The following is an 87,683-nucleotide window of genomic DNA, read 5'->3' on the forward strand; positions in this document are numbered from 1 at the left end:
GCGCACGAAGGTGGCCGTACGGTCGACGTCGGTGTACAGAGCGACGGTCTCGATCCGGGTGCCGGTCTCCGCGGCCAGCTCCCGGACGGCGTGGATGAGCCGCATCGCGGCCTCCCCGCGATTGACGATGGCGACACGACTGAACACCCGACCGAACCTCCTGCAAACCAACGATTGCGCTCGCCGCGACGATGCGGCGACCCCCGACAGTGTTCACCATTTCGTGAACCGGTCGGCAACGCCATGTCGCGGGCAGTGCACACTGAGCGGCGCCAGTTGTAGGAAACATCCAAAAGGGCCGAACACCCCCGACACGACCGGGGCGGATCCGACGTGCGAAAGGTGCCGGTTTCCGAGGTTTGGTCCCTGGCTTGAAGTACACGGTGGATGTGGACTTCGATACATGCGCCGGCGAGGGGCGCGCCCGGACCCGTCCCGTCGGACGGGACTAATCGACGGTGTCGGCGGCGTCGACGTGGGCATCGGGGGCCGCGGGCGTCGATTGGCGGCGCAGGCCCTGTTGTACCGCGCCCAGTACCACCCGGGCGATCACGCCGACGGCGATCAGGTTCACCACCATCTGGACCATCGCCACCACGCGCGCGCCCTCGCTTGTCGGGGCGATGTCGCCGAAGCCGACGGTGGCGAAGACGGTGAGGGTGAAGTAGAGGGCGTCGGTGCGGGTGAGCGTTTCGGTGAAGGAGTCGGGCCGGTCGCGGCCGATGACGAAGTAGGTCGAGGCGAAGAGCAGGAGCAGGAACGGCAGCGAGACGGCCAGGGCCTCGACGGCGCGCAGGCGCGGCCGCTCGGCGTGGGCGATGACGTTCACCTGCCACACCACGAGGGTCGCGAACACGACGAGTCCGACGGCGAGTCCGATACCGGTCGCCGGGTCCAGACCCCGGTCCAGCGGCAGCACGTAGTAGAGGACGAACAGCAGGGTCGACGAGCCCAGCGCGCGCAATCCGCCGAACAGCGCGACGCGGCGCGCGGTGTGGACCGGGGCGAGGTGTTTGGTGGCGCCTTCGGTCGGGCCGTCGAGCGTCACGATCCGCCTCCTCGGGGCTCCTCCTCGCGGCACACTCTAGATGGGCCTATGGGAGATATCGGAGCAAAACTCTGCGTGTCGCGAGTCAGGACGGGTCGGCCGGCGCCGGAGCGGGTGGGCGGGGTGCCCACTTGGCGCGGGCCAGTTCGCCGACGACGAAGGCGACGACCGACGCGACGACCAGGACCGGCACCTGGTCCGTGCCGTGATCGCCGAGCAGCAGTACGGCGAGCACGGTCGCCGAGACCGGCAGCCGCAGTGTGGCCGAGGCCGCCGCCGCCAGACCCACCGCGAGCCCCGGCAGGGTGCCGAATCCGGGAAGGTCCTGGCACAACAGCGCGGTGGCCGCGCCGAGCAGCAACACCGGGAAGATCGGCCCGCCGCGTAGCGAGCCGAGCGAGACGCACCAGGCGAGCCCCTTGCAAAGGACGAGCATGAACAGCGCGGACGTCGCCCACGAATGCGGGTTCGCCGCCAGCGTGGCCAGCGTCGACTGTCCCGAGAGCGCCGCCTCCTCGGGCGAGCGGCCCGTGCTCGCCGCGTATCCGGCCACCAGCGCGCCGACCACGATCGCGCACATCACGATCCGGCGGCTCGGGTGTCGCGTGGTCCAGTCGGCGACGTGGCGACCGAGCGTCATCAACAGAGCCACCCCGCAGCCGATCACCGCCGCCAACGGCACGCCCCACAGGAAATCGCCCGCCCGCAGCGACTGGCTCGGCGGCAACGACGGCAGCGCCAACCCGCCCGTGGCCAGGCCGCTCCAGGCGCCGAACCCGGTGAACACCACCGCCCCGACGCCGCTCGCCAGCAGACACGGCAGGATCAGCGCGGTCAACCGGGGCCCGCCGAACCCCGCCGCCTCGATCAGCAGTACGGCCGCGACCAGCGGGCTGCCGAACACGGTGGCGATCGCCGCGGCGGACCCGGCCGCCGCGAGCACCGCGACCATCTCGGGCGCGGCGGCGCGCCGGGCGCCGCGTACGGCGGACAACGCGAGGCCGCTGCCGATCGCCATCAGCGGGCCCTCCGGGCCCAGGACCGCGCCGAACGACAGGCACGCCAGCGCCGCGACGACCACGCCGGGCAGCGCCGACGGCAGGACGGGCGGGCCGCCGAGCCCGTTTACGGGCAGATGCCCGCCGGCCCCGGGCAGCCGGGCGGCGACCCCGGCCACCACCAGACCGGCCACGGTGAGCAGGGGCAGCGGCCACCACCACGGCGCGACGGAGTAGCCCATCTTGTGCGGCAGGTGCTGCCACAGTCCGTTCTGCATGGCGTGTTCGAGCGTGACGAAGCCGAAGGCGGCCAGCGAGATGGGAACACCCACCACGGCCGCGACCAGCAGCAGTCGCAGATAGCCGGGTGTGCGCAGAACCTCGGGCAACCCCCGCGTCGCGGGCGCGGGGGTTGCCCGGTCGGGTGGATCCGGTGGTGGCTCGGGTGGGGTACTCAAGGTCACTCCGGGGGTGGCGGCAGCGGAACGGCCATGCCCGTCCATGAGTACACACGGTGACCGCCGCCGCACCTCGGAGTGATTCGTTCGGGTCGGTCGGGGCGGGCTCGGGCGCGCCTACGCGCGCGCCCGGCGTGGCTCAGCCGAGCACCTTCTGCTTCGCCTGCTGGAACTCCTCCTCGGAGATGGCGCCGTTGTTCCGCAGATCGGCGAGCTTGCCGAGCTGTTCGACCGGACTGGCGCCCCGGTTCGTCTCGCCCGCGGAGCCGGCCGCGTCGCGGATGTACGCCCGGACCGCCGCGTCGTTCTCCTTCGCCTGGGCCAGGTCGCGCCCGCTCATCGACCGGCCGCGCACGATCAGGTAGACCAGCACGCCCACATAGGGCAGCACGATCGTGAACACGAGCCAACCCGCCTTGGCCCAGCCGCCGAGGTCGTGGCTGCGGAAGATGTCGGTGATCACCCTGAACAGCAGGAAGAACCACAGCACCCAGAGGAAGAGCCACATCATCGTCCAGAACACGTTCAGCAGCGGATAGTCGTCCACGGGAACTCCACTCCTCGCAGGGCTGCGACCGGCGTCGTCGACACACGGACGCGGGGGTTGCGAGCGGGCATCGATACGGGCTCGCAATTCAGACTTACCACCGCTTTCCGCTACCGGCATCCCGTGCCGCGCCCGCGGCATCTCCTGCCGGGCCCCTGGGTTTGCGATCGTGGCCGGCCGGGTGCCGGACGCCTGCGGCCGCTGATCGAAGTGCCCGACCGGCCGATCCTCGACGGCGGGCGCCGACGGGAGCTTCGGGGGCCTTTCGGCGCTACTTGTCGGCGGTGAGGGTTCCCGCGGCGCCCCAGCTGTCCGTGGGCGTCTCGTGGATCCAGACCTGGACCGCCTCGGCCGGGATCTCGTACGCCTCGACCATGGCGTCGGTGAGCCGGCGGACCAGATCGCGCTTGAGTTCGACGCTGCGCGGGCCCTGCTGGACGGTGATGACGGGCACGACGGCCTCCTTCGATGCGCCGCCGCCCGGTGGTTCCGGGCCGCTGTGCGGCGTGGGACCACTCCATCGCAGGTCGCGGCGCGGACCCAGGGGCAATCGACACCGAAAGTGATCACGAATCGTGATGAGTGCCGAGCGTGGGCGGGTCCTCGTCCTGGGCCCGGCACGCTTCCAGGAGCGCGGCGAGGCGGCGGGCGGGGGCGTCGGGGCGGACCGCCAGGTACGTCTGCATCGTCGGCACCGGGGCGGCGAACGGGCGGAAGACGGTGCGGGTGGTGGACAGGATCGCGGCCTTGCTCGCGTAGAAGACCGTCCAGGTCGGCGGCCCGGCGCCGATCGCGGCCAGGGTGTCCTGGTCGGTGGTGAACGTACGCCCCACCACCGGCTCGAACCCGGCCGCGCGACACGCGCCGACGAGCAGGTCGACCAGGTGCGGATTGTGCTCGCGGGGGACGATGCGCAGCGGCAGCGCGGCCAGGTCCGCGAGCGCGACCTCGGCGCGATCGGCCAGTGGATGCGCGGCGGGCAGCGCGACCACCAGCGGGTCGCGCCACACCGGCACCAGGTCCAGGTCCGGCGCCCGGTCCACTCCGCGCACCAGCGCCGCGTCCAGCGTGCCCTCGCGCACTTGGCGCAGCCGGTCGGCCGGCGGCAGGCTGACCAGCTCCACCGCGGTCTGCGGGGCGCCCTCGGCCAGTGCCGCCAACAGCCGATCCAGTCGGGTGCCCAGCCCGACGTTGGTGCCCAGGCGCAGGGCCGCGGCCTCCTCGGCACGCAGGGCGGCCATCGCGGCCAGGCCCGCGCGTTCGGCGGCGAGCAGCGCGCGGGCGTGCGGCAGGAACGCGTCGCCCGCCGCGGTGAGTGTGACACTGCGCGTGCTGCGGTCGAACAGGGTCACCGCCAACTCGCGCTCCAGGCGCCGGATCTGTTGGCTGACCGTGGGCTGCACGATGTGCAGCCGCTCGGCGGCCCGCCCGAAGTGCAACTCCTCGGCCACCGCCACGAAGTACCGGATCTGGCGCAGCTCCATGCCCCGTGCCTCCGCACCGCGCGTCGTTCGTGATCGTCGACGAGTGTACGAACCCGGGCCGCCCGGAGCCGGGCGGCGCGGTCACACGGATGCCGCAGGGGCGGGCATGATCGCCGCCCGGCCGGGAACTCTCCGCACCCGTCCGCACGCGCGATGGCGGGGCGTCCGCGGCGTGGAGCGGGCGCCGGCCGTCGTATCCGGAGGCACACCATGGACACTCGTCGCCGGCTGACCGAGGCGTTCGACACCGTGTCCGCGTGGGCCGACGCCCATCGGGAGGTCCCGCCCGACGGGCGTGCCGGAGACCGGTTCGAGGCGCACCTGGCCGCGCTGGCCGAGCATCTGCGCGGCGGCCGGCCGTTCCCGCACCCCGCGTACGCCGGGCACCCGGTCAAGCCGCCGCACCGGGCCGCGGTGGCCGGTCGGCTCGCCGCCTCGCTGGTCGGGCCCGAGGACCGGGTGTTCGACGGCGATCCGACCACGGTGGCGCTGGAGGAGGAGGTGATCGCCGACCTCGCCGCGATGCTGGGGCTGCCCACCGCCCACGGACACCTCACCTCCGGCGGGGCCACGGCCAACCTGGAGGCCCTGTGGGCGGCCCGCGAGGCGCACCCCGACCTCGGCATCGCGCACGGCGCCGACATGTACCCCGCGCACGAACGCATGTGCGCCGTGCTGCGCACCCCCGCGTACCCCGTGCCGACCGACGCGGCCGGGCGGATGGACCCCGACGCGCTGGAGCGGGAACTGCGTCGGGAGCGGGTCGGCACCGTCGTGGTCAGCGCCGGCACCACCACCCTGGGCGCGGTCGACCCGATCGCCGACATCCTGCCGCTGTGCCGGGAACGCGGGGTGCGGGTGCACGCGGACGCCGCCTACGGCGGGTTCTTCACGCTGCTCGTGGACGCGGACGAACTGCGCGCGACGCCCGCCGCCCGGCATCTGCGCGCGCTCGCCGAGTGCGACTCCGTGGTCGTCGATCCGCACCGGATCGGCCTGTACCCCTCCGGTTGCGGTGCGGTGTTGTTCCGCGAGCCGGTGACCGGGGCCGGCGGGCGGCGGGATCCCCTGGCGGGCGACTTCTCCTCCGACGTGCCGCGCCCGGGCGAACTCGGCCTGGACCGCGCCCGCCCCGGCGCCCTCGCCGCGGCCCTGTGGTTGACCCTGCGCGCCCTCCCGCTCAGCCCCGAAGGGGTCGGCTCGGGGCTCGCGGCGGGTCTGCGCGGCACTCGGCAGTGGTGCGAACTGATCGAGGCCGAACCGGAGTTGATGCTCTTCCAGCGACCCGAGCTGGACATCCTGACCTATCTGGCGCTCACCGGCGAGCGGCACCCCCGGATGTCCCAGGTGGAGGCTTCCAGCGGGCACATCCTGCGGGCCGGCACCGCCGGTGCCGAACCCCTCGCGCACCCGAGCCACCTGAGCACGCTCTCGGTCCGGGTCCTGGACTTCCTGCGCCGCCACCCCCGGGCCGTCGCCGACCGCAACCGCACGCGGGTGTTGCGCAGCGCCCTCCTGGACCCCGCCGCCGAGTCGCGTGTGCACGACCTGCACGCCCGGATCACCGCGCTGGCCGCCGCGGCGCCGCGCCGGGCGAGCGGCCCGGACGCGGGTGCGGCGGAGCCGGTGACGGCGCCGCCGTAGCGGGTGGCGGTACCGCCGTCGCGCCACGTACGGGCCCTCCCCGCCGGGCCGGCCGGCCACCGGGACTCGGACCGGGCGCGGGGCCGGCCGGTGCGATCCGGGTGACGTGTCGGCGCGGGTGTGACCCCGGCGGGGAGGGCGACTTCGGGCGTCAGGGACGCGGGGGGCGGGGCAGGAGCAGGGCCAACGGGACGACGAGCAGGATGAGGAACCCGTCGACCGCGAATGCGGTGTGGTAACCGTCCAGCACGGCCGCCGGGTCGGTCGGGGAGTCCTGGGCGGCGACGGTCACCAGGACGGCCAGGCCGAGCGCGCCGCCGAGTTGGCGGGCGGTGTTGAGCAGGCCGGACGCGGCGCCCGCGTCGCGGGCCTCGATGCCGGCCGTCGCGGCGACGGTGACCGGCAGCAACATCAGGCCCACGCCGGCGCCGGCCACGACCGAGCCGATCACAAAGCGCACCGGGAAGCCGCCGTCGGCCGGGAGCCAGGCCAGGAACAGCACACCCACGGCCGCCGTCACCGCGCCGCCGGCCAGCAGCGCGCGCGGGCCGAGTACGGCGATCAGGCGATGCGCGGCCATCCCGGCGGCGAGCATCGTCACGGTCAGCGGCACCATCGCCCCACCCGCGCGCAGCGCCCCGTAGCCGAGGATGCCCTGGAGGTAGAGGGACATGAAGTAGAGCGTGGCGGTCATCGCGGAGCCCAGCACGAGCATCATCAGGTTGCCGAAGCGCAGCGCGGGCAGCCGCCACATCTTCAGCGGCACCAGGGGGCGGACCGCGGCGCGTTCGATCAGGACGAACGCGACGGTGCACAGCGCGGCGCCGGCGAACGTGCCCAGGACGCCCGGCGAGGTCCACGAGTGGGTGGTGGTGCGGGAGACGGCGTAGCCGAACAGGCCGGTGGCGCCGGTGACGGCGAGCGCGCCGCCGACGTCGATCCGGCGCCGCTCGCCGGGGTCGGCCGCCGGGGTGGGCGCGAGCCCGAGGCCGGCGGTGAGCAGCAGTGCGACGCCGACGGGTGCGTTGACCAGGAAGACCCAGCGCCAGCCGAACTGCTGGGTCAGCACCCCGCCCAGGACCAGTCCGGCCGCGGCGGCGACACCCCCGGTCAGGCTCCACAGGGTCAGCGCCCGGCCGCGGCGGATCGGGTCGTGGGCGTAGCCGGCGGCGATCAGGCTCAGGCCGTTCGAGGCGAGCGCGGCGGCGCCGAGCCCCTGGGCGACCCGGGCCACCAAAAGGGTCGTGGTGTCCTGCGCCACGCCGCCGAGCACGCCGGCGGCGGTGAAGATCAGCAGGCCGGCCTGGAACATCCTCTTGCGGCCGAACAGGTCGCCCGCGCGGGCGGCGACCACGAGCAGGCCGCCGAGGGTGATCAGGTAGGCGTTGACCACCCACTGCTGCCCGGTGTCGCTCAGGTCGAGCGAGGCCCGCAGGTCCGGCAGAGCCACCGTGACGATGGTCGAGTCGAGCACGACCATGAACTGCGCCACGCAGGCGACCAGGGCGATCACGTCGCGCCGGGCCGGGCGGGTCGGGCGTGGGGCGGGTTTCGCGAGCGGGGGCGCGGCGTCCGGTCGACCGGGACTGTTCGCCATGGGGACTCCTGGGAGGTGGTGGATAGCATGAAGGCGGATGGAAACACCGTTCACCGTGAACGCTGTTCACAGTGAACGTTGTTCACGTTAGGATCGGATCACGAGTGCTGTCAACGGCACGGAAGCGGGAGTTCTCGATGTTGCGACGGCCGGACGTGGTCAAGGGCGCGCTCGACCTGCTCGACGCCGAGGGGCTGGACGGCCTCACCATGCGCAAACTCGGCACCGCGCTGAACGTGCGGGCGGGCGCGATGTACCGGCACTTCCCGAGCAAGGAGGCGCTGCTCGACGCGATGGCGGAGCAACTGCTCGAAGGTGTCGCGGCGCCGCTGCCGGAGGCGTCCTGGGACGAGCAACTGCGGGTGCTCGGCGACCGGTTGCGCGGCGCGCTGCTCTCCCGGCGGGACGGCGCGCGGGTGGTGGCCGGCACCTACGTGCCGGACGCCAACACCAACGCCACCGGCCGGTTGGCGGTGGAGGTGCTGTGCCGCGCGGGCCTCGCCCCGGAACAGGCCGGGTGGATCACGTTCGCGATGTTCTACTACGTCCTCGGCCACACCATCGAGGAGCAGGCCCAGTCCCGCCTGGCCGAGTCCGACGACTGGGCCGCGCGCCGGGCCGCCGCGGGGCCCGAGAAGTCCGCCGCGTTCGAGAAGGCGATGTCGGCGCTGGTCGGTGCCGACCCGGCGGAACGCTTCGCCTACGGCTTGGACGTCTTCCTGGACGGCATCGCCCAACGACTGACCTGACGCCCGAGCCGGGCGGTCGAGGGGTTCACGGCGTTTCTCCCCGCCTGCCCGAACGGCCCCTCGATGGATGGGAGTCGTGGATGCGGGCGGGCGTTGACCCGGGTTCCGGCTTGTCTCGCCGTACGGGTTCGGTATTGTGAACTTGTTGTTCACCGGTTAACTATTAGGAGCGGATGTGCCGCTTTCCCTGGCGGAGGTGCGGGCGCGGTGGGCGGCGGAGCATCCCGGGCTGGATACGTCGCCGATGGAGATCGTCGGGCTGATTCGGCGGATCCATCTGTTGCACGAACGGGCGTTGCGTCCGCTGCACGAGGCCGCGCCGGTGACGCCGCCGGAGCTGGATCTGCTCATTCCGCTCCGGCACGAGCCCGGGCCGGTGATCGCCCGGCGGCTCGCGGCGAATCTGGGCATCTCGCGTGTGGCGGTGAGCAAGAGCCTGGCCCGGCTGGAGGAGCGCGGTCACATCCGACGTACGCCCAGCGCGGTGGATCGCCGGTCCGTGGAGGTGGTCATCACCGACGCGGGTCGGGCCGCCGTCGACGCGCTCTTTCCGCGCCTGTTGGCCCGCGAGGTCGAACTGCTGGCCGGGCTCGGCGAGGACCGCGAAGCGGTCGTCGCCGCGTTGACCCGGCTGGCCGAGGTGTTGGCGGCCGCCGATCCGGATCGGTGACCGCCCCCTCGCATCCGTACCCCTTCCAGAGACGGGACTTTCTCATGACGGACGAACGATTCGTCAAGCTCCACCCGGGCGAGCGGCGACCCGGGCGAGTGCCGCTGCCGCCGCCCTTCCGGGTGATGGCGCGCACCGAGGACACCGAGGGACGCCTGTCGGTACTGGAGGTGACCCTGGTCCGGGACATCCCGCGACACACCCACCACCGCGCCGACGAACTGATCTACGTGCTGGAGGGCGAACTCGGCGTGCACTTCGACGGCGAGGACACCTCCGTGCCGGCCGGGTCGTTCGTCCTCCTGCCCAAGGGAGTTCCGCATGCGTTGAGTCGGGTCGGCCAGGCCCCGCCGCGGGTGCTCCAGATGTCCTCGCCCGGCGGGTGGGAGTGTTTTCTGGAGGACATGTTCGAGGCCGGCCCCGACGTGCTGCGCGCCGACGGCGCGCTCGACCCGGACCGGATCAACCCGATCGCGGCGCCGCACGGCATCGAATACGAGGTCTGACGAGGACGCCTCGGCGCGCGGGCCGGGTCAGTGGCCGGCGACGCGGCCGGCGCACTCGTGATCGGCGGTGCCGACGTCCGGGATTGCGCCGAGGCCGATCGTGGTGAGCAGTTCCGGGCCGAAGGTGATGATTTCGGTGATCAGGCCGTCGTCGATGCGCAGTACGTCGAGGGTGGTCGCGGTGAACACGCCCAACCCCGGCCGGCGGACGTAGTGACCCACCGCGGGCCGGCGGTTCATCGCCAGCGGCAGCGCTTCGCGCTCGGCGTGCCCGGGAACGTCGGTGGGGATGGGCCGGCGCGTGTCCACGATGGCGCGGCGGCCGGTGTACACGAGCCGGGCCGGGGGGATCGCCTGGCGGGCGTCCGCGTGCAGCAGCGCGGCCAGTGCCGCCGGGTCGGCCCGGCGGGACGCGGTGACGTAGCGCTCCAGGCACGCGCGTTCGGCGGCGTCGGGCCCGGTCGGCCGGTCGCGGTTCGCCGCGTGGCGGTCGGGCAGCTCCTCGCGCAGGGTTCGTCGGGCCCGTTGCAGGGCGCTTTTCACGCCCGCGACGTTCATGCCCAGCGTGTCGGCGGTGTCCGCGGCCGGCCGGCGCACGACGTCGCGCAGGATCAGCGTGGCGCGTTGGCGGGGCGGGAGGTGCTGGAGTACGGCCACGAAGGCCGGGTCGACGGTGTCGCGGTCGGCGGCGGCCCCGCCCTCGAGCTCGTCCGGGAGGGGCTGGAGCCAGGTGACCTCGGCGAGGGCCGAACGCACCGGCTCGCCCGCGCCGTTCGTGGCGATCGCGATCTCCCGTCGACACCGCGCCGGGGAGGCCAGCGCGTCCAGGCACGCGTTGGTGGCGATCCGGTACAGCCAGGGCCGGAACGGCGTGTGCGCGGTGAACCCCCGGCGCGCCCGCCAGGCCCGCACCAGGGTCCGGTCGAGGACGTCCTCGGCGTCGGTGCACGAGCCGAGCATGAGATAGCAGTGCACGCGCAGATCGTTGCGGTGGTACTCCGCCAGTCGTACGAACGCCCCCTCGTCCTCGGCCCGAACCGCTGCCAGGACCCCGCGCGCTACATCGTCGGACGTACTCACATCAACCTCACAGCCTCCGCCGACCCCCCTCGGAGCGCCGAACGGTCCAGTCGCGAGCCCGATTTCCCGGCACGCGGCCCCCGCCCCCGACATCCGGGACGCACGGCCTGCGCCCGGGAGCCGGTGGGCCGGCGGGACCGCCGAAGCCGTCGGGACCACCCGGCCGGGCGGTCGACCCGGCGGGCGGCGGTCTGCGCCGCGCCTGCCGGCAGACCGGCACCCGGCGGCGCCGACGGTTCGATGCGGACGGAACTCCCCCGTGTGAGCTCCGGTCGGGCACACCGGGGGACGGCGGCCCCCAGGTACCGACCGCCCACCGGTGTATGCGCACGACGGTAGGCAACCGACGCCTGTCCGAGCGTCAAACGCTCGGTGGGGATTCGGGGAGTACCAGGGATGCAGAGGTGGGCCGCGACCGTCAACCAGCGTGGTAGGCAAGCCCGGGCGTTCCGGGACGTATCCGTCGCGCTCCGGGCGTTTCGGCGTGCCGCTCGCGCCCGTTCAGCCGCGCCAGTCGGGGCCCTTCGACGGCAGTGGCACGCTCGCGAACACCCGGAATCCGCCGCCCGGGCGCGGGCCGACCTCCAGCGTCCCGCCGTGCAGCGCCACCCGCTCCCGCATGCCCGTCAGGCCGTAGCCGCCGACCACGCCCGTCGCGGGGATGTCGCCCGCGCCGTCGTCGACCACCTCGATCAGGATGCGATCGGGCAGATGCCGCACCTGGACGCACGTGCGCGCGTTGCCCGCGTGTTTGCGGGTGTTGGTCAGCGCCTCCTGGACGATCCGATACAGCGTCAGACCCGTGGCCGGGGGCAGCGGTTCACGCTCGCCGTGCTCGCGGTACTCCACCGGGAGGCCGGCCGCGCGGGCCTCGGTGATCAGTCCGTCGATGTCGTCCATCCCGGGCTGGGGCTCGGAAGGTGCCTGCTCGGGACCGTCGTCGCTGCGCAGTACGCCGAGCAGTTGGCGCATCTCGCGCAGCGCGGCGCGCCCGGACGACTCCAGGGTGAACAGCGCCTCCCGGGCGGTGTCGGGCTGACGTTCGAGGGTGGCCCGGGCGCCGCCGGACATCAGGTACATCGTGGTGATGTGGTGCGCGACGATGTCGTGCAACTCCCGGGCGATCCGCCGGCGCTCCTCGGTGACGGCCCGATCGGCGAGCAACTGCCGGTTGAGCGCGACCTGGCCCTGCCACTTGGCGGTGCCGAGTCCGACGCCGACGATCAGGAGGGTGGCCAGCAGGTCGGCGCCGACCATCCGGACGAACGTGTCGGAGTCGTACGAGTCGCGCAGCGCCTGGACGGCCAGCGCGGCGCAGCCTGCGATCCAGAGGTCGCGGGTACTGCCGAAGCGGGCCACGGTGTACAGCGCGACCAGAAGGGCGCCCCCGTAGGAGTGTGTGGTCGCGGTAGTCGCCACGACCAGGCAGCTCTGGAGGGCGACGACCGCGGCGAGCACGCGCATCGGATGCCGGCGCCGCGCGGGCAGGATCATGGCGGCGACCAGGGCCAGCGCGATGCCGACCGGTACGCGCCTGGGCTCCATGCCCTCGTCCGGGACGAGGTAGGCGAGGGTGTCGATCACGCCGGCGGCCAGCGATACGAGCAGGTTGACGCGGTGCCGCACCAGGAAGGCGAACGCACGGTTGGCCCGGAGCCGCTGCCAGGCTGCGGCGCCGGGCTTCGCGACGGTGCGCCGGCGGTGCGCGGGTGCGCGTGGATCGTGCCTCGCGGCACCCTCCGTCGCGCGCGGTGGGGCGGCGGCGGGTGTCGGCGCGAGGGCCGCCGCCGGGCCGTGATCGGACCCCATGCTCGGGTCTCCTTCGATTGTGCAGGTGGACGGTGAGCGTGGTGGGTCGGGGGCGGGTGGGGGCGTGGCGCCGCGGGGCGAGTGCCGCGCGGGCGCCGGGGCGCGAGTATGGAGCTTCCGTTCCATTTCACCGCCCTCGGCGGCCTCGGCGGGCCGTTCGGCAGACGATCTCGACCCGGGACCCGGGTCCGGCGTCGATGCCTGACCGGGACCGAGGTCCGGGGTCGGGGTCATCCCCGGGAACGACGGGGGTGGGAGGAATCCGGGCGGATCGGGGTGGGGCAGGGATGCGGCGGGCCCGGTCGCCGCCCACCGCCGCCCCGGCGTCCTTCCTCGGTGTCGTTTCGGTGCCCGCCGAAGTGTTTCCGAGCCACGATGACCGCATGACGCCGCGAAACCACGCCCTGCTCACCGACCCCTCCTACACGATGCCGGTCGTACCCGACGCGGCGCCCGCGGGCGTCGCGTGGTTGCGCGCCTCGGTCGCCCGGTTCAGCGCCGGCGCCGTGCACGAGCGGCGACGGGCCCTGGTCGTCGCCGACCTGGACCGGATCGATCCGCGGCACCTCCGGGAGCGGGCCGCGCGGGACGGCCGCGGGCCGGTCGAGGTGTTGGCCGAGGCGCTGGGCCTGCCCGGTGAACTCGCCGCGAGCATCGCCGCCGACGTCGCGGTGGTGGCGACGGCCTACCAGCCGCACACCGCGATCACCGCCGAGGCGGACCGGGCCGTGGCGCGCCTGGTCCGGGTGTGCGGCGGCGTCGCCGACGAGGCCGTCGCCAACCGCATCGGCCTGCTCGTCCAGGCGTGCGACGCGACCAAGGCCCTGGTCGCACACCTGGCCTCCGGCCGCACCGACCCCCCGGTCCCACGCACCCGCCGGGTGGCACCGGACGGAACCATGGTCGAGATCGACCTCACCGAGACCCCCTACGGCCTCGGCCCACACGCCTGCCCCGCCCACGTCCACGCCCAATCCCTCGCATCAGGCCTACTCGAAGCCCCCGCCCCACAACCCACCGGGGCCAACCCGACCTGACCCCCACCGGCGCGTCGACGCCCCCGACCCCGAGCGAGGGGCCGCATTTTTGCGGAGGAGCGAAGCGGGGGAGCGGAAAAGTGGTGCCTCGCGAGCCGGCGCGGAGCGCCCAAAAAGAAGCAACGTTGCCGACACGAATCCGTCCCTCGGCAGGCTCACGCCGCGACCGGGGCCCGCGCGTCCGACGCCCCCGCCCCCGTCGGACTCACGCCCGTACCGGCCTCCCCGGCAAGGCGTCCAGGCACAACGCCCCGTCCTGGACCACCGGTACGCCGCCGACCAGGACGTGTGCGAAGCCCAGCGACGGACGTGTGCTGTGTTCGTATGTCGCCCGGTCGGTGACCGTATCCGCGTCGAAGACGATCAGGTCGGCGTCGCAGCCGACCTGCACCCGGCCCTTGCGGCGCATCGCGGGCACGCTGTCCTGGAGGATCCGCGCGGGCCCGAGGCTGCTTCGGGAGACCGCTTCCAGGAGGGTGAGCGCGTCGAGCTCGCGGACGTAGCGGCGCAGCACCTTGGCGAACGTGCCCGCAGTGCGCGGGTGGGTGACCGCCGTCGGGGGCAACGGCCAGGCCAGCGGGTCGGGTTCGCCGTTCGTCCAGGTCAGCGGCATCGCGTCGGAGCCGACGACGGTCGAGGGGTGGAGCAGGGCCCGGTCGATCAGGCCCTGTTCGAACGGGTCGGCCTCGTTGAGGAAGTGCGCGATGGCCAGACCCGCCGGATCCTTGGCGCGCACCTCGCGCAGCCGTTCGGCGTTCGCCATGCGCTCGCCGGTGGCGGCGTAGACGATGCCGTCGGGGGTGAGGCCGGTGGCGGCGAGCAGCTCGGGGGCGAGGAAGGCGGCGCCGATGGCGGTCATGCCCGCGCCGTACGGGTACGCCTCGGTGGAGATCCGGCCGCCCTCGGCGCGGGTGTCGTCCATCAGCCGCATGACCGCGTCGCTGTGCCGCCGCGAGGTCGAGGTGATGTGGCAGAAGTGCGCGTGTACGCCGGTCTCCGCCGCGGCGCGGGCGATCTCCTGCGCGCCGTCGATCGCGACGTCCGGGAACTGCTCGACCAGGTCCCGGGCGTGCGTGTAGGTGGGGCGGCCCGATTCGGCGGCCAGGCGGGAGACGGCCAGGTACTCCTCCGGCCGGACCCGCGGCGCGTAACCGACCACGACGCCGATCCCGAGGGCGCCGGCGGCCAGGTCGAGGCGGAGGAGTTCGAGCATCTCGTCGACCTGGGTCCCACTGGCCTCGCTCTGCCATGCGGGGTTGCCGAGCAGGCCGAGGGCGACGTGCATGCCGCCGCCGTGCGGGAGGCCGCCGACGGCCGCCATCCGAGCCTGGCACCACGACGCGGAGAAGCCGTAGTTGAGCGGACGGCCCTCGGCGGCGGCCTGGCGGTAGCCCTCGTCGACGGGCGAGAGGCCGGCTTCCAGGTCGAGCGCGGTGGTGACGCCGTCCATGGCCTGGAGCCGGTGGCCGGCCACGTCGTGCGAGTGGCTGTGCATGTCGATGAAGCCGGGCGCGACCACGAGGCCGCGCACGTCGATGGTGCGCCGGCCGACCAGCGGGCGCGCGGACACGGCGGTGATCGTGCCGCCGGTCACCCCCACGTCGGCGAGGGCGTCGTGCCCGGTCTCGGGGTCGAGTACGCGACCACCGCGCAGCACGAGGTCGTGGGTCTGGGACGGTGGCCCGGCGGTTCGCGTCATGGGCACACGCTAGGAAGCCGCCGGGTGCGCGGCGTTGTCCGCGGCGCCGAAATCTTCCGCACGACTTCGTGGCCGGGTACAACGCGGGCCGAGGCGGCGATGTGCCGGACTCGGGGTCCGTCCGGTTGGATGGGACGGTCGAACGTTCGATTCAGTGGTTGCTTGATTCAGCGCGTGCTGTACCGTCTACGCGTGCATACGTACGAAGAGGACGGGCCTGCCGTCGTGGTGGACGCCGCCGCGCTGGCCCGGGTGGGGACCGCGCTCGCGGACGAGAGCCGGCGCCGGTTGTTGCTGGCGCTGTTGGCGGCGCCCGCGTACCCGTCGGAACTGGCCGAGCGGCTGGGGCTGACCCGGGGGAACGTGTCCAACCACCTCTCACGCCTGCGGGACTGCGGGCTGGTACGCACGGTCGCGGTGGGCCGCCGAGTGCGGTACGAGCCGGCCGACCCCAAGCTGGCCCACGCGCTCGCCGACCTCGCGGCGCTCCTGCCTCCGGCAGAAGTGGAGCGGACGCCGGACGGCTCGCCGGATCGAGACGGCTCGGATCCCTCGGATCCCCCGGATTATTCGGATCGCCGGGGTCGTTCGGTCGACGATGCCGACGACGCCGACGATGTCGACGGCGCGGCGATACCCGCGGGGGTGCTTCGTGGTTGAGACGCACGGTGGGAGCGCCCGCCGCCACGCTCCCCGCCGGGCCTTCTCCCGCCCGGCGTCGTTCCGGCCGGCCGGCGCCCCCTTCGGACGGGTTCCGGGCCTGCTCGGCGTGGATGTCGTCGCTGGTCGGATTGCCCGCCTGTTTGTTCGGATCGTTCCGCGGATCGCCCTACGCGCCGCCCCGAGTTCAGCCGAGGAGACGCCGATGTCGGTTCCGGTCGGGAAGGTTCCGCCGCCCGTGATTGTCTGGGGATTCGACGACGGATGGCCGTTGTGCGCGGCCGTCGGTCGCTCGGGGCTTCGGGCCGGGTGGGCGGCATGACGGCGGTTCGGGTTCAGGTCCAGGGTGCGGTGCAGCGGCGGTTGCGGACCTGGGCCGGGGCGATCATGGCGGCGTCCGGTGGGCTGTTGCTCGCGCTCGCGTTTCCGCCGGTCGGGTTGTGGCCCGCCGCGGCCGTCGGGCCGGCGCTGTTGTTGGCCGCCATTCGGCATCGGCGGGCCAAGGTGGCGTTCCGGCTCGGGACGTTGTTCGGGCTGACCTTCTTCATTCCGCTGCTGTGGTGGCTGACCAACCTGGGCATCCTGCCGTGGCTGGCGCTGAGTGTGGCTCAGGCGTTGTTGCTCGGGCTGCTGTGCTGCGTCGTGCCGACGTTCGCCCGGCTGCCCGGATGGCCGCTGTGGGCGGCCTGCTGGTGGGTGACCACGGAGGCGGTGCGCTCCCGGGTCCCGCTCGGCGGCTTTCCGTGGGGGCGGCTCGGCTTCAGTCAGGCCGACGCGCCGACCCTGGGCTGGGCCTCCGTGGCCGGCGCTCCCGGCGTGAGTGCGGTCGTCGCGCTGACCGCCGCCTTCCTGGCCGCGCTGCTCACCGCGCCCCGCGCGTACCGTGTCCGGTTCGGCGCGGGCCTCGTGGTGGCCGGCGCGCTCGCGTCGAGCGGGGTGTTCCTGCTGCCGAGTACGCACGGCGAGCGCACCGCGAAGGTGGCCGTCGTCCAGGGCAACGTGCCGCGCGCCCGCAACATGGAGGAGCAGGCCCGGGTCCAGCAGGTCGCGGAGAACCACATCGCCGCCACCCGCGAGCTGGCCCGCGACATCAAGCTCGGCAAGGCCCCGCAGCCCGACCTGGTCCTGTGGCCCGAGAACGCCACCGACCGCGACCCGCGCACCGACGTCGGCCTGCGCGAGGGCATCTCGCTCGCCGCCCGCGAGGTCGGCGCGCCGATCGTGGTGGGCGCCATCCTCGACGCCTCCCACGACCGGATCCGCAACACCAGCCTGCTGTGGTTCCCCGACACCGGCCCGGGTCGGTACTACGCCAAGCAGCAGCTGGTGCCGTTCGGCGAGTACATTCCGCTGCGCGACCTGATCGGCGGCCTCGGCGACCTCCAGCTGATCCCGCGCGACTTCGTCGCCGGCTCCGGACCGGTGCGCCTGGACGTCGGCCCGATCCACCTGGCCTCCTCGATCTGCTACGAGGTCGCCTACGACGGCCAGGTTCGCGGCGCGGTCCGCACCGGCGCCAACCTCCTCGCCGTACCCACCAACAACGCCACCTACATGCGCAACGGCAGCCTCGCCGAGCCGAAGCAGCAGTTGGCCATGTCCCGGCTGCGCGCCGTCGAACACGGCCGGTCGGTACTGGTCGCCTCCACCACCGGGATCAGTGCGGTCGTCGCCCCCGACGGCACGATCGTGAAGTCCACGGACCCGTGGACGCGCACGGTGCTCAACGCGACCGTGCCGCTGCGCAGCGAGACCACCCTTGCCACGCGCCTGGGTGAACTGCCCGAGGGCGGGCTGGTGTTGATCGCCGTGGCGGCGATGGCCGAGGGCATCCGCCGCAGCCGGCGCGACCGGCGCGACGCCACTCCCGCGACGGCGACGGCCGGCGACGCCGCGCGGACCGCGGACGCCGGCGCCGACTCGGCGACCGTGCCCGCGACGGCGCCCGACACCGCGTCGGTGCCCTCCGCCGCCGCTCCCGAGGGTGCGTCCGGGGAGCGCTGAAACCGGCGACGGCGCGGGGTGGGTGGTTTCTCGGTACCTCTTCGTACCGAGGCCACCCGCCCCGCGCCGCGTTCCGCGCCCGCTACGGCGTGCAGTTCAGCGTGCCCGCGCGCAGCGCGTGGCCGCCGTCGTTGTCGTCGTCGGACCAGACGACGGGCTTGCGGCCGGACACGCAGGTCGTCTGCGGGGCGATGGCGAAGCCCTCGTTGTTGTAGTTCGACAACCCCGTGGGGCGGTTGTACCCGGCGGTGATCGCGAAGCGGCCCTGGGCGTCGATGCCGAGGGTGGTGCTGCGGCCCTGGCAGGTGTTGTCGCAGACCGCCCACAGCCGACCGGTCGCCGGCTCGAACTGCAGCTCCATCACCGCCGGGAAGCCGCTCGCGAAGGTGGCGACGCGGTGGTATCCGCCGCCGGTCCGGTCGAGTGCGTAGGCGTATACCGTGCCGTTGGCCTCCAGGCCGACGAAGAACAACCCGCTCCCGTGGTCGGGGTAGGCGGCCGGGTCGTAGGCCGCGCCGGTGTGTTCGTCCCGGAAGCCGTGTCCGGTGAGGAAGGTGTCGGGGATCCAGGTGATGCCCTCCAGGCCGCTGTTGGCCTCCACCGCGGGCAGGTCGGCGGTCAGGTTCCACTCGGCGGTCGCGTTCAGTGCGCCGGCCGTCGAGGAGGTGTCGAAGCGGGCGATCTTCGGCAGGCTGACGCCGCTGTCGTCGTTGTCGCGCTCGGTGGCGACGAACAGGCCGTCGGGGGTGAAGGTCACGCCCTCCGCGTCGGGATCGCCGCTGCCGTTGCGGTAGTTCAGCGCCTTGCCCGAGGCCCAGCCGCCGGTCGGATCCGGGCGCCACTTGCCGCCGGTGTCCGGTACGAGGCGGTACAGCGTGCCCGGACCGTTCTTCACCGCCCACAACACGCCGGCGTCCTGGAAGGACAGGCCGCTGAGGTTGCCGCCGAACACGTTGGAGCCGTCGGCGACGGTGACGGTGCCACCGCCGGGCCAGCCGGCCCACGAGGTGGGGCACGAGTTCGGCGCGCCCTTGGTCGGCGCGGAGGTGGTGGTGAACGAGCCGGTGCCGTCGGCGCAGCGGCCGTACGTCGTGCCGGCATGCGAGGTCCACGTGTACGAGTCGACGAGGGTGGTGCCGCCGGGTCCGAACAGCCGGGCCGAGTCGGAGCTGCCGAGACCGAAGGACGACTCGACGTCGAGCGCCAGGTAGCCGCCGGCGGGCAGCGAGGTACCGGCGGCGATCGGGTAGGTGTGCGCGTCGTCGTTGTCCTTGACGACCCACCCGGACAGGTCCGCCGCGGCCGAGCCGGTGTTGACCAACTCGACCCAGTCGCCCGGCGTGCCGCCGTTCGACTCGACCTCGTTGATCCGTACGACGGCCTGCCCGGCGACCTGTGCCTGCGGCTGTGTCCGCGTGTGGGCGGACGCCGGCGCGCCCGATAGTCCGAGGGCGACGAACGACAGTGCGGCTATGACGAGTTGCGCTCTTCCAGGCAAACGCTTTCGCACGATGGCCAGTCCTTTGCTCGGGGATCGGCGGCGAGCGGCGCACTCGCCCTCGGATCGAAGCATGGGGCACATCGGCGGCGGCGCGCTGAACACTTTACGAACGTCGTGCGAAGCACACCGGGCGGGTGTTCGGCGCGGCGGGCCCGGTCCATGACCGTCCGTCACAAAACGGCGGCCCGGTTCGTCATAACGGTGATGGAGCGGGATTGCCCGGGCGTGGGGATGCACCCGGGCGGGCACTTCCCGGTCCGTTCCGAGTCCGTTCCGAGTTCGTTCCGATGGATGACCGCACCCGCCCGTCCCGGCGCCCGTCCGGGCGTCGACCCCGAGGAATCGATCATGCACCTCACGACGAATCGACCACGATGACCGCGCCGCCGATTCCGCGCGTCTCCGCGTATTGGGCGCCGTGGGAGCACGCGTTGCACACGTTCCTGGCGCGGGTCCACGGCGATCGCCGGTTGGCCGCTCGATTCCTGCCGGCCGCGGTGGCCGAGCCGCCCGGGTCCGCCGTGGAGGCGATCACCGTCCACCTGCCCGTCACCCTCGAACGCCGCCTGGCCGCCCGGGCCGTGCGGCACGCGGTCGCCCTGTACGCGGCGCACCAGGGCTCCATCGCCGGCGGCCTGCACCGCCCGGACGGCACCTCGATCGGCGCCGCCTGCCGCGACCTGGCCCGACTGATCGCGCCCGACCGCACCCTGGTGCAACGCCGCGAACGCACCCGCTTCGACGGCGCGGTCGAGGCCGAGAACCTGGACGAACTCTCCACCCGCCTACACCCGTTGATGGCGGAACTGGGCCGCCGCCGGATCGCCCTGGACCACGTCCGCCTGGCCAAGGACCTGCTGTGGTGGGAAACCCCGGTCGGCCGCCGCTACACCCGAAACCGCTGGGAGGAGGACTTCCACGACCTGACCCCACGACTCCCGCACCACGAGGACTGAGCACCCCCTCGGCACACCGCGATCCCCGACTCACCCGCCCACCGGTCGACTTCCCGATCCGCCACCGGGAAGGCCGCCGGCATGATCGGGCCATGACTGTGATCGAGATCGTGCGGGGTGACATCACGCTCCAGGACACGGACGCCATCGTGACCGCGGCGAACGAGTCGTTGCTGGGTGGCGGGGGCGTGGACGGGGCGATCCACCGGGCGGCGGGTCGACGGCTCGCGGCCGCGGGGGCCGAGATCGGGCCGTGCGAACCGGGTGACGCGATGGCGACGCCGGCCTTCGACCTGTATCCGCCGGTGCGCCACGTGATCCACACCGTGGGGCCGGTCTGGGAGGGCGGCGACCTCGGCGAGGCCGAGATCCTGGCCTCCTGCTACCGGCGTTGCCTCGAGGTCGCGGACGAACTGGGCGTGCGGAGCGTGGCGTTCCCGGCGATCGCCACCGGCGTGTACGGATTTCCGGCGGAGGAGGCCGCGCGGATCGCGGTGGCGACGATCATGGGGGCGTCGAGTGCCGTGGAGCGGGTGCGGTTGGTGGCGTTCGGGCGGGAAGGGCGGGATGTACTGGAGGCGGCGTTTGCCTTGGTTGGTGGAGCGTCCGCGTCGGGGGCCGGCGCCGAGCCCGAGGCTTAGACGAGGGGGCGGCGGGGGGTTGTCGGCCAGGAGTGGTGGGGGAGTGGGGTTGGGTCTATCGCGAAGACGCTGCGGCCGGAGGTGGCTTCGCCGACACCGCCGCGTTTGATGACGCGGTAGTGGATCTCGGCGCTGCTGCCCTCGCAGGCGCGTACCCGGTCCAGGGGGATCTGTGCCGAGCCGTCGCCCCGGGCGCGTTCGACGGTGAAGCGGGTCTCGAATGGCTCGACGCCGGACGGTCGTGGGGTCCAGGTGACGACGACGGTGTCGCCGCTGTCGACCGGGACGTCGTCGTACGGCACGGTGACGGTCGCGCCACGCGCGTCGAGTCGGTCCAGGCTGATGTGTCCGTTGCTGGCCTCGGTGACATCGGCGAAATCGAGCAACGGCGGGTATTCGCTGACGCATTCGACGACGGCGCCGCTGGGTGCCTCCAGGGTTCTGCCGTCCGGTTTGATCAGCCGGTAGGTCACCTGCACGGCGGCGCCCGCGCTCCAGCAGACCTTGGCGTGCGGGAGCGTGACGTAGACCGCGCCGACCCGCGCGACGGCGGTGTGTACCTCGAACGCCCCGACGAGGGTGGGGGATCGCGGCGCCCACGTCACCACGAGGCCGTCCCCGGGCCCGCACACCGCCGCCGGGGCGGTGATCCGTACGGTCAGGTCGCGCCGCCCGTGTCGATCGAGATCGACACGATCGTCGACGGCGTCGCACACATGCGGCGGTGCCAACAGCTCGCAAACGGACATGGCGAAGGTCCCCTCCACGAACGAAGATCACACGACGGCCACTTCGCAGCGTAGCCAGGAAAACATCCGGTAACACCTCGTTGCCGGGATGAAGATGCCAGGTCGAGATCTTGGGTGTGGTCAGGGCTTCGTCGGGTCGTCACACGCGTGTTCCCCTGTCTCAGGGGGTTCGCGGGCCGGGGCCCCTTCCAGTACGTCTTGACGATCGGGCGCGGCAACGGAGTCACCCGACGGAACCCACGGCCACGGCAGCGGTCGCGCGTGCGGGCACGACTGCGGCCGGGGAAATGCCCCGCGGCGGGCGAACGACCCGCGCGCGGACCCCCCGTCGCGGCGGAGCCGTGGCGTTCGGTCGCGGCTCCGGGATTCGCCCTACGATGTGCGCATGAGTACGGGCGAACGACACGCAGGTGCCTCGATGACGCAGGAGTCGGCCGCCGGTGAACGCCTGGAGGTCGCCGCTTCGGTCCTGGCCCTGCTCGCGGACCGTACCCGGCTCGCCCTGCTCGACCGGCTCGGCCGGGGTGAGGCCGACGTCACGACGCTGACCCGGGACTGCGCCGCGCCGCGCCCCTCCGTCAGCCAGCACCTGGCCAAACTGCGCCTGGCCGGCCTCGTCACGGCCCGCAAGGACGGGCGCCGCGTCGTCTACTCGCTGCGCCACGGCCATCTGCGGCGACTGGTGGACGAGGCGCTCCAGGTGGCCGACCACACGATCGGCGAACTGCCGCCGCACGACTGACGCGTGTGGGGCCACGCGCCTCCGGCGGGATTCGTGATGATCAACACGTGCATGTGTACGCACATGATGAGTACGCTGATCTCGCTCCTCGATGCCGCCGAACGGGACGAGGCCGATGCCGATGTTTGCCGTATTGCGAAATCGCACCTATCGCCGTCTGTTCACCGCGCAGGTCGTCGCGCTCGTGGGTACCGGGTTGGCCACAGTCGCACTGAGCCTGCTCGCCTACGACATCGCGGGGGCCGACGCCTCCGCCGTACTGGGCACGGCGCTCGCGATCAAGATGGTCGCCTACGTCGTCGTCTCGCCCGTCGCCGGCGCGCTCGCCCATCGGGTCTCCCGCCGGGGACTGCTGGTCGCGATGGACCTCGTCCGTGCCTTCGTCGCGCTCGCGCTGCCGTTCGTCACCCAGGTGTGGCAGATCTACGTGCTGATCCTGCTGCTCCAGGGCGCGTCGGCGATCTTCACGCCCACGTTCCAGGCCGTCATCCCCGAACTCCTGCCCGAGGAAGGCGAATACACGGCGGCCCTGTCGATGTCTCGGCTCGCCTACGACCTGGAGAGCCTGTTCAGCCCGGCGTTGGCCGTACTGTTCCTCCAACTGGTCTCGTACCACTGGCTGTTCGGCGGCACGACGCTGGGCTTCGTCGCCTCGGCAACCCTGGTCGTCTCGGTCGTGTTGCCTCGACCGGCCCCGGCGGAGCGGGCCGATGGTGTGCGGGGCCGGTATGCGCGAGCGGGCCTCGGATTCCGGCTGTTCCGGGAGACGCCGGGGCTGCGGGCGCTGCCGGCGCTCGATCTGGCGGTCGCGGCGGCGAGTGCGATCGTCTTCGTCGATACGGTCGTTCTGGTTCGTGAGCACTTCGGGCGGAGTGCGGGTGCGGTGTCGTTGGCCCTGGGCGCGTATGGCGGGGGTTCGATGGTGGCGGCCCTGCTGCTGCCGCGCCTGCTGCGCCGCTTCGCGGATCGGGGCGTGATGTCGGCCGCGGCCTGCGCGCTTCCGGTCGTACTGGCCGCCGTCGCGGGTGTTACCGCGGCGGCGCCGAACACGCGGTCCTGGGTGCTGCTCCTGGTCGCGTGGGCGGCGATCGGCGCGGCGTGTTCGCTGGTGCTCACCCCGGCCGGGCGGGTGATTCGGCGGTCGGCGGGGGCCGCGGACCTGCCCGCCGCGTTCGCCGCCCAGTTCTCCCTGTCCCACGGGTGCTGGCTGGTGACCTATCCGCTCGCCGGATGGTTGGCGGCGGGTGCGGGTATGCCGGTCACCGCGATGGTGCTGGGCGGCATCGCCCTGGCGGGGGTGGTCGGTGCGGCGGCGTGTCGGCCCCGTCGCGGGCGAACCGAACTCGCGCACGTGCACCGCGACTTGCCCGCCGACCACCCGCACCTGGTCGATGCCGTGCCCTCGGCCGGTGGGTGGCGGCACCGGCACGCCCATGTGATCGACCGGCACCATCACGCCCGGCCCGACGCGCTGTCGGAGCGGGCCTGAGGGGCTCGGTCAGTGGTACGCGTGCACGACCGCGTGGCCCTTGCCGCGGGCGATCAGCCAACGGTTGACCGGGACGGTGATCACGAAGGCGACGGCGAACGACAGCGCGAGACTGGCCCAGAAGAGCAGGTCGCCGAGTCCGGCGTGCATCGCGCCGGGCACGAGCATCATGACGCTGTTGTCCATCACTTCCATGACGATGATCGACACGGTGTCGGCGGCGAGCGCGACCTTGACGGCCCGGCGCAGATCGACGCCCGCGCGCAGGACGCCGCGCATGGTGAGGCCGTATCCGAAGACGAACGCGAGGACGACGGCGGTGATGATCGTGGCGAGGTTCGACCAGCCGAGCGCGGTGCCGATGATCATGCCCAGGACCTCGCCGATCGCGCAGCCGGTCAGGCAGTGCAGCGTGGCCATGGCCGCCATTTTCCAGGAGGCGGGGTCTTGCGGGGCGTGGCCGGCGTGGCCCGCGTGGCTCGCATGGTTCGCGTGGCCTGCATGGCCGTCGTGGCTTCCGTCGTCCTCGTGACCCCCGTGGTGCTTTTCGTGACCCCCGTGGTTTGCGTGTTCCCCGTGCTCGTGGTGTTCCCCGTGGTTGTCGCCGTCGTCGCCGTGGCCGCCGTGTGGGTGCTCGGAGTGGTGATTGTCCGAGTGTTGGTGTCCGGCGGGTGATTCGTGGTGTGTGGTCATGAATATCTCTCCCGTGTGTACTTGCGGCGCGACAGCGCCCGGCGAGCTTACGGGCTGGGGGTATGCATGACCAGAAGATCATTTCATCGGACCCCATTCGTCGATGTGTCGCTCCTGGGCCTAGTCTGGATACCAACGTGGGGTATGGGCGACGCGAGGCGGAGGGTGGGTAGGTGGCGACGCGGACGGCGGGACCGATGGCACGTGCGCCGCGTGGTATCGCCCGTGTCCTCGTGCGCGGCCTGCTCTTCCTGCTGCTGACCCTCGGCGTCATGGGCATGCACACGCTGGGCCATCCGGCGTCGGCGTCGGCGGCTGCGTCGGAGTCGGAGTCGGCGACCGAGGCCGCGCATGCGGTCGGTGCGGGTCGCGGTGCGATGGAGCCGATGGCGCCCGGCCGTCACGGCGGTTGCCCGGACGGCGACTGCTCCACCGACGGCGGCCCCCACCACGGCTCCGACCCGACCACGATCTGCCTGGCCGTGCTGCTCGCGGGCCTCGGCGTCGTGGTGGCGGCCTTGGCCGTACTCGCCCTGCGTCGCGCCCGGACCCGGCGTCGGCTTCGGCCGCGGGCCCGACTGGCGGCGTTCGTACTGGGGTTGCCGCCGCCGAGGACACCCGATCTCGCCCTCCTGCGAGTGCTGCGCATATAGGCCGACGTCCGGTCCCGGGCCACGGCCGGGGACTTCGCGCCCTGTTCCGCATCGCCGAGCCCGTCGTATGGGCGGGCCGCGCACTCCCAGGAGAAGCACGACCATGAAGCGATTCACCCGTACCCGTACCCGCACCCTCGCGCTGACTGCCGCCGTGTTGTCCGGCGCGCTCCTCCTTGCCGCGTGTGGTGGCGAGGACAAGGACAAGTCCTCGGCGAAGCCGTCCACTTCGGCGTCCGCCCCGGCCGCGGCGTCGGCTCCGGCGTCGGCGGGTGCGTTCAACGACGCGGATGTGATGTTCGCGCAGATGATGATTCCGCACCACGAGCAGGCCGTGGAGATGGCCGAGGAGGCGCCGGCCAAGGGGGCCGACCCCGAGGTGAAGAAGCTCGCCGCGACGATCGAGGCGGCGCAGGCCCCGGAGATCAAGCTGATGAAGGACTGGCTCACCACGTGGGGCAAGCCGACCTCGGCTCCGGGCGGCATGAACCATGGCGGCGGCATGATGTCCGAGGCGGACATGACCGCGTTCAAGGCGTCCACCGGCGCCGACTTCGACCGGCGGTTCCTGACCATGATGATCGAACACCACAACGGGGCGATCGCCATGGCGGAGACGGAACTCGCCCAGGGTGTCGATCCCGCCGCGCGTAAGTTGGCCGAGCAGATCAAGAGTTCACAGGCGGCCGAGGTACAGCAGATGCGGCAAATGCTTGCCGCCAAGGGCGGTACCACCCCGAGCTCGCCGTCGATGCCCGGCATGAACCACTAGCCGCCCCCGAACGCCGCCGCCGTCCCCCGCCGCCGAATTCCCACGCGGCCAGGGGCGGCGGCTGCCCGTGCACCCCGCCGGCGCCGAGCCCGCGCGCGGTGGTCCCGCCGGCGTGCGGGGCTGCGAGACTCGAAGTTCGCGACGAGACGGGTGCGTTGCTCGGCGAGAACCGGCCGGCAGCGAGGGAGCGGGAGGGTGGTCGGGTCCATCGACGTGCGCGGCACGCCGTAGATGACGGCCATCCGCCCGTAACGCCGCCCGGGTCAGTTCGGGGTCGGGGTCGTGGTGGCGTCGCTGTCGTCGACCCGGCGGACCTCCGGGGCGGGCCACTCCTCGAGGGAGTAGCAGACGGCGAAGTCGTCCACGTCCATCCAGCCCACCGCGTGGCGTGGGTCGTCCTCGGCGTCGGCGATCAGGATCGCCGCCGTGCCGTCGCGCGGATGGGTTCCGTGCGCGTGTCGAACGCCGAGGACCAGGACCAGGCGCGGCGAGAAGTCGGCGTTCGGCTCGAACTCCTCGCGCAGTCGCCAGGTTTGGCCCGGCGCGGCGATCAGCCACGGCGAGAGGTCGGCGACACGGTCGCAGGCCACCCGGGTGGCCGCGGCTCGGTCGAGGTGGTCGTCGGTGATCAGGGCGTCGATCCAGGCGTTGACGAGAGCTCCGGCGCCGAAGGCCCCGAGGAGATGGTCGATGCGCTTGTCGTTGGGGTTCATTGTCAGAACCCACGAGTGTGGACGGGGTATTGGTTCTCACCGGACCGGTTGGAGGTGGGATCGGGATTCTGATGGGTGGTACGAGTGGTGTACATGAGGCTCGGCGCTTCCTGTGGGGTCGGTCGACGGCGGGTGGACGGCCGGGCGGACGATCGTGGACGGCCTCCGTGGGTGTGAACCGGAACGGACGCCCGGGTATGCCGGGGTGGGGCGACACGATGGTGCGGATGCCGTCCGCGCGTGGTTCGCGCGCGGTCCGGGTGCGACCGGCGCGCGCCCCGCGTGCGGGTTCGGCGGCGACGTACGGCCCGATCGCGAGCGGTTTGTGACGCTCCGGCCGCGTATGGCCGGCCGCCGCGGTCACAGCGGCCACCCATGGTCGTGCATGGTTCGCCCATGAGTACGCAATACGAGGCGATTTGCTGATTTACCTGACGAACTGTCCACGACGGTGTCAAGCTTGAGGGTCCGAGTGGAGGAATACCGACGACTTGGCGGGGGATCCGATGGGTGAGTGGGGGCAGGGCGTGGAAATCGATGGGATCCGGCCGGTGGCGAGCGGGGACGCCGCCGGTGTGGGTGCCGGTACGCAGTCCGCCGAGCGGGCGTGATCCCGGAACCGCAGGGGGCCGAGGTTCTTCACTCGACCCCCGCCCGAGACGCCGCCCCCGACGCCGGCTCGATCCCGGCGAGCCGCGCCGCGCGTTCGGCCGGCAACGGCGCCGGCCATCCCGACGACGCACCCGCGCCGGCCCGCCGCCGACTGCTCCAGGTGCTCACCCTGGCCGAGTTGGGCCTTGAACGCCTCGAACGCCAAGGCTCCCTCCGGGAGCCGGCGGCCCGCCCCGACCCCGACCGCAGCGCCACCGAGCAGTTCGTCGTGGAGAGCGCCCGCCTCTTGCTGATCGCCGACCGGATTCCGCACTCCGCACCGGAGATCCGATCCGCGCTCCACCGCATCGCGACCCTGCTGGCCCCGCTCGCCCGCACTCCCGAGCGCACCGCGCTGCTCGTCCGACACCCGCGTACCGCCGTGCCGTTCGGCATCACGCATCTCGCCTTGGAGCAACTCGGCGTCCCTGATCCCCACTTCGCGGCCACGCTGCGTCGCGCCTTCGCCACCGGCCATGTGGACGCCGTCGAACGGCCGCCGCACCGCCGCCTCGAGGCGGCCTGGCTGCGTGCCCAGTGCGGCGGCGAACCGGTCGACCACACCGCACACCGCCAAGGCTCGATCCTGGCCGCACACCCGCACCCGCTGCACATGAGCCTCGCCGACCTGCACGCCCTCACGCACACCCTGTTCCACCTCACCGACTTCGGCCGCCGCGAACTCCCCGACGAAGCGGACCCGATCGAGCTGCGCCGCATTGTCGACGCCTGCCTGCTCTGGCACCTCTTCGAGGGAAACGCGGACCTGGTGGCGGAGTCGCTGACCGCCGCGCTGCTCCTGCCGGGCCCGGTGTCGCGCACCGCCCTGCTGTGTCGGGACGCACTCGACGCGTTGTGGACCGAGGTGGGGTTCCTGCCCGGTCCCGGCCCCGATCCCGACCGGCAGCCGACGCTCTCCGGCACGCCCACCGGCGCGGAAGGCGAGACCTACGCCTTCCGGCACGACTTCCACACGATGTACGCCGCCGGCCTCATGCACGCGGTGGCCCTCGCCCGCGCGCCGCACGACGTGTGGGCGCGGCCCGGAGCCCCGGCCCACTCGACGGGGGTCGGCGTGTACTCGGACCGATGGCCGCTGTGGATCCGCCTCGTCACGCGCGACGGACCGGGCCTGCCCGTCGGGTCGGCCGCCGAGGCGGCGATCATCCGGGCCGGGCGCAACGGCGCGTACGCCGACATGGAGAACGCCCTCCTGTCGGCCGCCGCGCACGGCGTCTCCCCGCTCACCGTCGCCCACGCCCGGGACCTGCTCGACCGCCACCTCACCAGCGACCGACGCGACATCGACGCGCGGAGATGACGACGCCGCGTCCCCGCCCACCCCACGGCCGCTACCTCACCACCGGCCCCGCGTCCGTCGGTGACTCCGCCGTCGTGGTCGCGTCGTGCGCGCGCGCCAGCGCGTCGACCGGGAGCGGTTTCACCGGTGGGCGGGCGGTGAAGGCGCCGATCGTCTCCCTCGGCAAGCCGGTTTCCCGGTGCAGGAGTTCGAGCAGGGCCGGGCCGCACATCCGACCCTGGCAGGGGCCCATGCCGGCGCGGGTGATCAGTTTGACCGCGTCGGCGGTGTCCAGGCCCGGGTTGTCCGCCAGCGTGCGGCGGACCTCGCCGAAGGTGATCTCCTCGCAGCGGCACAGCACGGTGTCGTCGTCGGCGAGCGCGTGCAGCCCGGCCCGGTGCGGTGCGCACGTGTGGTCCAGGAACGCCGCCATCCGCCCGGTGGCGGCCAACTCGGCCTCGATGGACCGTAGTTCCCGGTCGTGGGTGGCGGATTCGAGCAGGCCCAGGCTGCGGCCGATGTCGAGGCCGGCGCGGCGTCCGGTGGCGACGGCGTGTTCGGCGCCGGCCACGCCCGTGAGTTCGCCGGCCGCCCAGACGTGCGGCAGCGAGGTGCGCATCGCGTCGTCGTGGTCGAGCACCCAGCCGCCGGCCGGGCCGTCCCAGTGCGCCGCGCAGCCGGCCTGGCGGGCCAGCTCGGTGGAGGGAACGAAGCCGTAGCCGGTGCCCACGGTGTCGCAGCCGACGGTGCGGGCGCTGCCCGGGACCGGGCGCCAGTCCTGGTCGACGCGGGCCAACACGGCGGCGGTGACGTGCTGTTCGCCCTCGGCCCGCAGGAGCAGTGTGCGGGTGTGCACCGGCACGCCCGCCCGACGCAGCGTGCGCAGCGCGGCCAGGCCCTCGGCGACCTTGGCCCGGTTGCCGGGCAGCGCGGCGACCGCGCGGATCAGGTCGGCGGGAGCGGGCAGGTGCTGGGCGAAGGCGACTTCGGCCACGTCCGCGCCCGCGCGCACCAGTTGCGCGGCGGCGATCAGCAGCAGCGGGTGTGCGCCGGCCAGCACGATCCGCCGACCGGCGAGCGTGCGGTGGCCCTTGAGCAGGGCCTGGATGCCGCCGACGGTGAGAAAGCCCGGGAGGGTCCAGCCCGGGAGCGGCACCGGCAGGTCGTAGGCGCCGGCGGTGAGCAACAGGGCGCGCGGCAGCAGGACTTCCACCCCCTCGGGTCCGTGCACCGCGACCCGGGGCCCGGCCGGGACGGGGGTGCCGGGCGGCGCCGCCCAGCCGTCGGGCGCCGTGCGGGTGGCGAACACGCCCCAGGCGGTGGTGTGGTGGGCGAAGTCGATGCCCGGATGCGCGGCGGCGCGGGTGAGCAGCGCGCGCCCGGCCGCGTACGCGGGGGCGGAGAGCGGGTCCGGGCCGGGGTTGCCCGGGTCGGGGCGGCGCCAGATCTGGCCGCCGGGGCGCGGCTGTTCGTCGACGACCAGGACCCGGGCGCCGTGCGTGGCGGCGGTGACGGCGGCGGCCAGCCCGGCGGGGCCGGCGCCGACGACGAGCAGGTCGGGGGTGGTGGTGTTCATCGGGCTTCCTCGCCGGTGGTGTCCACGGTCATGCCGGCGCGTACGGGTTCCTGGCAGGAGCGGATCAGGGGCGCGCCGTCGACGGTGACGGTGCACTCGAAGCACACGCCCATTCCGCAGTAGGCCGCGCGCGGCCGGCCGGCGCGGTCGTGCCGGGTGACGGGTTCGTCGATCGCGATCAGTGCGGCGGCGAGCGAGCGACCGCCCGGCACCTGGCGCGGGACGCCGTCGAGGGTGATGGTCACCTGCCCCGGACGGCCGGAGGGGGAGTGGTCAGACAAAGTTCAACGCTCCGAACCGTGCGGGGGAGTAGTCGTCCAGGGGCAGGGCGGTACTTCCGGTCAGGATCTGTTCGGCGAGCAGGCGGCTGTAGGTGGGGCCGAGGGTGAAGCCGGATCCGCCGGTGGCGACGTACAGGTCGGGGCGGCGCGGAACCGGGCCGAGCAGCGGGAGTTGGTCGGGGGCGAGCGAGGTGGCCCCGGACCATACGCGCAACACGGGCAGCCGCTGTACGGCCGGCACCACGCGGGCGGCGTCGGCGCCGGCGAAGACCGAGTCCAGGCGCAGTTCTGGGCGGGCGTCCAGGTTCAGGGTGCCGGCGTGCTGGACGAACTTGGCGGCCCGGCCGCCGCCGATCAGGATGTTGCCCTCCGCGCTCTGCTTGAGCGAGAGCCGCCGGCCGGCGTGTTGCACCAGGTGCGGAACCAGCGGCCGGGTGGCGGCGGTGACGGTCATGGTCAGCGCGACCGGGACCACGGGCAGCCGGATGTCGGCCATCGCGGCGACCTCGGCGGTCCATACGCCGGCCGCGACGACCACGGCGCGCGCGCTCAGGCGCGGGCCGGCGGCGGTGTCGGCGAGCCAGTGCCGGCCGTCGTGGCGCAGCGCGGTCAGCCGTACGCCGGTCTCGATCCGGGCGCCGAGCCGCCGCGCGGCGCGGGCGTAGGCGTGCGTGACCAGGCGGGGGTCGGCCTTGCCCTCGCCGGGGCACCACGCGGCGCCGACGACCCGCTCGGACAGGTATGGGGCCAACTCGTGCGTGGCGCGGGCGTCGAGGAGTTCGACGTCGAGGCCGTGGCTGTGCTCCAGGTGAGTCTTGTGCGCGAGCAGGGCCAGGTCCTCGGGGCTCTCGGCGAGCATCAGGCCGCCGCCGCGGCGTACGCCGCACGGTTCGCCGAGTTCGTCCTCCAGGCCCGCCCACGAGTTCATCGCGTCCAGGTGCAGCGGCAGCGCCTCGGCGGCGCGGGCGGCGACGGCGTGGCCGTGTTGGATCATCCGGTATTCGAGCTGGAAGTGCAGACTGCCGGCGTTCTGGCCGGAGGCGTGTCGGTTCAGCTGGTCCTTCTCGATCAGATGTACGCCGGCACCGCCGCGGGCGAGGTGGTAGGCCACCGCGCAGCCGAGCAATCCGCCGCCGATGACCAGGACTTCGGTGCGTTCCATCAGGAGACGAGTCCCAACTCGGCGAGGGTGGCGTGGACTTGGTCGGCCTCGGCGACGGTGAGCGGAAGCAGCGGGCGGCGCGGGTGTCCGGCGGGAACGCCGCGCAGGGTGAGGGCGTGCTTGAGGATGGCGGGGGCGCTGGCGAAGCGCGGCCCGTAGTCGCGGGTGAACCACGCCCGCATCAGCACCCGGTCGCGGGCGCCGACGGCCAGCGCCGCCGCCTCGTCGCCGGCGGCGAGGTGGGTGAAGAAGGCGGGGTGGTCGCGGCCGAGCACGGCGCCGGCGCCCATCAGGCCGTCGCCGCCGATGCCGCGCATCAGGGCGGCGCCTACCGCGTCGGTGGTGATGCCGAAGTAGCGCACCCGCTCGTGCAGGGCGACCAGGCCGCGGACGAAGCCGCCGAAGTCGCCGGTGGAGTTCTTGATCGCCACCACGGTGGGCAGGTCGGCGAGTGCGGTCAGGGTGTCGGTGTCCAGGTCGACGCCGGTGCCACGCGGCCAGTTGTATACGCACAGCGGGATGTCGACGGCGGTGGAGACCTCCTCGTAGAAGGCGATGGTCTCGCGCGCGTTGGGCACCACGTACGGCGGTGGGGTGAGCAGGATGCCGTCGAGGCCGGCGGCCCGGGCCGCGCGGGCGTGGCCGATCGCGGCGGCCGCGGTGTAGGCGTTGCAGCCGCCGAGCAGGGTGTATCGGCCGCGGACCCGGCGGGCCGCGTGGGTGAACAGGGTGGCGCGTTCGGTCGCGGTGAGCGTGTACCACTCGCCGGTGGTGCCGGCGATGACCACGCCGTCCAGGCCCTCGGCGGCGAACCATTCCAGTTGTTCGTCCCAGGCGGCCAGGTCGAGGTCGCCCTGGGAGGTGAAGGGGGTGGTCACGGCCGGTATGTAGCCGTGCCAGTCGACGGTGGTGCGGTCCATGCCCTCGATCCTTTCGGGGACACAAACCCGGGATCCGACACACGCGGGCCGTTCGGCACCGGTGGGCCTCGTACGCTCCGGCCGTGCGACGCGGTCGGCTCGCGTGTCCGGGGTGTGGGGGAGCGACCACACCCCGGACACGCGGGCCGACCGCGCCGTGGCGACGCGACGCCCGCACGTCGCGGGACGTCGAGGGGACCCGTGCCTACGGCCCCGGGTGTACCCCGCGACCACCGGGCCCGCCGGGACCGCCCGCCGCGCTACGGCGTGGGAAGTACCCGCGTTCCGGTGCCCCGGGCGCACCCGCGCCTCACGGCATGGGCGGTGTGACCGCGACCAGTAGCCGTGCCGGGGCGTCGGAGTTGTTGACGAACCGGTGCGGCAGACGCGAGTCGAACGTGATCGCGTCGCCCTCGTGCAGGTGGTGGACACGACCGTCCACCTCGACGTCGAGTTCTCCGGCGAGTACCGTGGCGCATTCCGTGGAGGGATGGCTGTACGGCTCGTCGGAGGAGGCCTGGCCCGGCTCGATGTCCGCTTCCAGCACTTCCAGATCGCCCGTTCCGGGGGTGAGCCTGGAGTAGGTGATGTGCTGACGGGCGGCACCGAGCCGCATGCGCCGCTCACGCGTGGTGACGGCCACGCGCGGTACGTCGGGGTCGTCGAACAGGGTGGCGATGGAGGTGTCGAAGACTCGGGCGAGCTTGCGCAATGTGCTCAGGCTCGGTTCCGCGGCGCCGTTCTCCAACTGGCTGAGCATGCCCGCGGAAATACCGGCTGCGGCGGCCAACTGACGCAAGGTCAGATCGTGCGCCTGCCGTAGTTCGCGCAGTCGGTCACCCAGCATGGTCCGATCCCGTTCGCTTCGCTGCCGAGTACCCTCGACTCGTGGATCCTGGCTTGTGCTATCGACTTGTTCAACGTGATTGAACGCTTCGGGCCGAAGATAAGCACGGTGCCGATCCCCCGTCAAGATCGATTGGCTCGGTGTGGGGGTGAAGCACGCCCTCCCGGCGTACCGCGAGCGAAGTACGCGTCGGTGAAAGCGGGTTCGCCGCTCCCCGGGCGCCGCTGTCGGCATTTGTCCCCGACAACGCCTGTGAGCAGTCATCGAGCAGGCGGCGAGCAGTCATCAAAGCGTTATCAAAGCGGAGAATGATCGCTCCATGTGGATCCTTGATCACCAAACATAAATTTTTGGTCCCACATGTCGAGATGTGGAAAAAAGTCATTGACCACCACCTCGACCCGCGCCTACTTTCGAGCCCACCGTTCAGCCAGATCAAACACTCGGTTCCGTCATCGGCCGATCGGGTGCCTTGAGAAAGGTGCGCCATGCAGGGCAATCAAGCCATCGGGGACAACAGCGGCAGCACGACCGCGGGCAGGTCGGCAGGCAGCAGATCCGCCCGCCGCCGGGCCGTGCGACGCGCCGCCGCGCCCGTCGCGGTCACCGTGGCCGCCGCCATGATGCTCGCCGCGTGCGGCGGCGCGAAGAAGAACACCGACGACAAGGGCGGAGGCGGCGGAGGCACCCTCGTGGTGGACACCTCCTTCAGCCTCAAGACCGCCGACCCGGGCCGTACCTTCGAGCCCACCGGCATCATGGTCACCCGGCCCGTCTACGACACGCTGCTCACCTTCGCCAACGGCGACGTGACCAAGCCCGTGCCGCTGCTCGCCTCCTCCTACGAGGCCTCGCCCGACGCGAAGACCTTCACCTTCCCGCTGCGCTCGGAGGCCAAGTTCTCCGACGGCACACCGGTCACCGCGAAGGATGTCGTCTTCTCCTTCAACCGGGTCAAGAACCTCAAGGGCAACCCGGCCTTCCTGCTGGACGGCGTGACCGCCACCGCCAAGGACGAGCACACGGTGGTGCTGACCACCGCGGCCGCCGACCCCGCGCTGCCCTTCCGCATCGCGACCCCGGCGCTCGGCGTGGTCAACTCCAAGACCGTGGCCGCGCACGGCGGTTCCGACGCGGCCGGCGCCGACCAGGGCGACAAGGCCGAGCAGTTCCTCAACGGCGACTCGCAGGGCAGCGGTCCGTACAAGATCACCAAGTACGACGTGTCCACCGAGGTCATCCTCACCCGCAACGAGAACTACTGGGGCGCCAAGCCCAAGTACGCCAAGGTCGTGGTGCGCAACGTGCCCGCGAACACCCAGCAGTTGAACGTGCTCAGCGGCGAGAGCCAGATCTCCCTCGACATGTCGCCCGACCAGGCGGTCAAGGTCAAGGGCCAGGCCCAGGTGCTGCAACAGCCCACGCCCACCACCGCGTTCCTGTTCACGAACGACAACCCGGCGATCTCGCCGACCACCTCCAACAAGGACTTCCAGGAAGCCGTGCGCTACGGCCTGGACTACAAGAGCCTGTTGGACGTGGCCGGCGCCGGATCCGCCCAGGCGGCCGGGATCGTGCCCAGCTTCTTCACCGGCGCGCTCGACCCGGGCAAGGCCGTCCAGCGCGATGTCCCGCGCGCCAAGGCCGCGTTGGCCAGGGCCGGGCTGAACAACCCGAGCGTCGACCTTTACTACGCGTCCGACGTGACGATCAACGGCATCAACTTCGGCGACCTCGCCGCCCGGGTGCAGGCCAACCTCAAGGAGGTCGGCATCAACATCAACCTCAAGCCGGCCCCCACCCAGACCGCGCTCGACTCGTACCGCAACGGCTCCGAGGCGATGGGCCTCTGGTGGTGGCAGGCCGACTACCCGGACGCCAGCGACTACCTCGCCTTCACCCCCGGCGAGCTGGTCAGCCTGCGCGCCGGCTGGAAGGCCGAGGCCAACCCCGAGGTGTCCGGCCTGGCGCAGAAGGCCAAGACGGCCACGTCCGACACGGAACGTGTGACGGCCTACAAGCAGTTGCAGGAGTCGATGAACAAGACCGGCCCCTTCATGCCGCTGCTCCAGCCCGCCCAGGTGATCGCCGCGAACAACTCGGTCAAGAACCTGCGCTACAACCCGATCTGGTACATCGATGTCGACAAGCTCGGCTGACCCCACCGCCCGACCCGGCACGCCCCGGGCGGCCGCATCCCCCACGGGGGGTGCGGCCCCCGGGCCCCGGGCCGCGCGCGGCTCCCACCCCTTCGCCAGGTTCGTCCTGGTGCGCCTTTCCATCGGTCTGCTGCTGTGCGTGGGCATCACCGTCCTGGCCTTCGTGCTGACCCACTCCGTGCCCGGCGACCCCGTCGCCGCGAACCTCGGCGACCGGGCCCAGAACGACCCGGCCGCGGTCGCCGCGTTCAAGGAGAAGAACGGGCTCAACGACTCGCTGCCCTCGCAATACTTCACCTACCTGGGCAACCTCCTGCACGGCGACATGGGCACCTCCCAGCAGACCCACCGGGCCGTCTGGGACGACCTGGCCGACAAGGTCCCCGCCAGCATCGAACTCGCCCTGTTCGCCATCGTGTTGGCCCTGGTGATCGGTGTCGGCCTGGGCATCGTCGCCGCCGTCACCCGCAACGGGTGGCCGGACCGGGTGATCCGGGTGATCAGCCTCGCGGGCGTGTCCATGCCGGTCTTCTGGCTCGCCCAAGTCGCCTTCTACCTCTTCTCGTTCAAGCTCGGCTGGATCCAGGCGGGCGGTCGGCTCTCCCCCGGCGCGATCCCCCCGGACGAGATCACCGGCCTCTACACGCTCGACTCGCTCCTGGTCGGTGACACCGGGACCTTCGGTGAGGCCTTCTCCCGGATGATCCTGCCCGCCTGCGTACTGGCCGCCTTCAACATCGGCGTACTCACCCGCTTCACCCGCGCCGCCGTGCTCGAAGCCCTCGGCAACGACTACGTGCGCGCCGCCCGGGCCAAGGGACTTCCCGAGAGCACGGTCATCCGTCGGCACGTGTTGCGCCCCGCGCTCACCTCGATCCTGACCGTCGCCGGACTCACCTTCGGCGGCATGCTCGCCGGCACCGTGCTCGTCGAGAACGTGCTGTCCTGGCCGGGGCTGGGCCAGTACGCCTACAAGAGCGCGCTCAACCTGGACCTGCCGTCCATCATGGGCGTCTGCCTGTTCGTCGCGGTCGTCTACGTCGTGATCAACCTCCTCGTGGACCTGCTCTACGGGGTCATCGACCCGAGGATTCGCCTCTCGTGAACGCCACGCGCCTGTTCCTCGGCGATCGGCTCGGAGCCGACCGCACCCCCAGCCCGGACGACGACGCCCCCCGGCGCAAGCCCCGACGCGCCGGGAAGTCGCCCTGGCGCAGCCCGTTGGCCGTCACCGGCCTCGCCATCATCGGCGTCTTCCTCTTCGCCGCCGTATTCGCCTCGCTGATCTCCCCCGAGGACCCCCTCGCGCAGAAGTGGCCCAAGTACCAATCCCCCTCCGGGGACCACTGGTTCGGCACCGACCAACTCGGCCGCGACATCCTGTCCCGGGTCATCCACGGCACCCGGATCTCACTGCCGCTGGCGCTGCTCCTGGTGGTCCTGGCGATGGTCATCGGTACCGTCCTGGGCGCGGTCGCCGGGTACTTCGGCGGCTGGATCGACATGGTCGTCATGCGCTGCGCCGACCTGGTGCTCGCCTTCCCGGCGATCATCCTGGCCATGGCCGTGGTCGCCGCGCTCGGGCCGAACCTGACGAACGCCGTCCTCGCCGTGGTGATCGTCAGCTGGCCGACCTACGCCCGCGTGGTGCGCGGCCTGGTACTGACGCTGCGGCAATCGGACTTCGTCCAGGCCGACCGACTCCTCGGCGCCTCCGGATGGCGCGTACTGGCCGTGGACCTGCGGCCCAACCTGGCCGGACCGGTCGCCGTGCTCGCCGCGCTCGACCTGGGCAACGCGGTACTGCTGCTGTCCGGACTGTCCTTCCTCGGCCTGGGCGCGCAACCGCCCGCCGCCGAGTGGGGTGCCATGGTCAACGCCGGATCGGCGAACTTCGACGCGTGGTGGGTCGCGGTCTTCCCCGGCGCGGCCATCCTGCTCTCGGTGCTCGCCTTCAACTTCCTGGGCGACACCCTGCGCGACGCGCTCGACCCGCGTACGGCCCGGGCGATCCGAAAGTGACTCCGAAAGTGACGGAGATGAACGAGAACCCCGCTTCGCCGCCCGCCGCCCGCGAGAAGTCGACATCGGGCGCGGAACCCGTGCTGGCGATTCGCGATCTGGTCGTCGAACTGCCCGGCCCCGACGGGAGTCCGCTGCGCGCCATCGACGGCGTCGACCTCACCGTCGGGCGCGGCGAGATCGTCGGCCTCGCCGGAGAGAGCGGATCCGGCAAGACGATGACCGCGCTCGCCCTGCTCGGTCTGCTGCCGCAGGGCGGCACCGCCGCCGGGCAGATGCTCGTCGAGGGCGACGACGTCCTGAAGATGACCCCGCGTCAGGTCCGCGACCTGCGTGGCAACCGGGTCGCGATGGTCTTCCAGGACCCGATGACCTCGCTGCACCCGATGCTCAGCGTCGGCAAGCAGCTCACGGAACACCTGCGCCACCACAAGAAGTTGGACAAGCGCGCGGCCAACGCCCGCGCGGTGGAACTGCTCACCACGGTGCGCATCCCCGACCCCGAACGGGCGCTCGGCCGCTACCCGCACCAGTTCTCCGGCGGCATGCGCCAGCGCATCGCGATCGCCATCGCGCTCGCCTGCGACCCGGCGCTGCTGCTCGCCGACGAGCCCACCACGGCCCTGGATGTCACCGTCCAGGCGGGCATCCTGCGCCTGCTGGACCGACTGCGCCGGGAGAACGGCCTGTCCGTGCTGATCATCACGCACGACCTCGGCGTGATGTCCGCCCTCGCCGACCGGGTCAGCGTGATGTACGCGGGCCGCATCGTGGAGAGCGGGCCGCGTGCCGACGTGCTGCGCGAACCCCGACACCCGTACACCCGGGGCCTGTTGGACGCGCTGCCGCACCCGGACGGGGGCAACGCCGCGCTGGTGCCGATCGTCGGCTCGCCGCCCAAGCTCGGCCAGGCGCCCAGCGGTTGCGCGTTCCACCCGCGCTGCCCGCACGCCGTGGCCGCATGCGCCGAGGAGCGGCCGAACCTGCTCGCGCTGACCCCCACCCACGCCGGCGCCTGCCCGATCGACCCCCTGGCCGTCACCGCCTCGAAGGTGGGTACCCCATGACCGCGCTCTCCACCTCCAACCTCACCGTCACCAGCAAGGACGTCGGCCTGCGGCTGCACGACCTGTCCGTGACCTACCGCTCGCCGGGCCGCCCGCAGGTGCGCGCGGTGGCCGGGGTGAGTCTGGCGGTGGCCCCGGGGCAGGTGGTCGGCCTGGTCGGCGAATCCGGCTGCGGCAAGTCGACCCTGGGCAAGGCCGCGGTCGGGCTGCTCAAGCCCGCCGGCGGCCGGGTCACCTTCAACGGCCGGGCGGTCGACACGCTGGGCCTCAAGCCGCGGCCGAGCGACCAGCGCGGCCTGCAGATGGTCTTCCAGGACCCCTACGCCTCGCTCAACCCGCGGCGCCGGATCGGCGAACAGATCTCCGACGCCGTGGTGTTGGCCGGCGGCACCCGCGAACGCGGCCGCGAGACGGCCCGCGAACTCCTCGAACGGGTCGGCCTGGCCGCCGAGTTCGACGACCGCTTCCCGCACGAGTTCTCCGGCGGGCAACGCCAACGCATCGCCATCGCCCGGGTGCTGGCGGCCGAGCCGTCGTGCATCGTCGCCGACGAGCCGATCGCCGCCCTGGACGCCTCCGCGCAGGCGTCGGTGGCCAACCTGCTGCTCGACCTGGCCCGGGAGCGCAACGTCGGCCTGCTGTTCATCTCGCACGACCTGTCCATCGTGCGGCAGATCGCCGACACCGTCGCGGTGATGTACCTGGGCACCGTGGTCGAGAGCGGCCCCACCGCGCAGGTCTGGGACGACCCGCGCCACCCGTACAGCAAGGCGCTGATCTCCGCGGTGCCGCGCGCCGACGGCAGCGGCGAGTTGCCCGTCGACCTCCCCGGCGACGTCCCCGACCCCGCCTTCCCGCCCACCGGCTGCCGGTTCCACCCGCGCTGCCCGATCGCCACCGACGCCTGCGCGGTGGACGAGCCCGCACTGGTGGAATTCCTCCCGGAGCGCAGGGCCGCCTGCTCGATCCTCGCTCCCGCTCTCACGAAAGTCGGGTGACCGCACCCATGTGGTTGACCAACTGTCACGTCGTCGACGTCGTCACCGGCGAGGTCCTGCGCGATCGCAGCGTGCACATCGACAACGGTGTCATCGTCGAGGTGTCCGCCACCGCGCCGGCGGACGCCGACGTCCACGACCTGGGCGGGCGGCACCTGCTCCCCGGGCTGATCACGTGCCACTCGCACATGTCGATCGTCTTCCCCTTCTCCGAGACGCGCGAGGACGAACCGGCCGAGTTGACCGCGTTCCGCGCCGCGCAGCGGGCCGCCGACGCGCTGCACGCCGGGGTGACCACGATGCGGTGCGTGCACGAGCAGAACCGGATCGACTTCGTGCTGCGCGAGGCGCGCGCCCGGGGCTTCATCCGCGCCCCGCGCGTATTCGGCGCCGGTCGTGCGCTGTCCACGCCGGGCGGCCACGGCGAGGGCTCGGACTGCGTCTACGTCAAGGGCGCGGACGCCTTCTACCACGCGGCCATCGGCGAACTGGAGGCCGGCGCCGACCACATCAAGATCTTCATCAACTCCGGCCTGGCCCGCGAGGGCGAGGACTTCGAGCACGCCGAGATGACCGACGCGGAGATCGCCGCCACGGTCAAGGCGGCCGACGAGCACGGCGCCTACGTGGTCGCGCACGCCGGCGAGTCCGCCGCGATCCGCCAGGCCGTCGAACTGGGCGTGCGCTCGTTCGAGCACATCTACGCCCTCGACGCGGAGACCGCGCGCCTGCTCGCCGAGCGCGAAGCGTTCGTCACTCCGACGCTGTGCGTGACCAACTCGCTGGGCTGGATGCGGGACAACCACTTCGACGAGGGCTCCGTCGTCAACGCCAAGAACGCCATCGCGCCGCACCAGGAGAGCTTCCGGCGCGCGGTCGAGGCGGGCGTACAGGTGGTCAACGGCACCGACGTGCCACCCGGCGATCGGGTCGACGGGGTGTCCGCCGTCGTGCACGAGATGTACCTGATGGCCAAGGGCGGCCTGGACAACCTGCGCGTGCTCCAGGCGGCCACCGTCACCGCGGCCCGACTGATCCGGGCCGAGGACCGGCTCGGACGGATCGCCCCCGGCTACGCGGCCGACCTGATCGCCGTCGACGGCGACCCGCTGAGCGACCTCGGCGCGATGGGCCGGATGTCCTTCGTGATGCTGGAGGGCGAGGTCGTCCGCGAGGACGTACCGGTCTGACCTCCCGCGCGCCGCCCGCTCGCCCTCTCCGATAGGACCCGCACCGATGACCACCCCTTCCACCTCCCGCGACGCCCACCGCCCCGCCGGGTCGGCCGAGGACCGTGCCGCCGTGTGGAGCGCCCTGCTCGACATCTACGCCGGCTTCACGGCCGGCGACCGGGAGCGGATCGACCGCCGCATCCACCCCGAGGCCACCATCTGGGACTCGGCCGCGCCCGAACTCCTCTTCGGCCGCGCCGACCTGGACCGCATCCGGGCCGAGCGCCCGGTCGGCCCCGACGCCCCGGTGGTCACCGGGATCCACGCGAGCGACGAGGTGATCGACATCTGGGACGACACCGCCCTCGCCCGCTACAACCTGCGCGTCGACTTCGCCCCCGCCACCGACGGCACCGTCCTGCCCTCGGAACACATCCGCAACACCGCCGTGGCCCGCCGCTTCCCCCAGGGCTGGCTCGTCGTCCACAACCACGAGGACGTCCTCGGGTAGCAACGCCGAACACCCGGCCCGGACGGCCCCCGCCGTCCGAGCCGGGCGGCGGGGGCCGCGGTGGGACTTGCTAAGGTGTGCGATTGCTCAATCCGCGCAGATGCGAGGAGCATGCCTCGGCGTGCGCCGGTTTCGGCCGGGCACGGCGCGCGGGAAGGACGTGGAGCGGTGAGCACACCCCTGTACGAAATGAAGGCCGAGTTCTTCAAGACGCTCGGTCACCCCGCCCGCATCCGGGTGTTGGAACTGCTCAGCGAGCGCGAGTACGCGGTCGCCGAGATGTTGCCCGAGGTCGGCATCGAAGCCTCGCGGCTGTCCCAGCAGCTGGCCGTGCTGCGGCGGGCGAACCTGGTGGCGGTCAGCCGGCGCGAGGGCTCGACCGTCTACTACACGTTGACCAGTCCGCGGGTGGCCGACCTGCTCGCCGTCGCGCGCGGGATCCTGACCGGGCTGCTCACCGACCAGGTGGGCCTGCTCGAAGACCTGCGCGCGGCGACGCCGGGCACGTCCCCGACCACCGCCGCGGCCGACGGGGCCGGGAGCCGGCCGTGCTGAGCCGGGGGCGGGGCGGCGCGGAGCGGCCCGTGCCCAATCCCGCCTACAGCGTCCGGATCCACATCCCGCCCGACGCCGACACGATCGTGGAGAGCGTGCTCGCCGACGCCCCGGGCACGGTCGCCCGCCGGGCGGACGAACCGGATGTGACCGGTGCGCGGCGGATCACCCTGGACGCCGACGGCCCGCGCACCCTCGCCTGGCTCACCCGCACCCTCGCGCGTCGCCTGGGTGCCGACCTGCTGCACGCCCAGGACCCCGTCTTCACCACCGCCTCCACCGGCAAACTCACCCTGCGGGTATGTGCGGCCACCAGCACCGGACACGACGTCGCGCTCCTGGACGCCGACGCCGACCGCCGGGTCGTCTCGCACCTGGCCGCACACCCCGAACAGATCGACCGCTACACCGGACGCGGCCACCGCGTCGCGCTGATCAGCGACGCCAGCGCCGTCCTGGGCTTCGACGAACTGCCCGCCGACGCGGTCCTGCCCGCCCTCGAATCGCAGGCCGTGCACCTGCGCCGGGCCACCGGACTCGACGTCTTCCCGCTGCCGGTGGCCACCCCCGACGTCACCGACATCGCCCGCGCGGTCCGCATCCTGGCCCCCGGCTTCGCCGCCGCGGTGCTGGTACACACCCGCCTGGACCGGGTTACGGTCACGCACGACGCGCTCGGCCCGACCCCGCCGGTGCTGCTCCTGGACACGATCAACGACGGCCTCGCGCCGGCGACCGCCGCCGCCACGGTCAACGCCCTGGTCAACCGTGGACTCAACCCGCTCTCCGCCCGGGTGATCGTGGTCGACCCCGCCGCCGGCGGCGACCTCGCCGGACTGCTGATCGCCTGCGGCATCGCCGACCTGACCCTGTTCGACCCGTTCACCCACCGCGCCGACGTGCTGCACACGATCGCCGAGGGCGCCGACCTGATCGTCGACCTCACCGCCTTCGCCACCCCGCCCCCGGGCGTCCCGGTCCTGCGCGCCCGTCCCGACACCCCGCCCGCCTTCGGCGCCACCACCACCGGGCCACGCCCGCTGCACGCCCTCCCGGGCCTGCTCACCGCGGCCACCACCACCCGCCGTGCGATCACCGGCCACGCCCGGGTCGCCGCCGTGTACGCGCTGATCGAGAACACCCCGCGCAACGCGCTCCTGCCCCCGACCGACCAACCCGGCCTCACCGCCGTGGTCGCCGCGGCCGCCACCCGGGCGCTCGAGAACGACCCGGACCGGGACCGGGGCTGACCGGGATCGGGGTCGAGACCCCGTCGCGGCGCCCCTTCGGTCACCCGTAGGCATGATCCGGTCGCGGTTCGGTGCGGATTCGGTGGTCGGGAATGGGCGTGTCCGGTGTCGGATCGGCGGGCCGACGGCCATCCTGGGGTCGGCGGGTCCGGTCGTTGCGGAGGAGACATCGGGTGGGCGATCGGGGCGAGGACACACGGGACACGGCGGCCCAAGACGGCGGTGCCGGAAACGTGTTCGCCGACGGGGACGGCCATCGGGCGCCGCCCGGACGCGACTTCGGCGGTGTCGCGCTCGCGCCCGTGCCGACGCGCCTGATCCCCCGACAGATCCCGCCCTCGCATCGCGACTTCGTCAACCGCGACGCCGAACTCCGCGCCCTCGAAGAGGTCCTGGCCGGCGGACTACACGGCCCCGGTCCCGGTGTGGTCGCCCTCACCGGTCTGGGCGGCGTCGGCAAGACCGCGCTCGCCGCGCACTGGGCCGCGCGCGCCGCTGGCCGTTTTCCCGACGGACAGCTCTACGTCGACCTCGGGCAGAGCCGGTTCGAGGGCACGATCGACGTCGGCAGCGTGCTCGGCGCGTTCCTGCGCGACCTGGGCGTCGACGAGGCGTACATCCCACCCACCCTGGCCGGGCGCGCCGCCACGTTCCGCTCCGCGACCGCCGGCCGCCGACTGCTCGTGTTCCTCGACAACGCCCGGCACGCCGCCGAGGTTCGCGCCCTGCTGCCCGCCTCCGGCATGGTCATCGCCACCAGCCGGACCCGCATCGACGGGCTGATCCTGGACGGCGCCCGCGCGGTGGTCCTGGACCCGCTGAGCGTTCCGGCCGGCACGCTGCTGATCCGCCGTTGGCTCGGCGACGGCCGCGCCGCCGACGGCGAACTGGCCGAACTGGTGCGGCGGTGCGGGGGACTCCCGCTGGCGCTGCGCGCGGTGGGCGCGCGCCTGATCCGGCGGCGCCGGCTGAGCGTGGACCGTGTGCTGACCGAACTCGGCGACGCGGAGCACGGGTTGGACGCCCTGGCCAACCACGAGGGAGTGCACGTGGAAGGGGTCTTCGACGCCGTCTACGACAGCTTCTCGCCGGCGGCCCAACGGCTGTATCGCATGCTCGCCGCCCACCCCGGCCCCACCTTCACTCCGGCCCTGGCCGCGGCGGCGACCGGCGAATCCGACGCCGCCGCACACCTGGACGAACTCGTCGACGCCCACCTGGTCGAGGAGATCGACCCCGACGGCACCGGCGAGGAGCGCCACCGCTTCCACGACCTGGCCCGCCTGCACGCCCGACGGCACGCGCTGCGCGATCCGGAGCCGGAACGGGAGGCGGCGCTGCGCCGCATCGTGGCGTATCACCTGGTCGCCGCCGACGCCGCCGACCGTCTCGTGCTCGGCTCCCGGCTCAGGCTCGGCGGCGACGCGACCACGACATCGGCCGCCACGCCGACTGCTCCCCGGTTCGCCGGGCGCGCCGAGGCGCTGGACTGGTTGGATGCCGAACGCGCCGACCTGCTCGCGGTGCTGCGGGCGGCGGCGGGCCGGGGGTGGCACGACGCGGTGTGGCGCCTGTGCGAGTCGTTGTGGGCGCTGTACCACAGCCGCAAGCACTACGCCGACTGGATCGAGAGCCACCAACTGGGCGTCGTGGCCGCGCAGTGGGAGCGCCGACCCGACGCCGAGGTCCGGATGCGCAATCAACTCGCCCGCGCGTTCCTCGAGTTGCGCGACCACGAGCGGACCGAGACGGAACTGCGGCGGGCCGAGGAGCTGTTGCCGATCGTGTCCGACCCGCGCCTGAGCGGGGTGGTGTGGGAGACCCAGGGCCTGCTGCACCTCGCCCGGTCGAGTCCCGAGGACGCGGTGCGCTCGTTCACCCGGGCCCGGGAGGCCAATGCCGGCGACGCGCACGGCATCGTGGTGCAGAGCTACAACCTCGGCCGGGCGCTGCTGTCCGCCGGTCGGCCCGACGAGGCGCTGCGGGTGCTGGACGCGGCGTCGGCCACGGCCGAGGCGGCGGGCGACGAGGCGATGCGGCCGCGAATCGCCATCGTGCGCGGCCGGGTCCAGCATGCGCTTGGCGCCACGGACCAGGCTGTCGCCGGCCTGACCGAGGCGGCGCGAACGGCCGCGCGGCTGGGGCAACACGTCAAGGAGGCCCAGGCGTTGGAGGCGCTGGTCGAGGTCGCGGTACACACGGCCGACGCCGACCTGGAGCAACACGGTCGGGCCCGACTGGGCGTGCTGTACCGCGAACTGGGCGTGCCGGCGCCGGAGCCGGGAGGCAACCGGTCCTGAGCGCCGGCCGGGCCCGAGCGGCGACCGCACCGGGCTCGGACCTCGAACCGTCCCGAAACACCGCCGTGGCGACGCCGATCAGCTCCGATTCGGCTCCGTCCCCGGCCCCGGGGAGTCCGTGGTGAACGCGACCTCCACCTCCCGCTCGCCCGTGCGGATCCGGATGCCCTCACGCAGTGTCGCGGGACGGCCGCCGGCCATCGCCCACAGATGCAGCGCACAGCCGAGCACCACGGGGTCCAGCCACGGCCTGTTCGTCCCCCACGCCCGCACGGTGGACGCCTCCAGCAGGATCCCGCCGCGCAGGCGCACCAGATGCCGGCCCTCGTCCAGCGCGGCCACCGCCACGCTCAGTCCCGGCAGCTCGCCCGCAGTCTCGGCCGCCCACACGGGCGCGACCGGTTCCGCGAACGGGTCGGCGCGTACCACCACCTCCGCGCCGGCCCGGCGCCGCAGGTCCACCTCGTCGGCGGTCACCGCGTAGAACCCCCGCGCCTCGTCGTGCCCGGGCAGCACCGGGAACCGCCGGACCGTCACCGTCGCCTCGGCCGGCACCACCGAACCCACCACATCCCACAGGGTGGGACCGCCGCCGAACTCCGGGCGCGGATCGGCGACCGGCCGTACGACCGGCTCCTCGGCGGAGGCCGGCAGGCCGAGCTGCGCGTAGAGCAAATCCCGCAGCAGGCGCGGCGATTCGCCGATCACCCCCAACGAGCGGGCGGTGATCGGGTGCAGCGCCCCCGGCTTGTGCTCCTCGGCGGTCCGGAGCAGCTGCGCGTACAGATCCCCGTCCGGGTCCAACCGGGGCGCCTCCCGGGCGAACGCGGCCGTGGGGGAGGCCGGATCGACCTCCCCCTCGCCGGTCGCCGCGAGCAGCGTCACCCGATCCAGGCCCGCGCCGTAGAACGACACCGAACCGTGGTCGCCGACCACCCAGTCGGCGGCGATCAGCGCGGCCTGCCAACCCCGTTCGGGCGGCACGATCAGCAACCCGGCGTCCAGCGCGTCGGCCAGGAGCCGGTCCCGCACGTTGAACGGCCCGTGATGGCTCCACACGTTCGGATGCAGCACCACCGCCACCACGAACTCGTCCACCGGCAACTCGGCGATCAGCCGCAGGGGCAGCTCCGGATGCCGACCCAGCAGCGAATGCTCGCTCCAGGTCGAACTGATCACGACCAGCCGCCGGCCGTGCACCGCGCCGAACGGCTGCCGGTAGCGGCGCCGCCGGGACAGGCTGAGCACGATCCGGTGGAAGCACGGATCGCCGATCACCACCGAAACCGGCAGCGCCTCGGGGCACGTGCGGGCGAGCAACTCCCACTGCTCCTCGTGGGACAGCCCGATCGCGGCCGGGAATACCCGCCCGTCGTGGGTCAACTCCCGCCGGGACAACCCCGCCGGCGACTCGCCGTCCCCCGTCGACTCCGGCACCAGGCGGTTGTACCCGGCGCCGTGCGGCATCACCACCAGCGGCGCGTCCAAGTGCCGCATGTCCGCGTGGACCGCCGCCGCGACCGCGAGATCGAAGCGACGACTCGTCGCCTCGGCCCAGGACAACACCCGCACGCCGAGCGAACCCAGGTATTCCGGCAGCCCGTCGGCGAACGCCGAGCCGGGGTTGACGGTGAACGACACCTGGATGCCGTGCTCGGGACGCAGCAGGGGAAGCACGTCGAGCAGACGCGTCGCCGAGGTGAGCGTGCGGACGACGGCGAGCACTTCGAAGTCGGTCCGCAGGGTGCCCCAGCGGGAACCCTCGGGGCGATCGGATACCAGCAAAGGTCACTCCGGGCGACGACGCGCGTGAAGACGGGTGATCACGATGGTAACCAAGTCCCCCCACCTTCCGGCTCACCGGACCCCGCCACGCCGACCCGCCACGCCACGCGCCGACCCGCTCCGGCGGCCGGGCACGGGTCGCTTCGAGCCAAGTTTGGTCAAGTGGGCCTCGCCGGCGGGCGGCGGTGTCCAGGATGACCCCATACGCGCCGCGCGCCGGCAGGGCGACCGGCACATCTCTCGGAAAGCGGGGTCGCGATGACCGCACCCGAACGGGTCGTACCGCCGGAGGGCGACGACTTCTACCTTCCGCCCGTTCCGCTGCCGCCGGGGGAGTACGGCGACGTGATCCGATCCCGCCCGCTCACCGGCGTGGCCGCGCTCCGCTCGGCGAGCCACAACGAACTGGTGCTCTATCGTTCGGAAGCCGTCGACGGCACACCGATCGCGGTGTCCGGCATCGTCGCGCTGCCTCCCACGCCCGCGCCCGACGGCGGCTATCCGCTGATCGGCTGGGCGCACGGCACCCTCGGACTGGGCGACAAGTGCGCGCCCTCACGCGACAACGAGGAGATCGCGGCCGAACTCCCCGAGCACCACGAGATCAACCAGTCCCCGCACGTGCTGCTGAACGCGCTGCTCGAAGCCGGCTGGGCGGTCGCGATGACCGACTACGAGGGTATGGGCACACCCGGCCCGCACCCCTTCCTGCTGGGCCGATCCGAGGCGCACGGCGTGCTCGACCTGGTCCGCGCGGCACGCCGGCTGTACCCGGTGATCTCCGACCGGTTCGCCCTCGTCGGCCACTCCCAGGGCGGCCAGGGAGCACTGTTCGCCGCCCACCACGCCGATCGCGTCCCGGAGTTCACCCTGCTCGGCGTGGCGGCCCTGGCCCCGGCCTCGCACATCGTCGAGGACCTGATCGCCGGGAGCGACTACGACGGCTACACCGGCGGCCTCGCCTTCACGCCCCTGCTGCTCACCGGCGCGATCATCGGCTCCCGGGCGGAGGCGACCGAGGAGCGGCCGGCCATCGACGCGCTGGAGGTGCTGAGCACCGAGGCGTACACGCTGTTCACCGCCTCCGCCGACCGATGCCGGGTCGAGCTGTCCGCGTGCGAGGCGTGGGGCGGCATCAAGGGCAACGCCCAGTTCCGGGGCAGCCTGACCCAGGATCCCAATCCGCATCAGCGGGAGTTCCTGCGCCAGGTCGAACGCACCAATCCCGCCCTGTCCATCCCGGTGCCGATCCGCGTCTCGCACGCGCAGCGGGACGAACGGGTCAAGATCGCGTACAGCACCAGACTGGTGGCCGAACTCGGCGAGCTGGGCAACGACATCGTCTACCGGATCCATGCACGGGTCGCCGACGGCGGCAGCCTGGGGGCGCACTTCGGGCTGATCGAGACCGACGTCCCGGAACTGCTCGCCTGGCTGCGCGACCGGGAGCGGGCGAAGCGGTGACCGGCGCGGGCGCGAGTGCCGGCGCCTACGTGCCGGTCGCCGCGCGGGCGGTGGACAGCAGTTCGCTCACCGTGCCGGTGAAGTCCGGCAACATCGCGTAGGCGGTCGTCCAGGCGTCGGGGCTGCCCGCCAGGTAGGTGTCGACGAGCAGGTCCAGGGCCTCGTCGACCGCCCGGGGGACGACTCCGTGCGGCGCGTCGGTCAACGTGCGCAGCACCATGCCGGCGGGGCGGCCGTGCCGGAGCCACTGCCCGGGGTCGACCGCGCCGTCGGTGAGTGCGTCCGTGATCAACCCGGGCCAATCGGCGGCGGATCGGCGCCGGCCGAGGAACGGGTACACGGCGCGCAGGAGATCGCGAGCGAGGGGCCACGCGTGCCGTGCGAGTTCGGCCAGGTCGCAGTACTCGCCGGCGTGTTCGGCCAGTGCCCGGGTCGGCTCCTCGGGCAGGTCCGGCCGGACGTCGGCGAGCACTTCGAGCGCCTTGACGGAGAGCGGTTCGGCGCGGTGCGCGGCGAGGATCGTCGACCAGCCGGGGTCGGCGACGGTCTCCAGGAAGCCGCGCGCGCCCAGGCTCGGCAACAACGCGACCACGCCGCCCGCCCGGGCCCGCTCCTCCCAGTCGGTGATGGTGTCCGCCAGGAGCCGATCGGCGTCGGCGGGTGTCGCCCGGTCCGCCCGGGCGATCACCCCGCTCGGGTCCGTGCCGAGATTTTCCCGGACGTGGTCGGCGCCGTCCGGGTGCAGGGTGTTCTGGGCGAGCATGGCGGTGACGCGCGAGTCCGCGACGGCCAGTGCCGCGCGGTAGGCGTGCAGCGACTCGTGGACAGTTGCCCGGTAGTGGTCGCGATAGTGCCGTGACGGCCGGGCGGTCGGGTCTTCGACGGCGATGGCGATCAGTGTCCGGCGCAGCGCGGGCAGCCGCGCCGGGTCGCGCAGCAACCGCTCCCGAACCTGCGGCGACGTGCGCGGACGGGTGAAGATTCCCACGTCGATCGCGGGAGCGCCGGCGGCGAGCAGCGCGGCGTCGACGTCGGCGCCGCCGGGACGGCCGTACAGGTCGGCGGTGAACTCGGGCGGCAGATGGGCGGCGACGCGCGCGATCGTATCCGGGGCGGTCTCGCGCAACAACGCGCACAGCGCGGCGTGGCGTTGCCGGCCGGAGTCGTGGCTGTAGGGCCGGAGGTAGTCGGCCCAGATCGGCGGGGCGGGGTCGGGGCCGTCGGCCGCCGCCGCCGACGCCGCGTCGAGCAGATCGGGCAGGGTGCCGGGGTACTCCGGGCCGAGCCGGGCCAGGTGCAACCACCCGGGGACGTCGTCACCGAGCCGGTCGCGGACGAGTCGGGCCAGTTCGGCGTCGACCACCGCGAAACGCTCCCGCCGGTGTCGTTGTGTCGCCGGTCGCGCCGCGGCCTGGACGTAGTTCTCCAGGAACGCCCACGCCGGCGCGGCCTCGGCGACCAGGTCGGCCGCGGCCGGAGCGTCGGCGGTACGGGTGGGCCCGCACGCGTCCAACAGCGCGGCGGTGAGATCGCCGTCGTCCGCGCCCTCGGCCGCGGGCCACCGCTCCAGCCGAGCCCGGCCGTCGGGGCCGACGCCGATCAGCGCCCGCAGCGCCGCGTGGTCGAGCCCGTACCGGCGCACGAGACAGACCACGTCGTCGGAGAACAGGGGCGATCGGTGGTGGGCGTCGAGGACCGGGCCCCACGCGAAGGTGTGTGGGGCGACCATGATCCGGTTCACCGCCGGGGACAGGCGTGAGCGCGACGGGTCCTCGATCGCTCGCAACCGCCGGACGAAGCCCTCCGGTCGGGCCGCGTCGAGGATGGTGGTCTCCACGTCGGCCCGGACCTTGGGTCGGTCGAGTGCCTCGCGCATCTGCCGGTGCAGTCCCCGATAGGCGCCGTCGAGGTCGCGCGTCCACGGTCGCACGGCATCGGGTCCCTCCAGGTCCCACAACCGCAGCAGGGCCAGGGCCCGTTCGGCGCGGGTGAGCCGACCGTCGGCGCCGAGCGTGTGCAGCGTGTGCCGGACCAGGTCGGGATCGGCCGCGACCACGGCGGGCGCGAGCACGGTGTACTCGGTCGTCGCGAGCAGACGGGCGCGCAGCGCGGGATGCACGCGTACCGGTCCGACCGGCACGAGCCCGGCCGTCACCCGCTCGGTCGGCGGCAGGCATCCGGGTGGACCGCCGGCCAGGATCAGCCGGCACATCAGCGGTGAATCGGGTTGGTAGAGAAGGACGTTCGTCTCCGGGTCGGCGCGGCGGTACAGGTCCCACAGCGGACTGTCGTAGCGGGTGAGGTGCCCCGGCTTGGCCCGGAACTCGAGATCGCCGGCCAAGACGATCCGGTCGATGTCGTCGCCGTGCGCGTACATCCAGTCCAGGAGGGCGTCGGGACCGCCGAGTGCCCCGGCCACGAGCCCGGCGCGGGTCGGGGCGCCCAACCGCGCGGCCACCGCCTCCACTTCGGCGGCGTCGGCGTGGCACAACAAACGCGTGAAAGCCGCCTCCGCCATGCCGTGCCGTTTCTCTCGTGCGCGCGTCCCCGGGCCGCCCGCGGACACTACGCGCCATCCGTCGCGGACACTCCACCCAATCATCCGCCGCCGGGCCGTCGCGGGCGGGGTCGCGCTCGGGCGCCGCGCGGCGCCCACGCGAGGCGTGAACGACCCTGACGACCTGGGCAACGGTGCCGCCGGCGGCTCGACCGACGACAGAGCGGTGGTCCCGAACACCCCGGGACGGGGTCGGGGGCAACTTCGGACCGTTCCGCGGTAGCCGCCCACCGCGGGTCGAACCGGGTGTGACCCGGATCTCCGAGGCATACCGATGATTTCCCGGTGGACCGGTGGTCCTATCCTCGACGGCATCGGAACGACCGCGTGAGGAATACGGACATGAGCGACACGCCGAAGGGCCCGGCGGCCTACTTTCCCTCGATCGAGAAGAAGTACGGTCGGCCGATCGAGGAGTGGCTGGGTCTGGTCCGCTCCTCGCCGCTGACCAGGCACATGGAGTTGGTGTCCTGGCTCAAGAGCGAGCACGGCCTGGGCCACGGCCACGCCAACGCGCTGGTCGCCCACGTGCGCGCCGAGCAGTCGATCGCCGGGTAGTCGCCGGGCGTCGCGCCGGGGGTCAGGCGCTCCCCGGCGGCGTCGTGGTGGGGCGGGCGCGCAGGTGGGCACGCTCGCCCTGGGTGCCGAACAGGCTGAGGAATTCCACCGGTCGGGCGTCGACCGCGTCGAACCAGTGCGGCACGCGGGTGTCGAACTCGGCCGCCTCGCCGGGCGCGAGCACCAGATCCCGCTCGCCCAGAATCAGCCGCAACCGCCCGTTGAGCACGTACAACCACTCGTAGCCCTCGTGGGTCTGCGGGTCGGGCTCCCCGCGCAGGCCGCCGGCGGAGATGACCAGCTTGTACGCCTGGATGCCACCCGCCCGGCGGGTCAGCGGCACCATGGTCATGCCGAAGCGGGTGATCGGACGCAGATGGATGCGCGGGTCGCCGGTCGGCGGGGCGTCGACGAGTTCGTCGAGGGTGACCCCGTGTGCCCGGGCCAGCGGCAGCAGCAATTCGAGATTGGGGCGGCGGGACCCGGATTCCAGGCGGGACAGCGTGCTGACCGAGATGCCGGTGGCCGCCGCCAGGTCGCCCAGGGTGATCTTGCGGTCGCGGCGCAGTGCGCGCAGGCGTGGGCCGACGGCGGTGAGGGCGGAGTCGAGATCGTCGTCCATGTCGTCGAGTTTGCCATATCGGCAAGTAATGTTGCCGGAATCGTGGACGCGTCGCATGGTCGTAGTCGGAGGTGGTCGCGATGACCGATCGGCTGATGGACGGCTATGACGTGGTGGTGATCGGTGGCGGAGCCGCCGGATTGAACGGGGCGCTGATGCTGGCCCGGGCGCGCCGCTCGGTGGTGGTGATCGACGCGGGGGCGCCCCGCAACGCCCCGGCCGAGGGGGTGCACGGCCTGCTGGCCCGGGAGGGCGTGCCGCCGGCCGAACTGGTCGAGCGGGGCCGGGCGGAGGTGCGCGGATACGGGGGCCACGTGGTGACCGGCGAGGTGGACACGGTGGCCCGGGAGGCCGACGGGTTCACGGTGGCGCTGTCCGACGGACGTACCGTGCGGGCCCGGCGGCTCCTGGTCACCACCGGGCTGGTGGACGAACTGCCCGAGGTCTCCGGGCTGCGCGAGCGGTGGGGGCGGGACGTGCTGCACTGCCCGTACTGCCACGGCTGGGAGGTGCGCGACGGGGCGATCGGTGTGCTGGCGAGCGGGCCGCTGTCGATGCACCAGGTATTGCTGTTTCGGCAGTGGAGCGAGGACATCACCTTCTTCCCGCACATCATGGCGCCGCCGACCGCGGAGGAGGCCGAGCAGTTGGCGGCTCGGGGGATCCGGGTGGTGGCCGGCGAGGTGGCGTCGGTGGAGGTCGTCGACGACCGGCTGGTGGGTCTGCGGCTCGCGGACGGGACGCTGATCGAGCGTGACGCGCTGGCGGTGGCCACGCGGATGGTGGCGCGCGCCGACTTCCTGGCCGGTCTCGGGCTGCGGGCGGTGGCGCATCCGTCGGGGGCGGGCGAGTACGTCCCCGCCGACCCGACCGGGCGCAGCGAGGTGCCCGGTGTCTGGCTCGCGGGCAACGTCACCGACCTGATGGCGCAGGTCGGCGCCGCGGCGGCCGGGGGCGCGGCGGCGGGAGCGCAGATCAACGCCGACCTGGTCGCCGAGGACACCCGGCGCGCGGTGGCCGCGTACCGGGACGTGTTCTCGGCCGCGAACGAGGCACGGGTGTGTGAGAAGGTGCTGGGGGAGCGTCGGCACGGCCTGTGACGGCCGGGGCGTCGGTTCCGCTCGTGAGCGTAGGGGGCGCGCAGACCCGGCTCGTGAGCGTCGGGAGCGTCGGCCCGGCTCGTGAGCGTCGGGGGCAACGGCGCGGCGCGTGCCGGTCAGGGGCGTGTGGGGTCGGTGCCCCAGCTGGCCAGTAGGCGCAGGTTTTCCGCGGCGATCGGGTCGGTCGGGACGTGGTGGATCGTCAGGCACTGTTCGGGGTCGTCGGGCAGGCGCAGGGTCTCGAACGGGAGGGTCAGCTCGCCGACCACGGGGTGGTGCAGACGCCGGCTGCCGTGGCTCTGCTCCTGGACGTCGTGCCGGGCCCACAACCGGCGGAACTCCTCACTCCCGGCCGAGAGTTCGTCCACCAGCGCGATGAGGCGCGGATCGTCGGGATAGCAGCCGGCGTCCAGGCGCAGGGTGCCGACGACGTCCACCGCCTTCGATTCCCAGTCCACGAACAGGCGGCGGTACCCGGGGTTCAGGAAGACCAGCCGGCCCCAGTTGCGCTCCCGGTCCGGGAGTTCGTCCCAGTCGCCGAACAGGGCCGCCGCCGGGCGATTCCAGGCGAGGACGTCCAGCCGCCGACCGGTGACGTACGCGGGCATCGTGTCCATGGCCGTCATCAGTGCCCGCAGGCCCGGCCGCACCTGCTGGCGCCGCGACGCGGTGTAGCGCCGGTGCGGCTGGTGCCGGCACTTGGACAGGTGCGTGAGGTGGGCGTGCTCGGTCTCGGTCAGCCGCAGCGCCCGGGCGATGGCGTCGATCACCTCGGTCGACACGTTGTGGCCCTTGCCCTGTTCGAGCCGGGTCAGGTAGGCGACCGACACGCCGGCCAGTTGGGCCAACTCCTCGCGGCGCAACCCCGGTACGCGCCGGTGCCGCCCGGTCACCGGCAGCCCGACGTCCTCCGGGCCGAGCCGGGCCCGCCGGGTGCGCAGGAACTCGCCGATCCCGTCGCGCGGATCGATCGGCCGCCCGCCGCCGGGGCGCACGGCCTCGTCCGTGCCGATGCGATCGTGGACGCCGTTCGTGCCGTTCATGTCGTTCATTGTCCACGGCGGGGCGGGCGGGCGCGGGGGCCGAGGCTGACCCTGGCAGTGGTAGGAACGCCGGTCCTGAGCGGAACGGAGGTCTGGCAGCGCGGACCCGGGGCGGGCAGGGTCGAGTGCAGGTACATGCACACAACCGGTGCCGCTACCGCCACCGTTCCGCTTCCGGCGAAGGAACCCCCATGCACTCTCCCCTGCTCGACCCCTATCGCGGCCCGAACCTGCACCTGCCCAACCGGGCGGCGATGGCGCCGATGACCCGCTCGCGCGCCGACGACGTCACCGGGGTCCCGACGCCGATCATGGCCGCCTACTACGCCCAGCGCGCCGCCGCCGGCCTGATCGTCAGCGAGGGCATCTGGCCGCATCGCCTCGGCAAGGGCGGCCCCGGCGTGCCCGGCCTGACGGAGTCGGCGCAGGTAGCCGGCTGGCGGGAGGTGACCCGCGCGGTACACGCCGAGGGCGGGCGCATCTTCGCCCAACTGTGGCACGTGGGCCGGGTCAGCCACCCCGATCTCCTCGACGGGGCGCGACCGGTCGCCCCCTCCGCAGTGGCGATCACCTCCGGCGCCATTCACACCGCCGCCGGCCCGAAGCCCCATGTGCGCCCGCGCGAGTTGTCGACCGCCGAGGTCGCCGCGTCGGTCGAGGCGCATGCCGAGGCCGCGCGCAACGCCGTCGACGCCGGTTTCGACGGGGTCGAGATCAGTGCCGCCTACGGCTACCTCCTCGCCCAGTTCCTCGCCGACAGCGCCAACCGGCGCACCGACGGCTACGCCGACCACGTGCGCTTCCCGATCGAGGTCGTCGAGGCGGTCGCCGCCGCGATCGGGCCGGAGCGCACGGCGTTGCGGATCTCCCCGGACAACACGCAGCTCGACATCGTCGAGGCCGATCCGGCGACGCGCTACCGCCGACTGGTCGGCGCGCTGGACGGGATGGGGCTGGCGTACCTGCACGTGGTGCAGTCGGGGGCATATCCGGCGCTGGCCGACCTGCGGCCGCGCTGGGGCGGGACGCTGATGGCGACGTACGACGGCGCCGAACCGGGCGGCCACGAACGGGCGGAGCACGCGGTGCGGACCGGGCTCGCCGACGTGTACGCCTTCGGTCGACTGTTCCTGGCCAACCCCGACCTGCCCCGACGCCTCGCCGCCGGCGCCGTGTTCAACCGGCCGCTGAAGACCGGCCACTACGGCGGCGGCGCCGAGGGTTACCTGGACTACCCGCGCCTGGACGGTTGATCGGGGTCCGTCCCGGCCCGGTGGCCGCGCGACCCTGATCGAGGAGCGGCGCGCGGCGATCCGCGAACCGGGCTGCGAGCCCTGAGCATGCCCGCCGACGGCCGGGGCGTCAGCGCGAGGCGCCGGCGCGTTCGGAGGCGTCGAGGTAGGTGTGCAGTGCCCGGCGGGTGTGGGTGAGCGCGTCGATGCGCTGGTCCAGTCCGTCCAGACGGGTGCGCAGGAAGTCGGTCAGTTCGCCGCAGGGGGCGAACTCGGGGGCCGCGCCGATCGCGCAGGGCAGCAGATACGCGATGTCCTCGGTGGACAGCCCGGCTTCGAGCAGGCTGCGGATCTGGGTGACGGTGAGGACGGCGTCGGCGTCGTACTCGCGGTAGCCGTTGGCGCCGCGCGCGGGTTCCAGCAGGCCCTGGGCCTCGTAGTAGCGCAGTTGGTGGGTGTGTACCCCGGTCCGTCGACTCAGTTCCCCGATCAGCACGTGTGCGCTCCTGGTTGACGTCGTGGTCGACCTTCGCGGTTGACCTTCATACCGGTGTGAACGTCGATGATCCTGCCACAGGCATCGCGTCACACGAAGGAGCCACGATGGGAAGGCACGACGTCGACCGCACACCCGTGACGGTCATCGGTCTGGGGCACATGGGTCGGGCACTGGCCGACACCCTCCTGCGCGAGGGATACCCCACCACGGTGTGGAACCGTTCGCCGGCCAAGGCCGACGACCTCGTCGCGCGGGGCGCGCGACTCGCCCCCTCGGTCGGGGACGCCGTCGCGGCCGGCGCGCTCGTGGTCGTCTGCGTCACGGACTACGCCGCCGTGCGCGAACTGCTCGACCCGCCGGCCGGGACGTCGGCCGGTCGGACCCTGGTCAACCTGACCACGGGCACCTCGCAGGAGGCCCGGGAGACCGCCGCGTGGGCCGCCGGGCACGGCGCGGACTACCTCGACGGCGCGATCCTGGGCGCGCCGACCGCGATCGGAACGCCCGAGGGGGTGATCCTGTACAGCGGCCCGCCGGCCGTCTTCGAGCGGCACGAGGCGGCGCTGCGGAGCCTGGGCGGCGGGACCGCGTACCTCGGCGCGGACCAGGGCCTGTCCGCGCTCTACGACGCGTCCATGCTCGGGCTGATGTGGGGCATCCTGAACGGCTTCCTGCAGGGGGCCGCGCTGCTCGACACCGCCGGGGTGAGCGCGGGCACGTTCGCGCCGGTGGCCCGGCAGGGGCTGGCGACGGTGGCCGAGTGGCTGGCCGGCTACGCCGCGCAGATCGACGAGGGCAGGTATCCGGTGCTCGACGCCAGTATCGACACGCACCTCGCCTCGATGGAGCACCTGGTGCACGAGAGCGAATCGCTGGGCGTCGACGCCGCGTTCCCGAGGTTGGTCCGGGCGGTGGCCGAGCGGGCGGTGGCCGACGGGCACGGCGGCAGTGGCTACGCGGCCGTGATCGAACAGCTTCGTGCGCCGGCCGGGACCCGCGCGTGATCGGCGACCGGGCCGGGCGCGGGGGAATACCCGGCGCCCGATCGGGAATTGGGCCCTGACATGACCACCTCATCGTTCGACCCGCGTTCGCTGCTCGCGCGGAGCCGCCTCGGCGTGCTCGCGACCATCAAGGCGGACGGCCGCCCCCAGCTGTCCCCCGTGATGCCCTTCTACGATCCAGCGGCCGGCGTGCTGCACGTCTCGATGACCGAGGGCCGGGCCAAGACCGCCAACCTGCGCCGCGACCCGCGCGCGACACTCGAGGTCACCAGCTCGGACGGCGGCTCCTGGGCCACCGCCGAGGGTGTCGCGACCCTGATCGGACCGGGCACCGACCCGGACGGTCCCGAGGTCGACGCGCTGGTGGACTACTACCGCGCGGCGGCCGGGGAGCACCCGGACTGGGCGGAGTACCGGTCGGTGATGGTGTCCGATCGTCGGGTGTTGATGACGATGACGGTCGACCACGTCTACGGGGCCAAAATCCGCTGACTCGTCCGATCTGTCGGCCCGTTCGCCCGTCGAGCGTGACCACGCGGTTCCGGGGAGACCCGTGTGGATCACGCCGACGGGCGCGGCGGCGGGCGACGTCCTCGCGGACGGCGGGGGTCGGGCCGGGACCGACCGCCGCGCGGGTGCCCGCGACCCCTCCGTCACCGGATGATCACCGGCCGCACACCGCGTATGGCAGGCGATTCGTACCCCTATATTGATCTCCGCTCTGCCCGGGGAACCAACAACCGGGCACTACACGGGGGAACCACCATGTCTGCTTTCGTGCGCCTCGGCGCGGTCGTGATCGCCGGCTGCGCGGCGCTGGGTCTGTCCGCCTGCAACGACGAGGCCAAGGAAAAGAGGGCCACCACGGCGGACCCGGGAGGCCGGGCCATCACCGCCCCGGCCACCGCCGCCGCGACCGGCACCACACCCTCCCCGACCGCCTCCGGCGCCGCGACCAGGCCCGCCGGCACGCCGACCTCGACCGCCAAGTCGACCGGTACCCCCGGCGGGGAGTGCGCACAGGACCAGATCTCGCTCAAGGTCGACTACCCGGCCGGACACAAGGACGTGCTGCTGGTCGTGGGCACCAACACCGGCGCGGCGGCCTGTGTGTTGCCGGGTTGGCCGCAGGTGTACGCGGGCGGTACGGCCGGCCGGGACGTCGAGCACGGCAACGATTACCAATACCCGTTCCAGACGCTGAAGCCCGGCGGCACCGCCTACGCCGCCTTCCACCCGGCGCCACCGGCCCCGGGCGGCGGCTCGGAGATCGCCGACATCCAGGTGGCCGTGGAGGCGAACAAGGCCGGGCAGACCGGCAAGCGGCTGCCGGTGCACGCGCTCGACAAGCCGAGCGGCGAGCTGTTCGTGAACGCCGATGCCGTCATGGGTGGTTGGTATCCCACGACGGCCGCGGCGATCGCCGCGAAGTAACCCTCGGCAGGGTGGGCGGGATCACGATCCCGCCCACCGGTGGGTCGACACGGCCTGATGGTGGCCCCGTGTTCGTCGCGTATCCCGGGCGCGAGCACGCTCGGTTCGGACACCTTTCCGGTGCGCCATCGAGCGTCGGCGTCGACGCACACGGTGTCGGACCAGACCTCCAACAGGGCGAGCGGGTGCTCGCGGGACTCCTCCCGGGCCGACGGCGCCGCGGCGCGCAACACGATCGGGCCGATCCGACCGCTCGGCGCCGCTCCGGCACGTGTTCGGGTCGGGGCAGGCGGGGGAACTTGCGGCGAGGGCCCCGTGCGGGCCCACAATGCCGACTCACGGTGATCGGGTACCGGCTGATCGTGACCATGACGGTGTCGCGACGGCCGGGTCCGAGGTCGCTGTTGGAGAGGGAGTTTCGATGCGTGTGTTGTTGTCGACGATCGGGTCGCGGGGCGATGTGCAACCGATCGTCGCGTTGGCGCTGGAGTTGCGCGACCTCGGGGAGGACGTGCGGGTGTGCGCGCCACCGGACTTCCGGGCCTGGCTCGAAGGACTCGGGATCGAGTTCGTGCCGATCGGTCCGGAATCGGCCGGGACCGCGAAGGCCGACCCGGCCGCGGGTCCGCCCACGCCCGAGCAGCGGCGGCGGCTGATCGAGGGCACGGTCGCGACCCAGTTCGACACCATCCCGGCGGCGGCCGCGGACTGCGACGTCATCGTGGCGGCCACGGCCCTGCAGATCGCGGCGCGTTCGGTGGCCGAGTCGATGGGAATCGGCTACGTCTACGCGAGTTATTGCCCCATCGCCCTGCCGTCCCCCCGGCATGCGCCGCCCCCGATGCCGGGACGGCCGCCGAGCGAGGCCGGGGCCGACCACGCCGCGCTGTGGGCCGAGGACGCCCGGCGCCTGAACGACCTCTGGGGACCTGCTCTCGACGCGCATCGCGCCGGCCTCGGACTGGGGCCGGTCGAGGATGTGCGCGGCCACATGTTCACCCGACAGCCGTGGTTGGCCGCCGATCCGACGCTCGCGCCCTGGCCCGGGCCGGCGGATTCGGGTGTGGTGCAGACCGGCGCCTGGATCCTGCCCGACGAACGCCCGCTCGCCGCCGACGTGGAGGCGTTTCTCGACGCCGGCGAACCGCCCGTGTACTTCGGCTTCGGCAGCGTCCGCGCCCCGCACGACCTCGGCAAGAGCATGGTCGAGGCGGCCCGGGCGCTCGGACGCCGTGCGATCGTGCTCCGAGGTTGGGCCGAACTCGCGCTCCCGGACCGGGAATCCGACTGCCTGTCGATCGGCGAGGTGAACCAGCGGGCGCTGTTTCGCCGGGTGGCGGCCGTCGTGCACCACGGCGGGGCCGGTACCACCACCACCGCCGCACGGGCGGGCGCACCGCAGGTGATCGTCCCGCGGCACTACGACCAGCACTACTTCGCCCGGCGAGTGACCGAACTCGGCATCGGACGCGCGCACGAGCCCGGGACGGCGACCACCGACTCGCTGATCGCGGCCCTCGACGACGCCCTGCGGCCCGAGCCGGCGCAGCGCGCCGCGGCGATCGCCGGTCGGGTACGGACCGACGGCGCGCATGTCGCGGCGCTGCGCCTGCTCGCGGCGGAGCGCCAGGGGCCGTGTTGAGCCGTAGGGCGCGGCAACGGCCTTGGCGGCCACGGCGGTTGCCCGGATCGGGTTCACCGTCGCCCGGGTCGGCGGCCCGCCGGCGTCGGCTGATCGACGCCCGGGTAGCGCACCCCGATGTGCTCGCGCACGGTGTCCAGCGTGCGCATCACGGCCAGCGTGCCCGCCAGTGGCACCAGCGGGGATTCGGTCTCGCCCGCGCGCAGGCAACGCATGACCTCGATCGCCTCGTGCCGCATCGTGCCGCGTTCCGGATCGTCGGTGACGTCCGCGAGCCGCACGGTCCGCGGCTCCTCGCCCCGGCGGTGCACGACGAACCGGTCCGGGTAGTAGAAGCCGTCGGCGAACTCGATCCGCCCCAGGGTGCCGGCGACGGTCGCGGGCGCCTCGGTGTCGGCCGTCATGGAGCAGCCCAGGGTGGCCACGGCACCGCTGTTCCAGCCCAGGACGATCCCGGTGTTCGCGTCCACCCCCTCGGGGGTCCGGTGGGCCCAGGCGCGGACCGTGTCGGGCTCGCCGAGCAGCAACTGGGCGAAGGAGACCGGGTAGACGCCCAGGTCGAGCAGCGCGCCGCCGCCCTGCGCCGGGTCGCGCAGCCGGTGCTCGGGCGAAAGGTCCCCGGCGAAGCCGAACGCGGCGGACACGCTGCGCACCTCGCCGATCACGCCCTCCCGGACCAGTTCACGCATCCGACGGATCAGCGGATGGCAGTACGTCCACATGGCCTCCATCAGGAACAACCCGCGCTCCCGGGCCAGTTCGACCAGTTCGCGGGCCTCGCGCGCGTTCAGCGTGAACGCCTTCTCGCACAACACCGCCCGCCCGGCCGCCAGACACAGCCCCGCCGCCTCACGATGCGCCGAGTGCGGGGTGGCGACATAGACGATGTCGATGTCGTCGTCGGCGGCCAACTCGGCCCAACTGCCGTACGCCCGGGGGATCTCGTGCCGCTCGGCGAAGGCCTTCGCGCTCGCCGTGCCGCGCGACCCGACCGCGATCACCTCGGTGTCCGGCAGGCTCCACAGCGCCTCGGTGAACTCGGCGGCGATCCCGCCGGTCGCCAGGACGCCCCAGCGAATGGTCCGTACGGCAGCGCTCATCGTCGCACCTCACCCTTGGTCCGGCCGCCCCGTCCCCGCCAGGATAGGCAGCCCCTCGGCGCCGCGCCCCGACGGGGGAGCGGGCGGCGGCGTGCGCGGCGGTTCGGGCCGAACGCGAGGGCGGGAGTCGTTCGTCACGCGTCACCCCGGCCGGCCGATGCGCCTCCGGGGCGCGCCCGGCGCGCGGCGTGGTCGATCGGGCGAGGGCGCGTGTCGTGGGGTGTCCGGCGCCGGTCGGTCGGCGGAGCCGGGCAGCGAATCGTTTGGTCGAGCGCCCGTTCGAGGCGCCCGATTCGGTTCCACGCCTCGCTCTCACACCGGTGCGCTCTGCCGGGCTGTCGCCCCACCGCACCAGCATTGGCGGACGCTCCGCCGAGCGATCCCACCCCGCACGATCGGAAGGCGCCGTCGTGACCCCGAAACCCGCCGGAGAAGATCCCACCCCCCTGAGCGACGCCCGCTCGAAACCCGGGCCGAACGCCATCCCGCACCAGAGCGCCACCACGCCCGAGGCCCCCGCGGAGACCCCGCCCGAAGCCCCCGCCGAAGCCCCGACCCAAGCCCCCGCCAAAACCCCGACCGCAGACAAACACCCCGACCAGGAGTTGGCGTTCGCGCCCCCGGGCCGGGATACCGCCGTCGCGCTGACGAAGATCACCACCCGCGCGATGGCCGCCCGCCTGCCGCACCTGCTCGTGCGCGCCATGCGCCTCGCCTGGAAGGCCGATCCACGAGCCCTGGTCGCGCTGATGGTATGTCAGGTCCTGGCCGGCGTCCTCGAAGCCGGCGGACTGCTCGCCACGACCGGAACGATCACCGCGCTGATCGCGTCGGGTGACGTCACCGACCGGTTGCGCGACGCGCTGCCCTCGATCCTCCTGCTGAGCGCGGCGGTCGGGCTGCGCGCCGTGCTCGGCATCGCCGTGGTGGCGCTGTCCGCGCGGGTGACCCCGCGGCTGACCCGCGAGTCCGAATGGCTGCTGCTCCAGGCCGCCTCCCGGGCCGAGTTGGCCGCCTACAACCACCCCGGCTACCAGGACCGGTGGGACGCCGCCGACCGGGGCCTGCAATCGATGCGCGGCCTGATGCCGCAGTCCCAGGACGTACTCGCGGCCTGCGCCTCGCTGATCGCCGCCGCGTCCGTACTCACCCTCCTGCATCCGGTGCTGTTGCCCCTGCTGCTCCTGGGCGCGCTGCCGCGCGGAGTCGCGGCGGTACGCGGCGCGCGCGTCGAATACCTGACCACGCTGCACACCCAGGACGAGCGGCGGCTGCTCAACATGCTGCGCTGGCACATCTCCGACCAGCGCTGGGCCGACCAGCTCCGGGCAGGCACGATGGCGCCGTTCCTGCTCGGCCGCTACGCCGTCGCGGCCGATCGGGTACAGCGGGTCACCCAGTCCGGCGCCTGGACCACCGCCAAGATCGGCCTCGTCGGCGCCGCCGTCGGCGGGCTGGCGGCAAGCCTGGTGTGGGCCGCGCTGGCGTACCTGCTGTCCACGGACCGTATGTCGGTGGCCGCCGCCGGCACCGCGGTGATCGCGCTGCGTACGGTCGGTACGGCCCTGGGCGGCCTGGTGGTCTCCGGCAGTCGGCTCTACAGCGTCGGCCTGTACCTCGACGACTGGGCCCGCTTCCTCGACGAGGCCGGCGGTCACGCGATGACGCGCGGCGACCTCGTTCCGAAGCCGCCGGTCGTGGTCCGCGCCGAGAACGTCACCTACCGCTACCCCGGCAAGGCCGCCCCCGCCGTCGCCGACATCGACGTGGAACTGCGCAGGGGCACCATCCTGGCCCTGGTGGGGGAGAACGGTTCCGGCAAGTCGACCCTGTCCCGCCTGCTGTGCGGCCTGTACCTGGCACACGAGGGTCGGGTCACCTGGAACGGCGACGACGTGGGCGACCTCGACCCGCACGCGGCCTGGTCCCACGTCGGCTACGTCCCGCAGGAGATCGCCCGCTGGCCGCTGTCCGCGCGACTGAACATCAACCTCGGCCAACCCCGCGAGGACGACGACGAAGCGATCGAGCGCGCGGCCGGCGCCTCCGGCGCGGACGACGTGATCGCCGGCCTCCCACGCGGGCTCGGCACCCTCCTGGCGCGCGAATGGTGGGGCGGCGTCGACCCGTCCGTGGGCCAGTGGCAACGGTTCGGCATCGCCCGCGCGCTGTACGGCGAGCCGGGGCTGATCTGCCTGGACGAACCCACCTCCGCCCTCGACCCCCGAGCCGAACACCGCATCTTCGCGGGCCTTCGCGAGATCGCCCGGGACAGCGCCGTCGTACTGGTCACCCACCGACTGGCCAACGTCGCGGTCGCGGACCACATCGTGGTGATGGACTCGGGGCGGGTGACCCAGCAGGGCACGTTCGACGAACTCCTCGCGGAACACGACGGGTTGTTCGCCGAACTGTGGCGGCTGCAACAGGACCGGGGCGCCGAATCCGCGCCGCGCGCGTAGTCGGCCCGCCCGGACGGAGGAACATCCCATGGACATCGGTACCAGGGTCGAAGCGGTCGGGGACCTGGGCGGCGGCCTCACCCAATCCGTCCCCGCCGGAACCCGGGGCGTCGTCGTGGGCAGCCGGTTCGACGGCCGACTGGAGGTCGCCTTCACCCTGGCGGGCCTCCTCGGCGGCACCCGGTCGGTGACGGTCGCGGTCGCGCCGAACAAGGTGAAGCCACTGTGAGGAGGGCCGGGGCGACCGGGGACACCCGCCACACCCGCCACAGCGGGGCATAGGGCTCGCAGACCCGCCCTATCGGGGCTCGTCTCCGGGTTCCGCCCGGCCCGCCGCCAAGCTGCCGAGCAGGCACAGTGCCTGCTCGGTGGCGCTGCCCGGCTCCGCCTGATACACCACCAATTGCTGCCCCGGTGCGCTGTTCACCGTCAACGACTCGTAGGACAACACCAGTTCGCCCACGGCCCGATGCCGGAAACGTTTGGCCTCGGTGCTCTTGCGGCGAACCTCGTGTCGGGCCCACAGCCGGGCGAAGTCCTGGCTGCGCAGCGACAGTTCACCCACCAGCGAGGCCAGCGCCGGGTCCCCGGGATCATCGCCCGCGCACGAGCGCAGCGACGCGACGGTGTTGCGCGCCGCCTGCTCCCAGTCCGGGTAGAACGTGCGCCCGGCCGGGTCGAGGAAGAGCAGCCTGAGCAGATTGCGTTCGGGCCCGTCGAACAGCGCCGCGCCCAGTGTGTTCGCGGCCAGGATGTCCATGTAGCGGCCCAATACGACGGCCGGCTGCCGATCCCAGGACTGCATCATTCGCACCAACAGCGGACTCACCCGCTCGGCCCGCCGTACCGGCGAGCGGCGGCGCGGCGCCGGGCGGGCCAGTCGGCGCAGGTGCTCCGCCGCGTCGTCCCCCAGGCGCAGTGCGCGGGCCAGCGCGTCGACGACCTGCTCGGACGGGCCGCGCTCGCGACCCTGCTCCAGGCGTACGTAGTAGTCGGTACTGACCCCGGCCAGCGCCGCGACCTCCTCTCGGCGCAGTCCCGGCGTGCGGCGGCGACCGGCGTGCACGATCCCCGTCGTCGCCACGTCGACCGCCTCACGGCGGGCGCGCAGGAAGGTGCCGAGGGCGTTGTCGCTGTCCATGCCTCGACGGTACGACGAGGGGAGGCGGGCAGCCAGGGTGTGGTACTCCCAGGGTGGGCGGCGGCCTGGTTGGGTCGGCGGACCCCGGCCAGCCTGGAGCCATGACACACACCGAACGACACAGCGGCACCGCCGGCGGCACGACCCCTCGGCTCCCCCTGCACGGCCGGGTGGCGGTGGTCACCGGCGCCTCCAGCGGCATCGGCGCCGCGACCGCCCGCGTACTGGCCGCGGCGGGCGCCGACGTCGCCGCCCTCGGTCGCCGTGCGGACCGACTGGAGGCACTGGCGAAGGAGCGCGTCGACGCCGACACCGGCGGCACGATCGTGCCCGTGCCCGTCGACGTCCGCGACCTGGCGGCGATGCGGCACGCCGCCGGCGTCGTGCACGAGCGGCTCGGCGCCGTCGACCTGGTCGTGGCGTCGGCCGGGGTGATGCTCGGCGGCGCCTTCGAGCAGGCGGAGACGGTCGAGTGGGACCGAATGCTCGACGTCAATCTGACCGGACTGCTGTACACGGGGCGGGTGTTCGTCGACGACCTGCTGGCCGCCGCGGCGGCCGGACGCCCCGCCGACCTGGTGCACATCGGCTCGTTGGGCGGCCAACGGCCGTTCCCCGGTTGGTCGGTGTACTGCGCGACCAAGGCGGCCGTGGCGCACCTGAGTCGGGGACTGCGCGCCGAGTTGGGCCCGCGCGGCGTACGGGTCGCGAACGTGGAACCCGGCGTCACGCTCACCGAGTTGGGCGACGACATGCACGACCCGGCGAGCCGTGAGCAACTGGCCGCGATGCGCACCGCGAACACCCCGCTGTCCGCCGAGGACGTGGCCGCCGCCGTCGGGCACGCCGTCGCCGCGCCCGCGCACGTCAACTTCGCGGAACTGCTCCTGGTACCGACGGGCCAGGGGTGAGTCCCATGTCGCCCAGGAATCGACCCACGAAGGACATTTCGATGGACATCCCGGCCTCCTCCGTATCCACTCCCGTCTGGTTCGTCACCGGCTGTTCGTCCGGCCTGGGGCGGGCGATCGCGCTGCACGCGCTCGAACGCGGGGATCGGGTCGTGCTGACCGCCCGCGATCCGGGTGCCGTCGCCGAGGCGGTCGGCGGGTACGGCGATCGTGCGCTCGTGCTCCCGCTCGACGTCACCGACGCCGAGGCGATCGCCGCCGCCGTGGCCGCCGCCGAGACCACGTTCGGCCGGATCGACGTGCTGGTCAACAACGCCGGCTACGGCTACCTGGCCGCCGTCGAGGAGGGTGAGGACGACGAGATACGGCGGCTGTTCGACACCAACGTCCTCGGTGTCGCCGCCGTCACCCGGGCCGTGCTGCCCGGCATGCGCGCCCGGCGGTCCGGCCACGTGGTCACCATCGGCTCGATCGGCGGACTGGTCGCGTTCGGCGCGACCGGCTACTACCACGCCACCAAGTTCGCGCTGGAGGGCCTGTGCGAGTCGTTGGCCGCCGAGGTCGCGCCGCTGGGGATCCGGGTGACCATCGTGGAGCCGGCCGCGTTCCGGACGAACTGGTCGGGCCCTTCGATGCGGGAGTCCGCCGTCCGGATCGCCGACTACGCGGACACCGCCGGCGCCCGCCGGGCCGCCACGCGCGCGACGTACGGGCGGCAGCCGGGCGACCCGGACCGTGCCGCCGCCGCGATCGCCGCCGTGGTCGACGCCCCCGAACCCCCGCTGCGGCTGCTGCTCGGGGAGGCGGCGGTGCACATCGCCGACGCCCGACTGGATGCGCTGCGTGACGGGTTCGCGGCGTGGCGACAGGTGAGCCTGGGCGCGGACTTCCCGCCCGAGAGGTGAGGCGGGCGGTGTCCGGGCCGGGGTCGGGCGGCGCGCGGTCGGTGCCCGATCCCGGGTGCGGTTGTGGCGGTTTTCCGGTGGCCGGGTACATTCCCGCCATGCACATCGTCGCCATCCTCGCCCTGGACGGGGTGATCCCGTTCGATCTGGCCACCCCGATCGGGGTGTTCACCCTTTCCCGGCTCCCGGACGGTCGGCCCGGCTACGACGTGCGGGTGTGCGCCGAGCAGCCGGAGGTCGACGCCGGCCTGTTCACCCTGCGGGCGCCGTGGGGGTTGGACGGGCTGGCGGGCGCGGACACGATCATCGTCCCCGGGACCGCCGACCCGCTGAACCCGCTCAGCCCCGCCGTGCGCGAGGCGCTGCGCACGGCGGCGCGGAAGGGGACCCGGATCGCCTCGATCTGCGTGGGCACCTTCCCCCTGGCCGCCACGGGGCTCCTGGACGGCCTGCGCGCCACCACGCACTGGATCGCGGCCGACCTCCTGGCCGAACACCACCCGTCCGTCGAGGTCGACCCGGACGTGTTGTACGTGGACAACGACCGCATCCTCACCTCCGCCGGCGCCGCCGCCGGGATGGACCTGTGTCTGCACATGATCCGCCGCGACTACGGTTCGGCGGTCGCCGCCGACGCCGCCCGGCTGTCCGTCATGCCGCTGGAACGCGAGGGCGGGCAGGCGCAGTTCATCGTGCACGACCATGTCCCGACACCGCAGGGTTCGGCCCTGGAGCCGCTGCTCGCGTGGTTGCGGGACAACCTGGGCGCCGAACTCACCCTCGCCGACATCGCCGCCCGGGCGGGAACCAGCACCCGCACCCTGATCCGCCGCTTCCGCGAGCACACCGGCACCACGCCGCTGCAATGGCTGCACCGCGCGCGCATTCGCCAGGCCCAGCACCTCCTGGAGACCACCGGCCACCCGGTCGAACGCATCGGCGCCCAGGTCGGGTTCGGCTCGCCCACCGCCTTCCGCGACCGCTTCAAGAAGACCACCGGCGTCAGCCCCCACACCTACCGCCGTACCTTCGGCTCGGCGCAACCGGCGTGTCCCTGACCACGCCCGACGTCCGGCCCGGCCGCGTGCCGCGGCTCAGGACGGCCGCGACTCGACCGCCGGGAGCATGGCCAGCAGGTGCCGGCCGTCGGTGTCCTCGTGGTGCAGGAACACCACCTCGCAGGTGCCGAACACCCGCAGCCGTACGTGGTGGCGCGGTCGCGGACTGCACGGCAGTACGCACCGGTGCCAGCGGGTCGCGGCGCCCGGATGGGCCAGCAGGGTCCGCACCAGTGCGGCGACCGTCGGGTCGTCGCCGTAGCGTACGTAGGTGAGTTGCGCGGTGGTGACCGCGTCGCGGCGCACCGCGTCGATGTCGGCGAACGTCGCCGCCGCCTCGTCGCCGAAGATCCAGTCCAGCACGTTAGGCGGGCCCGCCGGCGCCCGGCGGTGGTGCAGCGCGGGGAAGCAGGCGAACACCATGTCGTTGGCGGCGAGCACGTTCCAGGCGTGGTCGGTGAGGATCGCCGGATTGGGGGACAACCGGCACAGGGTCTCCCGGTCGTCGTGCGACACGTCCGGGTCCGGTCTGGGGACGGGCCGGGGGAACACCGTCGAGTCCGGCCCCGTGGCGAGCAGGTGCAGCAGTCCGCGCTCCCGGTGCGGGACGCGCAACGTGTCCGCGACCCGGGCGAGCCGATGCGGGTCGAAGGCGACCCGGTCGCCCCGTTCGAGATGCCCGTACCAGCGCAGACTCACCCGGGCCCGGCCGGCGACGTCCTCCTGGCGCGGAATCCGGTTCGCCGCGCCGGCGAGGCCGAGCCCGGGCACGGCCGGGACCAGCCGGGTGCGATATCCGATCAGCATGCGGTGCAGGAGGGCGCGCCGAAGTCCCTCGTGATCCACGATCGACCTCCCGAGCCGGGGCACGGCGACAAGACGGCAGCGGCGGAGCCGGCATCACGGGTCGGCGCCGGAGGCGCCGAACGCCTCCCCCTCGCGATGAGTGCGACCATCAGACACGCCCACCCCCCAAGGTCACAACCCCCCGACCACCCCCGACTCCACACCCCGGAACGACGGGGGCTCGAAGACACGCGCTGGTGGAGATCAGGCGGGGTCGCGGGTCGTGGTGAGGGTCAGCGTGCCGTAGTCGACGGGGACGTCGCCGCCCGCCGCGTCGATCGCGGCGCCGAGGGCGGCCAGGAGTTCGGCCGAGGTGTCGGGGGCGAGTCGGGTGTAGGCGCCGAGGGTGGGGACCTGGTCCAGCCACTCGTCCCGGGTGTAGGTGTGCCGCCAGTCGAGTCGCCACTGCTCCGGTTCGGCGAACGCGCCCGCCGCCCGGAGGCCGTCGGCCGCCTGGGCGCACATGGTCGCGTACGCCCGGTCGATGTCCGCGGGGGTCGGCAGCGGGGCGAGGGAGTCGGGCAGCAGTCGGCGGTGGATCTCGGCGAAGGAGGCGGCGAGTTCGGGCGCGGGGGAGGCGGCGTTCCAGAACAGGGCGAGCCGGCCGCCCGGACGCAGCACCCGCGCCGCCTTGGCCGCGCCCGCGACCGGGTCCACCCAGTGCCAGGCCTGGCCGCAGACGAGCGCGTCGAAGGCGCGTCCGGCCGGGTCCCAGTCCTCGAATGTGGCGACCTCGACGTCGAGTCCGCGTCCGCGCGCCCAGGCGGCCATGCGCGGGTCCGGGTCGACGCCGAGCACCGTACATCCGGCCGCCCGGAAGCGGCGGCCGACGATGCCGGTGCCGCAGCCGACGTCCAGGATGTCCGGGCCCGGGGCGGCGGCGACGATGCGGTCCACCAGGGCCTGGGGGTAGCGGGGGCGGGTCCGGTCGTAGCGCTCGGCGTCCACGCCGAACGACTCCGCCGTCTCGCGGTGGCGGTGGGGTGGGATCGGGGGTTCGGATCGGGGCGTGTGCTCCTGCCCCGGCGGTATAGTGGGCATGTGCCCACTATGAATGGGCGCCTGCCCACTCGTCAATCGCCTCCCCGTCGAGCGCCGGGTGCGGGGCGTGGGGCGATCGAGCCGGAAGGGGCGAGTGACGATGCCGACGGGAGTGGTCCTGCGCGACGTGCGGGAGCAACTGTTCGACGCGGCCGAGCGGGTCCTGCTCCGGGACGGACCGAGTGCGCTGACCAGCCGGGCGGTGACCACCGAGGCGGGCTGCGCCAAGGGTGTCCTGCATCGGCACTTCGCCGACTTCGACGACTTCCTCGCCGAACTCGTCCGCGACCGGGTGGCCCGGATCGACGGCCGCGCGGCCACGCTGCACGGCCTGGCCGGGTCGGGCGACGTCGTCGATCACCTCGCCAAGGCGCTGATCGACCTGTTCGGATCGGTCGCCGTGGCCATCGTCGGCCTGGTCGTCTCCCGCGACGAACTGCGTGCCCGGCTGCGCCGCACCACACCCACCGGCGTGCCGATCCTGACCGAGGCCACGGCGATGATCGCCGGCTATCTCGCCGCCGAGCGCGCCCTGGGCCGGCTCGTCCCGGACGCCGATCCCGACACGCTCGCGCCCATGCTGGTCGGCACCGGGCACCTGCTCTTCGCCGACCGCAAGGGCACACCGCCCACGCGCGAGACGGTGCATCGGGCGGTGCGCACCTTCCTGGCGGGTGTGCTGTCGGGGCCTCGCGCCGATCATCGGTGCGCACCTCCGGAAGAAGGTTCCGGAATGCATTGACGCGGGTTTCGGGGCGTCCGATGCTGGATGCAGGCCAACCCGACAGATGTTGACGAAACGTGCATACGGTACGCAAGGGAGTCGACCATGTCTCGACGACCGCGTCGCCCCGAGCCTCGCGGCGGGGGTGGATCCTCCGCACCACCGCCGCGGCCGAGCCGACCCGAGCGGTACCAACAACCCGTGCCCGCCTCCGAACTGCTGCGCCTGTACGTCACCGCCGACGGGGAACCGGTCCTGCTCCGGGTCGCCGGCGAGATCGACGTGGCCACCGGTCCGCGATTGTGCCGAGCGCTCGGCCGGGTGCTCGACAGCGGCGCGGAGCACGTGCACGTCGACCTCGCGGACGTGACCTTCTGCGACAGCACGATCGTCCACGCGCTGTTGCACGCGCGCACCCGGGCCGGCGCGCGGGGCACCATGCTGACCCTGGATCCGGGCGAATGGGCCCGCCGCCTGCTCGACATCACCGGGACGACACATCTGTTCACGCTGCGCCGACACCCCTGAGCGCGTGCCTTCCGAGACCATCGGCCCCTGACGACTCGCGTCCTCGCCCGCCGGCGGTTCGGTGGAGTCAGCCGCAACAGCCGTCCCGCCGCAACTCCAGGGCGATGGCCAACCAGTCGTCGGCGGGCTCGGGTTCGGGGCGGGCGTGCCGTCCTGCTCCGGGCGGCGTCACGCGGGCCCGGCCGGCGGCGGGTGCGGAGGGGGCGGGCGCCGGGAAGGAGCGGACCAGGTCGTCGCGGTGGAAGGCGGTGCCGCCGCGTACCGCCGAGACGGTGCGGACCAGGGTGTCGAAGTCGGTGAACGGATCGCCGTCCACGATGGTCAGGTCGGCCAGCCTGCCCGTCTCCAGCGTGCCCAGGTCGCGGTCCACGGCGAAGAGTCGGGCCGGCAGCACGGTGGCGGTGCGCAGTGCCTGGGCGGGGGACAGGCCGTGGGCGTGCAGGGCGCGCAGTCCCAGGTGCAGGTGCAGGCCCACCGGGACCAGGGGCGCGTCGGTACCCAGGGCGACCCGGCCGCCGGCGCTCAGGATGCGGCGGTAGATGCCCATCTCGGTGCCCAGCGCGGCCAGTTGGGCGGGTGTGGGTGGGCGGCCGGCGAGTTGGCGGACCAGCGCCGTGTGCCAGGGCGGCATCAGCACGGTGACCCGGTCGTCGGCGGCCAGGGCCGGGTCGGCGCCGATCAGCGGCAGTGCGGTGAACGGCGTGGCGATCATGGCGAAGTCGCCGGTGGTGTAGATCTCGTGCACGTCCTGGTACGAGTGGCCCGTCGCCGAGACGGCGCGGCCGAACTCGATGCGCTGGGTCGCGTTCAGATGGGTCGTCAGGTCCTGGCCCGTCTCGATCCCGGGCGAACACAGGTGACTTCCGGCGGGTACGCCCAACTCGTCGTGGGCGTACCGCGCCGCCTGGGCCATCAGCCAGGTGGGGGCGCGCACGTACGTCTTCACGAAGTCCCAGTCGAGCGCGGCGGCGCGGGCCAGCGACCGGGTGAGCCCGGCCGGCGTGCGGTGGCTGCGGCCCATGCTGTACGCCACCCGTGCCCCGTCGAGGAGTTCGCCGGTGCTCAGCAGGCGGGGGCCGGCCACCTCGCCGGCGTTGATCGCCTCCTTCAGCCGGGCCTGTTCGTAGGCGAAGCCGCCGAGCGAGACGGCGGTGGTGATGCCGTAGGCGAGTTGGGTGGCGGTCTGCCGGCCGCCGAAGGTGTACTGCCACGGGTGGGTGTGCGCGTCCCACAGGCCGGGGAGCACGGTGCGCGCGGACGCGTCGAGGGGTGGGGCGGAGGACGGGCGGCCGGGGCGATGCGGTTCGATCGCGGTGATCCGGCCGCGGTGGACGAGGATGTCGACGTCGTCGCGGGTGCGCTCGCCGGTGCCGTCCCACAGGCGTCCGGCGTGGACGACGAGGTCGGCCGGGGTGGGGTGGCGGTGGTCCAGCGCCACCCGGACGGTGCGGGCGGTGCCGGCGGCCACGTCGAACAAGCGCAATCGCCCGGCGGACAGGTAGAGCAGTCGGCCGCCGTCGGCGGACCAGGACGGATGGTCGGCGGCCTCGGTGGTCAGCTGTCGCGCCTCCCCGTCCGGAGCGCCGTCGGCGCGAACGGGCAGCAGCCACAGCGCGGATTCGACGATCACCGCCATCGAGCGCCCGTCGGGGGACCAGACCGGCCCCGAGTCGTAGCGGTCGGCGATCGAGGTGTGCGGGGCGACCGCGTACAGCCGGATCGCGCCCGGCGCCTCGTGCGCGTCGCCGGCGGGCGCGTCGACGTCGACCACCCGGATGAGGTTGTAGCCCTCGCGGAAGCGCCGGTTGAGCCGGTTGCGCTCGCACAGCGCCACGCGGCGGCCGTCCGGCGACCAACTCGGCCGCCCCGGCAGTCCGCTGCCCGACAGCGGCGGCGCGAGGACCCGTTCGGTGCCGCCGGCCAGGTCGGTCAGGACCAGGTTGCCGGACATGTCGAGGCTGACGAGCCGGCGTCCGTCGGGGGACAGGGCCGGGTGCGTGCGCCCGCCGGCCGCCAGGACCGTTTCGGTGCCGGACGCCAGGTCGAGGCGGCGTACCGCGTAGAGGCCGTCGCGGTCGTCGGCGAACACCAGGCCCCGGCCGTCGCCGGTCCAGGTCGGCGCCATGACGTAGCGGGTGGGCGCGGCGGAGAACACCCGGCGCGGCACTGCCCCACCCGAAGTCGGGGCGATCCAAAGGGAGTTCAGCGCCGCGAAGACGACCTCGCGACCGTCGGGGGACAGCGCCGGCAGGTGGATGCCGCGGACGGGCCGCACCCGGTCCGTGTCGAACTCGCGATGTTTGGCGCGGTATCGCGGTCGGTCGAGCGGCAGGGTGGCGTCGAAGGCGAACTCGGCGGCCGTGGCGGGGTCCTCGGGGCGGAGCAGCCGGAACCGTCCGTCCACGTTGAGCAGCAGCTCGCCGCCCGCACTCCAGCGCGGCGGCACCGGCAGCACGTCGCCGTCGATCGGGACCCGCGTGCCTTCGACGATCAGGGCGCACTCCCCGTCGGGCCGTTCGCTGTCGGGACCACCCATCGTGCGCAGGTACGCCAACCGCCCGGAGGCGGACAGCGCCGGGGTCATGATCTGTGTGCCGGGCGTGGTCTCGGTGTGCTCGACGGTCACCGGGCCGGTGCCGTCGGGGGGCACGGAGGCGACGGTGCGGGCGTCCGGGGACGCGCCGCCCGCGGCGGCCCGGACGAACAGGATCCGGGTGCCGTCGGGGGCCCAGGTCGGATCGAAGTCCTCCCAGGGGCCGTCCTGGAACGGGCCGTCCTGGCCGGGCAGTCCGGTGATCCGGGTGAGTGCGCCGCCGCGCACGTCGAGGACCCAGAGGCGGTACGGGCTGCCCGTGATCGGGTCGCCGTCGCGTTCGGAGGCGAACACCAGCCTGGTGCCGTCCGGGGACCAGGCGGGCGCGCGGTCGTCCCACGGGCCGTCGGTGAGTTGCCGAAGTCCGCCGCCGTCGGGGCGCATCGTCCAGACGTGGGACCGGCCGTCCCGATACGCCGAGAAGGCCAGGAGTCGGCCGTCGGGGGCGAACACCGGGCGGCCGGGCTCCAGTTCGGGGGCGGTCAGCGCGCGGGCCGGGCCGCCGTCGGGTGGGATCGCCCACAACACGCCCTGCACCTCGGCGACCAGGCCGCCGCCGACGGGATCGAGCGTCGCGGCGCCGTTGGTGGCGGCGGTGAAGGACAGCGAGTCGCGGCCGGCGGCGACCTCCGCGAACGGGTCCTGGGGAGACCGGACGCCGGGCCCGATCGCGTCGCCGATCAGCGCGCCGCCCACCGCGACACCGCCGGCGGCGATCACGAACCGGCGCCGGGTGAGTCCCGAGCGGGACGAACGGCCTTCGTCGGCCGGGTCGATGGTGTGCACGGAGCCTCCTGGTATACGACGCGCGGGGGCGGGAGGGCGGACTTCGGCAACGTATCGGTTTGTCCGGTGTGGCGATCGTCGATGCGGCCCGGGAGGCCGAGGAAACCATCCCAACGGGTGAGTCGCGGCGTGGGCTTGTCGGTCGATTCGTGTGTGCGGGCGAGTGGGCGCCGCATGGGCGGGTTACCCAACTCGCGGTGCGCGCAGCCGAGTTGGTTCGGGCGAAGCGGTCGTCGAGCGTCGGCGGGAACGCCTGGATAGTGCTTTGGCATCTCGTATTAGGTAAGGCTAACCTAAGTGAACACTGCTCAATCCGTGCGGTCGGGTGGGCGCTGTGCGCGACGCGTCGAGGCCCGGGCCGGCCGCGGTATCCGAGGACGGTGCATTCCATGACCATCGACTCCGCCACCGCCGGCACCGCCGCCGCGCCCGCCGCTGCCGCCGCGACCGACCCGCGCCGACTGTGGGTGCGCCACGAGGGGGAGTTCGATCCGCTCGACGCCGTGGTGCGGTTGGCCGAGGCCGGGGGGTTCGACGAGTCGGTCGTATACGAGGGGGAGGGGCGGTGGTGGTTCGCCGGCGGCGCCGTCGCGGAGGTGGCCGTGCATGCCGACGCCGTGGTCGGCACGAGTGAGGGGCGATGTACTCGTGTGCCGTGGGTGGGGTCGCCGGCGCGGGCGATCGAGGCGGTGCTGGCCGGGCTGCCGATCGAGGACTGGCGGCTGTACGGGTGGGTGGGCTTCGAACTCGGGCGGGCCGTGGCCGGGTTGCCGGTGGGCGCGGATCTGCTCGGGCGGCTGACGGTGCCTCGGGTCGAGGTCGGGGTGGACGAGAGGGCGCTGACCGTGTGGGCGTGCGACATCGAGGAGTTGCGGCGGGTGACGCGGATCGTGCTCGACGGCGATCGGGCGACGGCCGCGCCGAGTTGGCCGGTCGACGTCGAGGACGACGATCCCGCGCCGTTCACGGCGGCCGTGGCGGCGACGGTGGGGCGGATCCGGGCGGGCGAGGCGGACAAGGTGGTGTTGTCCCGGCGGGTGGCCGTGCCCTGTGCCGTCGACTTCCCGGCCACCTACCTGCGGGGGCGCCGGGCGAATACGCCGGCCCGGTCGTTCCTGCTGGATCTGCCGGGACTTCGGGCCGTCGGGTTCAGCCCGGAGACCGTGGTGGAGGTGGCCGGCGACCGGACCGTCACCGTGCGACCGCTCGCGGGGACGTGTCCGCGCGACGGCGACCCCGCCTTCGACGCCCGACGGCGCGGCGCGCTGTTGCGGGACGCCAAGGAGGTGCACGAACACGAGCTGTCGGCCCGTGCCGCCGAGGCCGAACTGCGCGCCCTGTGCGAGCCGGACAGCGTCGGCGTGGACGAGTTCATGGCGGTGCGGGAGCGGGGCAACGTGCACCACATCGGCTCGCGCCTGTCGGGCCGACTGGCACAGCCGTACAGCGCCTGGGACGCCCTCGTCGCGACGACTCCCGGCCTCGCCGCGACCGGCGTCCCCAGGGCGGCCGCCTACGCGGTGATCGACGCCCACGAGCCGGGCCCGCGCGGCCTCTACGGCGGCGCCGTGATCCGGGCCGGCCGGGCCGGGGAGTTGGACGCGACGCTGGCCCTGCGGATGATCCACACCCGGGACGACACCACGTGGCTACAGGCCGGCGCCGGCATCGTCCGCGACTCCCGGCCGCCCGGCGAATACCGCGAGACCTGCCACCAACTGACCACGACGGCGCCCCACATCGTTCCCCTGCCGAGCGGCTCCCCGAAGCCGCGCTGACCCTTCGTGTTCGCGCTCGCCGGCTCGTGGTCTTCGTCACCCGGGAGGGATACCGACTCGCTTTCGGGGCCGGTCGGACCTGCGGCGCCCGGGGCCTTGTGCGGATCGCCGAAGTCTCGGTTGCAGCATGTTCGGCTCGACCACTGTCCGTCGCGTGGGGACATGCCGGAGAATGTCCCGCAGCACTGGTTCGCGAGTCGGCGGGAGAGGAGCAGGTCGTTGATCGGTTTCGCGCACCGCGCCAAGGGCGGGGCCGTCCTGGGGGCCGCTCCGGGCCACCACGGGCCGTTCGGCGCCGACGCCCCGAGCGGTCCGGGCGACATACGCCTCGTGCCGCGTCCCTACACGCATTTCGACACCCAGCGCCTGCTGCACGCGCTCTACGCCCAGCAGGTCGCGCTCTACGGCTTCGCCGACCACCCCGACACCACCGAACCGCGCGATCTGGAGCCGCCCGAGGGCCTGTTGGTGGTGGCCTACGCCGGCACCGAGCCGATCGGCTGCGGCGGCTGGCGCACTCTGCCCAGTCGCACGGCGGAGATCAAGCGGCTGTATGTGGTGCCCGAACACCGGGGCCGGGGTTGTGGTCGCCGCCTGCTGGCCACCCTGGAGCACACCGCCGCCGAGGCGGGCGCGCGGCGCCTGGTGGTGGAGACCGGCGCGCGCAACATCCGTGCGCTCGCGCTGTTCGCGGCGACCGGGTACACGCCCCGCATCCCCTATGTCGAGGGCCGTGACCCGGCGATCAACCGGGCCATGACGAAGGAGTTGTTCCGCACCCTGGGCACCCGCCCCCTGTCGGCGCCCCCGCGCTGAGCGGCGCCACGGTGCCGAGCACCACCGCGCCGGGCACCACCGCGCCGAGCGGCGGCGTGCCCCGGGCCGGGGTCAGCGTCGGGGAGTCCCCCGGGCGGTGGCGACGGCGAGTTCGCGCGGCAGGGTGGGGTCGGGCACGGGTACCTCGCCGAAGTCGGGCGCGGCCGCGTCCACCGGAAGGCCGTGGATGACCCGCTCGACGGCCGGTGGCAGCCGAGGATCGACGCCGCGATGACTGGCGGCGATCAACGCGTGTCGTACGGGATCGGTGAGCAGCGGGCGGGCGGCGCACGGCACTTCGCAGGGCGCGTCGGGTGCGCTCACGCGCTCGGCCCGGCGGCGCCAGTGCACGGCGTCACGGGTCTGGCCGTGGCTGCGGTGCAGCAGGTACAGGCAGTGTGCGGCGGTGCGGTTGCCGCAGCCGGCCGCGACCTGCCACCAGAAGCGGGCGCCGTCCCCGTGGTGGGCCAGATACAGCAGCGAGGCGAACACCAGCGCGCCGTCCGGCCCGCCCTCGTGCAGCGTGGACAACCGCTGGAGCGCGTCGGTGGCCTGGTCGGCGTTGAGCACGACGGCCGCGGCCAGGGCGAGTTCGTGGGCGGCGCGCTCGCGGACGGCCCGGGGGCCGGACTCGGCGTCGGCGTCCGTACCGGCCTCGGCCGGGGTCGACGCGCCGAACAAGGCGGCGGCGATGGCCCGTTCCGCCTCGGCGTGGTCGTAGTCGTCGTATTCGTGCGCGAGGACGCCCTCCGCGCCCAGCATCTGGTCGATGGTCGGCCGGTGTTCGCGACGGTCGGGGTGAGTGCTCACGGGATGTCCTCGCTGGGGTCGGTCGTGCCCGGATGGGTGGCCGATCGGCGCAGCGCCCACCGCAGATCGCAGCGCACGCCGTCGGCGGTCGTACCGAGCAGGTCCGCGACCTGCTCCGCGGAGCAGCGCAGTCGGGTGCGCAGGATCAGTACGTCGTAGTGCCGCCCCGGGAGCGACGGGATGTGCGGCGACGCCGCGACGGCGATCCGCGCCGGGCGCGGGCCGTACTCGTCCAGATGTCGCCGGAACAGGGCCCAGGCGTACGCGTGCACGTTGGGGCGGCGCAGCGCGTGCGCCCACGTGCGGGCGAGGTCGAGGAGCGCTCGCGCGACGAGGGTCCGGGCCCGGTCCGGGTCGTCGAGGTGCACGCGCGCGTAGTCGAGCCAGGTCCCCGCGTGTGCCTGACGATAGGCGTGGAACGACACGGGCAGCGTGCGGGGTTCGCCGCCGATCGCGGCGTCGGTGGGGCTCATGGGCGGGTCGGAGGGGGACGGTCTGGGCGCCGATGGTCGCTCACGGGTGTCCTTGCCTGTTCGGGGCGCGTGTCGAGACCGGATCCGCAAGGTCGTCGATGCGGACATCGACAGGACTTCGGGATGCGCTCGAGGGGGCTTGACACACAGCCAAGCGGACGCGGAGGCCGTCTGTGCAAGTGCACGGGAAGTATTTTGTCCCATCCGGGGGGTTCGCCGCGCGGAACGGCCGACCGCGGCCCCCGGATGCGGCACACTCGGTACCCGCCCGGCGCGACCGTGTTCGCCGGGTCACCCGACCGCCGGGTGGTGGTCGCCCCGCTCGGCGTGCGATCGACTCGCGACCGCGGCGGGCATCGTGCGACGGGAAGCTCGTCGATCCCGGATAAATGATCGTAAACATGTCAAAACCTGGCCCGTTCGATCAACGGACAGCGAATACGCACTTACGTGCAGTTAGCCTTCATCTTGCACACCCGGGCTCTCCACAGGGTTTGCTGTGCCTGGGAGCGCGCCGCGCCCCGCATCGACGCCCCGGCCCACACGGGTCGGGGAGCCAACAGAGAGGTCTCCGCGTGGAGACGCAGAACCACCCTCTGCGGGTCCTCGAACCCGGCTCGCGGATGCCCCTCCCCGGGCCGGGGACGGGAGTTCCCCGCCGGACCCCACCGCGCAACAGGAAGGACGGGTCGTGACGAACCCGGGGGAACGATCCGCCGAAGGCCAACTGCCGCCCGATTTCGTCCGGTTCCACCGCAGGCACGCCACCCTGTGGTTACGGGTCGCGCACCTGGAACTGGGCGCGCGCGAGCCGGCCGCGGAAGTCGTCGAACAAAGCCTGATCGAACTGGCCACGGTCTGGGAGCGCGCGTCGGGACCCGTCGAACCGCTCGCCTGGCGCATGCTGCGCCGGCACATCGTCCGCCACATGCAACGCACCGGCAAAACCTCGGCGTTCGTGTCCACCGCCGCCTTCGACCCGGCCGCCTTCGAGGCGCTGCGCCTGCCGGCGAAGGTATTCGACACCCTCGAACACCGCATCGCGCTGTTCACCGCCGTGCACGAACTGCCCCGGGACCACCACGAGGTCTTCCTGCTCACCCGGGTCCTCGGACAGAGCAACCAGGACGCCGCCCGGCTGCTGGGCATCCGGGAGAAGACCGTGCGCGAACTCCGGCGCGACGCGATCGCGCTGCTGATGCAGGGGTTGAGCGAGGACGACCCGGACACCGCGACAGCCGCCCGCCGCGTCCTGCACCTGTCCCGCGACCAACTCGCCGAACTGGAAGGGCCCATCGGCCTGTTCCGGGCCATCGCCCGGCTGCCGGACCGGCAGTTCGAGGCGATGACGCTGCGCTACGTCCTGGAGTACTCCGATGAGACGGCCGGTCGCCTCCTGGGTATGACCGCCGCCACCGTGCGCTCGAACGTGCGACACGCGAAGGAGACGATCGCCCGCACCCTGGGCCTGCCGGAAGTCCCGGACCCGGACTGACGCGCGGTGCCGTCCCCCCATTTCGGGTAGTTCCCCGATGTGCCCCGCGGGCGGGGCCGGTTCGCGATGATCGGGCGGACGACGACCGGTACCGCGCGGAGGATCCGGTCGGCAACCAGGGGGAGACGACGGTGGCGGACGAGCCCGGACGCGGCACGGACAGGTCCTTGGAGATCGGCATCGAACGAGCGCACCCGGCCCGGATGTACGACTACTACCTGGGCGGCAGGACCAACTTCGACCCCGACCGCGAGGCGGCCGAGGCGGCGCTCGCGGCCTTTCCCACCCTGCGGATCACCGCCGAGGAGAACCGGGGGTTCCTGCTGCGCGCGGTCGAGCACCTGGCCCGGTCCGGCATCCGGCAGTTCGTCGACGTGGGCAGCGGCATCCCGGTCGCCGGCCGCAACACGCACGATGCGGCCCAGGCCGTGCGGGCCCAGGCCCGGGTGCTCTATGTGGACAACGACCCCATCGTGCTCGCGCACGCCCAGGCCCTGCTCACCAGCGGGCCCCGGGGCCGCACCGCCTACCTCAACGCCGACCCGCGACGGCCCGAAACGATCTTCGAGCACCCGGAGTTCGTGCGCTCGGTGGACTCCGACGAGCCGGTCGCGATGCTGCTCGTGGCCATCCTGCACTTCGTCGCCGACCACCAGGATCCGCTCGACCTGCTGCGCCGGCTGACCAGCCGGCTGCCCTCGGGCAGCCCGCTGGTGATCGCGCACGTGACCGGCGACTACGACCCGCAGGGCTGGGCCGGCCTGGTCCGCGCCTACGCCGACGCGGGCATCACCGTACGCCCGCGCAGTCGCGCCGAGGTGGCCGAACTCCTGGACGGCTGGGACGTGGAGGCGCCCGGGGTGGTCCCGGTGTCCCGGTGGCACCCCACCGCCGAGCCGTCCGCCGAACCCGCGCTCGTCTCCTGCTACGGGGCGGTGGCCCGCAAGCCGTGAACGCACCGCGAACGCGCACGCGACGCGGGTCGTCCGCACTCCGGCTATTCCCGGGCGCCCGGCGCGGTCGTACCCACGGGAGGGTCGGCGCGGTGCCGCTGCCCGCGACCAAGGTGCGGATCCCGTGCGCGATTTGGCTCACGATCCGAGCCGGGCGGGTCGACAGGGCGACCGCCGAGGGCCGGTTCCAGTGCCGGCCACCGGCGCATCGGAGCATCCGGCGCACCGGGAACTCCCCTGCGCGCCACGGTAGTCGGCGGCTCCGGAGGGCGGAATCCGGGTGAACAGGCGGGGCCGGCGGGCCGGTACGGAACGCGCGAACCCGCCTGCCGGGTGAGGCCGGACGCCCCGCGAGCCGGCGTCGTCCGTACCGGTCGGGGGCGGGTACGGCACGGCCGATTCCGTCCGGCGCGCAGGATGGGCCGCCGTGCTTCGGGACGCGAGCACACCACCCCCGCGCGCCCTGCCGCCGACCCGTGGACGGATGTTGCACTGGCGGGACAACGGTGATCCGCGCGGGCCGTTCCCGTCGTCGACCCTGCCCGCCACGACATCCCGTACAGCTGCCACGTCGGCGGCGCCGCCGCCCGTACACGGCCGGTCGGCGTCGCGCGGAACAGGAGTCGTCGATGCCCCTCGGCCCGGCCCGCTTCCTGCTCGCCACTTCCCGATACCTGCTGCGCGCCCACCCCGGACCGCCGCTGCGGGTCCGGCCCGGCCCGGGTCAGTTCGCCCGCGTCGCGCAGAGCGCCGAGCGGGCCCTGCGGCACGCCGGGCCCGGCCGGTGTGTGGTCGGCGCGCTCCCCTTCGACGAGAACACCCCCGCCGTGCTGGCCGTCGGTCGCATGTACAGCACGGCCCGCACCACCGTCGCGACCTGCGGAGCGGCCCCGCCCCGGCCGGCCGGACCGTCGGCCGCCGACCCCGCCTACCTGGCCGCGGTCGCCGAGGTGGTGCGGCGGCTGCGGGCCGGCGACGCGCGCAAGGTGGTGCTGGCCCGCAGCCTGACCCTGGCGGGCCGATTCGACCCCACGGTGACGCTGGATCGGCTGTACCGCAACAACCCGGGCGGACACGTCTTCCGGCTCGACCTCGACCCCTGCGCGCCCGGACCCGACGCCCACCGACCCGGCGTGCGCGGGCCCCGGCGCACCCTGGTGGGCGCCTCGCCGGAACTGCTCCTGTCCCGACACGGCGACCGACTCCTGCTCAACCCGATGGGCGGCAGCGCACCGCGACACCCCGATCCCGCACTGGACCGGGCCCGGGCCGCGGAACTGCTCGGCTCGGCCAAGGAGCGGCGCGAACACGCCCTGCTGGTGGACGAGTTGCGCCGGGTGCTGACCCCGCTGTGCACCAGGCTCGACATCCCCGACCGGCCCGAGGCGGTGGCCACCGCACGGGTATGGCACCTGTCCACCCGGATCCAGGCCAGACTGCGCCCACCGGTGCCCAGCGCGCTGGCGCTCGCGGCGCTGCTGCACCCGACCCCGGCGGTGTGCGGACTGCCCCGCGCGGCGGCCCGGACGCTGATCGACCACCTGGAGACCCACCCGCGCGGCTACTACAGCGGCCTCGTCGGCTGGATGGACCGGCACGGCGACGGCCGCTGGATCATCGCGCTGCGCTGCGCGGTGGTCGGCCGCTACGGCATCCGGCTGTGGGCGGGTGCGGGCATCCTGCCCGAATCCGACCCGGAGGCCGAACTCGCGGATACCAGCGCGAAGTTCGCCACCATGCTCGACGCCCTCGGCCCGCTCCCGGTGGAACACCGCCTGGTCCCGATGCCACCGCGCCCCGCGTGAACGCACGCCGACGCGCGAGACACGCCCTCATCCGGACGAACCGGTCGGCTGCCGCGTGATGGGGAGGTAGACCGGTCCCAGGACCCGGCCCTCCCGGGCCCTGGGACGACCACCCCGATTCGGAGATCCGTATGTACTCGCTGAAGCGGTTGGGCCGCATGGCCGCGACCATCGGTGCGGCGCTCGTGCTCTGTACCGCGATGTCCACGAGCGGCGCGTACGCCGCCACGGGCACGTTCACCTACGTCTCCCCGGACTCGGGTGCGTTGACGATCGAGAACCCGGCGAACGGGGAGTGTCTGCTCCTGCTCGAGGGCGCGGTGCAGGCCGACAACAACACCGATACCGGCGCCCGCCTGTTCTACGACCGGGGCTGTGAGGAGCCGTTGGCCGTACTGGCGCCGCGTCAGGCGCGGGACTTCGACGAGCCGATTCCGCACAGCGTGATGTTCGGCTGAGCGGGTCGCCGGGGCGGGCTCCTTCGCTTTCGCTGTCGCTTTCGCTGTCGCTTTCGCCGAGGCGGGTGTGCTCCGCCTCGGCGGCGTCCTCCGGGTGCTGTTCGCGGTCCCGTTCGCGGCCTCGTTCCCGGTCCCGTTCGCGCAGGTCGTCGGGTATGTCGGCAACCGGCGGTAGCGTGGGCGCATGACTCCGGAAGAGCTGGCCGATCTGGCCCACCTGCGGCGTGCGCGGGACCTGATCGACCGGGACTACGCGCGACCGCTCGACGTGCCGACGATGGCCCGTCGGGCGCTCATGTCGCCGGCGCACTTCTCCCGGCGGTTCCGGGCCGCCTACGGCGAGACCCCGTACAGCTACCTCATGACCCGCCGGATAGAGCGGGCGATGGCGCTGCTGCGCGGCGGGATGACGGTGACCGAGGCGTGCATGGCCGTCGGCTGTACCTCGCTCGGCTCCTTCAGCTCACGGTTCACCGAGATCGTCGGCGAGACCCCGAGCGCCTACCGCGGCCGGGAACACCCGGCGGTGGCGGCCATGCCCGCGTGCGTGGCCAAGGTGCGGACCCGGCCGGCCCGGGGCGGACCGAGCAGGATTCGAGAAGCGGGTCCCGACGACGCCGGCTAGCGTTGGGCGCATGAAGATCGCACTCCAGTACTGCCACATCACCGTCAACGACGTCGACGAGTCGCTCGGCTTCTACCGCGACGCGCTCGGCCTCGAACTGCGCAACGACGTCGCCTCCGGCGACTTCCGCTGGGTCACGCTCGGCAGCGCCACGCAGCCCGACCTCGAGATCGTGCTCTCCGAGCCGCACGCCGGCCGCTCCCAGACCGACGGCGACGCCCTTCAGGAACTGCTGGTCAAGGGCATGCTGCCGATGACCGTTTTCAGCACCGACGACCTCGACGCGACCTTCGAGCGGGTCCGGGCGTCCGGCGCCGAGGTCCTGCAGGAGCCGATGGATCAGCCGTGGGGACCGCGCGACTCCGCGTTCCGCGACCCCTCGGGCAACATGGTCCGGATCCAGCAGGACAAGGGGTAGCACCGCTCGCCTTCCGGGTCGGCTCAGCGCAGCCGGCCCACGCCCGCGAACATGTTGGTGTCCTCGACGCCGACCGGCTCCTCCCCCTCGACGGGGTGCCAGTGCTGCATCGGCACGACACCCGGCTCGACGAGGTCGCACCGGTCGGCGAACAGGGCGGTCAACTCCTCCCGGGAGCGCAGATACATCGGCACGCCCCGGCGGTTGTACACCTCGGCCAGCGCGGTCGAGCCCTTGGCCAGGTCGGCCGTCGCGGCGGTGATGGCCAGGTAGCTGCCGGGGGCCAGCGGCGCGGTCAGCTTCTCGATCAGCCCGGCGGCGTCCTCGACGAACTGCAACATCGCGATGACCGTCACCGCGACCGGTTGGCTCAGGTCGAGGGTGTCGCACAACTCGGGGGTCGAAAACAGCGCGTCGGGCTTGCGCATGTCGGCCTCGACGTAGGAGGTGCGGCCCTCCGGGGCGCTGCTCAGCAGCGCGCGGGCGTGCACGAGCACGATGGGGTCGTTGTCGACGTACACCACCCGCGACTCCGGAGCGGTCTCCTGGACCACCTCGTGCAGGTTCGGCGAGGTGGGGATGCCGGTGCCGATGTCGAGGAACTGGCGGATGCCGGCCTCGGCGGTCAACCAGTGCGCCATGCGACGCATCACCGCCCGGTTGACCCGCATGCTCGTCCACAGCCCCGGCCACACCTTGAGGGCTTCCTCGGCGGCCTCCCGGTCGGCGAGGTAGTTGTCCTTGCCGCCGAGCACGTAGTCGTACATCCGTGCCGAATGCGGCACCGTCGTATTCACCTGAACCATCCTCGGCCACTCCTGACTTCCGACTGGTAACGCGCTGGGGCCGGCAGGCTCACGGTCCTGCATCTCAGGAACGTATAAGCGAGTTTCGAATCCGACAACCGCGCCGGGTCGTTCGTCCGCTTTGCCGGCCGCGTTCCCTTGTTCGGGCCTGTCCGGCCCTGCGCGCGGGGATCCGTCAGGCCGTCCGCCGCCACCCGGTCCCGGACGCCGGACGGATACACGGGGCGGCCGTGCCGGCGGCGGACCCGGAAGCGGCGGGTGAGGTGATTCGGGGCAATGGCCCGGATCGGGAGGTGGGCGACCTCGGCCCGGGGAACGAACCGGGTTCGGGATGTACCAGCGGCTGAGGTCACCGGCGACCGAGCGGCGCGGGAAGTGCGCCCACCTCGGGTCCACGGTCACCTACAGCGCCGCGGCGAGCCCGACGCCGGCCGCGGTGGTAGCGGGGGCAGCGGGGGCAGCGGCGATCCACTCCCGTGCCGGCGCGCTTCGACGGGTGCCTGAGAAGTATTCCCACCTTCGGCAACGACGGGGGGCGCGACGTCGCCGGATCTCAGGCGGCGCGGCGGCAGTGGAAGATGCCCCAGCTCATCCGGCCGCTGCGGCAGGCGTCGACCCACAGCGGCAGGTTCTCCTGGAGGGTGGCCAGGTAGGTCGGGTCGATCACGTCGCGGAGTTCGTCGGCGCGCCGGCGGGTCTCCTCGGTCAGGCGCAGGTAGTGGGTGAGCGCCTGCTCGCTGCGGTCGTCGAAGTCGATGTGGGTCAGGCCCAGCGCGGCGATCTCGCGCAGGTAGAACGACGGCGTGGCGAACTCGTCCACCTCCAGCCGGGCCAGCACGGAGCGCAGCGCCTCGGGCGGGGTGCCGTCGGCGGCCATCAGGTCGGTGAAGACCAGGTCCCCCTCCGGGGCCAGCACACGCGCGGCCTCGGCCAGGAGTTGCCGCCGATCGCCGCTGTGGCAGAACGCCTCCTGCGACCACACCACGTCGAATTGCCCCGCCGGATACGGGATGTCCTGGAACGACCCGGTGACGACCTCGATCAGCCCGTCGAGACCGGCCTCGACGTTGGTGTCGCGATGCCGGACGTTCTGCGTCGGACTGATGTTGAGCGCGACGACCCGACACCCGAACCGCCCGGCCAGGTAGCGAGCGGGCCCGCCGTACCCCGAGCCCAGGTCCAACACCGTATGCTCCGGCCCGAGCCGCCCGGCGACCCGATCCGCCGCGAGCTCGACGGCACGGCGTGACGCGATCGCCACGGATTCGTCGGGGCGGGCGTACACGCCGGTATGGATGTCCTCGCCGCCCCACACGGCCCGATAGAAACCGTCGACGTCACCCGTGCCGTAGTAACGCCGCGCCGCCTCGGCAGCCGCGACCGCGCTCTCGTGACTCATCACCGCCACCTTCACCCTCCACTCGTGCGCCGCCACCGGGGTCGCCCGACGACAGGTCCGCTCGGATGCACCGAATCCGACGTTAGTCGGCTTCATCACTGGTGACCGGGATTCGGCAATCATCAGCTTTTTGGGGGGTGACGGGTCTGGGCGTGGTCGCCGTCTCCGTTTCCGTCTCCGTCGCCGTCTCCGTTTCAGTCGCCGACGCCGACGCCGATGGCGACGCCGACGGCGACTGAAACGGAGACGTGTCGTTCGTGCTTTCCGAGATATACGAGAGGTCCGATACCGGGCCCGTGCGATTGCCGACGTGAAGCCCGGTTGTTCTCAAGGGAGTTAGCGCTACCATCCAGCGATCGTGGCGATGAGCGGGGGAAAACGTGGGGCGTTGCGCCTGGTGGCGAACGGTGGTGTCGCGGGCCGTGCGCGGCACCACACCGGCTTTGGCAGCCGTCGTGATGATCTCCTGCTCGGTGTCGGGGGCCGACTTCGACCGCCCGTGGCACGACACCACGCGCGACTACCTGCGCGCGGTCGCCGCCGGCCGACCGGCGACCACGTTCCACGGCGCCTGCGACGGCGCGCGCGAGGAGGACACCCGCCGGGTGGTGGCGGGCGAGGGCGCCGACTTCACGTTCTCGTTCGTTAATTCCACCAGGGAGGACGACCTGGCCACGGTGAACGTCTCGATCACCGGCGCCGACCATTCGCCGTCGCCCTACTCGGTCGACCTGCGCCAAGAACACGGCAAGTGGGTGGTCTGCCACCTGGCCCCAGGCAACATCGCCATCGACGCCGGCCTCCCAGGAGACGCCCCAATCGGCTGACCGGTCCGGCGCGAGGCGCGAGGCGCGAGGCGCGAGGCGGGCTGCGGGCTGCGGGCTGCGCCTTGGGTTGCGGGTGGCCGGTGTGGCGCTGGTCAGAGTCGGTGATGGGCCGCCGCCAGCGTGCCGGGCTCCGAGACTCGGGGCGCCCGACGAGACAGGCGCGTTGCTTGGCGGAAAACCGGCCGGCAGCAGTGGCGGGGAGGGCGGTCGGGCCGGGTCCTCCGGGGTGCCTTCCCGAGGGGGTCGAGCGTTTCCGGCGGGCGTTGCGCCTTGCGTTGCGGGTGGCCGGTGTGGGGCCGGTCAGAGTCGGTGATG

80 protein-coding genes and 1 pseudogene are annotated in these 87,683 nt (G+C 73.1%); 48 read left to right on the forward strand and 33 right to left on the reverse strand.

Annotated features, from left to right (window positions below; all coding sequences use genetic code 11):
- The 6 genes from ACFRCG_RS32170 to ACFRCG_RS32195 form a co-directional block, all read right to left on the reverse strand.
- Positions 1-147 (reverse strand): biotin carboxylase N-terminal domain-containing protein (locus ACFRCG_RS32170; protein WP_380038097.1); only part of this gene is annotated, 147 nt, incomplete at its 3' end.
- 301 nt (positions 148-448) lie between these two features.
- The gene (locus ACFRCG_RS32175) at positions 449-1,048 is read right to left on the reverse strand and encodes a potassium channel family protein (RefSeq protein WP_380037938.1); all 600 of its coding nucleotides are present in this window, start codon (positions 1,046-1,048) and stop codon (positions 449-451) included.
- A gap of 85 nt (positions 1,049-1,133) precedes the next feature.
- Complete coding sequence (locus ACFRCG_RS32180) at positions 1,134-2,510, reverse strand: chloride channel protein (protein ID WP_380037941.1); 1,377 nt, start codon at positions 2,508-2,510, stop codon at positions 1,134-1,136.
- Positions 2,511-2,643: 133 nt separating this feature from the next.
- Complete coding sequence (locus tag ACFRCG_RS32185) at positions 2,644-3,051, reverse strand: SHOCT domain-containing protein (RefSeq protein WP_380037946.1); 408 nt, start codon at positions 3,049-3,051, stop codon at positions 2,644-2,646.
- Positions 3,052-3,322: 271 nt separating this feature from the next.
- Positions 3,323-3,505, reverse strand: a complete 183-nt coding sequence (gene dmpI, locus ACFRCG_RS32190; RefSeq protein WP_380037949.1) for a 4-oxalocrotonate tautomerase DmpI — start codon at positions 3,503-3,505, stop codon at positions 3,323-3,325.
- A 112-nt stretch (positions 3,506-3,617) separates the two neighbouring features.
- Positions 3,618-4,535, reverse strand: coding sequence for a LysR substrate-binding domain-containing protein (locus ACFRCG_RS32195; protein WP_380037951.1), 918 nt, complete (start codon positions 4,533-4,535; stop codon positions 3,618-3,620).
- Between the two features lie 210 nt (positions 4,536-4,745).
- Between ACFRCG_RS32195 and ACFRCG_RS32200 the strand changes: the two genes are divergently transcribed.
- Complete coding sequence (locus tag ACFRCG_RS32200; protein ID WP_380037953.1) at positions 4,746-6,179, forward strand: pyridoxal phosphate-dependent decarboxylase family protein; 1,434 nt, start codon at positions 4,746-4,748, stop codon at positions 6,177-6,179.
- A gap of 151 nt (positions 6,180-6,330) precedes the next feature.
- Here the strand turns inward: ACFRCG_RS32200 and ACFRCG_RS32205 are convergent, their stop codons facing one another.
- Entirely contained in the window at positions 6,331-7,776 is a 1,446-nt protein-coding gene (locus tag ACFRCG_RS32205) for an MFS transporter (RefSeq protein WP_380037955.1), read from the reverse strand.
- Between the two features lie 137 nt (positions 7,777-7,913).
- Here ACFRCG_RS32205 and ACFRCG_RS32210 point away from each other — a divergent pair, with 137 nt between their 5' ends.
- The 3 genes from ACFRCG_RS32210 to ACFRCG_RS32220 all read left to right on the forward strand — a co-directional run bounded on the left by ACFRCG_RS32210 (position 7,914) and on the right by ACFRCG_RS32220 (position 9,701).
- Positions 7,914-8,525 carry a TetR/AcrR family transcriptional regulator C-terminal domain-containing protein gene (locus ACFRCG_RS32210; RefSeq protein WP_380037958.1) on the forward strand — a complete coding sequence of 204 codons (612 nt, stop codon included), beginning with the start codon at positions 7,914-7,916 and terminating at the stop codon, positions 8,523-8,525.
- Positions 8,526-8,700: 175 nt separating this feature from the next.
- The gene (locus ACFRCG_RS32215) at positions 8,701-9,195 is read left to right on the forward strand and encodes a MarR family winged helix-turn-helix transcriptional regulator (protein WP_380037961.1); all 495 of its coding nucleotides are present in this window, start codon (positions 8,701-8,703) and stop codon (positions 9,193-9,195) included.
- Positions 9,196-9,239: 44 nt separating this feature from the next.
- Positions 9,240-9,701: a cupin domain-containing protein gene (locus tag ACFRCG_RS32220; RefSeq protein WP_380037963.1), complete on the forward strand. Its 462-nt coding sequence runs from the start codon at positions 9,240-9,242 to the stop codon at positions 9,699-9,701.
- 27 nt (positions 9,702-9,728) lie between these two features.
- Here ACFRCG_RS32220 and ACFRCG_RS32225 read toward each other — a convergent pair whose 3' ends face one another.
- Positions 9,729-10,781, reverse strand: coding sequence for an RNA polymerase subunit sigma-70 (locus ACFRCG_RS32225; RefSeq protein WP_380037965.1), 1,053 nt, complete (start codon positions 10,779-10,781; stop codon positions 9,729-9,731).
- 501 nt (positions 10,782-11,282) lie between these two features.
- The gene (locus ACFRCG_RS32230) at positions 11,283-12,590 is read right to left on the reverse strand and encodes a sensor histidine kinase (protein ID WP_380037967.1); all 1,308 of its coding nucleotides are present in this window, start codon (positions 12,588-12,590) and stop codon (positions 11,283-11,285) included.
- A 383-nt stretch (positions 12,591-12,973) separates the two neighbouring features.
- On the opposite strand from ACFRCG_RS32230, the gene ACFRCG_RS32235 reads away from it, so the two are divergent.
- A complete protein-coding gene (locus ACFRCG_RS32235) occupies positions 12,974-13,627 on the forward strand; it encodes a hypothetical protein (protein ID WP_380037969.1) in 654 nt (217 codons plus the stop codon).
- A gap of 205 nt (positions 13,628-13,832) precedes the next feature.
- Here the strand turns inward: ACFRCG_RS32235 and ACFRCG_RS32240 are convergent, their stop codons facing one another.
- On the reverse strand, positions 13,833-15,326 hold the full coding sequence (locus tag ACFRCG_RS32240; protein WP_380037971.1) for an amidohydrolase family protein: 1,494 nt from the start codon (positions 15,324-15,326) through the stop codon (positions 13,833-13,835).
- 192 nt (positions 15,327-15,518) lie between these two features.
- Between ACFRCG_RS32240 and ACFRCG_RS32245 the strand changes: the two are divergent.
- Together ACFRCG_RS32245 and lnt are read left to right on the forward strand one after the other, a co-directional pair.
- Positions 15,519-15,842 (forward strand): annotated as a pseudogene (locus tag ACFRCG_RS32245) (winged helix-turn-helix domain-containing protein); the annotation flags it as partial.
- Positions 15,843-16,304: 462 nt separating this feature from the next.
- Positions 16,305-17,990 (forward strand): apolipoprotein N-acyltransferase, encoded by a 1,686-nt coding sequence (gene lnt, locus ACFRCG_RS32250; protein WP_380037974.1) that lies wholly within the window; start codon positions 16,305-16,307, stop codon positions 17,988-17,990.
- 82 nt (positions 17,991-18,072) lie between these two features.
- Here the strand turns inward: lnt and ACFRCG_RS32255 are convergent, their stop codons facing one another.
- Positions 18,073-19,500 carry a lamin tail domain-containing protein gene (locus ACFRCG_RS32255; RefSeq protein ID WP_380037976.1) on the reverse strand — a complete coding sequence of 476 codons (1,428 nt, stop codon included), beginning with the start codon at positions 19,498-19,500 and terminating at the stop codon, positions 18,073-18,075.
- A gap of 365 nt (positions 19,501-19,865) precedes the next feature.
- Here ACFRCG_RS32255 and casB point away from each other — a divergent pair, with 365 nt between their 5' ends.
- Entirely contained in the window at positions 19,866-20,447 is a 582-nt protein-coding gene (casB, locus tag ACFRCG_RS32260) for a type I-E CRISPR-associated protein Cse2/CasB (RefSeq protein WP_380037978.1), read from the forward strand.
- Between the two features lie 92 nt (positions 20,448-20,539).
- Positions 20,540-21,088 carry an O-acetyl-ADP-ribose deacetylase gene (locus tag ACFRCG_RS32265; protein ID WP_380037980.1) on the forward strand — a complete coding sequence of 183 codons (549 nt, stop codon included), beginning with the start codon at positions 20,540-20,542 and terminating at the stop codon, positions 21,086-21,088.
- Here ACFRCG_RS32265 and ACFRCG_RS32270 read toward each other — a convergent pair.
- Complete coding sequence (locus tag ACFRCG_RS32270; protein WP_380037982.1) at positions 21,085-21,837, reverse strand: hypothetical protein; 753 nt, start codon at positions 21,835-21,837, stop codon at positions 21,085-21,087. The genes ACFRCG_RS32265 and ACFRCG_RS32270 overlap by 4 nt on opposite strands.
- 385 nt (positions 21,838-22,222) lie before the next feature.
- Between ACFRCG_RS32270 and ACFRCG_RS32275 the strand changes: the two genes are divergently transcribed.
- A complete protein-coding gene (locus ACFRCG_RS32275; protein WP_126643946.1) occupies positions 22,223-22,579 on the forward strand; it encodes a helix-turn-helix transcriptional regulator in 357 nt (118 codons plus the stop codon).
- Between the two features lie 121 nt (positions 22,580-22,700).
- The gene (locus ACFRCG_RS32280) at positions 22,701-24,068 is read left to right on the forward strand and encodes an MFS transporter (protein ID WP_380038099.1); all 1,368 of its coding nucleotides are present in this window, start codon (positions 22,701-22,703) and stop codon (positions 24,066-24,068) included.
- A 9-nt stretch (positions 24,069-24,077) separates the two neighbouring features.
- Here ACFRCG_RS32280 and ACFRCG_RS32285 read toward each other — a convergent pair whose 3' ends face one another.
- Positions 24,078-24,761 (reverse strand): DUF4396 domain-containing protein, encoded by a 684-nt coding sequence (locus tag ACFRCG_RS32285; protein WP_380037985.1) that lies wholly within the window; start codon positions 24,759-24,761, stop codon positions 24,078-24,080.
- A 197-nt stretch (positions 24,762-24,958) separates the two neighbouring features.
- Between ACFRCG_RS32285 and ACFRCG_RS32290 the strand changes: the two genes are divergently transcribed.
- Positions 24,959-25,414 (forward strand): DUF6153 family protein, encoded by a 456-nt coding sequence (locus ACFRCG_RS32290; RefSeq protein ID WP_380037987.1) that lies wholly within the window; start codon positions 24,959-24,961, stop codon positions 25,412-25,414.
- 103 nt (positions 25,415-25,517) lie between these two features.
- Entirely contained in the window at positions 25,518-26,186 is a 669-nt protein-coding gene (locus ACFRCG_RS32295) for a DUF305 domain-containing protein (protein ID WP_380037989.1), read from the forward strand.
- Between the two features lie 263 nt (positions 26,187-26,449).
- Here the strand turns inward: ACFRCG_RS32295 and ACFRCG_RS32300 are convergent, their stop codons facing one another.
- Positions 26,450-26,899, reverse strand: coding sequence for a hypothetical protein (locus ACFRCG_RS32300; RefSeq protein ID WP_380037991.1), 450 nt, complete (start codon positions 26,897-26,899; stop codon positions 26,450-26,452).
- Positions 26,900-27,506: 607 nt separating this feature from the next.
- Between ACFRCG_RS32300 and ACFRCG_RS32305 the strand changes: the two genes are divergently transcribed.
- Positions 27,507-28,871 carry a DUF6895 family protein gene (locus ACFRCG_RS32305; protein ID WP_380037993.1) on the forward strand — a complete coding sequence of 455 codons (1,365 nt, stop codon included), beginning with the start codon at positions 27,507-27,509 and terminating at the stop codon, positions 28,869-28,871.
- A 31-nt stretch (positions 28,872-28,902) separates the two neighbouring features.
- On the opposite strand, the gene ACFRCG_RS32310 is transcribed toward ACFRCG_RS32305, so the two are convergent.
- From ACFRCG_RS32310 to ACFRCG_RS32330, 5 genes are all read right to left on the reverse strand, one after another.
- Entirely contained in the window at positions 28,903-30,426 is a 1,524-nt protein-coding gene (locus ACFRCG_RS32310; RefSeq protein ID WP_380037995.1) for an NAD(P)/FAD-dependent oxidoreductase, read from the reverse strand.
- Positions 30,423-30,707: a (2Fe-2S)-binding protein gene (locus ACFRCG_RS32315; RefSeq protein WP_380037997.1), complete on the reverse strand. Its 285-nt coding sequence runs from the start codon at positions 30,705-30,707 to the stop codon at positions 30,423-30,425. Before ACFRCG_RS32315 ends, ACFRCG_RS32310 begins: the two co-directional genes overlap by 4 nt.
- Positions 30,700-31,869, reverse strand: coding sequence for an NAD(P)/FAD-dependent oxidoreductase (locus ACFRCG_RS32320; protein WP_380037999.1), 1,170 nt, complete (start codon positions 31,867-31,869; stop codon positions 30,700-30,702). The genes ACFRCG_RS32315 and ACFRCG_RS32320 overlap by 8 nt, the downstream gene beginning before the upstream one ends.
- Entirely contained in the window at positions 31,869-32,789 is a 921-nt protein-coding gene (locus ACFRCG_RS32325) for a dihydrodipicolinate synthase family protein (protein WP_126634759.1), read from the reverse strand. The genes ACFRCG_RS32320 and ACFRCG_RS32325 overlap by 1 nt, the downstream gene beginning before the upstream one ends.
- 310 nt (positions 32,790-33,099) lie before the next feature.
- Positions 33,100-33,636, reverse strand: a complete 537-nt coding sequence (locus tag ACFRCG_RS32330) for a helix-turn-helix domain-containing protein (protein WP_078980568.1) — start codon at positions 33,634-33,636, stop codon at positions 33,100-33,102.
- A gap of 488 nt (positions 33,637-34,124) precedes the next feature.
- Between ACFRCG_RS32330 and ACFRCG_RS32335 the strand changes: the two genes are divergently transcribed.
- The 10 genes from ACFRCG_RS32335 to ACFRCG_RS32380 all read left to right on the forward strand — a co-directional run bounded on the left by ACFRCG_RS32335 (position 34,125) and on the right by ACFRCG_RS32380 (position 45,670).
- Complete coding sequence (locus tag ACFRCG_RS32335; RefSeq protein WP_380038001.1) at positions 34,125-35,795, forward strand: ABC transporter substrate-binding protein; 1,671 nt, start codon at positions 34,125-34,127, stop codon at positions 35,793-35,795.
- Between the two features lie 109 nt (positions 35,796-35,904).
- Positions 35,905-36,900 (forward strand): ABC transporter permease, encoded by a 996-nt coding sequence (locus ACFRCG_RS32340; RefSeq protein WP_380038003.1) that lies wholly within the window; start codon positions 35,905-35,907, stop codon positions 36,898-36,900.
- Entirely contained in the window at positions 36,897-37,817 is a 921-nt protein-coding gene (locus tag ACFRCG_RS32345) for an ABC transporter permease (protein ID WP_380009462.1), read from the forward strand. The genes ACFRCG_RS32340 and ACFRCG_RS32345 overlap by 4 nt, the downstream gene beginning before the upstream one ends.
- A 17-nt stretch (positions 37,818-37,834) precedes the next feature.
- On the forward strand, positions 37,835-38,884 hold the full coding sequence (locus ACFRCG_RS32350) for an ABC transporter ATP-binding protein (RefSeq protein ID WP_380038005.1): 1,050 nt from the start codon (positions 37,835-37,837) through the stop codon (positions 38,882-38,884).
- Positions 38,881-39,882 (forward strand): ABC transporter ATP-binding protein, encoded by a 1,002-nt coding sequence (locus ACFRCG_RS32355; protein ID WP_380038007.1) that lies wholly within the window; start codon positions 38,881-38,883, stop codon positions 39,880-39,882. The genes ACFRCG_RS32350 and ACFRCG_RS32355 overlap by 4 nt, the downstream gene beginning before the upstream one ends.
- Positions 39,879-41,072, forward strand: coding sequence for an amidohydrolase family protein (locus ACFRCG_RS32360; protein WP_380038009.1), 1,194 nt, complete (start codon positions 39,879-39,881; stop codon positions 41,070-41,072). Before ACFRCG_RS32355 ends, ACFRCG_RS32360 begins: the two co-directional genes overlap by 4 nt.
- 46 nt (positions 41,073-41,118) lie before the next feature.
- Complete coding sequence (locus ACFRCG_RS32365) at positions 41,119-41,565, forward strand: DUF4440 domain-containing protein (protein WP_380038011.1); 447 nt, start codon at positions 41,119-41,121, stop codon at positions 41,563-41,565.
- A gap of 168 nt (positions 41,566-41,733) precedes the next feature.
- Positions 41,734-42,120 carry an ArsR/SmtB family transcription factor gene (locus tag ACFRCG_RS32370; protein ID WP_380038013.1) on the forward strand — a complete coding sequence of 129 codons (387 nt, stop codon included), beginning with the start codon at positions 41,734-41,736 and terminating at the stop codon, positions 42,118-42,120.
- Positions 42,121-42,149: 29 nt separating this feature from the next.
- Positions 42,150-43,370, forward strand: coding sequence for a malic enzyme-like protein (locus ACFRCG_RS32375; protein ID WP_380038015.1), 1,221 nt, complete (start codon positions 42,150-42,152; stop codon positions 43,368-43,370).
- A 173-nt stretch (positions 43,371-43,543) separates the two neighbouring features.
- The gene (locus ACFRCG_RS32380; RefSeq protein WP_380038017.1) at positions 43,544-45,670 is read left to right on the forward strand and encodes a hypothetical protein; all 2,127 of its coding nucleotides are present in this window, start codon (positions 43,544-43,546) and stop codon (positions 45,668-45,670) included.
- A 78-nt stretch (positions 45,671-45,748) separates the two neighbouring features.
- On the opposite strand, the gene ACFRCG_RS32385 is transcribed toward ACFRCG_RS32380, so the two are convergent.
- The gene (locus ACFRCG_RS32385; protein WP_380038019.1) at positions 45,749-47,455 is read right to left on the reverse strand and encodes a hypothetical protein; all 1,707 of its coding nucleotides are present in this window, start codon (positions 47,453-47,455) and stop codon (positions 45,749-45,751) included.
- 258 nt (positions 47,456-47,713) lie between these two features.
- Here ACFRCG_RS32385 and ACFRCG_RS32390 point away from each other — a divergent pair, with 258 nt between their 5' ends.
- The gene (locus tag ACFRCG_RS32390; RefSeq protein ID WP_380038022.1) at positions 47,714-48,919 is read left to right on the forward strand and encodes an alpha/beta fold hydrolase; all 1,206 of its coding nucleotides are present in this window, start codon (positions 47,714-47,716) and stop codon (positions 48,917-48,919) included.
- 25 nt (positions 48,920-48,944) lie between these two features.
- On the opposite strand, the gene ACFRCG_RS32395 is transcribed toward ACFRCG_RS32390, so the two are convergent.
- Positions 48,945-51,437 carry a hypothetical protein gene (locus ACFRCG_RS32395; protein ID WP_380038024.1) on the reverse strand — a complete coding sequence of 831 codons (2,493 nt, stop codon included), beginning with the start codon at positions 51,435-51,437 and terminating at the stop codon, positions 48,945-48,947.
- 381 nt (positions 51,438-51,818) lie between these two features.
- Here ACFRCG_RS32395 and ACFRCG_RS32400 point away from each other — a divergent pair, with 381 nt between their 5' ends.
- On the forward strand, positions 51,819-52,034 hold the full coding sequence (locus ACFRCG_RS32400) for a DUF4287 domain-containing protein (RefSeq protein ID WP_380038026.1): 216 nt from the start codon (positions 51,819-51,821) through the stop codon (positions 52,032-52,034).
- Positions 52,035-52,056: 22 nt separating this feature from the next.
- Here ACFRCG_RS32400 and ACFRCG_RS32405 read toward each other — a convergent pair whose 3' ends face one another.
- The gene (locus ACFRCG_RS32405) at positions 52,057-52,656 is read right to left on the reverse strand and encodes a helix-turn-helix domain-containing protein (RefSeq protein ID WP_380038028.1); all 600 of its coding nucleotides are present in this window, start codon (positions 52,654-52,656) and stop codon (positions 52,057-52,059) included.
- A gap of 80 nt (positions 52,657-52,736) precedes the next feature.
- Here ACFRCG_RS32405 and ACFRCG_RS32410 point away from each other — a divergent pair, with 80 nt between their 5' ends.
- A complete protein-coding gene (locus ACFRCG_RS32410; RefSeq protein WP_380038030.1) occupies positions 52,737-53,756 on the forward strand; it encodes an NAD(P)/FAD-dependent oxidoreductase in 1,020 nt (339 codons plus the stop codon).
- A gap of 116 nt (positions 53,757-53,872) precedes the next feature.
- On the opposite strand, the gene ACFRCG_RS32415 is transcribed toward ACFRCG_RS32410, so the two are convergent.
- Positions 53,873-54,799: a helix-turn-helix transcriptional regulator gene (locus ACFRCG_RS32415; protein ID WP_380038032.1), complete on the reverse strand. Its 927-nt coding sequence runs from the start codon at positions 54,797-54,799 to the stop codon at positions 53,873-53,875.
- 191 nt (positions 54,800-54,990) lie between these two features.
- Here ACFRCG_RS32415 and ACFRCG_RS32420 point away from each other — a divergent pair, with 191 nt between their 5' ends.
- On the forward strand, positions 54,991-56,052 hold the full coding sequence (locus ACFRCG_RS32420) for an alkene reductase (protein WP_380038035.1): 1,062 nt from the start codon (positions 54,991-54,993) through the stop codon (positions 56,050-56,052).
- Between the two features lie 109 nt (positions 56,053-56,161).
- Here ACFRCG_RS32420 and ACFRCG_RS32425 read toward each other — a convergent pair whose 3' ends face one another.
- The gene (locus ACFRCG_RS32425) at positions 56,162-56,527 is read right to left on the reverse strand and encodes a MerR family transcriptional regulator (RefSeq protein ID WP_380038037.1); all 366 of its coding nucleotides are present in this window, start codon (positions 56,525-56,527) and stop codon (positions 56,162-56,164) included.
- 107 nt (positions 56,528-56,634) lie between these two features.
- Here ACFRCG_RS32425 and ACFRCG_RS32430 point away from each other — a divergent pair, with 107 nt between their 5' ends.
- The 4 genes from ACFRCG_RS32430 (at position 56,635) to ACFRCG_RS32445 (ending at position 60,610) form a co-directional block, all read left to right on the forward strand.
- Positions 56,635-57,534 (forward strand): NAD(P)-dependent oxidoreductase, encoded by a 900-nt coding sequence (locus ACFRCG_RS32430; RefSeq protein WP_380038039.1) that lies wholly within the window; start codon positions 56,635-56,637, stop codon positions 57,532-57,534.
- A gap of 60 nt (positions 57,535-57,594) precedes the next feature.
- The gene (locus ACFRCG_RS32435) at positions 57,595-58,026 is read left to right on the forward strand and encodes a PPOX class F420-dependent oxidoreductase (RefSeq protein WP_380038041.1); all 432 of its coding nucleotides are present in this window, start codon (positions 57,595-57,597) and stop codon (positions 58,024-58,026) included.
- Positions 58,027-58,299: 273 nt separating this feature from the next.
- On the forward strand, positions 58,300-58,968 hold the full coding sequence (locus tag ACFRCG_RS32440) for a DUF4232 domain-containing protein (protein WP_380038043.1): 669 nt from the start codon (positions 58,300-58,302) through the stop codon (positions 58,966-58,968).
- A gap of 421 nt (positions 58,969-59,389) precedes the next feature.
- Positions 59,390-60,610 carry a glycosyltransferase gene (locus ACFRCG_RS32445; protein WP_380038045.1) on the forward strand — a complete coding sequence of 407 codons (1,221 nt, stop codon included), beginning with the start codon at positions 59,390-59,392 and terminating at the stop codon, positions 60,608-60,610.
- Between the two features lie 53 nt (positions 60,611-60,663).
- On the opposite strand, the gene ACFRCG_RS32450 is transcribed toward ACFRCG_RS32445, so the two are convergent.
- Entirely contained in the window at positions 60,664-61,710 is a 1,047-nt protein-coding gene (locus ACFRCG_RS32450; RefSeq protein WP_380038047.1) for a Gfo/Idh/MocA family protein, read from the reverse strand.
- A gap of 410 nt (positions 61,711-62,120) precedes the next feature.
- On the opposite strand from ACFRCG_RS32450, the gene ACFRCG_RS32455 reads away from it, so the two are divergent.
- Together ACFRCG_RS32455 and ACFRCG_RS32460 are read left to right on the forward strand one after the other, a co-directional pair.
- Positions 62,121-64,172 carry an ATP-binding cassette domain-containing protein gene (locus ACFRCG_RS32455; RefSeq protein ID WP_380038049.1) on the forward strand — a complete coding sequence of 684 codons (2,052 nt, stop codon included), beginning with the start codon at positions 62,121-62,123 and terminating at the stop codon, positions 64,170-64,172.
- A gap of 28 nt (positions 64,173-64,200) precedes the next feature.
- Positions 64,201-64,401, forward strand: coding sequence for a hypothetical protein (locus ACFRCG_RS32460; protein ID WP_380038051.1), 201 nt, complete (start codon positions 64,201-64,203; stop codon positions 64,399-64,401).
- 69 nt (positions 64,402-64,470) lie between these two features.
- Here the strand turns inward: ACFRCG_RS32460 and ACFRCG_RS32465 are convergent, their stop codons facing one another.
- Complete coding sequence (locus ACFRCG_RS32465) at positions 64,471-65,313, reverse strand: helix-turn-helix transcriptional regulator (RefSeq protein ID WP_380038053.1); 843 nt, start codon at positions 65,311-65,313, stop codon at positions 64,471-64,473.
- A 101-nt stretch (positions 65,314-65,414) separates the two neighbouring features.
- Here ACFRCG_RS32465 and ACFRCG_RS32470 point away from each other — a divergent pair, with 101 nt between their 5' ends.
- From ACFRCG_RS32470 to ACFRCG_RS32480, 3 genes are all read left to right on the forward strand, one after another.
- On the forward strand, positions 65,415-66,224 hold the full coding sequence (locus tag ACFRCG_RS32470; protein ID WP_380038055.1) for an SDR family oxidoreductase: 810 nt from the start codon (positions 65,415-65,417) through the stop codon (positions 66,222-66,224).
- A gap of 41 nt (positions 66,225-66,265) precedes the next feature.
- A complete protein-coding gene (locus ACFRCG_RS32475; protein ID WP_380038058.1) occupies positions 66,266-67,129 on the forward strand; it encodes an oxidoreductase in 864 nt (287 codons plus the stop codon).
- Between the two features lie 98 nt (positions 67,130-67,227).
- Positions 67,228-68,187, forward strand: a complete 960-nt coding sequence (locus tag ACFRCG_RS32480; protein ID WP_380038060.1) for a GlxA family transcriptional regulator — start codon at positions 67,228-67,230, stop codon at positions 68,185-68,187.
- A gap of 36 nt (positions 68,188-68,223) precedes the next feature.
- On the opposite strand, the gene ACFRCG_RS32485 is transcribed toward ACFRCG_RS32480, so the two are convergent.
- Both ACFRCG_RS32485 and ACFRCG_RS32490 read right to left on the reverse strand, forming a co-directional pair.
- Positions 68,224-69,033 (reverse strand): helix-turn-helix domain-containing protein, encoded by an 810-nt coding sequence (locus tag ACFRCG_RS32485; protein ID WP_380038062.1) that lies wholly within the window; start codon positions 69,031-69,033, stop codon positions 68,224-68,226.
- A gap of 204 nt (positions 69,034-69,237) precedes the next feature.
- Positions 69,238-70,074, reverse strand: a complete 837-nt coding sequence (locus tag ACFRCG_RS32490) for a class I SAM-dependent methyltransferase (protein WP_380038064.1) — start codon at positions 70,072-70,074, stop codon at positions 69,238-69,240.
- A 100-nt stretch (positions 70,075-70,174) separates the two neighbouring features.
- Between ACFRCG_RS32490 and ACFRCG_RS32495 the strand changes: the two genes are divergently transcribed.
- Together ACFRCG_RS32495 and ACFRCG_RS32500 are read left to right on the forward strand one after the other, a co-directional pair.
- Positions 70,175-70,816: a TetR/AcrR family transcriptional regulator gene (locus ACFRCG_RS32495; protein WP_380038066.1), complete on the forward strand. Its 642-nt coding sequence runs from the start codon at positions 70,175-70,177 to the stop codon at positions 70,814-70,816.
- A 183-nt stretch (positions 70,817-70,999) separates the two neighbouring features.
- A complete protein-coding gene (locus ACFRCG_RS32500) occupies positions 71,000-71,326 on the forward strand; it encodes an STAS domain-containing protein (RefSeq protein WP_380038068.1) in 327 nt (108 codons plus the stop codon).
- Positions 71,327-71,393: 67 nt separating this feature from the next.
- Here ACFRCG_RS32500 and ACFRCG_RS32505 read toward each other — a convergent pair whose 3' ends face one another.
- Positions 71,394-74,705 carry an amidohydrolase family protein gene (locus tag ACFRCG_RS32505; RefSeq protein WP_380038070.1) on the reverse strand — a complete coding sequence of 1,104 codons (3,312 nt, stop codon included), beginning with the start codon at positions 74,703-74,705 and terminating at the stop codon, positions 71,394-71,396.
- Positions 74,706-75,094: 389 nt separating this feature from the next.
- Here ACFRCG_RS32505 and ACFRCG_RS32510 point away from each other — a divergent pair, with 389 nt between their 5' ends.
- Together ACFRCG_RS32510 and ACFRCG_RS32515 are read left to right on the forward strand one after the other, a co-directional pair.
- Positions 75,095-76,483: a salicylate synthase gene (locus ACFRCG_RS32510; protein WP_380038072.1), complete on the forward strand. Its 1,389-nt coding sequence runs from the start codon at positions 75,095-75,097 to the stop codon at positions 76,481-76,483.
- Positions 76,484-76,645: 162 nt separating this feature from the next.
- Positions 76,646-77,299 (forward strand): GNAT family N-acetyltransferase, encoded by a 654-nt coding sequence (locus ACFRCG_RS32515; RefSeq protein ID WP_380038074.1) that lies wholly within the window; start codon positions 76,646-76,648, stop codon positions 77,297-77,299.
- Between the two features lie 72 nt (positions 77,300-77,371).
- Here ACFRCG_RS32515 and ACFRCG_RS32520 read toward each other — a convergent pair whose 3' ends face one another.
- The gene (locus ACFRCG_RS32520; protein ID WP_380038077.1) at positions 77,372-78,109 is read right to left on the reverse strand and encodes a hypothetical protein; all 738 of its coding nucleotides are present in this window, start codon (positions 78,107-78,109) and stop codon (positions 77,372-77,374) included.
- Complete coding sequence (locus tag ACFRCG_RS32525; protein ID WP_380038079.1) at positions 78,106-78,582, reverse strand: hypothetical protein; 477 nt, start codon at positions 78,580-78,582, stop codon at positions 78,106-78,108. Before ACFRCG_RS32525 ends, ACFRCG_RS32520 begins: the two co-directional genes overlap by 4 nt.
- A gap of 691 nt (positions 78,583-79,273) precedes the next feature.
- Here ACFRCG_RS32525 and ACFRCG_RS32530 point away from each other — a divergent pair.
- From ACFRCG_RS32530 to ACFRCG_RS32555, 6 genes are all read left to right on the forward strand, one after another.
- Positions 79,274-80,077, forward strand: a complete 804-nt coding sequence (locus ACFRCG_RS32530; RefSeq protein WP_380038081.1) for an RNA polymerase sigma factor — start codon at positions 79,274-79,276, stop codon at positions 80,075-80,077.
- Positions 80,078-80,208: 131 nt separating this feature from the next.
- Positions 80,209-81,030: an SAM-dependent methyltransferase gene (locus ACFRCG_RS32535; protein ID WP_380038083.1), complete on the forward strand. Its 822-nt coding sequence runs from the start codon at positions 80,209-80,211 to the stop codon at positions 81,028-81,030.
- Positions 81,031-81,659: 629 nt separating this feature from the next.
- Positions 81,660-82,835: an isochorismate synthase MenF gene (locus ACFRCG_RS32540; protein ID WP_380038085.1), complete on the forward strand. Its 1,176-nt coding sequence runs from the start codon at positions 81,660-81,662 to the stop codon at positions 82,833-82,835.
- 131 nt (positions 82,836-82,966) lie between these two features.
- The gene (locus ACFRCG_RS32545; RefSeq protein ID WP_380038087.1) at positions 82,967-83,293 is read left to right on the forward strand and encodes a hypothetical protein; all 327 of its coding nucleotides are present in this window, start codon (positions 82,967-82,969) and stop codon (positions 83,291-83,293) included.
- A gap of 184 nt (positions 83,294-83,477) precedes the next feature.
- Complete coding sequence (locus tag ACFRCG_RS32550; RefSeq protein ID WP_380009333.1) at positions 83,478-83,918, forward strand: helix-turn-helix transcriptional regulator; 441 nt, start codon at positions 83,478-83,480, stop codon at positions 83,916-83,918.
- Positions 83,919-83,928: 10 nt separating this feature from the next.
- A complete protein-coding gene (locus tag ACFRCG_RS32555) occupies positions 83,929-84,336 on the forward strand; it encodes a VOC family protein (protein WP_380038089.1) in 408 nt (135 codons plus the stop codon).
- Between the two features lie 23 nt (positions 84,337-84,359).
- On the opposite strand, the gene ACFRCG_RS32560 is transcribed toward ACFRCG_RS32555, so the two are convergent.
- Together ACFRCG_RS32560 and ACFRCG_RS32565 are read right to left on the reverse strand one after the other, a co-directional pair.
- A complete protein-coding gene (locus ACFRCG_RS32560) occupies positions 84,360-85,142 on the reverse strand; it encodes an SAM-dependent methyltransferase (RefSeq protein WP_380038091.1) in 783 nt (260 codons plus the stop codon).
- Positions 85,143-85,695: 553 nt separating this feature from the next.
- Complete coding sequence (locus ACFRCG_RS32565; RefSeq protein WP_380038093.1) at positions 85,696-86,541, reverse strand: SAM-dependent methyltransferase; 846 nt, start codon at positions 86,539-86,541, stop codon at positions 85,696-85,698.
- A 443-nt stretch (positions 86,542-86,984) separates the two neighbouring features.
- On the opposite strand from ACFRCG_RS32565, the gene ACFRCG_RS32570 reads away from it, so the two are divergent.
- Complete coding sequence (locus tag ACFRCG_RS32570) at positions 86,985-87,368, forward strand: hypothetical protein (protein WP_380038095.1); 384 nt, start codon at positions 86,985-86,987, stop codon at positions 87,366-87,368.
- The last annotated feature ends 315 nt before the right edge of the window (positions 87,369-87,683 follow it).

Source organism: Embleya sp. NPDC056575, from assembly GCF_042793325.1.
Lineage (GTDB): Bacteria > Actinomycetota > Actinomycetes > Streptomycetales > Streptomycetaceae > Embleya.

What these genes read in the sequence shown, in the direction of transcription:
- ACFRCG_RS32195 (WP_380037951.1), bottom strand. Translation starts at nt 4,535, where the DNA reads ATGGAGCTGCGCCAGATCCGGTACTTCGTGGCGGTGGCCGAGGAGTTG.
- ACFRCG_RS32200 (WP_380037953.1), top strand. Translation starts at nt 4,746, where the DNA reads ATGGACACTCGTCGCCGGCTGACCGAGGCGTTCGACACCGTGTCCGCG.
- ACFRCG_RS32205 (WP_380037955.1), bottom strand. Translation starts at nt 7,776, where the DNA reads ATGGCGAACAGTCCCGGTCGACCGGACGCCGCGCCCCCGCTCGCGAAA.
- ACFRCG_RS32210 (WP_380037958.1), top strand. Translation starts at nt 7,914, where the DNA reads ATGTTGCGACGGCCGGACGTGGTCAAGGGCGCGCTCGACCTGCTCGAC.
- ACFRCG_RS32220 (WP_380037963.1), top strand. Translation starts at nt 9,240, where the DNA reads ATGACGGACGAACGATTCGTCAAGCTCCACCCGGGCGAGCGGCGACCC.
- ACFRCG_RS32230 (WP_380037967.1), bottom strand. Translation starts at nt 12,590, where the DNA reads ATGGGGTCCGATCACGGCCCGGCGGCGGCCCTCGCGCCGACACCCGCC.
- ACFRCG_RS32235 (WP_380037969.1), top strand. Translation starts at nt 12,974, where the DNA reads ATGACGCCGCGAAACCACGCCCTGCTCACCGACCCCTCCTACACGATG.
- ACFRCG_RS32240 (WP_380037971.1), bottom strand. Translation starts at nt 15,326, where the DNA reads ATGACGCGAACCGCCGGGCCACCGTCCCAGACCCACGACCTCGTGCTG.
- lnt (WP_380037974.1), top strand. Translation starts at nt 16,305, where the DNA reads ATGACGGCGGTTCGGGTTCAGGTCCAGGGTGCGGTGCAGCGGCGGTTG.
- casB (WP_380037978.1), top strand. Translation starts at nt 19,866, where the DNA reads ATGACCGCGCCGCCGATTCCGCGCGTCTCCGCGTATTGGGCGCCGTGG.
- ACFRCG_RS32265 (WP_380037980.1), top strand. Translation starts at nt 20,540, where the DNA reads ATGACTGTGATCGAGATCGTGCGGGGTGACATCACGCTCCAGGACACG.
- ACFRCG_RS32270 (WP_380037982.1), bottom strand. Translation starts at nt 21,837, where the DNA reads ATGTCCGTTTGCGAGCTGTTGGCACCGCCGCATGTGTGCGACGCCGTC.
- ACFRCG_RS32275 (WP_126643946.1), top strand. Translation starts at nt 22,223, where the DNA reads ATGAGTACGGGCGAACGACACGCAGGTGCCTCGATGACGCAGGAGTCG.
- ACFRCG_RS32280 (WP_380038099.1), top strand. Translation starts at nt 22,701, where the DNA reads ATGTTTGCCGTATTGCGAAATCGCACCTATCGCCGTCTGTTCACCGCG.
- ACFRCG_RS32285 (WP_380037985.1), bottom strand. Translation starts at nt 24,761, where the DNA reads ATGACCACACACCACGAATCACCCGCCGGACACCAACACTCGGACAAT.
- ACFRCG_RS32290 (WP_380037987.1), top strand. Translation starts at nt 24,959, where the DNA reads ATGGCACGTGCGCCGCGTGGTATCGCCCGTGTCCTCGTGCGCGGCCTG.
- ACFRCG_RS32295 (WP_380037989.1), top strand. Translation starts at nt 25,518, where the DNA reads ATGAAGCGATTCACCCGTACCCGTACCCGCACCCTCGCGCTGACTGCC.
- ACFRCG_RS32300 (WP_380037991.1), bottom strand. Translation starts at nt 26,899, where the DNA reads ATGAACCCCAACGACAAGCGCATCGACCATCTCCTCGGGGCCTTCGGC.
- ACFRCG_RS32310 (WP_380037995.1), bottom strand. Translation starts at nt 30,426, where the DNA reads ATGAACACCACCACCCCCGACCTGCTCGTCGTCGGCGCCGGCCCCGCC.
- ACFRCG_RS32320 (WP_380037999.1), bottom strand. Translation starts at nt 31,869, where the DNA reads ATGGAACGCACCGAAGTCCTGGTCATCGGCGGCGGATTGCTCGGCTGC.
- ACFRCG_RS32325 (WP_126634759.1), bottom strand. Translation starts at nt 32,789, where the DNA reads ATGGACCGCACCACCGTCGACTGGCACGGCTACATACCGGCCGTGACC.
- ACFRCG_RS32330 (WP_078980568.1), bottom strand. Translation starts at nt 33,636, where the DNA reads ATGCTGGGTGACCGACTGCGCGAACTACGGCAGGCGCACGATCTGACC.
- ACFRCG_RS32335 (WP_380038001.1), top strand. Translation starts at nt 34,125, where the DNA reads ATGCAGGGCAATCAAGCCATCGGGGACAACAGCGGCAGCACGACCGCG.
- ACFRCG_RS32350 (WP_380038005.1), top strand. Translation starts at nt 37,835, where the DNA reads ATGAACGAGAACCCCGCTTCGCCGCCCGCCGCCCGCGAGAAGTCGACA.
- ACFRCG_RS32355 (WP_380038007.1), top strand. Translation starts at nt 38,881, where the DNA reads ATGACCGCGCTCTCCACCTCCAACCTCACCGTCACCAGCAAGGACGTC.
- ACFRCG_RS32365 (WP_380038011.1), top strand. Translation starts at nt 41,119, where the DNA reads ATGACCACCCCTTCCACCTCCCGCGACGCCCACCGCCCCGCCGGGTCG.
- ACFRCG_RS32390 (WP_380038022.1), top strand. Translation starts at nt 47,714, where the DNA reads ATGACCGCACCCGAACGGGTCGTACCGCCGGAGGGCGACGACTTCTAC.
- ACFRCG_RS32395 (WP_380038024.1), bottom strand. Translation starts at nt 51,437, where the DNA reads ATGGCGGAGGCGGCTTTCACGCGTTTGTTGTGCCACGCCGACGCCGCC.
- ACFRCG_RS32400 (WP_380038026.1), top strand. Translation starts at nt 51,819, where the DNA reads ATGAGCGACACGCCGAAGGGCCCGGCGGCCTACTTTCCCTCGATCGAG.
- ACFRCG_RS32405 (WP_380038028.1), bottom strand. Translation starts at nt 52,656, where the DNA reads ATGGACGACGATCTCGACTCCGCCCTCACCGCCGTCGGCCCACGCCTG.
- ACFRCG_RS32410 (WP_380038030.1), top strand. Translation starts at nt 52,737, where the DNA reads ATGACCGATCGGCTGATGGACGGCTATGACGTGGTGGTGATCGGTGGC.
- ACFRCG_RS32415 (WP_380038032.1), bottom strand. Translation starts at nt 54,799, where the DNA reads ATGAACGGCACGAACGGCGTCCACGATCGCATCGGCACGGACGAGGCC.
- ACFRCG_RS32420 (WP_380038035.1), top strand. Translation starts at nt 54,991, where the DNA reads ATGCACTCTCCCCTGCTCGACCCCTATCGCGGCCCGAACCTGCACCTG.
- ACFRCG_RS32430 (WP_380038039.1), top strand. Translation starts at nt 56,635, where the DNA reads ATGGGAAGGCACGACGTCGACCGCACACCCGTGACGGTCATCGGTCTG.
- ACFRCG_RS32435 (WP_380038041.1), top strand. Translation starts at nt 57,595, where the DNA reads ATGACCACCTCATCGTTCGACCCGCGTTCGCTGCTCGCGCGGAGCCGC.
- ACFRCG_RS32440 (WP_380038043.1), top strand. Translation starts at nt 58,300, where the DNA reads ATGTCTGCTTTCGTGCGCCTCGGCGCGGTCGTGATCGCCGGCTGCGCG.
- ACFRCG_RS32445 (WP_380038045.1), top strand. Translation starts at nt 59,390, where the DNA reads ATGCGTGTGTTGTTGTCGACGATCGGGTCGCGGGGCGATGTGCAACCG.
- ACFRCG_RS32450 (WP_380038047.1), bottom strand. Translation starts at nt 61,710, where the DNA reads ATGAGCGCTGCCGTACGGACCATTCGCTGGGGCGTCCTGGCGACCGGC.
- ACFRCG_RS32460 (WP_380038051.1), top strand. Translation starts at nt 64,201, where the DNA reads ATGGACATCGGTACCAGGGTCGAAGCGGTCGGGGACCTGGGCGGCGGC.
- ACFRCG_RS32465 (WP_380038053.1), bottom strand. Translation starts at nt 65,313, where the DNA reads ATGGACAGCGACAACGCCCTCGGCACCTTCCTGCGCGCCCGCCGTGAG.
- ACFRCG_RS32470 (WP_380038055.1), top strand. Translation starts at nt 65,415, where the DNA reads ATGACACACACCGAACGACACAGCGGCACCGCCGGCGGCACGACCCCT.
- ACFRCG_RS32475 (WP_380038058.1), top strand. Translation starts at nt 66,266, where the DNA reads ATGGACATCCCGGCCTCCTCCGTATCCACTCCCGTCTGGTTCGTCACC.
- ACFRCG_RS32480 (WP_380038060.1), top strand. Translation starts at nt 67,228, where the DNA reads ATGCACATCGTCGCCATCCTCGCCCTGGACGGGGTGATCCCGTTCGAT.
- ACFRCG_RS32490 (WP_380038064.1), bottom strand. Translation starts at nt 70,074, where the DNA reads ATGCCCACTATACCGCCGGGGCAGGAGCACACGCCCCGATCCGAACCC.
- ACFRCG_RS32495 (WP_380038066.1), top strand. Translation starts at nt 70,175, where the DNA reads ATGCCGACGGGAGTGGTCCTGCGCGACGTGCGGGAGCAACTGTTCGAC.
- ACFRCG_RS32510 (WP_380038072.1), top strand. Translation starts at nt 75,095, where the DNA reads ATGACCATCGACTCCGCCACCGCCGGCACCGCCGCCGCGCCCGCCGCT.
- ACFRCG_RS32515 (WP_380038074.1), top strand. Translation starts at nt 76,646, where the DNA reads ATGCCGGAGAATGTCCCGCAGCACTGGTTCGCGAGTCGGCGGGAGAGG.
- ACFRCG_RS32525 (WP_380038079.1), bottom strand. Translation starts at nt 78,582, where the DNA reads ATGAGCCCCACCGACGCCGCGATCGGCGGCGAACCCCGCACGCTGCCC.
- ACFRCG_RS32540 (WP_380038085.1), top strand. Translation starts at nt 81,660, where the DNA reads ATGCCCCTCGGCCCGGCCCGCTTCCTGCTCGCCACTTCCCGATACCTG.
- ACFRCG_RS32545 (WP_380038087.1), top strand. Translation starts at nt 82,967, where the DNA reads ATGTACTCGCTGAAGCGGTTGGGCCGCATGGCCGCGACCATCGGTGCG.
- ACFRCG_RS32550 (WP_380009333.1), top strand. Translation starts at nt 83,478, where the DNA reads ATGACTCCGGAAGAGCTGGCCGATCTGGCCCACCTGCGGCGTGCGCGG.
- ACFRCG_RS32555 (WP_380038089.1), top strand. Translation starts at nt 83,929, where the DNA reads ATGAAGATCGCACTCCAGTACTGCCACATCACCGTCAACGACGTCGAC.
- ACFRCG_RS32560 (WP_380038091.1), bottom strand. Translation starts at nt 85,142, where the DNA reads ATGGTTCAGGTGAATACGACGGTGCCGCATTCGGCACGGATGTACGAC.
- ACFRCG_RS32565 (WP_380038093.1), bottom strand. Translation starts at nt 86,541, where the DNA reads ATGAGTCACGAGAGCGCGGTCGCGGCTGCCGAGGCGGCGCGGCGTTAC.